Source organism: Stenotrophomonas africana (assembly GCF_013004645.1).
In the GTDB taxonomy this organism is placed as follows: Bacteria; Pseudomonadota; Gammaproteobacteria; order Xanthomonadales; family Xanthomonadaceae; genus Stenotrophomonas; species Stenotrophomonas africana.
The window spans coordinates 1-115343 of record NZ_JABEME010000011.1; the positions used below are offsets into that span (position 1 = coordinate 1).

Sequence of the window (115343 nt, forward strand, 5' to 3'; positions counted from 1 at the left end):
ACCCACACCGCCCCGCCCAACTCACAGAAAACCAGAGCCGCTTTTGATCTTGATTTGGCTTCGGCTTCGGCAGGTGCAGGGCGCAGCCCTGCTGAAAAAACTACTTCACCCGACGGCCCGAGCGGTCGATGCGGAACCGCTCTCCGCCTTCCATCGGCGTGTGGCCGTCGGCATCCGGCGTGCCGCGACGGCAGCCATTGCAGACCTCGGCCACGCCATCCTGGAACGGCCACCCGAAATCGAACGTACCCGGCACCACCTGGCGGAACTTCAGGTCGAAGTAGCCCACGCGGTCGCCGACGCGGCCGCGCAGCAGGCCTTCCTGCGGCGTTTCCGGACCGTTGTCCCAGGTCAGCACCGGCAGGCTGCGACCCTTGCGGTTGACGTAGTGGAAACCCTGGTCGGCGTACACCACGGCCAGGCCGTGGTCGTCGTAGTTCAGGTCCTTCAGCGTGTCGGCGCTGATCTTCGGCCGGTGATCGACCACCTCGCAGTTGGGCAGCGGCCACAACCCGTGTTCGTCGGTCAGCAGCTTGCACGCAGGTGCCTGTGCCGTTGCAGTGGCACTGACCAGCACGCCAAGCAGGGCCAGCGACCGCGCGAAGCGGCCGCTGACAGGGACTGGGCGGGCCTGCCGTGCGATCACTTGGTCTCGGCCTTGCGTTCGAAGGCTGTCGGTGCCGGCAGCTGCACCGGCACGCCCTTGTCATCGCAGGTGCCGACCTGGCACAGGCGCTCGCGCAGGGCCGGAGTGGCCTGCACGATCATGTGGTAGATCGCGTTCTGTTCCAGCGTGCCGCGGATCGCCTTGCTGCCCGGGCCGCGTGCCCAGATGCCGACATCCTCACCGCCGTGCGATTCGGACTTCATCGGCACCAGTGCTTCCTGCATGTAGTCCGGATGCTCGGTGTCGACCTCGCGCAGGTTCGGGCGACCGTTGGCCGGTTCGAAGCTGCTCGGGTTGTGCGGGTAGCGCTTGGGGCCGGCCGGCTGCTGGTTGCTGCTGCCGGTATGGCCCGGGCCATTGGCGTAGCTCAGCGTGGTGTACGGCTGGCCGGTGCCGTCCAGCGCATAGTCCAGCTTGCCGGCGCCATCTTCGCCGCCCTTGTCTTTCACCTTGCCCAGGATCGGGTTGCCGCGCGCCGGGTAGCCGACGAAGTTCAGCGTGTGCGAGTGGTCGGCGGTAACGATGATCAGCGTGTCATCGGCCGAGGTCAGTTCGTTGGCCACGCGGACCGCGTCGGACAGGGCCACGGTCTCGGTCAGTGCACGGTAGGCATTGCCGCTGTGGTTGGCGTGGTCGATGCGCGCGCCTTCGATCATCAGCACGTAGCCTTCCTGGTGCTTTGAAAGGTTCTTGATCGCTGCTGCGGTCAGTTCGGCCAGGCTCGGCTCACCGCCCGGATCCTGCGGGCGCTCGTACTCGTAGCGCATGTGGTCCGGTTCGAACAGACCGAGGATGGCCGGCGCATTGGCGGCGGCGGCCAGCTGCTTGCTGTTCCACACATAGGCGCCCTGCGGATGGGCCTGCTGCCATTCCTGCACCAGGCTGCGGCCATCCAGGCGCTGGCCGACCTTGTCGTCGTATTCCGGATCGCGTTCTTCCACCGTGGTGAACTCACCGCGGCCGCCACCGAGGGCGACCAGCGGGCCGCGGCCATAGCGCGAGGTCGACAGCAGCTGCTGGGCGATGTCCTTGCAGCCGGCCGCCTTGGCCGCTTCGGTCAGGTCGGTGTCGTTTTCCCAGTTGCGCTCGGGCGAGTGCGCATAGGTCGCGGCCGGGGTGGCATGGGTCAGGCGCGCGGTGGACACCACGCCCGTGGCCAGGCCGGCGCTGTCGGCCAGCTGCAGCCAGGTCAGCAGGCCCTTGGACAGGCTGTCGGCACAGTCGGTGCGGCTGCCGGCGCTGACGCCGATCGCGCCCATGTGGGTCTTCACGCCGGTGGTGATGGCGGTCATGGTGCCGGCCGAATCCGGGGTCTGCGAATCGGTGTTGTACGTCTTGCTGAACGCCGTGGCCGGGAAGCGCTCCCAGGACAGCAGGTTTTCTTCACCGGAGCCGCCCTTCCGCTGGCCCTCGTAGATGCGCGAGGCAGCCACGGTGGTCAGGCTCATGCCGTCACCGAGGAACAGGATGACGTTCTTGGCCTTGCCGGACATCGCGCCGTTGGCGGCGGCCTGGGCGGCGCCACTGCGGTACCACCACTGCGGGGTTTCGCCGGCCGGGTGGGCGACGGGGTCGACGGCGACCTTGAGGCCGGCCGGAGCGGACGAGGGGGCGGTGCTGGCGCAGGCGCCCAGCAGCAGGGTGGTGGCGCAGGCGGCCAACAGGGAGACGGAACGGCGCATGGACGCTGGGTTCTCACAAACTGTAACGGGACGTTCATTATGCCCGGCCCCGCAAGGCACGCCGATGACACACTGATTTGCCGGTCGGGCGGTCGTTCTGCGGGCCGCGTTGGGCTATCGTGCCAGCATCCCTTCCTTCCCCTCTGGATTGCCTATGAAGCTGGTCTCTGCCTGGCTGCGGATTCCATTCTGGCAGCGCGTGGTCGGTGGCTTCGTGCTCGGCGCGCTGGCCGGCTGGGCGCTCGGCCCGGCCGCGGAGACGTGGTTCGGCCCGCTCGGCGAGCTGTACGTCACCCTGATCAAGATGATCGCCGTGCCACTGGTGTTCTTCGCGGTCATCAACGCGATCTCGTCGCTGCACGGGCAGAAGTCGGTCGCCGCGCTCAGTGGACGTACCTTCCTGTGGTTCGTGATCACCGCTGCATTGGCGGTGTGCGTCGGGCTGGGCGTGGGCACCGTGCTGCAGCCCGGCGCCGGTGGCCTGCAGCTGACGATGGCCAGCAACTACGTGCCGCGTGAAGTGCCCAGCGTGGTGCAGGTGCTGCTGGACGTGGTGCCGGCCAATGTCTTCTACGCGCTGTCCGGCATCGGCACCAAGGTCAACGCGGCCGGTGAGACCGTGCTGGCAGCCGGTCGTGGCTCGATCCTGCCGGTGATCTTCTTCGCCGGGCTGGTCGGCTTTGCCATCGTCAAGCTCGGCGAGAAGGTGACCGAGGCGCGCAAGCTGGTCGGGCAGATGAGCGACATCATGATCCAGGTGACCCGCTTCGTGCTGGAAGTCACCCCGATCGGCACCTTTGGCCTGATCGCCGGCCTGGTTGGCAGCTACGGCTTCGAGAAGCTGCTGCCGCTGGGTCACTTCGTGCTGGCGCTGTACGTAGCCTGCGCGCTGCACATTGTGGTGGTCTACAGCGCACTGCTGCTGGCGCACGGGCTGAATCCGCTGAAGTTCTTCCGCGGCGCGGCACCGGGCATGCAGGTGGCCTTCGTCAGCTCGTCCAGCTTCGCCGCGATGCCGGTGGCGCTGCGTTCGATCACCCACAACCTGGGCGTGAACAAGGACTACGGTTCGTTCGCGGTGCCGCTGGGCGCCAGCATCAAGATGGACGGCTGCGGCGCGATCTATCCGGCGCTGTGCGCGGTGTTCATCGCGCAGTACAGCGGCGTGCCGCTGACCCCGGAACAGTACGTGGTGGTGCTGATCGCTTCGGTGCTGGGCAGCTTCGGTACCGCTGGCGTACCGGGTACTGCGGTGATCATGGCCACGGTGGTGCTGAGCGCGGCCAATCTCCCGCTGGAGACCATCGGCTACCTGTATGCCATCGACCGCATCCTGGACATGATGCGCACGATGACGAACGTGACGGGCCAGATGCTGGTGCCGGTGATCGTGGCCAAGGAAACCGGGCTGCTCGACCAGGCGGTGTATGACAACCCGTCCAGCAATGTGGGTGTGGACGATCCTGATCCGACGCCGCCACGCGCCTGAGACTGCGTGTCGATGTAAAAGGCCCGCCCTGACCCGGCGGGCCTTTTGTTTGGGAGCTGGCGCGGTGGCGGCCAAGGCGGGTCCTGGTAGATCCACGCCATGCGCGGATGGAGACAGTGCCGACCAACGGTCCGCACCCACCTGACAGAGGGGGGGCGGCATCTATCTACCCACCATTACGGGCCCAACAGAAAAGCCGCTGCGGGGCAGCGGCTTTTTGTCTTTCAGGCGGCGCCGTAGCGCCAGCGGGTCAGAGGTCGACCCGGCGGGCCTGCATGAACTTGTTGCCCCAATAGCCACTGAGCAGGGTGTCCACGCGGACGTCCTTGCCCGAGCTCGGTGCATGCAGGAAGCGGCCGTCGCCGACATAGATGCCGACGTGGTCGACGCGGCCCTTGCGGCCGAAGAAGACCAGGTCACCCGCGGCCAGTGCAGTGCGGTCGTTGATCAGTTCGGCGTTGTCATCGTGGGCCATCTCGCGCGAGACGCGCGGCAGCTCGATGCCCAGGGCCGAGCGGAACACGTAGCCGACCAGACCGCTGCAATCGAAGCCGCTGTCCGGGTTGCTGCCACCCCAACGGTACGGGGTGCCCAGCAGGGTCATCGCGCGGCGCAGCAGCGACTGCACCTTGCCGTTGTCGGCAGCGGTGCCGACAACGCTGCCATTGGCGGCGCTGCTGGTGTCGTAGTTGGCGAGCAGGCGGCTGAGGTCGCCGGCCACCACGGCCGAGCGGTCCATCAGCGGAATGGTGTCGTTGGCGGCCAGGTGCGGCAGCAGGGCGGCCAGCGTGGCACTGGCGGCGGCGTCGACGCGGCTGCGCTGCGGAGCGGCAGCCTCGGCCTTGGCGGCCGGTCGGGCGGTGCTCTCGGCCACCGGGGCCGGGGTCACATCGGAGGAACGGTTCGGAGCGGTCTGCGACCAGGCCGGAAGGCTGGTCAGACAGAGTGCCAGGCCAAGCAACAGCGGGCGGGCACTACGTGAAGATACGGAAGTCTGGCCTTCGCTTTTCAGGTCGTCAGTCGTCACGCGTCGGTCACAGGAAAAAAACGATGGGGCATCATGCCCTGTAAAAGCGCGGATAAGTTAAAAATTCCGTTAGTAAATCGTTAGTTGCACGGTGATGTCCGTCACAGTTTTAAACATATCGCCTGTTCATTTTAGCGAAGGACGCGTTTCGCCCCTGTGTAGTGGTCCTTCCAGTAGGGACCGCTGAGCGAGTCGAGGCGCACGGTGCCGCCGGTGCTCGGCGCATGCACGAAACGCCCTTCACCGACATAAATACCGACATGGGTGACGCTGCCGCGGCTACCGAAGAACACCAGGTCGCCGGTGGCCAGGCGCTGCGGATCGATCTTCGGACCCTGTACTGCCGCAAGGTCGCGCGAGGTGCGTGGCAGCCGCAGGTCCAGCATTTCGCGATAGACGTAGGCGACCAGGCCGCTGCAGTCGAAGCCAGAATCCGGGGTGTTGCCGCCGTAGCGGTAGGGCGTGCCGACCAGGCTGATGGCACGCATCAGCACCGAGTTGGCGGCTTCGGGGTTGTCCGGCACGGTCTTCGGCCAGTTCGCCGTCGGCGGGGGCGGCGCGGGGCGGGTGGCCTTGCCGCCGCCGCAGGCGGTCATGAGCACGGGCAGGGCCAGCAGCAGGGCCGGGGCGAGGAGCCGGCGCAGGCCGGACGAAACTGGCGTGATGTGCATGATCTCCGGATAATGCGCCACCTTAGGATTGGCCGTCATGATGGCGGCGTCCCCGCCGGGCGACAACCCGCCCCAACCCGCCTGCCTTCGGCAGATCCAGACAGAGTTGCGCATGAAGATCGAAAAAGACCGCGTTGTCCGCTTCCACTACACCGTTTCCGAAGTCGGCCAGGAGCCGATTGAATCTTCCAAGGACCGCGGCGAGCCGCTGGCGATCCTGATCGGCCACGGCAACATCATCCCGGGCCTGGAGAACGCCATGATGGACAAGGAAGCCGGCGCGACCTTCAGCGTCGACGTCACCGCCGCCGATGCCTACGGCGAGCGCCGCGAGGGCCTGTCCCAGCGCGTGCCGAAGAAGCACTTCGGCAACACCAAGCTGGCCCCGGGCCAGCAGGTGGTTCTGCAGACCAACTTCGGCCCGCGTGCGGTGACCGTGCAGAAGGTCGGCATGAGCGTCGTCGACGTCGACCTGAACCATCCGATGGCCGGCAAGGACCTGCATTTCGACGTCGAAATCGTTGACGTGCGCGAAGCCGGCAAGGAAGAGATCGACCACGGCCACGTCCACGGTGACGGCGGCCACCAGCACTGATCGCAGCGCGATCATGGTGGAAGCAACGGCCCGCTTCGGCGGGCCGTTGCGTTTGTGGAACACGGCGCGGCCATCCACGGCGCGCGGGCCGGCGGCATAATGGCGGACCTGCCCGACGGATGCCCCGTGAACGCCGCTTCTCCTTCCCTGCAGCCGGTGGCTTCCGGCGAACGCATCGCCCTACTGGACGTGCTGCGCGGTGCCGCGTTGCTGGGCATCCTGCTGATGAACATCGAGGCCTTCAGCGGGCCGCTGGACCTGGCCTTCACCGGCATCGACGCGCGCTGGCAGGGCATCGACTACTGGGCCGATGCTTTCGTCTACGTGTTCGTGCAGGGCAAGTTCTTCACCCTGTTCTCGCTGCTGTTCGGCGCCGGCTTCGCGGTGATGGCGCAACGCGCCGAAGTGGCCGGACGCGACTTCACACCTTTCTACCTGCGCCGCAGCGCAGGGCTGCTGCTGATCGGCCTGTGCCACGCGCTGCTGGTCTGGTCCGGTGACATCCTGGTGATGTATGCGCTGATCTCGCTTCCGTTGCTGGCCTGCCGAGAGGCACCTCGCAGCTGGTTGCCGTGGATGGGCGTGATCGTCTATCTGGGCGGCGTGGCGATGATGCTGCTGGTCGGCGCGATGGTGTCGATGGCTTCGGCGGAAGACGTGCAGAAGATGCTCGCCGACGCGCAGCAGAGCATCGAGCTGCAGCGCCAGGTCTATGGGCAGGGCAGCTGGATGCAGGCCAATGTGCAGCGCCTGAGCGAGTTCGGCACGTCGATGGGCGCGCTGCTGATCACCGGCCCGGAAGTGCTGGGCATGTTCCTGATCGGCAGCTGGTTCGCCGGCAGTGGTGCGCTGGCGGCGCCGGAGCGCTTCCCGCGGTTGTACGCGGTGCTGCGTTGGGTGGCACTGCCGCTGGGCTTGGTGGTCACGCTGCTGGGGGTTGCCTGGAAGCCCTACCTGGCACCGGGTGCTTACGACCTGCCGGTGACAGCCGCAATGGCACTGGTGACGATCGGTGGCCTGCCGATGTGCCTGGGCTACCTGGCGTGGATCGTGCACTGGCGTGCGCGGTTGGCCTGGCTGGCCCCGGTCGGGCGCATGGCACTGACCCATTATCTTGGCCAGTCGCTGCTGTGCACCTGGTTGTTCTATCACTATGGCCTGGGCGGCTTCGAGCTGATGCCGCGCAGCGTGCAGCTGCTGTTCGCACTGTTGTTGTTTGCCGTGCAGGTGGCCCTTTCGCATGTCTGGTTGCGCCGATTCCGCTTTGGCCCGATGGAATGGCTGTGGCGTGCGATGACCTACCGGCAGTGGCCGCCGATGCGGCGCGAGGCCGGGCAGGGCTGATCGATGCAGGGCGCGCGCGAGGATGTGATCGTGGTCGGCGCCGGTGCCATTGGACTGGCCGCCGCACTCGCGCTGCGCGCACAGGGCCGGCAGGTGCGGGTGATCGACCGTGGGCGTGTCGGCGGCGCGACCTCATATGGCAACTGCGGCACCATCACGCCCAGCCACGCGCCACCGCTGGCAGCGCCTGGCGTACCGTTGCGCGCGCTGCGCTGGATGCTCGATCCGCGTGCGCCGCTGTACGTGCGTACGCGCCTGGACCCTGCATTGTGGCGTTGGCTGCTGCAGTTCGGGGCGCGCTGCAACGCGCGTGACTGGCTGCACGCCACGCGGGCGCGTGCTGCACTGCTGAATGATTCGCGGCTGCGCCTGGCCGAGTGGGTACAGGCGCATGCGCTTGACTGTGAGTTCGATACGCGCGGTCTGGACTATGTGTTCGGTGACGCCCGCAATTTCGATCACCACGCTGCCGAGTGTGAGGCGCTGAACGCGCAGGGTATTGCCACAAGCTGCATCGGCGGCGCCGACTATGCACGCGACAACCCGGCCTTCCACGATGGCCTTGCCGGTGCCATCCACTTCCCCGGCGACGCACAGCTGCGTCCGGACCGCTACACCGCCGAACTTGCGCGCGTGCTGCACACGCAGGGCGTGGTGATCGAAGAGCAGTCAGACGTGCAGGAATTCAGCGCCGACGCGCAGGGTGTGCGCGTGCGTGTCGGTGAACGCATGCTGCAGGCGCGCGAGCTGGTGCTGGCCACCGGGCCGTGGTCACCGCGCTGGGCACGGCAACTGGATCTGCGCGTGCCGATCCAACCCGGCAAGGGCTACTCGCTGACCTGGTCACGACCGGCGCAGGTGCCGCAGCGTCCAGTCGTGCTGAAGGACCATTCCGTGTTCGTGATTGCCTGGCGTGAAGCACTGCGGCTGGGCGGCACCATGGAATTCGCCGGTGCCGACCCGCAGCTGCGCACGACCCGCCTGCAGGCCCTGCAGCACGCCGCCGACCACTACCTGCGCACGCCGCGTGGTGCGCAGCTGCAGGAGCAGTGGTGCGGTTGGCGCCCCATGAGCGTGGACGACGTGCCGTTGATCGGCCGTGCACCCGCCCATCCTCACGTCTGGCTTGCAGCGGGGCATGGCATGCTCGGCATCAGCATGAGCGCCGGCACCGGCCAGCTGATCGCCGATCTCGTCTGCGGCCGCACGCCGGCGATCGATCCAGCCCCTTACCGACCCGAGCGATTCCGATGAGCACAGCACCCTATGATTACGACCTGATCGTCCTTGGCGGCGGCTCCGCCGGCCTGGCTGGCGCGATCCGGGCCGCGCAGTACGGCAAGCGCGTGGCGCTGCTGGAGCCCGGCGAACTGGGCGGCACCTGTGTCAATGTCGGCTGCGTGCCGAAGAAGGCGATGTGGCTGGCGGCCGACCTGCACGAGCGCATCGGCCTGGCCAGTGCGATGGGCTTCGATGTCGAGGCACGCCCGGCGCTGTCGTGGAAGGAACTGGTGATCCATCGCCAGGCCTACATCAGCAACATCCACACCAGCTACCACAAGCGCCTGGATGAAACCGGCGTGGTGCGCATTCCCGCGCGCGGCCATCTGCTCGATGCGCACACCGTGGCCTGCAGCGATGGCGTGCGTTACAGCGCCGAGCACATCCTGATCGCCACCGGCGCGCACCCGCTGCGGCCCGACATTCCCGGCGCAGAGCTGGGCCTGGTTTCCGATGATTTCTTCGACCTGCGTGCGGCACCAGCCGAGGTGGCGATCATCGGTGGCGGTTACATTGCAGTGGAGCTGGCCGGATTGCTGCAGGCACTGGGCAGCAAGGTGAGCCTGCTGGTGCGCGGCAAGCGCCTGCTGGAGCGCTTCGACTACGAGCTGACCGACCAGTTGGCCGAGAACCTGAAGCAGCAGGGCGTACGGATTCATTTCGGCTATCGCCTGCGCGAACTGCAGCGCGATGGCGAACGCGTTCGTGCGTTCGGCCATGACGGCCCGATCGACAGTGTGTTCGATGCGGTGTTCTTCGCTGCCGGCCGCCGTGGAAACAGTCGTGATCTGGGCCTGGAAGCGCTCGGTATCGGCATCGGCGAACACCAGCAGGTGCAGGTGGATGAATGGCAGACCACCTCTGTGCCGAGCGTGCATGCCGTGGGTGACATCGCTGGCAAGGTGGGCCTGACCCCGGTGGCGGTGGCGGCTTCGCGGCGGCTGATGGACCGCCTGTTCGGGGGGCGCCCGCAGTCGAAGATGGATTACGAGAACGTGGCCAGCGTGGTGTTCTCGCATCCGCCGCTGGGCGCTGTGGGCATGAGCGAGGAAGACGCGCGTGCATGTTTCGACCAGGTGAGCGTCTACCACAGCCGTTTCCGTCCGATGCTGCAGGCGCTGGCCAACGGTACCCAGCGCAGCCTGTTCAAGATGGTCTGTGCGGGTCCGGAAGAACGGGTGGTGGGCATCCACCTGCTGGGCGAAGCGGCCGACGAGATCCTGCAGGGTTTCGCAGTGGCGGTGAAGATGGGCGCGACCAAGGCCCAGTTCGACGACACCGTGGCGATCCACCCGACCTCGGCCGAGGAAGTGGTGCTGATGCGCTGAGCGGGGCGGTTGTAGAGCCGAGCCTGTGCTCGGCCGTCGCTCTTTGTAGAGTCGAGCCATGCTCGACTGCGGTGGAAAGGCAGTCGAGCATGGCTCGACTCTACAAGGCGGGCACCAGGCGCACCCATGCGACAATGGACGCCCTTACGCCTTCCCTGGCCGCCCCGTGCGGCCCGCCGTCGTCCTGATGTCCAGCCCCGCTTCCCGTATCGCCACCGCTTCACCACGCATCGCGCTGGGTGGCATCGGCCTGGCCGCGATCGGCGCCATCGCCGCCTCCGGCAAGGCCATCATCGTCAAGCTCGGCCTGCGTCACGGCGTGGATGCCACCACGCTGCTCGCCCTGCGCATGCTGATGGCGCTGCCGCTGTTCGTAGTGATGGCAGTGTGGGCTGCACGCCGGGCCACGCCGCTGTCCTGGGCCGACCGCGCCCGCGTGCTGTGGCTGGGCTTCACCGGCTACTACCTGTCCAGCCTGCTCGACTTCCAGGGACTGCAGTACATCAGCGTGACTCTGGAGCGCCTGATTCTTTACTTGAACCCGACCCTGGTGCTGCTGATCAACGTGCTGCTGGCGCGCCAGCGGCCGGGCCGGTGGCAGATCGGCGCGCTGGTGCTGAGTTACCTCGGCGTGCTGCTCGCCTTCGGCCACGATCTGCAGCGCGAGGGCGGGCAGATCATCGTCGGCAGCCTGCTGGTGCTGGGCAGTGCGCTCAGCTACGCGCTGTACCTGTTTGGCAGTGGGCAGGTAGTTGCGCGCATCGGTGCGGTGCGGCTGACCGCCTACGCCAGCTGCGTGGCCAGCGTGCTGGTGCTGCTGCATTTCGCGGTGACCCATCCGCTGCCGTTGCTGTGGCAGGCACCGGCGCCGGTGCAGTGGCTGTCGCTGGTCAATGCCACCGTGTGCACGGTGCTGCCGGTGCTGGCGATCATGCTGGCGGTGCAGCGCGTGGGTTCGTCGCTGGCCGCGCAGGTCGGTATGCTGGGCCCTGTTTCCACGATCGTGATGAGCCTATGGCTGCTCGACGAACCGATGGGGCCGGCGCAGATCGCCGGCACCGTGCTGGTGCTGATCGGCGTACTGCTGGTGACCCGCCTGCGGCGCTGACGCCAGAGCAGGCGCGTGCGCGCATCCTGGCGGTGATCCGCGCGATCCCCGTGGGGCAGGTGATGGGCTATGGGCAGGTGGCGATGCGCGCCGGCCTGCCCGGGCGTGCGCGGCTGACCGCGCGCATCCTCGGCCAGAACGACGACCCGGACCTGCCCTGGCACCGCGTGCTGCGCTCGGATGGGCGCATTGCCATGGAGGAAGGGTCGGCTGGCTGGCGCGAGCAGTCACAGCGGCTGCGCGCCGAGGGCGTGGTGGTGGAGAACGGCCGGGTGCGGATGCCTGCGACTGATCCGGCGGCGGCACTGGATGCCGCCGTATGGGGCCCAGGCTGAGCACCGCTGGCGACTGAACAGGCTGCGCCTGGCGGTCGCCAACAAGACACGGTGCTGCGGCTATGATGGAGGCCGTTCCATGCCGGTGCTCCCATGTTCCCGCGACTGCCTACCGTCACCAAGGCCCTGCTGATCGCCAATGCGATCCTGTTCCTGCTGCAGCAGCCGTTCCTGCTCGGCATGCAGACCTTCGAGCCGTTCATGCTGCAACCACTGCAGCAGGGCTTCGATGCGTTCTCGCCGGGGGGCAACTTCCAGCCGTGGCAGCTGCTGACCTATGGCTTCCTGCATGGCAGCTTCGGGCACCTGTTCTTCAACATGCTGGCCGTCTTCATGTTCGGCGCGCCGCTGGAGCAGACCTGGGGCGAGAAGCGCTTCCTGCTCTATTACCTGGTGTGCGTGGCCGGTGCCGGCGTCTGTCAATTGCTGGTGGGGACGCTGCTGGAAAACCCGGCCACGGTGCTGGGCGCCTCCGGCGGCGTGTTCGGCCTGCTGCTGGCCTACGGCATGCTGTTCCCGAACCAGCGGGTGATGCTGCTGTTCCCGCCGATTCCGATGAAGGCGCGGACCTTCGTGATCTTGTTTGGCGTGGGTGAGCTGGTCCTGGGCATGACCGGCTGGCAGCCGGGCGTGGCCCATTTCGCGCACCTCGGCGGCATGCTGTTCGGCTGGTTGCTGATCCGTTACTGGCGCGGGCAGCCGCCGTTCAACAAGCGCCGCCCGCCGGGCCCACCGAAGCGCCCGAACCATCTGCGCAGCATCAAATGATCCGAAGGATCATTTGATGCTGTAGGTGCCGACCTTGGTTGGCACACCTTCTCCCATGCAGGTGGGTGCCGACCGTTGGTCGGCACACCTTCACAGATCCCGCAACACCACCTGCGCGGCGTTGTGGCCCGGCGCACCGGTGACGCCGCCGCCGGGATGGGTTCCCGAACCGCACAGGTACAGGCCGGGCAGGGCGCCGCGGTAGCCAGCCTGGCCGACCATCGGCCGCGCCGAGAACAACTGGTTGGCACTCAGCGCGCCGTGGAAGATGTCGCCACCGACCAGGCCGAAGGTGCGTTCCAGATCCAGCGGCGACAACGCCTGCCGACCGAGGACGCTGTCAGCGAAGCCGGGCGCATAGCGTTCGACGGTAGCGATCATCAGGTCAGCCACGGTTTCCCGGTGATCATCCCAATGGCGGTCCCCAGGCAACACCGGTGCCACGTGCTGGCAGAACAGGCTGGCCACATGCTGTCCGGGCGGGGCCAGGGAATCGTCCAGCGTGCTGGGAATCAGCATTTCCACGATCGGTTCGCGTGACCAGCCATCGCGGCGGGCGTCCAGCCAGGCGCGATCCATGTAGTCCAGGCTGGGTGCCATGATGATGCCGGCGCTGAGGTGATCGCCTCGGCCGGGCAGGGCGCTGAAATCCGGCAGCCGAGACAGCGCCACGTTCATCCGGAACGTGCCCGAACCGCAGCGCCAGTTCGCCATGCGTTCGCGTGTGGCAGCGGGCACCTGCGACGGTTCCAGCAATTGTTCGTACAGCAGCTTTGGATTGACGTTGGCGATCACCGTACGTGCGCGCAGAACTTTGCCATCAGCCAGTTCCACGCCCACTGCGCGACTCTGCTCGATCAACACGCGCTGCACACCAGCCTCCATGCGCAGCTCCGCACCGGCCTCGCGTGCAGCGGCGGCGATGGCCTGGCTGATCGCGCCCATGCCGCCGATCGCATGGCCCCATGCACCTTTCACGCCGTTGCACTGGCCGAACACGTGATGCAGCAACACATAGGCACTGCCCGGCGTGTAGGGACTGGCATAGTTGCCGACGATGCCGTCGAATCCGAACAAAGCCTTGATCGGTTCGCTCTCGAACCAGCGGTCCAGGTACTCCGCCGCCGACAGCGTGAACAGGTCCAGCAGCTCCTGGCGCAGCGGAGCATCCAGCGTCGCCAGTTCGCGGCCGAGTTTCCCCATCTGCCACAGGGCGGGCAGGGTACGCCAACCGCCTGCTACGCCCAGGTCCGGCGGCGCGCGCAAGGCCCATGCGCGCAGCACGTCGGCGAAGATCTCCAGGCGTGCTTCGTACGCGGGCAGGCGCTGTGCGTCCCGCTCGGAGAACTTGGCGACTTCGGCCTGGGTGCGGCCAGGCGCCGACAACAGGTGGCGGCCGTCCGGCAATGGCAGGAAGTTGTTGGCCGGACGCGCGACGATGCGCAGCCCATGCGCATGCAGCTGCAGATCGTCGATCACTTTCGGCTGCAGCAGCGAGACCGTGTACGACGCGACCGAGTTGCGGAAGCCGGGATGGAACTCCTCGGTGACTGCGGCGCCGCCGAGCACGCCGCGCCGTTCAAGGACCAGCGCCTTCTTTCCGGCACGTGCCAGGTAGGCGGCGCAGACCAGGCCATTGTGGCCACCACCGATGATGATCGCATCCCAGGACATCAGCACCTCTGGAAAAAGGGGACGGAGGGGATCAAGTCGCTATCTGCATCTGAGCGCAGGGGGAGAAACGACTTAATCCCCTCCGTCCCCTTTTTTGATTGCCGCTTCGATGGTCGCGATGTCGATCTTCTTCATCGGCATCATCGCGTTGAAGGCGCGCTTGGCCAATGCCTTGTCCTTGCTGGTCACCGCTTCGATCAGCATGCGCGGGCTGATCTGCCAGGAGATGCCCCAGCGATCCTTGCACCAGCCGCATTGGCTCTCCTGGCCACCGTTGCCGACGATGGCGTTCCACAGACGGTCGGTCTCAGCCTGGTCCTCGGTCTGGATCTGGAAGGAAAACGCTTCGCTGTGCTTGAACGCAGGCCCACCATTGAGACCGACGCAGGGGATGCCGCAGACAGTGAATTCGACGGTCAGTACGTTGCCTTCCTTGCCGTCGGGGTAGTCGCCCGGTGCGTGATGCACGGCGGTCACCGCGCTGTCGGGCAGGATGCTGGCATAGAAGGTGGCGGCATCGAGCGCGCCGTTGTCGTACCAGACACAGATGGTGTTCTTGTGTGCCATGTCGGGGCTCCGCGTTGGACGAAGCTGCAGCGATAGCACGCCCGGTGTTAACCCGGGATCGTGCTGCACCCGCAAAAAAAAGGGCGCCCCAAGGCGCCCTCTGCATTACCGTGTGGCAGCTGGTTCAGCGCCAGACCTTGATCTGCTCGGCTTCGCTGCGCTGCATCGGCTGGCCGGCCTTGCAGCTGAAGGTGGCACCGAAGGCCGGCAGGTTGGCCAGCGTGCCATTGCTGCGCCACAGGCCCGGTGCACGGATGTCGGCGGTCAGGCGGCGCACGGCCTCGTTCGGAGACAGCTGCTGCGCCCACAGCGCCGACCAGGCGCGGAAGAAGCCCTGCTGCTGGGTCTGCTTGGCCTTCGGTTCCTGTGCGGTGTAGGCCGCCCAGGCCAGTTCCAGACCGGCGATGTCGGCCAGATTCTCTTCCTGGGTAAGCGTGCCGTTGACCTTGGCACCCTTCACGCCCGGGAAGTCGTAGGCGCCGTACTGCGCAGCCACGCGGTTGCCGAGCAGGGTCCAGGCGGTCTTGTCGGCCGGGGTCCACCAGCTGCGCAGCTCGCCCTTGGCGTCGACCAGCGCACCCTTGGCGTCGATCGCACGGGTCAGCTCATGGCCGACCAGGCCACCGAAGCTGCCGAACTTGTCGGCGGCGTCAGCCTTGGCGTTGAACACCGGCCCCTGCAGGATCGCGGCGGTGACGATCAGGCGGTTCTGGGCCAGATCGTAGGCCAGCGAAGGCTGCTGCGGCAGCACGTCCCAACGGCGGTCGGCGTTGCCCTTGCCGATGCGCTTCATTTCCTCGCGATGGCGCCAGGTTGAAGCAATCAGCATGTTGCCGCCGAACGAGCCACGACCCATCGGCTGCACGCTGTAGTCGAGGTCGCGCAGCGGGGTGCCGATCTCGATCTTCAGCGCGGCCAGCTTGGCCTGCGCTTCGGTCTTGGCCTCGGCACTCATCCAGCTGCTGTTCTTGACTGCTTCGATCTGCACTTCGCGCACCTTGTCGACGATCCACGCCGCCTGGCGACGGTCTTCGGCCGACAGGTAGCGGGCGGCGTATTCGCGGCCGACCATCGGGCCAGCGGCCACGTTGATCGCATCGAGCACGTCTTCCCAACGCTGCGGCGGCAGGGTCTCGCCACGCAGCACGCGGCCACGGAATTCGAACTCGGCGTCGCGATAGGCCTTGGACAGGTACGGCGCCATCGAGTCGCCCACGCGCCAGCGCAGGTAGGCCTTCCACTGGTCCGGCTTGAGCTTGGTGACCATGCCGTCGAGCTGCTTGAACAGGCCCGGGTCGGCCAGCGAGACCAGGTCGTCATCCACGCCCTGTGCCTTCAGGAACGCATCCAGCTGCAGATTGCGGTAACGGCTGTTGAGCTCCTTGGTGGAGATCGGCGCGTAGTTGTTGAACGGGTTGTTGATGCCGGCCAGCGACTGCGCATTGCGCGCCAGCTCGGTTTCCAGCGCGATCACCGCCTGCGACTCGGCATCCAGCTTGGCGGCCGGGGTGCCGGTCAGCGCCAGGATCTGTTTGACGTAGGCGCGGTAGCGGCCCATCAGGGCCACGGTGTCGGCGTCGGTGCGGGTATAGAACGCCGGGTCCGGCAGGCCCATGCCGCCCTGCATGAAGTAGCCGATGTGACGGTCCAGCGCCTTCAGATCGACGTCGGGGCCGAAGTTGAAGGCCACCGGGATACCGACCTGGTGCAGCGCGGCGATCGATGCCGGCACATCCTTGGCCTTCTTGATGGCGTTGATGCGGGTCAGCAGCGGGGCGATCGGGTTGGAACCGTCCGCTTCCACGGCGGCTTCGTCCAGGCCACTGGCCCAGAAGTCGCCCAGCAGTTTCTGCACGTTGCCCTGCGGCGATTTCATCGCGGCGTCGAGCAGTTCACGCTGCTGCTGGCGGCTGCGATCGACCAGCTGGCCCAGCGCGGTGGTGGCGCCGGTCTGCGGCACCGGATTGGCCTTCAGCCAGCCTGCGTTGGTAGCGTCATAGAAGTCGCTGCACTGGGCACTGACGGCCGGAGCGCGTGCGGCCTTCTTCTTGGCGGCGGCGAACGCATCGTGGGTCGGGACCAGGGTCGCCAGGCTGATGCCCAGGGCGATGGCAAGCGGACGGAAGTTGGGCATGTGGAACGAATCCGTGATGGATTGAGGGCGCGCGCACTATAGCAAGCCGCGCATCGACGCGGCATGCACGCATCACGCCGCGCTCGCAGGGCGCCGCCAAAAACAAAGGCCCGGGAATTCCCGGGCCTCTGCAGGTCTGCCGCAGCGTCAGCCGTGGCTTACCAGATCACCACCTGCTGCTCGCCGGTGCGGGCCATCGGCGAACCGGCCTTGCACTGGAAGGCCGCGGCAAAAGTCGGCAGGTTCGACGGCGCACCCATGGCGCGGAACTGCGCCGGGGCATGCGGGTCGGTGGCCAGGCGGACCTTGGCGTTTTCCGGGGTGTACTTGGTGCGCCACACGGTGGCCCAGTTGAAGAAGAAGCGCTGGTCGCGGGTGAAGCCATCGACCTTTGCATCTTCCTTGCCGGCGGAGGCCTTCTGCAGCGCGTCGTAGGCGGTGGCCAGGCCGCCCAGGTCGGCGATGTTCTCGCCCAGGGTCAGGTGGCCGTTCACCGCCTGGCCGTCGACCTTGTACTGGTCGAACTGCTTGACCAGCTTGCCGGTCAGGCCTTCGAAGTTCTTCTTGTCGGCCGGGGTCCACCAGTCTTCCATGTTGCCGGTCGGCCCGAAGCGCGCACCCTGGTCGTCGTAGCCGTGGGTCATCTCATGACCGATCACCGCACCGATGCCGCCGTAGTTCAGCGCGTCGTCGGCCTTGGGATCGAAGAACGGCGGCTGCAGGATGGCGGCCGGGAACACGATCTCGTTCTGCAGCGGGTTGTAGTAGGCGTTGACCGTCTGCGGGGTCATGCCCCACTCGGTCTTGTCCACCGGCTTGCCGATCTTGGACAGGTTGAACTTGTAGTTGAACTCACTGGCCGCGCGCACATTGCCCAGATAGCTGTCGCGCTGGGTCTGCAGGCCCGCCCAGTCACGCCACTTGTCCGGGTAACCGATCTTCGGGGTGAAGGTTTCCCACTTGGCGATGGCCTTGGCCTTGGTTTCCTCGCTCATCCAGCTCAGGCCCTGGATGCGTTCCTTCAGCGAGGCGGCCAGGTTCTTCACCAGCTCTTCCATCTTCGCCTTGGCTTCCGGCGAGAAGGCAACCTTCACGTACAGCTGGCCGAACGCTTCACCGGCGTCGTTCTCGATGGTGCCCAGCACGCGCTTCCAGCGCGGCTTCTGTTCCTTCTGGCCGTTGAGGGTCTTGCCGTAGAACTCGTAGTTCTCCTGCACGAAGGCGTCAGCCAGGTACGGCGAGGCGCTGTCCACGGTGTGGAAGCGCAGGTAGGCGCGCCACACCGACGGATCGGTGTCGCCCAGCGCCTTGCTTACTTCCTCATGGAAAGCCGGCATGGCCAGCGAGAACTTCTCCGGCGCGGCGACGCCCTGCGACTTGAAGAACTCGGTCCAGCTGAAGTTCGGAGTCAGCTTGTCGGCGTCGGCCAGGGTGACCGGGTTGTAGAACAGCTCGACGTTGCGCGACAGCTCCACGCGCGACTTGGAAGCCTTGGCCAGGCGGGTCTCGAACTTCACCACGTCCTCGGCCTGCTTGGCTGCATCGGCTGCAGCGACGCCGGACAGCTCCAGCACCTTGGCGACGTGCGCCTGGTAGGCCTTCAGCTTGTCGGCATTCTTGGCGTCGGTGTAATAGGTGGTGTCCGGCAGGCCCAGGCCGCCCTGGCTGGCGTAGGCCATGTTCACGGCCGAGTTCTTGAAGTCGGCCTCGGCGCCGAAGCCGAACAGGACGTTGTCGCCCTTGGCGGCGCTGCTGCGCAGGTAGTTGGCGATGGCCGCCTTGTCCTGCAGGCCGTCGATCGCGGTCAGGTCGGCCTTCAACGGCTCGATGCCCTGCGCGTTGATCTTGGCCTCGTCCATGCCGGTGGCCCACAGGTCACCGACGATCTTCTCGATGTGGTTCGGGTTCTTCACCTGCGCGACCTGCTCGGCCAGCTGGTGCTGCACGGCCACCGAGCGCTCGTCGAGGATGGTGAAGGCACCCCAGCTGGTGCGGTCGCCCGGAATTTCATTGGCGGCCAGCCACTTGCTGTTCACGTAGTCGCCGAAGGCGCCACAGGCGTCCTTGCTGGCATCCAGATCGCTGGGCTGGAAAGCGTTGTAGGCCGGCAGCTTGCTCTCGTCCAGCGTGTAGTGGGTGGCTTCGGCCGCAGCCGGCGTGGAGGCGGTGGCGTCCTTGGCCGGGGCTTCAGTCTTGCCGCAGCCAACCAATGCGGCCGAAACGGCCAGGGTCAGCAGCACGATCTTGGGATTACGGGTCACTTGAATGGCCTCCAGGCCGAGTGAGTCAGGGAAGGGCCGCAGGACGGCCGTGGGCCGAACGATACGCCGCCAGCCTGACCTGCAAGGGTGTCGAAGGTCATGGCCGGGCGCAAGGGGGCAGGGCCGCGGCCGGAAAAAGACAGACCCGGCAAAAGCCGGGCCTGTCGGGGTGCTGCGGTTCTGGATGGATCAGAACTTGTAGGTGGCGCCCATATACATGTAACGGCCGATGTTGTCGTACATCGCTGAACCGACATCGGAGCCGAAGTAGTTCACCGGCGGGTCCTTGTCGAAGGCGTTGTCGATGCCCAGGTAGACGTCGATCTTGTCACCCGGGAAGCGGTAGCCGAACTGGAAGTTGTGGTACGTGTACGAGCCGTTGCGGATCGGACTGGTCTGTCCCGGGTTGGCCTGGTAGCTCTTCGGCTGCACACGCAGGTTCGGGCCGACGTAGGTCATGTCCCACGACGCGCGCCACTGGCCCAGCGAGTACTTGGTCTGCAACTGGCCACGCCAGCGCGGATCGGTCACCCAGGTGACGTTCTCGTCGTACTCGTTCGGGAAGGCCTGGAAGGCCCACTCGCGCGACTGCAGCAGACGGGTGCCCACCAGGCGGATGACGGTGTCACCCTCGGCCAGCTTGAAGCGGTAGTCCATTTCCAGATCGACGCCGACGCGACGCGAGCGGGCCAGGTTTTCGTTCAGCGCAACCCAGCGGCTGATCGAGTATTCCGGGAAGGTGCGGCCGCCAGCATCGGTCTTGCCGCCCACCGGTGCGCGTTCGATGAAGCCGCAGAAGCTGTTGTTGATCCCCCCCGGCGAATCCACGCAACGGGTTGCATTGGTCTGCGCGGTCACCGCACCAATGGCGTCCTTCAGACTGATCCACCAGTAGTCGACGGACATGCCGAAGCCCTGCAGGAAATCAGGCTGCCAGACCAGGCCATAGGTGAAGCTGCGTGCGCGTTCCGGCTTCAGGTCCGGATTGCCGCCGCTGACGCCCGGGCGGGTGGCAGTGTAGGTGTCGACCCAGCCGACCGGCACGCCCAGCGCGGAGCAGTTGGCCTGGCGCAGTGCCGGGTCCGCCGCGGTGTTCGGGCGGTTCGGGTTGGTGGCCAGGTAGTTGCAGGGATCGTTGACCGTGGCGAAGTTTTCGCTCTGCGGGTTGTACAGCTCACCGATGCTCGGTGCGCGCACCGCCTGCGACAGGGTGCCGCGGGCACGCAGCGACGGGATGATGGTCCAGTCCAGGCCCACCTTCCAGGTGGTGGTCTTGCCGATGCTGCTGTAGTCCGACCAGCGGCCTGCGGCGTCCAGGGTCAGGTTGTAGATGCCCGGGATGTCGGCCAGCAGCGGCACGGTGGTTTCAACGAAGGCCTCGCGCACGTCGTACTTGCCCATGCGGTTGGGAATGGCGTTGAGGAAGGTCAGGCCCTGCGCGGCCAGCGGATCGGTGATTTCGCGGCTCTTTTCGCGGCGGTATTCGACACCACCGGCCACGCCGACGTCACCGGCCGGCAGGCTGAAGAGCGAGCCGTTGGCCAGCGACGCGCTGAACACCGACTGCTGCAGGCGCGAGTAGTTGAACGAATTGACGTTCATCCAGTCACGCGCGGCCTGGGTCACAGCTCCGTTGCCGAACACCGAGAACGGCACGCAGCCTTCGCGGGCGAACTGCGAGTACACGCGGTTGCCGTTGTTGGGATTGGTCGCGTTCGGGTTCAGCGTGGTGCGGCAGACGATCTCGCCATTGGCCGGGTTGACCACGGTATCCAGGCCGGCCTGCCAACGCTCGTTGATGCGGTTGTTGAGGTTCCAGCGCTTGACTTCGCTCTGGCCCCAATTGCCGTAAACGTCGTAGGTCCAGTTCTCGGTCAGGTTGCCTTCAATGCCCAGCACGAAGCGCTGGGTGTTGCGCTCCACGTGCTCACCACGCTGGCCGGCGTCGACGTTGAAGCGGCTCAGGGTCAGCTGGCTCAGGCCGGCGCTGGTCATCAGTGCGCGCAGTTCCGGCGACACGTAGGCGTTATCGCGCTGGATGCGCAGGGTCTGGTCGAACGACGGCTGTGCCAGGAAGTCGGACACCGTTTCGGTGTACTTGCCCTCGAAGTACAGGCGGTGGTTGTCGGTCAGGTCGAAGTTGACGACCGTGTTGATGCTCTTGCGGTCGAACTTCGGCTGCAGGTCGGCAACCGAGTTCAGGTCGGCGAAATCACAGTTCACGCAACTGGTTGCGCTGACCACGGTGCCGTCGTAGCGCTGCTTGCGGAAGGTGCCATCCGGGTTGAACTGGTAGCGGTTGCCCCAGGTAGCCGGATTGTTCGGGTTGAACGTACCAATGTTGAAGGTACCGCCGAAGGAGATCGAGTGGTTGCCGCCCGGGCCGGCCAGCACGGTTTCCGGGTTGCTTTCGCTGGACGGCTTGCTGCTGTCGTAGTTCGGGTTGCGCACCGACACCAGGAACTCGTTGCCGATGGCGCGGTCGGTGCGAACGAAGCGGTCCTGCTTGCTGTATTCAAGGGCGACAGCGGCGTTGCCGCGGCCACCGGCGAAGTCGGTGCCGGCCGAGGCACTGATGAAGGAACGGTTGAAGCCGCCTTCGCTGGCCATGCCGGTCTGACCGCGTACTTCAGCCCCGTCGAAGGACTTCTTCATGATGAAGTTGACCACGCCAGCCACAGCGTCGGCGCCGTACACCGCCGATGCGCCACCGGTGATCACTTCCACGCGCTCGATCCATTCCACCGGAATGGTGTTGACGTCCACGGCGGAGGAGCCGGAGGTTGCGCCGACGTGACGGCGGCCATTGACCAGGACCAGGGTGCGGGAGGTGCCCATGCCACGCAGGTCCATCAGACCCACGCCGGCGGTGCCGATGAAGCGGGTCGAGTTGCCCAGGGTATAGGTCGGGGTCAGCGCCGGCAGGCGGGTCATCAGGTCGCCGATGTTGTTCGCACCGGTGGCACGGATTTCCTCGGCGGTGATGGCCGTAACCGGGGAGGGGGTCACGAAGCCGGTACGCGCAATGCGCGAGCCGGTCACGCTGACGCGATCGAGGTCGATCGGGTTGGAACCTGAGCTGGCTTCCTGGGCCAGGGCCGGGCCGGCAGCGGCCATCATCAGACCGACCAGCAGGGCGTTGGTCAGCGGGTGGCGGCCGGGAGTGCGGTTGTACGTCATCGAGTGGATCCCCCTAGTGGACAGAATTCTTTCGCTTCCGTGCAGTTGTTATGTTGATGTTCAGATGTCGTCCTGACTTGACGCGAACCTAACATGGTCTTAACGCAAATTGGCCATGTGCGGGGACGGCTGACACATTCCGCATCAGTTGGCTACATAAAAGTGCAACAAATACAGCGACTTGGTATCAGTTGTAATCGTGACATCGAGATCTTCCAGTGGATGCTGAATGGGCTGTTAAGGTCAACTTTGCGCAAAGTGGCGGTTGGCTTTGCGCGGGGAGACATGCGCGGGGGACCTGAGGGTCTCTGTGCCCGACATGCCGTACGGTGCGTTCAGCTGCAGCGGGCTGGCGGGTCAGGGGGTGACGACCGTCCTGCAAGGTGGGACATCCCACCGCCTGCAGCCGGCCCGGCCAGGTCGCCTTGCAGCATCACCTCAAGATTGCACGAGGCGGCGAAGCAACCCGTCCGCGGGGCATTGGATTCATCAGGCGATCAATGCTCGGACGGGAGATCGGTAGGCCGTTCGAACGGCTTTTGAACGTAGTTGTGCTGCGCACCAATGTGGCCAACTTCCGCTGGGCTCAGAGCGTGCCTCATGTTGCCGGCAGTGCCGCCTGACTGCGGATCAACGTGATTGCCCATTCCTTTCAGATCCAACGGCCTTGGGTGTCGAGCCAGGTCGGCAAGGTTTCATTCCGCGACTTTTCAGGGGGTTGTTGCAAGAAAGTAAAGATTGAAAATCCATTCAGCGTTTTGGCCGGAAGCGGGCAAAAAAGACCCCGCCGAAGCGGGGTCCTGGTGTTCTGCAGGAACGCCCCCGCCTGGGCGGGGCGTCCAGCAGGGAGGGGCTTACTTCCTGCCGAAGTCGTACTGCGCCTGCACATAGATCGCCCGTCCGTAGGCGTTGTACAGGGAGTTGTTGTACGGCACGTCGATGTTGCCGGCATAGGAGTGCTGCTGGTTGTCCGGCACCTTGTTGAACAGGTTGTTGACCATCAGCGAGAACGTCAGGTTGTCCATCGCGCGATAGCTCACGCTCAGGTTGTAGGTGGTGTACGAGCCCCACTTGCCGGCCTTGTAGCCGGACGTCGGGTCGACAAAGTCGTAGCCGCGACCCAGGTAGGACATGTAGTTCGGCGTGCGGCCGATGTAGTTGAAGTACAGGGTGGTGGTGAACTTGTCCAACGCCCAGCCGATCGAGCCATCGGCGCGGACCTTGGCGTAGGAGTCATACACCCACATCGCGTACGGGTTGCCCAGCAGGTCCAGGAACGGATCATTGAGCTGCGGCTGCAGTTCGCGCTTGAGCATGTTGGTGTAGTTGCTGGCGAACTGCAGGGAGCCGAAGCGGCCGATGTCCTGCACGTACTTGAAGCTCGCGGTGAGCGCCTCGAGGTTCTGGCGCGCCACGTTCAGCTTCGGCGTGTAGATCTCCTCCAGGGCGCCGGTGGCGTCACGGGTGACCCAGTTGGCCACCTCGTCACAGGTGGCGCCTGCGGTGTTGGTCAGGCCGTTGCGGCAGTAGTACTCCGCCAGCAGCAACTGGTCGGAACTGAGGGTGTTGACCTCGTTCTTGATCTTCCAGTTGTAGTAGTCCAGCGACACCGACAGATTGTTGATCGGCGCCCACACCAGGCCGGCGTTCCACACATCGGCAGTGATCGGCTTCAGTGACGGATTGCCCGACTGCGTGCCGAACACCGACACGCTGCCATAGCGGCAGTCCACCGTGTTGGACGGATCGAAACCGAGCTGGCCGCAGCGGTAGTAGTCCTTGGAGCCATTGGCGTAATAACCGCTCTTGCCCTGGAAGGCATCGGGCAGGGACGGTGCGCGGAACGCGGTACCGTACTTGCCGCGGACCAGCAGGCTTTCGAAGGGCCGGAACTCGACGCCGATACTGTAGGTGGGCTTGTCAACGGTATTGCCGGCGATCTTGAAGTTGTCGTACCGACCCGAGGCCGTTACCGTCAGCATGTCGTGCAGTGGCAGGCGCAGTTCGCCGGTCACCGCATAGTTGCTGCGGTGGCCATTGCCGGCCACGGAGGTGGTTCCGAACACGGTGCCATCGGTCAGGCGAACATCCGGGGTGTAGTCCCAGCCTTCACTGCCGCCCTCGACGACTGCCGCAAAGCCGGCATCACCACCGGGCAGCTTGAACAGCGAACTGTTGGTGAGCTGGGCCCGGGTCTGGGTCTGCCAGGTGCGGCTGCGGCTGGTGGTGAAACCGGTGAAGCTCTGGAACGCCCCGTCTGGCAGTCTGGAATAGAAGGCGCCCCAGTTCGGGTTGTAGATGTTGTAGCCATCATCGGTCTCGCCCAGCACCGGACCCAGCACGTTGTCGGCGAACCAGTTGTTGATCGGATCGTTCCAGCGCGCATAACCGCGCTCATTGAGCTTGTACTCGCCGCGGGTGATGCTGGCCTCGTAATCCCAGTTGCTGCCGATCGAACCGCGTGCGCCGAACGTGACCTGATAGGACTTGCTGCGGTCGGTATTCATGATGTCGCGGTAGCCACCGCCGCCGATGTCTTCGGGGGCGAACACGCGCTGCAGGCCCAGATAGCGACCGCTGGACTGATCGAAGAACGGACCCATGCTGATATCCGTGCCCCAGTAGTTGTAGCCGGCACCGGTGTTGTACTTGACGGTTTCGTAGCTGTAGAGGACATCGCCGAACAGCTGCAGGTTGTCATTCACATCGTAGGTCAGCGACGAATAGAACTGGCTGCTTTCCTTGCTGTTCTTGATCGTCTTGTAACCCGCGCCGAACGCGGAGCCGCAAGATTGTCCAGCGCGGCGTGTACCGAGGATGGTGGTGCCGTCGAACTGGCCGGCAACGCCGGCGCAGTTGTTCGGGTCCATCATCAGGAAGTCGTCGGTTTCCGCATCGAAGACCAGGAAGTCGTTCGAGGGGAGCTGGCGGGTGTAGCCCCGGGGATTGTTCTGCGTGGTGATGTCGCGCTGGTAGCCCCAGATCGGGTTGGTTTTTTCGTACTGCACGTTGACCAGTGCGCGGAAGCGGTCGTCGCGGCTGTTGAAGCCGTTGGCCGCGCTCACGCGGAAGCTGGCGCCGCCGCCATCCGAGTACGCGCCGCCACGCACGTTCAGGGTGCCGCCGTCCATGCGTTCCTTGAGGATGATGTTGACCACGCCGGCGATCGCGTCCGAACCGTAGAGCGACGACTGACCGCCAGGCAGGACTTCGATGCGGTCGACGATGTCGATCGGAATGCCACTGATGTTGTTGAACGCGTCGCTGCCGTTGTACAGCGCCGGGTAGGACAGCATCGGGCGGCCGTTGATCAGGTACTTGGTGTAGCCCGGATTCAGGCCGAACATGCCGGCCGCTTCGGCGCCCTGGGTGAACGACGCGGAGGTCTGGCCGCCCTGCAGGCCGCCGGTGGTCAGCGAGGACTGCTGCAGCACTTCGGCAACGCTGGAGAAGCCGCGCGCCTGGATCGCCTCAGCACTGATGGTCAGCACCGGCGTCTGGTTTTCGATCTGCGTCTGCGGAATCAGCGACCCGGTGACCGTGACGCGGTCAAGGTTGGTGGCCGCGCTCTTGCTTTCCTGAGCGAGCGCGACAGTGCTGGCGCTGGCAAGGAACAAGCCGCTGAGCACGGCACTGGTGAGCGGGTGGCGTGAGAACAAGAAGCGACTGCGAGACATGCGATTACTCCGTGTGATCGTAAGAACGCGTTTCCCTTCCAGGGGCTCGGTTTCTGTTCGGCCGCGCCAACAGGTCATGCCGCGCGCGGTCGCTGAAACCTAACATGCGCTTAATTTGAAATGCACCGATTTGTAACCAAGCTTGACGAGCTTCGTCACAATTCCGCCCTCTTCTCTTTTCAAACAACAACTTGCAGATACTGTCTGGTTTTGCCGAGTGTGGCGGAATGAATGTCGATCAAATGATCGTATTAATAATCGAGACATTTATTCGATTATTTTCCGGGTTGTTCATTGCCCAAAAAAAAGGCCCCGCCGAAGCGGGGCCTGGTCCAGACACTAAGTCCGGAAAACGACGGGATTACTTGCCGAAGTCGTACTTGGCCTGCACGTACACGGTGCGGCCGTAGACGTTGTACAGGTAGTTGTTGAACGGCGTGCCGGAGGTGCCCTGGTAGCTGTGGGCCTGCTGCTCGGGCATCTTGTTGAACACGTTGTTGACCATCAGCGACAGGGTCAGGTCATCCTGCGCGCGGTAGTTCACGCTCAGGTTGTACGTGGTGTACGAAGCCCACTTGCCTGCCTTGTAGCCCGACGCGGCGTGGGTGTACTCGTAGCCGTTCAGGCCTGCCAGGTAGTTCGGGGTGTGGCCGATGTAGTTCGCGTACAGCGTGGTGGTCCACTTGTCCAGCGACCAGGCCACCGACGCGTCCGAACGGACCTTGGCGTAGCTGTCGTAGTTCCACATCGACTTCGGGTTGCCCAGCAGGTCCTGGAAGTCCTCACCCGGCTGCGCCTGCACTTCACGCTTCAGCATGTTGGTGTAATTGCCCGAGAACTGCAGCGAACCGAAGCGGCCGATGTCCTGCAGGTACTTGAAGCCGACGGTCACGGCCTGCAGGTTCTGGCGGGCCACGTTCATCTTCGGGGTGTACAGCGAGCTCAGGTTGCCGGCCGAGTCACGGGTGACCCAGTCAGTCACGTTCTGGCAGGTGGCCGAGGAGCCGTTCGGAAGGCCGTTGCGGCAGTAGTACTCAGCCAGCAGCAGCTGGTCGGTGCTGGCCGTATCGACTTCGTTCTCGATCTTCCAGTTGTAGTAGTCGGCCGAGATCGACAGGTTCGCCATCGGCGCCCAGACGATGCCCGCGTTCCAGACGTCGGCGGTGATCGGCTCCAGGTCCGGGTTGCCGGCACGCTCGGAGTAGACCGAGACGCTGTCGGCGTAGCGGCAGGCGTCGGTGTTACCCGGGGTGTAGCCCAGCTCGCCGCAACGGTAGTAGTCGGTCGAGTTGGCAGCGTAGTAGCCGCTGCGGCCCTGGAAGGCGTCGGGCAGGGTCGGCGCGCGGAAGGCGGTGCCGTACTTGCCGCGGAACAGCAGGCTTTCGATCGGACGGAACTCAACGCCCACGCTGTAGGTGGCCTTGTCGACGGTGTTGTCGGCGATCTTGAAGGCGTCATAGCGACCGGAAGCGGTCACCGTCAGCGACTCCAGCAGCGGCATGCGCAGCTCGCTGGTCACCGCGTAGTTGCTGCGATGGCCGTTGCCGGCAACAGCCGACGAGCCCCACACATCGCCGTCCAGCAGGCGCTGGTCCGGGCTGTAGTCCCAGCCTTCGCTGCCGCCTTCGACGACCACGGCCAGGCCGGCATCACCGCCCGGAAGCGAGAACAGCGAGCCATTGGTGACCTGCGCACGTGCCAGGTTCTGCCAGGTGCGGGCATGGTTGGTGGTGTAGCCGGTGAAGCCAGCGAAATCTTCCGGCGAGATCGGCGAGTAGAACGCGCCCCAGTTGGTGTTGTAGATGCCGAAGCCATCCTTGGTGCCCAGCTGCGGGCCCAGCACCTTGTCGGCGAAGTAGCTGTTGATGGCATTGCCGAAGCGCTGGAATTTGCTTTCATCCAGGCGGTATTCGCCGCGGGTGAAGCTCAGGCTGTAGTCCCAGTTGCCGACCGCGCCCTTGCCGCCCAGGGTGACCTGGTAAGCACGGCTCTTGTCGTTGTTCAGGATGCCCTTGTAGCCTTCGCCGCCGATGTCTTCCGGAGCGAACGCGCGCTGCAGGTTGACCAGCTTGCCCGACGCCTGGTCGTAGAAGCCGCCCATGGTGCTCTTCGTGCCCCACCACAGGTAGTTCGAGCCCGAGGTGTATTCGGTCTTTTCCTTGCTGTACAGCACGTCGGCGAACAGCTGGAAGTTGTCGTTCACGTCGAAGGTCATCGACGAGTAGAACTGGCCGCTGTCCTTGCCGTTCTTCAGGGTCTTGTAGCCGGCGCCGAAGACCGAACCGCAGGACTGGCCGGTCGGGCGGTTGGCCAGCACGGTGGTGCCATCGAACTGGCCGGCGACGTTGGCGCAGTTGCCCGGGTCCATCATGTACAGCGCATTGGTCTTGGCGTCGATGACGGCGAAGTCGTTCGACGGCAGCTGTGCGGTGTAGCCGTGGGTGTTGTTCTGCTTGGTCAGGTCGCGCTGGTAGCCCCAGATCGGGTTGCTGCTTTCGATCTGCACGTTGACCAGTGCATTGAAGCGGTTGTCCAGCGCCGAGAAGCCGTGGGCGCCGCTGATGCGGAAGCTGCTGCCGCCGCCTTCAGTGGTGGTGCCGCCACGCACGGACAGGCTGCCGCCTTCCATGTGGTCCTTCAGGATGATGTTGACCACGCCGGCGATCGCGTCCGAACCGTACAGGGAGGACTGGCCACCCGGCAGGACTTCGATGCGCTCGACGATGTCGATCGGAATGCCGCTGATGTTGTTGAACGCGTCGCCGCCGTTGTACAGCGCCGGGTAGGACATCATCGGGCGGCCGTTGATCAGGTACTTGGTGTACCCCGGGTTCAGGCCGAACATGCCAGCGGCTTCAGCGCCCTGGGTGAACGAGGCGGAGGTCTGGCCGCCCTGGATGCCGCCGGTGGTCAGCGAGGACTGCTGCAGCACTTCGGCGACGCTGTTGAAGCCGCGCGACTGGATGGCTTCAGCGCTGATGGTCATGACCGGGGTCTGGGTCTCAACCTGGGTCTGCGGGATCAGCGAGCCGGTGACGGTGATCTTGTCCAGGTTGGTGGCCTTGTCCTGGGCCATTGCCGGCGAGGCGGCGACCAGGGCGGAGATCAAGGCGACAGCGAGGGTGTTGCGACGTGCGGAATTGCGAAGGTCTTTCATGTAGTTCCGTTCAAAGAGCAAATACGAATACGGCACTGCGCATGCGCCATCGTGCGTGCCGTGAAACAGCGACGCAGCCCAAAACCAGTGCTTAGCGAACGTAACATGAACTTAACAACCTGTGCACGAATCTGTAGCAATCCTGAATTTCAGTCAGGCTACGTCCAGCTTGTATGATGTTGGGTTATTCCCCCCGATACCGCTGGTGCCCGTTGTGAACAGTTCTCCCCGTCGCCCCCATGCCAGCCAGGTCCAGAAGGGACTGACGCCACATGCCCGCATCCGCAATGTCATTGCGGTCGGCTCGGGCAAGGGCGGTGTCGGCAAATCCACCACGTCGGTGAACCTGGCAGTGGCGCTGCAGCAGCTCGGTGCACGCGTGGGCGTTCTTGATGCGGACATCTACGGCCCAAGCGTGCCGGCCATGCTTGGCCTGTCAGGCCGCCCGGAAAGCCCCGACAACAAGAGCATTGAGCCGCTGCGTGCGTTCGGTGTGGATACGATGTCGATCGGCTACCTGATCGAGGAAGACACGCCGATGATCTGGCGTGGGCCGATGGCCACGTCGGCGATGACCCAGCTGTTCAACGACACCCTGTGGGACGACCTGGACTTCCTGCTGATCGACCTGCCGCCGGGTACCGGTGACATCCAGCTGACCCTGACCCAGAAGATCCCGCTGGCCGGTGCGGTGATCGTCACCACGCCGCAGGACATCGCCACGCTGGATGCGAAGAAGGCGCTGAAGATGTTCGAGAAGGTCGAGGTGCCGGTGCTGGGCATCGTCGAGAACATGGCGGTGCACACCTGCAGCAACTGTGGTCACGTCGAGCACCTGTTCGGCGAGGGCGGCGGCGAGCGCATGGCCGCGCAGTACGGTGTGCCGCTGCTGGGTTCGCTGCCGCTGCAGATCGGCATCCGCGAGCAGGGCGACGCTGGTACGCCGATCACCGTGGCGCAGCCCGATTCGGTCCCGGCCCAGGCCTACCGCCATGCCGCGCAGCGCCTGATCGAAGAAGTGGGCAAGCGCCCGCGCGCTTCGATTCCGATCCTGTCGTCGCTGCTCTGATCACAGCTGCAAAGAAAAAGCCGCCGGCGCAAGGCCGGCGGCAAGTTGGAGCGTTCCTGGAGAGGAAGCTGCTTACCAGTCGTACTGGACCTGGAAGCGGACGGCACGCGGATCGTTGAAGTACTTCGGCGTGTTGTAGTTGTAGTAGTTGCGAATGGTCGGAGCGGAGCTGGGGCGACCGTACTTGGTTTCGTACACCTGCACCGGCTTGATGTTGTTGAAGGCGTTGAGCACCGACACCTGCAGGCTCAGGCCTTCCAACCAGTTCGGCGTATAGGTGATGTTCGGGCTGACGGTGAACTGCCATGGCGTGCGGCCGGCGCTGCCGACCTTGGCGATGTCGTCTGCCGGAACCCGGCCATTGAGCTCGCAGCTGTGGAATACGCCGGAGTAGCCGTACTCGGTGTCGAAGCTGCCATAGCCGCCGCCGAGGCAGCTCTTCGGTGCGCCGGACTGCGCCAGGATGTTCACGCCGACCGACCACTCGTCGGTGAACTTGTAACCACCAAACAGCTTGATGCTGTGGCGATGGTCGTTGAACAGGTAGCCGTCCGAGCCATACATGATCTCGGCGAAGTCGAAGTCCGACGTGGTGCCGGTGTCATCCTGGCCGTTGGTGCTCTTGACCAGGCCTTCATAGTTGCCTTCCAGCTTGGACCAGGTGTAAGAGAAGCTGGCATACCAACGTTCGGTCTGCTTGTCGGCGCTGAGGGTGACGGCCTTGTACGTACGCTTGGCCTTCGGGCCGAGGCTGGCGCCCGGAACAGTGATCTCTTCCGCAGTGCCGTTGCCATCCACATCAAGGGTGACCTTCAGGTCGCTTCCCGGGTTGTAGATCCAGCAGCCGGGCAGGCCTTCCGGCACGGTCCACGGGTCGGACCAGTTGGACAGGTCATAGCCTGCGGCAGCTGCGGCGTTGTACAGCGAGCGCGAGTCGCAGGTGTCGTCGATCACCTTGTTGGCGCGGCGATAGGTCGCCTTGATGCCAACGGTCCAGTCGTTGAAGAAATCGATCGACGAGCTGACCTGCTGCTGGTAACCGATGATCAGTTCGTCCTGGGTGTAAGGCTTCAGGCCCTTGGACGCGACGGCGCGCGGATCCGGAGTGACGCCGCTTTCGCCATTGACCACGGAGTCGTTCGCACCATCCTCGAAACTGCCGGTGACGTTCGGAGCGCCATTGGCGCCGATGCCGTCGTAGGTGTAGTACTGGTCCAGGTAGTAGGAGGCGCTGGCTGCGCGCAGTGCCACGTTTGCCGCGATCGGCAGCGAGTACCGGCCCACCGAAGCGAACAGCTTGCTGCGACCATCACCCAACAGGTCCCACGAGAAGCCAAAACGCGGCTGCCAGATGTCGTCCTGCTTGACGAACGTTGCACCGTCGGAGTTCTTGTTGTTGAACGAATCGTTACGAATACCGCCGTACAGCATGAAGTTGTCGGTGATCTGCCAGTTGTCCTGCAGATACCACGATTTCTGCTTGATCTCGATCGAACCACCGTTGCGGAAGTTCACGAGATTGGCGTAGTCGTCGAACAGGTACCAAAGTGCTCCGCCCGAGTACGAGGTGCCCTGCACGGACGTCCATTTTTCATCGCTGTAACCAAAGCCGACCTTGTGGTCGCCCAGCTGCCAGTCGAAGTCGAGGCGAGTGCCCTTGCGTTCGTTGCGGCCGCCGAAGATACCGACGGTGCTGGCAACCGCACAGCCGATCTGGCGGCCGGTGCCGCCGGTGGCCGAGCGGTAGTCCAGCACATAGGGGCACGCACCCTGCGGGCTGTTGATGTCACCGTTGTAGGCATCAAAGACGCCATCGGCGCTGATGGTGTGTTCCGATGAACGATTGCGCATCTGCCCGTACTGCAGGGATGCGGTCAGGTTCTCGGTGAGATAGCTGGTCCACTTGAAGACGTCGGTCTGGCCGCCGCTCTTGCCGATCAACTGGCCCAGGTCGCCGGTCTTGGCCGGTTCGCCGCCAGCGTTGGGGCTGTCATAGGCCGCAGTGTAGTAGTCATACGAGTAACGACGGCTGTTGTCGAAGCCGGTGTACTCCAGGTGGTTGTTCTCGTTGAGGTACCAGTCGACCTTCAACAGCCAGTAAGGCGTCTTCGACTCATAGTCATAGGCGCTGGTCGACAATGCCGCAGCCGACGGCGGACGGCCATTGGTGGTGTACTGGGAGCCGCGGTTGCCGAAGTTGCCGGTCTTGGAGTTGCTGAACTGGCCCATCGCGAACACGAACAGCTTGTCCTCGATCAACGGACCGCCAGCCCAGACGCTGTACACGTTGGAGCTGCTGCTGTTCTTGTCGTACGAACGGAACAGCGAGCCATCGCTGTAGTAGGTGTCCGGAGCCTTTTCACGCAGCGAGTCCGGGGTGCCGGTCCAGCTGAAACCACCCTTCCATTCGTTGGTGCCGCGCTTGACGTTGACGCTGGTCACGCCACCGGTGGAGAAACCGTACTGAGCACCATAGCCGCCGGTCTGCACGTCCAGCTGATCGATGGCCTGGTACGGGATCTCCGAGAAGGACAGGCTGTCATACAGATTGGTGACGTTGAATCCGTTGACGTAGTAGCTGTTTTCCGCAGCCGACGCGCCACCGAACGAGGCTGGGCCGAAATAGCCGCTCGATGCGACGGTGCCCGGGGTCAGCAGCGAGACGCTGGTGATATCGCGGGCGACCGGCAATGAATTGAGCTTGTCGGCGGTGAAGGTGGTACGCGATTCAACGCTGCCCAGGTCGATCGTGTTGGCCGCGCCCAGGGCGCGCACGTTGACGGTATCCAGCGATGTTGCACCGCTGCTGTTCGCCGAGGCGAATGTCGCGAACGACTGTTGTCCGGCGACCACGGTGACGCGGGTGGTCGCAACCGGATTTCCACCACTGACCGTGGTGACCTCATACGTGCCGGTCGGCAATTGGGAGATGCGGAAACGGCCATCCGCGCTGACGTTCGCCTCGCGGGTGGCGCCGGAAGACAGGCTCTTGACCTGCACTTTGTCAGCCGACGTAGCGGTACCGACGATGTCGCCGGAAGTGCTCTGCGCATAGCTGGTGCCGGCGATGGCTCCCAGGACCATGGCCAGAGCGGTGCGCTTCAGACTGCGTCCATTGAAGTTCAGATTCATCGTGTTCCTTTGCGGTTGCAGAGGGAAATCGGTTGGGCTCAAGGGACCTGAACGAATTGTTCAGGATGAATGAAACCGTAACGATCAATCTTTCCTCATGCAACGTTCATCCGGCGCTCATGTCCGTGGGGAGGCCGATGGGTGGATTCATGTATTTGAATTTCAAGGAAAAATATTTTTATGTCGACATGTGTCACTGCAAACATGCTGATTGGATTTGACATAAATATGTGTTAACTGATTTAACTCGGTCGACTTGGTCTCATTTGTTATTCATCCTGCGCGTGCGTCTTTTCCCTGCGACGGCGTATGACAATGGAAACGGCGCGCCAATCCGCGTCATGGCCGGCAGAGTTGGCCCGCCTGTAGAATCGCCGCCTCGGGCGCAGCCCGTTTCCCCCTCGATCAACAGGACAGAGCATGAGCATCAAGAGTGACCGTTGGATCCGCCGCATGTCCGAGCAGCACGGCATGATCGAGCCGTTCGAGGCAGGGCAGGTCAAGCAGGCCAACGGCGAGCGCATCGTCAGCTATGGCACGTCCAGCTATGGCTATGACGTGCGCTGCTCGCGCGAGTTCAAGGTGTTCACCAACATCAACTCGACCATCGTCGATCCCAAGCGCTTCGACTCGGGCAGCTTCGTCGACATCACCGCCGACGAGTGCATCATTCCGCCGAACAGCTTCGCGCTGGCACGTACCGTTGAATACTTCCGCATTCCGCGCGACACCCTGGTGGTGTGCCTGGGCAAGAGCACCTACGCGCGCTGCGGCATCATCGTCAACGTGACCCCGCTGGAGCCGGAGTGGGAGGGCCACGTGACCCTTGAGTTCAGCAACACCACGCCGCTGCCGGCGCGCATCTATGCCAACGAAGGCGTCGCACAGATGTTGTTCTTCCAGGCGGCGGCCGATGACGTCTGCGAGACGTCGTATCGTGATCGTGGTGGCAAGTACCAGGGCCAGACCGGCGTGACCCTGCCGCGGACCTGAAGGCTGTCGGCAGCCTGTGGGGCCGGGCGATGCTCGGCCTCACGTCAAGGCAGCCGAGCATGGCCCGGCTCTACATGAAGAAGGCGGCGCAATGCGCCGCCTTCTTCATTTCCCGCGACCGAACAGCATCGCGATACCGACACCCACCAGCGCCACCGGCCACCAGGTCAGCAGCAGCTTGGACAGGTTCAGGTGCGTCCAGCCGAGGTTGCTGGCGAGCATGAACAGACCGATCAGGATCAGCAGGATGGCGGCAACGAGGTTGAATCGCATCGGGTCGGCGAACGCTCAGGAGTGGGCCGGATATCCTAGCCGTTCCTTCCAGTAGGCGACATGCTGGTCCAGCGCGGCCGGCTCGTAGCGGTGCGCCGGCCCGCTGCCCCAGACCGGGCCGGGCCAAGCCGGGTCGCCATCGTGGCGGCCGATCACGTGGAAGTGCAGCTGGCGCACGATGTTGCCCAGCGCGCCAATGTTGATCTTCTCCACTCCGTCGGAGCCCTTCAGGGCCTTGCAGGCGCGGTTGAGCTCGGTGCGCAGCTTGTCCTGCTGCTCACCGTCCAGCTCGATCCACTCGGTTACCCCGGCCAGACGCGGCACGAGTACCAGCCAGGGGAATCGTTCGTCGTTCATCAGCCGCACTTGCGACAACGGTCCTTCCGCCACCAGCACGCTATCGGTGGCCAGGCGTGAATCGAGTTCGAAATCGCTCATCCAAGATGCTCCGAGAAGAAGTCCAGGGTGCGTTGCAGCGCCAGGGCGGCGCTGTCTGGATCATACGCATGTCCGACCTCCCGGTTGAAGGCGTGATCGGCCGGATAGACGTAGGTGGCCATCTGCGGCAGCTTCTCCCGGTGGGCCTGCACGGCCTCCGGCGGGATGCTGCGGTCCTGGGCGCCAAAGTGGAAAATCACCGGGGCCTTGGGCGTCTCATCCAGGAACTGGACGTTGCGCGCACCGTAGTAGCTGACCGAGGGCAGGCCCAGGCGCAGCGCGGACAGCATTGCTACCGTACCGCCCCAGCAGTAGCCGACGGTGCCGACCTTTCCGTAGGGGGCCAGCCGGGTGGCCGCCGCGCGGACCACTTCCAGCGCCTTCTCCATGCCCAGCGCGCTCACCCGTTCCAGGCCCTGCCTCACGCCGTCGGCGTCGTAGGGCAGGGCATCCGGATCGGCTTCTGCGCCATCAACCAGGTCGAAGAAGGACGGCGCCAGCACCGCGTAGCCTTCGGCCGCGAAGCGCTCGGCTACACCGCGGATGTGCGGGTTGGCGCCGAAAATTTCCTGCACCACCACCAGCCCGCCGCGCGGGGTGCCTTCAGGGAAGGCCTGCCAGGCCCGTACCGCGCCGTGGTGCGTATCCAGGGTGATCCACTCGGCCATTGCTTCTACCTCATTGCGGGAACAGACCCGCATTGTCGGTGCTGCGCGGGTTAGCGCGGTGTCAGCGGCTGTGCGTGATCGGGCGGCTGGCCATTCAGAGCGAGGCCGCCAAGCCCGGTATACTGGCGCCCTTTCAGGCCCCGGCCCCCAGGAACCCCTGCCACGCCGGCAGGGGCCCAGGCCCCCAGAGTCCCGCGATTCCATGTCCCAGCTGAACCCCAAAGTCGGCTTTGTCAGCCTTGGCTGCCCGAAGGCCCTTGTCGATTCCGAACGCATCCTTACCCAGCTCCGCTCGGAAGGCTACGACATCGTCCCGTCCTACGATTCGGCCGATGTGGTGGTGGTCAACACCTGTGGCTTCATCGATTCGGCGGTGACCGAGTCGCTGGACGCGATCGGCGAGGCGATGAACCAGAACGGCAAGGTCATCGTCACCGGCTGCCTGGGCAAGCGCCCTGAGCAGATCCGCGAGGCGTACCCCAACGTGCTGGCAGTGTCCGGCCCGCAGGACTACCAGAGCGTGATGGAAGCGGTGCATGAAGCATTGCCGCCCAAGCACGATCCGTTCGTGGACCTGGTGCCCGACTACGGTATCAAGCTGACTCCGCGCCATTACGCTTACCTGAAGATTTCCGAAGGCTGCAACCACAAGTGCAGCTTCTGCATCATTCCGTCGATGCGAGGCAAGCTGGTCTCGCGCCCGGTGGATGAGGTGCTGCGCGAAGCCGAACGCCTGGTACGCGGTGGCGTGCGCGAGCTGCTGGTGGTTTCGCAGGACACCTCGGCCTACGGCGTGGACGTGAAGTACGCCGAAAAGATGTGGCGCAACAAGGCCTACCAGACCCGCCTGAAGGCGCTGTGCGAAGGCCTGTCCGAGCTGGATGCGTGGGTGCGCATGCACTACGTCTACCCGTACCCGCACGTGGACGAAGTGGTGCCGCTGATGGCCGAGAACCGCATCCTGCCGTACCTGGACATCCCGTTCCAGCACGCCAGCCCGCGCATCCTGCGCCTGATGAAGCGTCCGGGCGCGGTCGAGAAGACCCTGGAGCGCGTGCAGAACTGGCGCCGCATCGCGCCGGACATCACCGTGCGTTCGACCTTCATCGTCGGCTTCCCGGGCGAGACCGAATCCGAGTTCGAAGAGCTGCTGTCGTTCCTTGACGAAGCGCAGCTGGACCGCGTGGGCGCGTTCGCCTATTCACCGGTTGAAGGTGCCACCGCCAACGATCTGCCCGATGCGGTGCCGGAAGAGGTGAAACAGGAACGTCTGGCCCGCTTCATGGAGAAGCAGGCGCAGATCTCAGCCGCGCGCCTCGAGGCCAAGATCGGCACCGTGCAGCAGTGCCTGGTCGACGCCATCGAAGGCGATATCGCCGTGGCCCGCTCCAAGGCCGATGCCCCGGAGATCGACGGCCTGGTGCACATCCAGAATGCCGACCAGGTGCCACTGCGCGTGGGCGAATTCGTGGATGTGGAAATCACCGAGAGCGACGAGCACGACCTGTACGGGGATGCGCTTGCCGCCGCCGCCCGCCCGGCATTCGATCTCAAGATGCTGTGACCGCAGCGACGACCGCCGCCGGTGACGGCAGCGGCGCCCGCCGCTTCGTGCCGCCGCCGCGTGCGGCGGTCGATCCGCAGGTGTTCGCGCACCCGGTGTTTGCCGGATTGCGCGACGTTCGTGACCTGCTGGCCAGCCCGGAGTGGCCATCCATTGCAGCGCTCGAGACACGCCTGGCGCTGCCCGGCAAGCATCTGGTCGAGCAGGATGCCACGCTGCTGACGGACGGCCTGCACTACGAAGTCCGCATCGCACAGGGGCGCATCGCCACCCGCGCCGACAACTGGCATGACCTGTTCAACGCACTGGTGTGGGCCCGTTACCCGCAGCTCAAGCAGGCGCTCAACGTGCAGCAGTGCAGGCATATCGCATCCATGCCGCCGGGCCAGCGCAATCGCGCGCAGGCGGCGCTGACCCAGTTCGACGAAACCGGCGTGATCGTGCGCGTGCGCCATCACACGCTGCTGGCCGCCTGGGATGCGCACGACTGGCGTGCACTGTTCGAATCGAGATACTGGCTGAGCGGCGACATCGCCATCGCTGCGGTATTCGGCCATGCCCTGATGGAGCAGGCGCTGCTGCCGGGGCGTCTGCTGGTGGGCAAATGTGTGGTAGTGCACGGCGAAGTCGATGGTGCCTGCGTTGATGCAGTCGCCGCGGCCATTGCCGAGGGCAGAGCAGTGACCGATCCCTTGCAGTTGCGTCCGCTGCCGTTGGCCGGAATCCCGGGCTGGCACGACGGACAGGACGCCGCCTTCTATGCCGATGCCGAGTACTTCCGCCCGCTGCGTGCCGGCCGCCAGTACCCGCCGCCGTTGCATGGCGCTATGTAGAGTCGACTGTCAGTCGACTGCTCTTCGTTCCGAGGCTGTGAACGCCTGACAGATGGCTTCGGCGAGTCATCAACCGCGACGAGGGTCGCGGTGCGTTTGCCGTCCGGCTGCGGAGGTTTGTGCCGCGCTTCGCGCGGTAGTCGACTGACAGTCGACTCTACAACGGCTCGTATTCCACCCAGGTCACCGCAAAGGTGAACTGGCCGCCGGGCAGCTCCACCGAAAATTCATCATCCAGCCGCTTCTTCAGCAGCGCACGCGCCAGCGGCGAATCGATGCTGATCCAGCCCAGGCCTGCGTCGGTCTCATCCGGACCGACAATGCGATAGCGGCTGGTGTCGCCGCTGTCCACGTTCTCCAGTTCCACCCATGCGCCGAAGAACACCGCCTGCGGATCGGTCGGCGTGGTGTCGACTACGCGCAGCGATTCCAGCCGCTTGGTCAGATAGCGCACGCGGCGGTCGATCTCGCCCAGCTGCTTCTTGCGATAGGTGTACTCGGCGTTTTCCGAACGGTCGCCTTCTGCGGCGGCTGCGGCCAGTGCCTTCACCACCTCGGGGCGCCGCACACGCCACAGGTCATCCAGTTCGGCCTTCAACCGGGCGTGGCCGGAGGCGGTGATCAGGGCGGTACTCTTTTCTGCAGGGGGACGCCAACGGGACATGCAATACGACTTCTTTTCTGGATGACGAACGGAGGAGCGGGGTCGGAGCCCTTCCTTGCAGAAGGGATCCGACCGCGAGGCCAGATCCCTTTCCAGCGGAAAGGGCTCCGATCCCAGTAGCGGCAGGTCAGCGCTTGCCGCCGAAGATGCCGCCCAGCAGGCCGCGCACGATCTGGTTGCCCAGCTTGGTGCCAACGGTACGCGTGGTCTGCTTGGCCATGGTTTCGATCATGCCCTGGCGGCGCTTGGTGCCGAAAATCGCATCCTTGATCGCCTGGCCGAAACCGCCTTCCTGCGCTTCGTCCTGCTCGCGGCTGCGCGCGGCCGGCGCCTGCGCCTGTTCGACGGTCTTCTGCGCACGCTGGGCCAGCAGTTCGGCGGCCGATTCGCGGTTGATCGCGGTGTCGTAGCGGCTGCCGACCGGGCTGCCGGCACGCACCTGGGCACGCTCGGCCTCGGTGATCGGCCCCATCCGGCAGCGCGGCGGTGCAATCATCGTCTGCTGCACCGGCATCGGCACGCCCTTGTCCTGCAGCGTGGAGACCAGCGCTTCGCCGGTGCCGAGCTGGCTCAGTACCTTGGCCACGTCCAGCTTCGGGTTCGGCACGAAGGTTTCAGCCGCGGTCTTCACTGCCTTCTGGTCGCGCGGGGTGAATGCACGCAGCGCATGCTGCACGCGGTTGCCCAGCTGGCCGAGGATGTTACCCGGCACGTCATCAGGGAACTGCGAGCAGAAGTACACGCCCACGCCCTTGGAGCGGATCAGGCGCACCACCTGCTCGATACGCTGCACCAGCGAGGCCGGTGCGTCGTCGAACAGCAGGTGGGCCTCGTCGAAGATGAAGACCAGCTTCGGCTTGTCCAGGTCGCCCACTTCCGGCAGCTGCTCGAACAACTCCGACAGCAGCCACAGCAGGAAGGTCGAATACAGCTTGGGCTTGAGCACCAGCTGGTCGGCGGCGAGGATGCCGATCACGCCGCGGCCGTCGTGATTGACCCGCATGATGTCGGCCAGTTCCAGGGCCGGCTCACCGAAGAAGTTCTCGCCGCCATCCTGCGCCAGGCGCAGCACCGAACGCTGGATCGCAGCGATGGACTGCGCGCTGACCAGGCCGTATTCGGTGGAGATGTCCTTGCGCTCCTCGGCCACCAGGCCAAGCAGGGCGCGCAGGTCGTCCATGTCCAGCAGCAGCAGGCCACGGTCGTCGGCCAGCTTGAACACGATGTCGAGCACGCCGGACTGGGTGTCGTTCAACTCGAGGATGCGCGCCAGCAGGGTCGGGCCCATCTCGCTGACCGTGGTGCGCACCGGGTGACCCAGCTTGCCGTACAGGTCCCAGAAAAGGGTCGGGCTGGCGGCCGGCGCGTAGTCGGCCACGCCGATCTCGGCGGCGCGCTTGAGCAGGTTCTCGGCGCCGGTGCCGGGCACGGCCAGGCCGGAGACATCGCCCTTCACATCGGCCAGGAATACCGGCACGCCCAGTCGCGAAAAGCCCTCGGCCAGCGTCATCAGGGTCACGGTCTTGCCGGTACCGGTGGCGCCGGCCACCAGGCCGTGGCGGTTGCCGAGTTTCGGCAGCAGGGTGACGGCAATATCGTCGGTAATGCCTTTGCCGAGCAGAATCGGATCCATGGTCCAGCCCTTGTGGTGAATAGCCCAATGTTAACCGCCGGCGGTGACGGTCCGAAGGTCGGCTTGCCCGGACCTTGGCGGCGCCGCTACTCTGCCTGCCTGTTTCGCACACAGTGCCATCAATGCCCGTTCCTGTCCTGATTTCCCGCGGTTGGCCGCTGCTGGCCCTGGCCGGCCTGGTTTCCCTGGCACCCGACGCCCATGCACAGCGGGTCTCGGCCCGGGACAAGGTGAAGGTGGATGCGCTGCAGCAGCGCATGACCGCCGCCGAGAAGCGCTACAGCGACGCTCTGCTGCTGGTCGCCAACGCCGACCCCAAGGGCAGCAACGAGGCCGATGCCGCGCTGGAGGACATGGAAGATGTCCTCAACGACTGCGTGAAGCAGAAGGGCTGCCAGATGGGCACCCTGCTGGCCAGCTACAAGCGTCTGCTCAAGCACGACGCCGATGCGGCCGCCAGCGATGACGTCGCCGACGAGGGCGGTGACCGCCTGGAAGCCGACCCCGACCACATCGGCCCGCTCACCGCCGACGTGCCCGAAGCCGCCCGCGCCGCCGCGCTGCTCAACGACAAGCGGCACGCCTTCGACAGCATGGTCGAATACAACCCGGCGGTGCAGGCCGGTATTCGTCGCTGGCTGACCGACATGCGCCCGGCGCTGCTGACCAGCCATGAGAACTACCAGAACCTGCGCGCGGTGATGTGGCCGGAGTGGGAGAAGCGTGGCCTGCCCGAGGCACTGCTGTTCGGCATCATGGCCAAGGAATCCAACGGTCGCGTGCATGCGTCCTCGCGCGCCGGCGCCGCCGGCCTGATGCAGTTCATGCCGGCTACCGGCCGCCGCTTCGGCCTCGGCCCGGACGGCACCGGCTTCGATACCCGTTTCGACGCGCGCAGCGCCGCTGAAGCCAGCGCCAGCTACCTCAACGAGCGCCTGCGCGAACTGAACAACAACGTGGAAATGTCGGTGGCCGCCTACAACGGTGGCGAAGGCCGTGCCGCGCGCGTGTTCAAGCAGAGTGCTGGCCAGAGCTTCTGGACCGACAGCGTCTACAACCAGTTCCCGGGCGAGACCAAGGACTACGTGCCGATGGTGATCGCCGCGGCCTGGATCTTCCTGCACCCGCAGCAGTACGGCGTGGAGTTCCCGAAGATCAGCGCCCAGCCGGCCACGCTGCGCCTTGCCAAGTCCACCACCATCTACGAACTGACCATCTGCCTGGGCAGCCACGGTACGCGCGATGGCTACATGCGCGCGCTGCGCAACCTCAACCCGCGCTATGAAGCCGATGGCTGGATTCCGGCCGGTACGCTGATCAACGCTACCACCCGCATCGCCGGCCTGTACCAGCGCAACTGTGTCAGTGGCCCGCGTGCCGACCTGGCCCGCACCCTGATCACCGCCGATCTGAATGCGGCGATCAAGCGCCCGACCGCGGCCAGCTATACCGGCAGCGTGGCGGTGGGGGGCGTGGTGCCGGTGGCCGACGCAGCCGCATCCACCAACGTGCCGACCGCACCGGTGGCTGCGGTGGCGACGCCGCGCCCGGCACCGGCCGCCCGGCCGAAGCCGGTGCGCAGCCACAAGGTGGGCAAGGGCGAAACCCTGGGTGCCATCGCGGCGAAGTTCCAGTGCGACGTGCCGACCCTGGCCCGCGCCAACGGCCTGAAAGCCCCGTCCTACAGCCTGCGCCACGGCCAGACGCTGAAGCTGCAGGGCTGCGACAAGTAATTCCCCCGACCCCTGGAATCCGCATGGACCTCGAAGACACCCGCAACCTGTTCGCCAACCTCCGCGAAAACACCGACTGGGACATCAACGGCCCGTTGCTGTGGGGGTACTTCTTCGTGCACTCCACTGCTGAGCCGTTGCAGGCACTGGCAGGGCACCTGCAGGCGCAGGGCTATACCTTCGTGGAACTGTTCGAGCAGGAGCCGGAAGAGGGCGATGCGCCGTTCCACGTGCTGCACGTGGAGCGCGTGGAAATCCACGACGAAGCCTCGCTGGACCGTCGCAACCAGGAGTTCGCGGCGCTGGCCGCGGAGAAGGGCGTGGAAGATTACGACGGCATGGATGTCGGCCCGGCCCCGGCCCTGCAGTAACGCGCTTCTGGCTGTAGAGCCGAGCCCATGCTCGGCTTCCTTTGCCCACAGAAATGCATGACCGGTTGCAGCCAGCAGCCGAGCATGGGCTCGGCTCTACATGTACCTCAGCGCAGCTTCGCCAGCGCCTGGCCCAGCTGCACCGGGCTTTCAGCGCCCAGCTGCGGTGCGAACTCGGCCACGCCCGGCGGCAGCAGCACGATCACGGTCGAACCATAGTTGAAGCGCGCCATCTCGGCGAAGCGCTCCAGCTTGATGCCCTGGCCGCGGTAATCCTTGCGGGTGATGCGGTCGCCATAGTGCGGAATTTCTTCGCCGCTCCATACGGTTTCCACACCGGACACCAGCAGCGCACCGACCATCACGCTGACCATCGGCCCGAAGCTGGTGTCGAAGTGGCAGACCAGGCGCTCGTTGCGGGCGAACAGGCGCGGCACCCCGTTGACGGCCGCAGGACCAACGCTGAACAGGCGGCCCGGCACGTGCACGGTTTCACGCAGGGTGCCGGTCCACGGCATGTGCACGCGGTGGTAGTCGCGCGGGGACAGGTACACGGTGGCGTACAGGCCGTCGTTGTACGGCTTGGCGTCTTCGTCGCTGCCCAGCAGCTCGGCGGCGGTGAACGACTGCCCCTTGGCCTGGAAGATGCGGCCGGCCTCGATCTTCCCCAGCTGGCTGATGCGGCCGTCGGCCGGCATCACCAGGCTGCGCGGATCGGCATCGGCCACGCGCGCGCCCGGCTTCAGCGCACGGGTGAAGAACTGGTTGAAGGTCGCATAGCTGCGCGGGTCCGGGTTGGCCGCTTCGTCCAGGTTGACGTTGAACTTGCGGGTGACCGTGTCGATCAGCCAGCGCGACACGCGCGGATCGTCCGAGTACGCCAGCGAGCGCGCCATCGAGGACAGCAGGCGATGGGGCAGGGCGTACGTCAGGGCGGTGGTGAGGCTCATGGGGCGGTTTTCTCGGTCAGCTTCTGCAGGTCGCGGGCAATGGCCGGCGCGTTGAACGGGGAGCGTACCAGGCCGGCAAGACGGCCCTGCGGGTCGAGCACGGCCAGGCTGGCCGAGTGCTCGACGGTGTAATCCTCGGGATTCTCGTCGAAGTGCTTGCCCGGCACCTTCTGGAACACGAAGCCCAGCGAGGTGGCGAAGCGTTCCAGCGAGGGCACATCGGCGGTGGCGGCCAGGGTGTCCTTGTGGAAGCCGTGCACGTACTCGCCCAGCCGCGTGGCGCTGTCCCGTTCGGGGTCGACCGAGATGAACAGTACCCGCGGGCGCAGCGTGTCAGGCAGGGCTTCCCACTGGTTCTGCGCGCCGGCCAGTTCGGCCAGGGTGGTCGGGCAGACGTCGGGGCAGAAGGTGAAGCCCAGGAACACCAGGGTCCAGTGGCCCTTCAGCTCGCCGGGGATCAGGCGGGTGCCGTCGGACTGCGCCAGGTTGAAGTCGGGCAGCGCACGCGGCTGCGGGTACAACGTGATGGCTTCGGTGGCCGGGGCGTTGGCCGGGGGCTTGGGCGCGAATGCCTGCTGGGCGGCCAGCAGGCCGAGCCCCGCCGCCAGGGCGATCAGCAGGATGATGCCGGCGTTGCGATTGAACATGGGGGCTCCCGCGCGAAATGGGCTCCATCATACCGGCTGCGGCCCGATCGTTTCCGCCGCAACGGATGCCGCCACGGGCGCCAGCCCCTATAATCGGGGGCCACTTTGCCCGCAGTACCGCCATGACCGCTGAAACGGCCGCCGAACTCCACACGATCATCGATCTGATCCGCTACGGCACCAGCCGTTTCAACGAAGCCGGACTGACCTTCGGGCACAGCTACGACAACGCGCTGGATGAGGCCACCCAGCTGGTGCTGCACAGCCTGCACCTGCCGCACGATCTCGGCCCGGCCTATGGCCAGGCGCGCCTGCTGCTGGCGGAGAAGCTGCGCGTGCTGGAGCTGTTCCAGCGTCGCATCGATGAACGCATCCCGGCCGCCTACCTGACCGGTGAGGCCTGGTTCGCCGGCCTGAGCTTCAAGAGCGACAAGCGCGCCCTGGTGCCGCGCTCGCCGATCGCCGAACTGATCGAATGCGGCTTCGAGCCGTGGCTGGCCGGCCGCGATGTCAGCCGTGCGCTGGACCTGTGCACCGGTTCGGGCTGCATCGCCATCGCCATGGGCCACTACTACCCGAACTGGGAAGTGGACGGTGTCGACCTGAGTGACGACGCGCTGTCGCTGGCCGAGGAAAACAAGGAGCGCCTGCAGGCGCACAACGTCACGCTGCTCAAGTCGGACCTGTTCAACGGCCTGACCGGCCGCCACTACGATCTGATCGTCACCAACCCGCCGTACGTCACCAACGACGAGACCGATGCCCTGCCGCAGGAATACTCCTACGAGCCCGAGATGGGCCTGCGTGCCGGCGACGACGGCCTGGACCTGGTGCTGAAGATCCTGCGCGACGCCCCGCTGCACCTGAGCGAAGACGGTCTGCTGATCTGCGAAGTGGGCGAATCCGAGCAGCACCTGATCAAGCTGCTGCCGGAAGTCGACTTCGCCTGGATCGAGTTCAAGGTCGGCCAGATGGGCATCTTCGCGGTCGAATGCCGCGAGCTGATCGCCCACAGCGCACGCATCACCGAACTGGCGGCGCAGCGCCCGTGAGCTCCAATTCGTTCGGCAAGCTGTTCACCGTCACCACGTTCGGCGAGTCGCACGGGCCGGCCATCGGCTGCGTGATCGATGGCTGCCCCCCGGGGCTGGCACTGGACGCGGCCGAATTCGCCCACGACCTGCAGCGCCGCGCCACCGGCAAGAGCCGGCACACCTCGGCGCGCCGCGAGGCCGATGAGGTCGAGATCCTGTCCGGCGTGTACGAGGGCCTGACCACCGGCACGCCGATCGCCCTGCTGATCCGCAACACCGACCAGCGCAGCAAGGACTACGCCAACATCGGCCAGCAGTTCCGGCCGGGTCATGCCGACTACAGCTACTGGCACAAGTACGGCATCCGCGACCCGCGTGGTGGCGGCCGTTCCTCGGCGCGCGAAACCACCATGCGCGTGGCCGCCGGCGTGGTCGCCAAGAAGTGGTTGGCCGAGCGCTTCGGCGTCACCGTGCGTGGCTACCTGTCGCAGCTGGGCGACATCACTCCGGCCGGTTTCGACTGGTCGGCGGTGGAAGACAACCCGTTCTTCTGGCCGCACGCCGCACAGGTGCCCGAGCTGGAGGCGTACATGGATGCGCTGCGCAAGTCCGGTGATTCGGTCGGTGCGCGCGTGGACGTGGTGGCCGACAACGTGCCGCCGGGCTGGGGCGAGCCGATCTACGGCAAGCTCGACGGTGACCTGGCCGCCGCGCTGATGAGCATCAATGCGGTGAAGGGCGTGGAGATCGGTGACGGTTTCGCCAGCGCTGCGCAGAAGGGCACCGAACATCGCGACCTGCTGACCCCGCAGGGCTTCGCCAGCAACCATGCGGGTGGCATCCTCGGTGGCATTTCCACCGGCCAGCCCGTGGTCGCGTCAATCGCGTTGAAGCCGACCTCCAGCCTGCGTCTGCCGGGTCCGTCGCTGGACACGGCCGGCAACGTGGTCGAGGTGGTCACCACCGGGCGCCATGATCCCTGCGTCGGCGTCCGTGCCACTCCGATCGCCGAGGCGATGGTGGCGATGGTGCTGATGGACCAGGCACTGCGCCATCGCGCGCAGTGCGGCGATGTCGGCACGATCACCCCGCGCATTCCCGGGCAGATCGATGGCTGACACGCGGCCGACCGTGTGGGTGAGCCAGCCGCTGATCGACGCGGCCATCGCGCCGCTGCGCGATCGCGTGCAGCTGCGCAGCACCGACACCGTCACCGCCTGGTCGCCCGACCAGATCGCCGAACAGCTGGCCAGCGCCGACGGCGCGATCATCACCCTCAACGAGCGCATCGGCGCGGCGCAGGTGGCCGATGCCACGCAGCTGCAGGTGATCGCCAATGTCGGCGTCGGCTACAACAACCTGGATGTCGACGCGCTCAGCGCGGCCGGCATCCTGGCCAGCAACACGCCGGACGTCCTGACCGAAACCACCGCCGATCTCGGCTTCGCGCTGCTGATGGCCACCGCGCGCCGAATCAGTGAATCCGAGCGCTGGCTGCGCGAAGGCCAGTGGCAGCAGTGGTCGTTCCAGACCATGCTCGGTGCCGACATCCACGGCAGCACGCTGGGCATCCTCGGCATGGGCCGCATCGGCCAGGGCATCGCCCGCCGCGGCGCGCATGGTTTCGGCATGAAGGTGCTGTATCACAACCGCTCGCGGCTGCCCGCCGCGACCGAGGCGGAGGTGGGGGCCCGTTACGTAGACCTGGACACGCTGCTGGCGCAGTCCGATCACCTGCTGCTGGTGCTGCCGTATACCGCGGCCTCGCACCACCTGATCGATGCCGCCGCGCTGGCGAAGATGAGGCCGTCGGCGACGCTGGTGAACATCGCCCGTGGTGGCCTGGTTGATGAGATCGCGCTGGCCGATGCGCTGGCCAACGGTCGCCTTGCGGCAGCGGGTCTGGATGTGTACGAAGGCGAGCCGAAGGTGCGCCCGGAACTGCTGGCACTGCGCAACGTCGTGCTCACTCCGCATATCGGCAGCGCCTCCCTGGCCACGCGCACGGCGATGGTACAGCTGGCCGTGGATAATCTGGTTGCCGGGCTCGGCCTGGATGGCGGCCCGTCGTGCATGCCGAGCGCGATCAACGCTGACGCGGCGATGGCCGCGCGCGTGACGCTGGGCAAAAAAACCGGGAAACGATAGGGAACCTCCGCGCGCCCCGCTTGAGGAGGTTCCCCGAACCCAGCTGTCGTGCGTGTTTTTTCCCCATCCCCGTTTTTGTGAGAGTTTCCCCCATGAGCAATGCACAGCGCAGTTTCCACGTCGCCGTCGTCGGTGCCACCGGTGCGGTCGGCGAGACCATGTTGTCGATCCTGGCCGAGCGTGATTTCCCGGTCGGTACCCTGAGCGTTCTCGCTTCCGAGCGTTCGGCCGGCGGCGAGATCGAGTTCAACGGCCAGAAGGTCACGGTCCAGGACCTGGCCACCTTCGATCCGACCGGTGTCGAGATCGCCCTGTTCTCGGCTGGCGGCAGCGTGTCCAAGGAATACGCACCGAAGTTCGCCGCAGCGGGCGCGGTGGTGATCGACAACTCCTCGGCCTTCCGTTACGACGATGACGTGCCGCTGGTGGTGTCCGAGGTCAACCCGGAGCAGGTCGCCAACCGTCCGCGCGGCATCATCGCCAACCCGAACTGCTCGACCATGCAGATGCTGGTGGCGTTGGCGCCGCTGCACCGCAAGTACGGCATCGAGCGCATCAACGTCTCCACCTACCAGTCGGTGTCCGGCGGCGGCCGTTCGGCTACCGAGGAACTGGGCAAGCAGACCGGCCAGCTGCTGAGCTTCCAGGAAATCGATCCGCAGCGCTTCCCGGTGCAGATCGCCTTCAACCTGATCCCGCACATCGACGACTTCCAGGACAACGGCTTCACCAAGGAAGAGATGAAGCTGATCTGGGAAACCCGCAAGATCCTCGGCGACGACAGCATCCTGGTGAACCCGACCGCGGTGCGTGTGCCGGTGTTCTACGGCCACTCCGAGTCGGTGGCGATCGAGACCCGTGACAAGGTCACCGTGGCCGAAGCGCGCGCGCTGCTGGAGCAGTCGCCGGGCATCGAAGTGGTGGATCGCCACGAGGCCGGTGGTTACCCGACCCCGGTCACCCATGCCTCGGGCACCGACGCGGTGTACGTCGGCCGCATCCGCGAGGACCTGTCGCACCCGCGCGGCCTGAACCTGTGGATCGTGTCGGACAATGTGCGCAAGGGCGCGGCGTTGAATGCCGTGCAGCTGGCCGAGCTGGTCGCCGCCGAACAGCGTTGATGGAGAGGCCGGGCAATGCCCGGCCTTTTCTGTAGAGCCGAGCCCACGCTCGGCTCAGGCCATGCAGCCGAGCATGGGCTCGGCTCTTCATGGGTGCGGACCCCGGTCCGCACGCTTTATAGTGTCGCCCATGAATAAACGGGCCAAGGGCGCAAAGCGCCCGCTCAGCTATCTGTCCGCCGCCCTGCTCGCCTTGGCCAGCAGTTCGGCGCTCGCCCTGGGGTTGGGCGACATCCGTGTCCTGTCCAAGCCGGGCCAGCCCCTGCTGGCCGAAATCCCGGTGGTCTCGGCGGACCCGTCCGAGCTGGAAAACCTGCGCGTGGCGCTGGCCTCACCGGTCACCTTCGAACGTGTCGGCCTGCAGCGGCCCACCGGACTGGTCAGTGAGCTGCAGTTCGAACTGACCCGCGACACGCAGGGCAGGGCGGTGGTGCGCGTCACCTCGCAGGCGCCGGTGGAGACGCCGTCACTGAGCTTCCTGATCGAAGCCGACTGGGGCCAGGGCCGCCTGGTGCGCGAGTACTCGGCGTTGGTCGATGCGCCGCCCAGTGCGTTGGCCGTGGCCGAGCCGGAGATCGTCGCACCGGCCGGCACGCTCTCCAATACCATCATGCGCGAACCTGCACCGGCTTCGGCTTCGGCTTCGGCTTCGGCAACGGCGCCGGCAGCAGCGACGCCCACTACGCCGCCCCCTGCGGTGGCGCCAGCACCGGCACGACCGCGTGCGGCCTCCGCGCCGGTTGCTGCACCGGCGGCCGATGGCAGCATCACCGTGCAGCGCGGGCAGACCCTGTCGCAGATCGCCAGTGCGGTGGCACGTGGCAACCAGGTCAGTCGCGACCGCGCGATGATCGCCCTGCTGCGTGCCAATCCCGAAGCCTTCATCCGTGGCAACGTCAACCTGCTCAAGCAGGGGGCGGTGCTGCGCATGCCGGGCAGCGACGCGCTTGCTGCGGTCGACGCTGCCGAAGCGGCGACGCTCGTGCGCGAGCACGCCGCGCAATGGCGGCAGGCGCGTACCGTGCCGCAACCCGCGGGTGCCGTCGCCCCGGTCGCCAAGGCGGCAGCCACGAACGCTTCTTCCCCGGCTGCGGCCAATGGGGCACGACTTGAAATCGCTCCGGCGCTGGCGTCCGACGCCGTGCACGCGGGCACAACCACCGGCACCGCTGCCGGCAGCGAGGATGACATGCTGGGCAACGAACAACTGCGCCAGGCGCGTGAGGACATCGCCACCCGCGATGCCGAGATCGGCGAGCTGAAGCAGCGCGTGGCCGACCTGGAAAAACTCAAGGAGCAGCAGCAGTCGCTGATCGCGATGAAGGACAACGACCTGGCCGCCGCGCAGCAGCGCCTGGCGCAGGCGCCGGATGCCCGGGATGCGGCAACACCGTGGTACTGGCTGGGGCTGCCGGTGCTGCTGCTTGCGGCCGGAGCGGCCTGGCTGCTGCGTCGTCGCAAGCCGTCGCCGCTGCCGCCGCTGCGTGAGGAAGACGATGCCGCCGGCCTGGCCGCTGCGTTGCCGGCGGGCGCGGCGCTGGATACGCTGGCCGAGCAGTCTTCGTGGTCGTCGGCGGTAGCCGATGGTGGCCGCCAGGAACCGGCGATGCCGGCCTGGGCGAGCGAGCCCGAGGCACCGGCCGAAACAGTGGTCGATCCCGAGGTGGCGGCCGACTGGCAGGCCGGTACGCTGCGCGACGACGAGATGGTCGCATTGCCCGAGGCGGTGACCGATCTTCCGCGCTGGGACGAACTCGTAACCACCAGCAGCGCGGGTGTCGTCGAGCCGGTGCACGACGAGCTGGTCGCATCGGAAACCCCGGTCGAAACAGGCGTGCCGGACTATGCGCTGCATGCCGAACAGCAGCCGCAGTTCCGCGGCGTGTTCGATCTGCCGGCCGACGCGCATGAGAACGAGGCTCCGGCGGATGCCGCACGTCCCGAAGCCATCGACGGCATCGACCATGGCAGCGTCGAGGCCTCTCATTCCGACGACATCGCGTCGAGCGCGGTCGCGCCTGCCGGCGACGCGGGCTGGTCGCCACGTGCCGGCCAGGAGCGCCTGGAGCTGGCCATCGCCTATCTTGACCTGGGCGACGCACAGACTGCGCGTACCCTGCTGCTGGAAGTCGCAGAAGACGGCGATCTGCACAGCCAGGCACAGGCGCGCGAACTGCTGGCCCGCCTGCCGTGATCGAACCTGCTGACAAGGACCGTGCCATGAACCGCGAACGCCGCATCGATTACGTTGAGTTCGCGTCCAACGACCCCGCCGCCAGCCGTGCCTTCTTCGAGAAGGTGTTCGGCTGGTCGTTCGTCGACTATGGCAGCGACTACACCGCCTTCGACGATGGCCGCCTGCAGGGCGGCTTCTTCCGTGGCCAGCCGCAGCGGGCCAGCGACAGCGGTGCACCGCTGCTGGTGCTGTATGCCGACGAGCTGGCACCGGTCGAGGCGGCGGTGCGTGACGCCGGCGGCGAGATCGTGCGCGCGGTGTTCTCCTTCCCCGGCGGCAGCCGCTTCCAGTTCGTCGAGCCCGGTGGCAACGAACTGGCGGTCTGGTCCGAACGCGACCCGGCCTGAGCGCCGCTCCATCCGCAACATCGAGGTAGCACATGCGTTATGCGCTTGGCGTCGAGTACGACGGCAGCGATTTCAGGGGCTGGCAGAACCTGGGCGAGGGTGGTCCCAGCGTGCAGGCCAGCCTCGAGCAGGCCCTGTCGTCGGTGGCCGATGTGCCGCTGCAGGTGGTCTGCGCCGGTCGCACCGATGCCGGTGTGCATGGCCAATGCCAGGTTGTCCATTTCGACACCGACGTGGTGCGCGATCCGCGTGCCTGGATGCTGGGCACCACCACCCGCCTGCCGCGCTCGATCGCGGTGCGCTGGTGCGTGCCGGTGGCCGATGATTTCCATGCCCGCTTCTCGGCGCGTGCGCGCCGTTACCGCTACCGTCTGCTCAACCGCGAAGTGCGGCCGGCGCTGGAGCGGCAGACCCTCAGCTGGGAGCGCCGGGCGCTGGACGAGACCCTGATGCATGCCGCCGGCCAGGCCCTGCTCGGCGAGAACGACTTCAGTGCCTTCCGTTCGGTACAGTGCCAGGCGCTGCACGCCCGGCGTGAACTGCAGTCACTGCAGGTCAGCCGCCAGGGCGAGGTGATCGAGGTTGCTGTGCAGGGCAATGCATTCCTTCATCACATGGTCCGCAATATCGTCGGATCGTTGATCCTGGTGGGCAGCGGCGAAAAGCCGGTGGAATGGATCGCCGAACTGCTGGCCGGGCGTGATCGCACCGTAGCTGGTCCCACCGCACCGCCGCAGGGCCTGGTGTTCCTTGGGCCCCTGTACCCCGACAACTGGCATCTGCCCGCCGAGGTCACGCTATGAGCCGCTCCTACTACCGTACACGCATCAAGTTCTGTGGCATGACCCGTGCCGGCGATGTCCGCTTGGCCGGTGAACTGGGCGTGGACGCGGTGGGTTTCATCTTTGCCCGCGAGAGCAGCCGCCGGGTTGCGCCGGCCGAGGCCCGCGCGATGCGCCAGGCGATCGCGCCGATGGTCGACGTGGTGGCGCTGTTCCGCAACAACAGCAAGGAAGAGGTGCGCGAGGTGCTGCGCACGGTGCGTCCGACCCTGTTGCAGTTCCATGGCGAGGAAGACGAGAGCTTCTGCCGCAGCTTCAACATGCCCTACCTGAAGGCGATTGCCATGGGCGGGCGTGAGGAGGTCAACGCCCGCACCCTGCAGCTGCGCTATCCCAGCGCCGCCGGCTTCCTGTTCGACAGCCACGCACCTGGGGGTGGTGGCGGTACCGGCGTAGCGTTCGACTGGGGCCGCATTCCGACCGGGTTGCACCGGCCGTTCCTGCTGGCCGGTGGCCTGAACCCGGAAAACGTCTATGACGCCGTCCTGGCCACGCTGCCGTGGGGCGTGGACGTCTCCAGCGGCATCGAGCTGGAGCCGGGCATCAAGGACGGGTACAAGATGCGCACGTTCGTCGAGGAAGTGCGCCGGGCGGACTGCGCGGTTCTCGAGTGATTCGCGTGGCTATTTGTCCTGATCAGCGCCCGGATTTGAGCCTGCACGCATTCTTCACATAGGATGGAGCCAAGCGCGCCTGCCATGAGGGCCGGCGCGGGGATCGACGGGGCGCGCTCTGCGCGTCCCGAACGGGCGAGCACCGCCCACAGCCCAGGAAGGCAAAGCGATGCAGGAATTCCTCACCGTCGTGTTCGGTTTCCCGACCCTGCCGTACAGCATCGTGCTGGCGGTGGCGGTGCTGTATTGGGCGCTGGCGGCGTTCGGCCTGGTCGATGACGGGTTCGGCGATGCCGGCGCCGATGGTGCGCTGCATGGCGATCACCACGACCTGCAGGGCCTGTCCGCGCTGCTGGCGCGCTGGGGCCTGGGCGGGGTGCCGCTCATGCTGGTGGTGACGCTGCTGGGCTTCTTCGCCTGGATCGTCACCTATTTCATCCATCTGTTCGTGCTGCTGCCGCTGCCGGACCTGCTGCGCTGGTCGATCGGCGCGGTCGTGGCCGTGCTTGCGCCGTTGCCAGCTGTACCGGTCACCGCGCTGCTGCTGCGGCCCATCCGCCGGTTCCTGCTGCGCCTGCGGCCGGTGGCGCAGGCCTCGCTGCTCGGGCGGACCGGCGTGGTCGCCTCGCCCAGGGTGGATGCGCGCAGCGGTCACGCCACGTTCGACGACGGTGGTGCCGGGCTGGTGCTGCAGGTGCGCAGCGACATCGAACTGCAGCGTGGCGAGCGCATCGTGCTGGTCGAGCACATGGCCGAACAACACTGTTACCGGGTGGTCCGCGCTGATGCGGTCGCCTTCGATTTCCAGGACAACCTGCTTCCGGGCAACAAGGAGAATCACTGATGACATTGGCAACCATGGCCCCCTTCCTGATCGGCGTGGTGGTCCTGCTGGTCGGTCTGCTCGGCCTGGCCGGCCTGTTCAAGGCCTTCTACCGCAAGGTCGACCAGGGGGTGGCCCTGATCGTCAACGACATGAGCTCCACGCCCAAGGTGCATTTCACAGGCGCACTGATCATCCCGGTGCTGTACCGCGCCGAACTGATGCGGATCAGCCTGATCACCCTGCAGATCGACCGCCGCGGCAAGGAAGGCCTGATCTGCCGCGACAACATGCGTGCCGACATCGCCGTGGCCTTCTACCTGCGGGTGAACGAAACCCAGGCCGATGTGCTGCGCGTGGCCAAGGCCATCGGTGCCGACCGTGCGTCGGACAAGCATGCCGTCGATGAGCTGTTCAACGCCAAGTTCTCCGAAGCGCTCAAGACCGTCGGCAAGAAGTTCGACTTCACCGAACTGTTCGAGAAGCGACAGGAGTTCCGCGACGAGATCATCGCGGTGATCGGCAACGATCTCAACGGCTATGTGCTGGAAGACGTGGCGATCGATTACCTGGAACAGACTCCGAAGTCGTTGCTGGACCAGTTCAACATCCTCGACGCGCAGGGTATCCGCAAGATCACCGAGCTGACCGCCGCGCAGAACGTGGTGACCAACGAGCTGGAGCAGAACGAAAAGCTCGCCATCACCAAGAAGAACGTGGAAGCGCGTGAAGCGCTGCTGGCACTGGAACGCCAGCAGGCCGAAGCAGAGGCGCGGCAGAAGCGCGAGATCGAAACCATCCGCGCGCGCGAGGAAGCCGAGACCGCCAAGGTGCAGGAAGAGCAGCGCCAGCTGTCCGAGAATGCCCGTATCGAAGCGCAGCAGCTGATCGAGATCCGCGACCAGAACCGCCTGCGCGAAGTGGAAGTGGCCGAACAGAACCGCCAGCGCGCCGTGGCCATCGAGGCCGAGCGCGTGGAACGTGCGCGCCAGCTGGAGCAGGTCACCACCGACCGCGAAGTGCAGCTGCAGGGCGTGGAGCGCGACAAGGTGGTCGAGCAGGGCAAGATGGACGTGGCCAACATCACCCGCGAACGCATCTCCATCGACAAGACCGTGGCCCAGGAAGAAGAGCGCATCAAGGAAGTGCGTGAAGTTTCCGAAGCCGATCGCCAGAAGCAGGTGCTGATCCTGGAAGCCGAAGCCAAGGCGCAGGAGTCGCTGGTGCGCGAAGTGAAGGAAGCGCAGGCACGCGAGACCGCCTCCAAGCATCGCGCGGTTGAACTGACCACGCTGGCCCAGGCCGAGCATGAAGCGGCTGGCAAGCAGGCTGAAGCCAAGCGCCTGCTGGCCGACGCCTACCGTGCCGAACAGGCGGCCCCAGGCCTGGCCGAGGCGCAGGTGCGTGAAGCCTCCGCGCTGGCCATCGAGAAGGTCGGCATCGCCGAAGCGCGCGTGATCGAAGCCAAGGCCGAAGCCAGCCTGAAGCAGGGCAGCAACGAAGCCCGCGTGCTGGCCGAGACGCTGCAGGCACAGGCACAGGGCGAGGAGAAGATGGGCCTGGCCCGTGCTACCGCCACCGAATCGCTGGGCAACGCCGAAGCCGGTGTGGTGCAGAAGAAGCTGCTGGCCGAGGCCGAAGGCCTGGTCCGCAAGTTCGAGGCCATCGCTTCGTTGAGCGACCAGGCACGCGGCCACGAAGAGTTCCGCATGATGCTGGACAACAGCCTGAAGCAGGCCTTGGCCTCCATCGAAGCCGGCAAGGAAGTCTCGCGCGAGAACGCCAATGTCATCGCCAGCGCGTTGCGCAATGCCGACATCGATCTGGTCGGCGGCGACGGCGGCATGTTCGAGAACCTGGTCAAGGCCGTCTCGCTGGGCAAGTCGATCGAAGGCTTCGCCGGCAAGAGCCCGATCGTGCAGGAGCTGATGCAGCGCTACCTGGGCGTGGCCGTGGCCGAACCGGCCCCGCGCCAGATCGCCGAGGATGCCGAAGCGGTGCCGACCGTGTCGGCCACCGTGGTCGACAGCGCCCGTTGATGCATCGGGCGATGGCCGCTGCGGCCATCGCCCGCCCGCGCTGGCCGCAACCGCGGCCGTCCGCCCGTGAGCCGGAAGCCTGCTGATGTCTGAAACCCATCCGTCCGCCGAATCCACCGCGCCGGAGGCCGGCGACAACACCGTTGACCAGGCCGTCGCCCAGGGCGGTGCCTATGAAGTCCTGCGCCGCCGCCTGATCGAGCAGGGCCAACGCCTGCAGTCCCTGGCCGAAACGCTCAATCGCCAGCGCCTGGCCGAATTCGGCGACAGCCGGTTGGAAGTGGCCGGGCGCTTCCGCATCCGCAGCGAGAACAACTGCGTTGGCCGCGACATCGTTCAGGTGGGCCCGGATCGCCTGCTGTTCGGCTACAACGTGTTCATCGGGCTGAAGACCCAGACCCGCATCGAGGATGTATTTGGCCTGTACCGGCTGGTACAGGGCAGCGACGGCTACGATGTCGCCGCGCTGGAGCTGAAGGGCAGCTTCCTCGACCAGCCCGGCTTCGTGCACGACTTCAACGAGCTGTACGCCTACTACAAGCACGCACGCCTGCTGCAGTTGATCGTGGTGGGCGACAAGCTGCTGGCCTCGTTCCAGATCGGTGAACGCAGCAGCGATGTGCGCGTGTTCCGCTGGGCACTGTCGCGCGATGGCGAACTGACCTATCTGGATGCGCGCGGTGAACGCGATATCGCGCTGCCGCCGCCGTTCGACTTCGAATGGACCAGGGCCACGCGCGACCTGGCGGTCAGTGGCCGCCATTCACACCTGAACATCCTCGACACCCTGTTCGTGGAGACCACCGGCGGTGATCTCACCATCAAGGTCGAGAACAACACCGAGACCGGGCAGGGCATCTACAGCGAACCGGTCGAGGACAGCACGCAGTCGCTGGACGACGCCCAGTTCGAATTCGCCCGGGTGGGTTCGCTGGTGCTGCTGAAGGTGCTGCCGTACCGCGAGACGGAGTGGCGCGGCCTGATCTACAACACGCTGACCGGCGGCATTGTGCGCAACGATGCGATCGTGCAGGCCTGCGTGCAGCTGCCCGAAGACCACGGTGTGATCTTCCCCGGCGGCTATTACCTGCAGGGTGGCGAGCACAAGGCGTTCGACGCCTCGATGGCCGGCATGCAGTTCAAGCGCAGCATCCGCTCACCCAATGGCGAGGATGTGCTGTACATCTTCTATGAGCGCGAAGGTGGGCGATCAGCGCTGTTCGTCTACAACACCATCCAGCGCGTACTGCAGACCCCGGTGTTCGGCCACGGCTACGCCTTCCTGCAGGATGGGCGCATGGTGCTGTTCCACGCTGAAGGCAACGAACCAACCCGCATCCATCCGATGCAGGTCTGGCAGACGCCCTTCAGCAGCGATGAGTTCGCCGCCAGCCGACCGCCCGGCAACACCTTCATGGGCCGCATCGGCAATGCCGAACTGGTGCGCGGCATCTCCAACCTGTTCAACCTGGCACGCGAGATCGACGGCCAGGACGTGTCGGTGCAGCGCTACCAGCGCCTGGTGGCCGATACACGGCGCTTGTTTGATGCCCACCACTGGCTGGGTGATGCGGCCTGTGATGGCGCCGAGGCGCTGCTGCGGCAGATCAGCGCCACCGGCGAATCAGTGCTGGACGAGTACGAGAAAGTGCAGTCGATCCGGCAGCAGTCGGCACAGGCGATGGTCGAGGCCGAGACCGCGCACAAGGCGTTGCTGGGACGGCTGCAGCCGCAGAACTGGAACGAGGTGCAGGCGTTCGTCGAGGCCCTCAACGCAATCACCGCATTGCGTGGACGCCTGTTGACCATCCGTGAGCTGCGCTACATCGACACCGCGCGCATCGAAGTAATGGCGGCCGAGCTGGTGGAAGCGCAGGACCGCGTCGGCGCCGCCACTGGCGAGTTTCTTGCGGACGAAGCCGCGTTGGCGCCGCTGACCACGCGCCTGCAGGTGCTGGATGAAGCGGCGCAGCAGGCACAGAGCGCCCGCCAGCTGGACGAGCAGCTGGAAGGGTTGCGTGGCATGGCCGCCGACCTGGACATGCTGTCCGAGCTGATGGCCGGCCTGAAGGTGGACGATGCGACCGCCCGCACCCGCGTGGTCGAGTCGATCTCGGTGCTGTACGGACGTCTCAACCAGGCGCGCGCGCGCGCCGATCAGCGCCGCAGGTCGCTCGGTTCGGCCGAGGCCGTGGCCCAGTTCGCCGCACAGTTCGCGCTGTTCTCACAGTCGATCACCAGCGCGCTGGCGCTGGCGACCGACCCTGAACGCGCCGACGAGCAGTTGTCGCGCCTGCTGGTCCAGCTGGAGGAGCTGGAGAGCCAGTTCGGCGAGCACGAGCAGTTCCTCGGCGACATCCTGAGCAAGCGCGAGGAGCTGGTCGAAGCCTTCGAGACCCACAAGCAGGCGTTGCTGGATGACCGCCAGCGCAAGGCGCGCTCGGTGCTGGATGCGGCCAACCGCATCCTCGACGGCCTGGCCAAGCGCACCGAGCGCTTCGCAACCGCCGATGAGCTCAATGCGTTCTTTGCCGGCGATCCGTTGATCCTCAAGCTGCGCGAACTGGCCGAACGCCTGCGCGCGTTGCATGACAACGTCAAGGCCGACGATATCGAGGCGCGGCTGAAAGGCGTGCGTGACCAGGCGGTGCGCCAGCTGCGCGACCGCAGTGACCTGTACGAAGCCGGCGGCAACGTCGTGCGGCTGGGGCCGCGCCATCGCTTCAGCGTCAATACCCAGGCACTGGATCTGACCCTGTTGCCGCGTGGCGATACGCTGGCCATCCATCTGACCGGCACCGACTTCCTGGAGACCCTGCACGATCCGGAGCTGGATGCGCTGAAGCCGTTCTGGCCGGTCACGCTGGACTCTGAATCCCCCACGCTGTATCGCGGCGAGTACCTGGCCGGCAGCCTGCTGATGGCTGCGCAGGAGGGGCGCGACGGCCTCGATCTGGCCATGCTGCAGCAGGACGTCGCCAATCCCGAAGCGCTGGATCAGCGTGTGCGTGCGTTCGCCGCACCGCGTTATCGCGAAGGCTACGAGCGCGGCATCCATGACCATGATGCCGCGCTGATCCTGCGCGCGTTGCTGCCCCTGCAGCAGGCCGCTGGCAGCCTGCGCCATGCACCACGGGTGCGCGCGCTGGCGCTGCTGTTCTGGGCGGCCGAGCAGCGGCGCGAGGCAGTGGCGCAGTGGCCGGCGCGGCAGGCCGGTGCCGAGGCGCTGGCACGATTGTTCGGGTCCGATGAGGGACGCCAGGCCCTGCGTACGGAGATGGCCGAGGCACTGTTGGCCTACGCGCAGTCCCATGCCTTGCCGTTCGACGCCGATGCCGCTGAGGCCGCAGCCGCCTACCTGGGCGAAGAGCTGGCGGCGGGCGATCCGGTGTTCAGCAGCAGCCGCCATGCGGTGGCACTGCTGGAGGCATTGGCGCAGCAGCTGGAGCAGGCAGGGCAGCGCGACACCGTCGAACGCGCCGTGCAGCGCAGCCAGGATCCGCTGGCAACGCGCTGGGCACTGGCCGGGCAATGGCTGCGTGCACTTGCGGGTACGCCCGCGTACGCCATGCATGCCGGTTATGTTGATGAAGCGGCAGCGCTGCTGCTGGTGCAACGCCAGCTGCGCACCCGTGCCAGCGATGCAGCGTTGCGGGTAGAGGTCAACGGCCTGCTCGGTGAGCACGCGCGCATCGGCAATGGCACGCTGGTGGTGTCGCTGGATGACTTCCTGGCACGCCTGCAGCAGCACCTGCGTCACTTCGTGCCGGCGTTCCATGCCTATCAGGCATTGCGCCAGGGCATCATCGGCCGCGAGCGCGAGACCCTGCGTCTGTCCGAGTTCAAGGCGCGGCCGCTGTCCTCGTTCGTACGCAACAAGCTGATCAACGATGTCTACCTGGGCGCGATCGGTGACAACCTGGCCAAGCAGATGGGCACGGTGGGCGAGAACAAGCGCAGCGACCTGATGGGCCTGCTGATGATGATTTCGCCACCAGGCTACGGCAAGACCACGCTGATGGAGTATGTGGCGCACCGGCTCGGTCTGGTTTTCATGAAGATCAACGGGCCGGCGCTGGGCCACGAAGTGCGCTCGCTGGATCCGGCACAGGCGCCGGACGCGACCTCGCGGCAGGAGCTGGAAAAGCTCAATCTGGCGCTGGAAATGGGCAACAACACCATGCTGTATGTCGACGACATCCAGCACACCCATCCCGAGTTCCTGCAGAAATTCATTTCGCTGTGCGATGGCACCCGCCGCATCGAAGGCGTGTGGCGCGGCCGCACCCGCACCTACGACATGCGCGGCAAGAAGTTCTGCGTGGTGATGGCCGGCAACCCGTATACCGAGTCCGGCGAGGTGTTCAAGATTCCGGACATGCTGGCCAACCGTGCCGACATCTACAACCTGGGCGACGTGCTCGGTGGCATGGAGGCTGCTTTCACGCTCAGCTACATCGAGAACAGCCTGACTTCCAACCCGGTGCTGGCGCCGCTGGCCACGCGTGACATGGCCGATCTGTACGTGTTGGTCGAGCGTGCGATGGGCAAGGAGGTCTCGACCAATGGCCTCAGCCATGCCTACAGCAGTGCCGAGATCAACGAGATCACCGCCACCCTGCAGCGCATGCTGCGCGTGCGCGACGTGGTCTACCGGGTCAACCAGCAGTACATCGCCAGCGCCGCGCAGGATGACCGCTACCGCACCGAACCGCCGTTCCGGCTGCAGGGCAGCTACCGCAACATGAACAAGCTGGCCGAGAAGATCTCACCGGTGATGAACGAGGACGAGCTGCAGCAGCTGATCTCCGACCACTACCTGGGCGAGGCACAGCTGCTGACCACCGGCGCCGAAGAGAACCTGTTGAAGCTGGCCGAACTGCGCGGCGTACTGGATGACACGCAGGCGCAGCGCTGGGCACAGATCAAGCGCGACTTCCTGCGCAACAAGGCCATGGGTGCCGACGACAGCGATGTCGGCGGGCGCGTGGTTGCACAGTTGGCAGACATCGCCAGCGCGTTGCAGTTGCCATCGCCGACGCCGGAGGCGGCGCCCGTTGCCGTCGCCGACCCTGCGCCATGGCCGGCGTTGCTTGAAGCCCTGCAGCGGCTCTCCGAAACACGCCCTGCGCCCGCCGCATCGGTGCCGGTCGCGGTGGCACCCAGTGTGCCGGCCACGGTCCTGGCCGAAGATCTGCAGGCCGGCCTGGCACCTCTGGTCGAACTGCTGGCGGCATCACAGGCGCAGCAGGCACAGGTATCGCAGACCCTGGCTGCGTTCGCCGGTTGGGCACGGCAGCAGGTCGAGCGCGGCGGGCCCAGTGCCGTGGTGGCGCAGCGTGCACGTGTACGCCGTGCCGCGACGCCGGAGGAGCGGGCTCTGGATGAGGCCCTGATGCGCCACTTCTACGGCGAGTCATTGCCGCCGGAAGACGCTGATGGCCCCCCGGCATCCACGCCGAAGCCGCCGCCGCTGCCGTGACCACGCAGGCGCCACTGCCGTCACCGATGTTGCCGGACACGGCCGATGTCGCCGTGCTGGCCAACTACGGTGCGCCGCTGCTGCAGGTGCTTGCCCAACGCGCCGCAAGGTTGCCGCCGGTTGCGGGCGAAGGCCTGGTGGCCGCGCTGGCGCGCATCGCGCTGGCCCTGCAGGCGGCGAATCCTGCGCAGATCCGGCGACAGGAAGGCTGGTGGGGGCGCCTGCTTGGGCGCGATGTCGACCGCGAGGCGCAAGGCCATGCGCTGCAGTCGCAGCTGGGCGTGCTGGCGCTGCAGGCGCGCGAGCAGGCCCAGCACCTGCAGCAGCACCAGCAGCAGCGGGCCCTGGCCATCGTCGAACATTCAGAGGCGGCCACAGCACTGGACACCTGGGTCGAGCTGGGTGCATCACGGCTGGCGCGCTGTGATGCGTCCGGGCATGCCGCGCTGTCGGAACGGCTGGATCACTTGCGCCGGCTGGCGGTCCTGCATCGCGTCGAGGCCGGTCAATGGCAGCTGCTGCAGGACCAGGACACGCTGCTGCTGCAACGTTTCGCACGCATCCATGATGTCCTGCTGCCCGCCTGGCGACAGGCCACCCTGGCCGATAGGAGCGCCGCAGGCGCTGCATTGGCGGGCAAGGCGGCCACGCTGCACGCCCAGATCGATGACGAGGTTGCGGCCGCTCAGGCTAGACTGCGCTGAATCGGCCGCAGCCGCTTACCCATTTCAAGGAGATCGCCCGATGGTCCAGGACAGTCAGAGCCCCGGCACGCTGGTACAGGCCAACACCGCCGTTTCCACGCTCGACGAGGGCACGCTGAAGGCACTTGGCCTGGTCCACGAGGACCTGCCGCGCATCGCCGAGATCCGCCGTGAGCTGGATGACCTGCGCCCGGGCAACCTGCAGGTGTTCGGTCGCGAAGCGGCCACGCGCACCGCAGCGTTCTCCAGCCAGTTGCTCGAGCAGGTGCGCAATCGTGACCTGGATGCCAGTGGCGAGAAGCTGGGCGAAGTGGTGCGCATCGCGCGCAGCCTGAAGCTTGACGGGTTCGCGCAGCGTTCCAGGGTTCCTCTGATTGGTGGCCTGATTGATCGGTTGCGGGCATCCAAGGGCGAGCTGGTGCAGAAGTTCAGCGACACCAATGCGCAGATCGAGCAGCTGCTGGGAGACGTCGGGGCGCAGCAGGTGCTGATGGGCAAGCGTGTGGGCGAGTTCGACCGCATGCACGATATCGTCCGTGAAGAACGCCACGCTCTGGGGCTGTACGCCGCTGCGGGCAAGCAGCGTCTGGCCGAACTGCAGACCGAGCAGCTGGCCGTGCAGGGCAGTGAGGATCCGCAACAACGCATCCGCCAGAGTGAAGTCGACAACGCGATCCGGCTGATCGAAAAGCGCGTGTCCGACCTGCAGCTCATGCAGCACGCGGCCGATCAGTCGCTGCCGATGATCCGCCTGATCCAGGCCAACGCACTGCAGCTGATCGAAAAATTCAATACGGTGCGCGAGATCACCATCCCGTCGTGGAAGCGCCAGTTCGCCATCCAGCTTTCGCTGGGCGAGCAGAAGGCCGCGGTCGAGCTGTCCACCGCCATCGACGATGCCACCAACGAGCTGATGCGCCGCAATGCCGATCTGCTGCGCCAGGCCTCGGTGGATACCGCGCGCAGCAACCAGCGCGGCGTGATCGACGTCGCCACGCTGCGCCACGTGCACGACCAGTTGATCGCCACGGTCGAGGAAGTGCGCAGCATCCATCGCGAAGGAATGCAGCAGCGGCAGCAGGCCGAAGTCGAGCTGTCGCGCCTGCGCGAAGACCTGCAGCAGCGCCTGGCCACCCCGACCGCCAGCTGAAAAAAAGGGACGGAGGGGATTAAGTCGCTTGTGCCACTTGCGACTTGATCCCCTCCGTCCCTTTTTCGTTGTCAGCGCAGTTGCTGGCCCAGCCAGTCGGCCAGCGCATCCACGCGTGCATCTGCCGGTCCGTCCGGCCTCGCCAGCACCCAGAAACCGCCGGTGGCGGCAAACCCCCACGGCGCGACCAGGCGGCCTGCCGCCAGATCCTCGGCCACCAGCGGCTCTGGCGCGATTGCCGGGCCCAGCCCGGCCACCGCGGCTTCCAACAAGTAGTACAGGTGCTCAAAGGCGGTTCCCAGCTGCAGCTTCGACACGTCCAGGTCGTGCGCCTGTGCCCAGGCCGGCCACGCCTGCGGTCGAGAGCTGGTGTGCAGCAGCGTCTCCTGCAGCAGTGCCGAGGGCGGTACATGCCGCAGGCGCTGCGCCGCCGGATGCGAGGGGGCCACCACCACGCCAACCCGTTCCGGTGCCAGCTCACGCACCTGCCAGCCCCGGGGCCACGGCCCCTGCGCCAACAGCAGTACTGCATCCAGTGCTGCCTGCGCTTCGGTGAAACTGCCATCCAGCGCCGACCACTGCAGGCGCACACCGGGCAGGGCGGCCTGCAGTGCGGGCAGGCGCGGGATCATCCAGCGCGCCAGTACGCTGCCGCTGCAACCCAGTACCAGTGCCGGGGCCGCCGCGGGCCGCCGCAGTTCGCGCACGCAGTCTTCGATGCCGCCGAAGGCCTCGCTGCACGCTGCCTGCAGGCGCGTGCCCGCAGCGGTCAGGCGCAGACCGCGACCGGCACGCTGGAACAGCGCCAGGCCGAGATGGTCTTCCAGCAGCTTCAGTTGCCGGCTGACCGCGCCGTGGGTGACGTGCAGGTCCTGTGCGGCCCGCCCAACGCCACCAAGGCGGGCAGTGGCCTCGAACGCGCGCAGTGCATTGAGCGGCGGAAGCAGGGAACGACTCATGTGAGATTTCCTGACGATATACGCCAGATAATATCCATTTTCCGGTCACAACCCGTGCGCTAGAGTATCCACCTGTCTCGAATCAGCGGTCGCTTCCATGTCTGCCTCCCCCATTGCCGACTACCACGCCTTCCCGGATGCCCAGGGCCACTTCGGCCGCTACGGCGGCAGTTTCGTTGCCGAAACCCTGGTCGGCCCGCTGCAGGAACTGGCCCAGGCCTATGACCAGGCCCGCCAGGACCCCGCATTCCAGCAGGCCTACGACCGCGACCTGGCCCATTACGTGGGCCGGCCGAGCCCGATCTATCACGCCCAGCGCCTGAGCGATCATGTCGGCGGCGCGCAGATCCTGCTCAAGCGCGAAGACCTGAACCACACCGGCGCGCACAAGATCAACAACACCATCGGCCAGGCCCTGCTGGCCGCGCGGATGGGCAAGACGCGCATCATCGCCGAGACCGGCGCGGGCCAGCACGGCGTGGCCAGTGCCACGGTGGCCGCACGGCTGGGCCTGGAGTGTGTGGTGTACATGGGCGCCACCGATATCGAGCGGCAGAAGATCAACGTCTACCGCATGAAGCTGCTGGGCGCGACGGTGGTACCGGTCACTTCCGGCTCGGCCACCCTGAAGGATGCGCTCAACGAAGCGATGCGCGACTGGGTGACCAACGTGCAGGACACCTTCTACATCATCGGCACCGTGGCCGGCCCGGATCCGTACCCGCGCATGGTGCGCGACTTCAACGCCATCGTCGGCCGCGAGGCACGCGAGCAGATGCTGGCCGAGTACGGTCGCCTGCCGGATGCGATCACCGCCTGCGTCGGCGGCGGCAGCAATGCCATCGGCCTGTTCCATGCCTTCCTCAACGATCGCCAGGTCGAGATCGTCGGCGCCGAAGCCGCCGGTGATGGCATCAGCACCGGCCGCCACGCCGCCTCGATTGCTGCCGGCCGCCCCGGCGTGCTGCACGGCAACCGCACCTATGTGCTGTGCGATGACGACGGCCAGATCATCGAGACCCATTCGGTGTCGGCCGGCCTGGACTACCCGGGCGTCGGCCCGGAGCATGCGTTCCTGGCCGATACCGGCCGCGCACGTTACCTCGGCATCACCGACGAGGAAGCGCTGCAGGCCTTCCACCTGCTGGCGCACACCGAAGGCATCCTGCCTGCGCTGGAATCCAGCCATGCGCTGGCCCAGGCGATCAAGCTGGCACGCGAGCGTCCGCGCGACCAGATCGTGTTGTGCAACCTGTCCGGCCGCGGCGACAAGGACGTGCACACCATCGCCGCGCGCGAAGGGCTGGTGCTGTGAGCGCGCTGCTGCGCAATAGTGGCGTGCTGCTGCTGGCGCTGGGGTTGGCTGCATGCCAGCCGCCGGAGCCACCGGTGCTGGCACCGGCCGCCAAGGCCACCACGCAGCCTGTGCAGCAGGCGGCCAACGATGATCTCGACCCGATGGCGCGTACGCCCATCGTCGATCCGCCGTCCGTGGAGGGCGCGGACAGCGACGACGTGCCTGCAGTGGCTTCGGTGGCGCTGGACCATGCCGGCGAGGTCCTGATCGGCCAGCATATGACGGACCTGAAGGCACTTGGGCCGTGGACCGCACAAGGCGCGGTTGAAGCCATCGGCGGCAGTTGCGAGTACTACGACGGCAAGGAGCTGCCGCCCGGCGTGTCGATGATGACCGATGAAGATCGCGTCGTCCGTTTCGATCTCGGCCTGGATCCGCAGAGCGGGGCGCCGACCCAGCAGCCCGGTCCATTCGGCCTGCGTGTCGGCATGACCCGTGCCCAGGCCATGGCCCAGTTCCCGAAGCCGCCGGTGTCCAGCCCGCACGCCTACGACGGTGACCAGGGCGAGTACCTCACCTGGCAGGACCCGGGTTCGGACCTGGGTATCCGCGTGGAACTGTTTGAAGGAAAGGTCATCCAGATGTACTGGGGGACCAGCGATGCGATTGAACTGATTGAAGGATGTGCCTGAAATGTCCGTATCCCGACTCGATGCCTGTTTCCAGCGACTGCGCGAGCAGCAGCGCAAGGCGCTGATTCCCTTCATTACCGCCGGTGATCCCTCACTGGAGGCCACCGTGCCGGTCATGCACGCGCTGGTCGATGCCGGTGCCGACGTGATCGAACTGGGCGTGCCGTTCTCCGACCCGATGGCCGATGGACCGACCATCCAGCGCAGCTCCGAGCGCGCGCTGGCACGCGGGGCCGGCGGCCGCTATGTGCTGCAGGCCGTGGCGCAGTTCCGCGAGCGTGATGCGCAGACGCCGGTGGTACTGATGGGCTACCTGAACCCGGTGGAGATCCACGGTTACGCAGCCTTCGCCAAGGCCGCCGTCGACGCCGGCGTGGACGGCGTGCTGCTGGTCGACCTGCCGCCGGAAGAAGCGGGCGAGGCGCTGCAGGCATTCGATGCGGCGGGCCTGGCGCTGGTCCTGCTGGCGTCACCGACCACCAGCGAAGCACGTGCCGACAAGCTGCTGGCGCTGGCCCGTGGCTACCTCTACTACGTCAGCTTTGCCGGTGTCACCGGCGCGTCCGAGCGCCTGGACAGCGATGCCGCCAGTGCCCGCCTGCAGGCGTTGCGCGCGCGTGCTTCAGTGCCGGTGGTGGCGGGCTTCGGCATCAAGGATGCCGACAGTGCCGCGGCCATGGCCCGCCAGGCCGACGGCGTGGTGGTGGGCAGCGCGCTGGTGGCGGCGCTGGCCGAAGCGGGCTCGGCTGAAGAGGCCGCGCAGCGCGCTCGAACCTTCCTGGCTCCGCTGCGGCAGGCGCTGGACGCGTAACAGGACTGCCGGCCGCTGGCCGGCATCCTCCTCCATACCCGCCTGCGCGCAGGGGCTTCTGGCCAGCGGCCGGCACTTTCCCGCACCTAAACGTACGTCCCAGCATGGTTTTTTCCGGCTGCCCCGTGGCTGGCAAGGGGGTGCACGGGCGGCGAAAGCGGAGCTAGACTGTCCGCCTTTGCGGCCCCTGGGCCGCCCTGAACGGAAGTGTCCTCCCGCATGAGTTGGCTCAGCAAGTTGATGCCGTCCGGCATCCGCACCGACAACACCCCCAGCAAGAAGCGCAGTGTCCCCGAGGGCCTGTGGGAAAAGTGCAGCAACTGCGGCAGCGCGTTGTACCGTCCGGAACTGGAAGAGAACCTGGAAGTCTGCCCGAAGTGCGGCCATCACATGGCGATCCGTGCGCGTGCGCGCCTGGCCGCCCTGTTCGACGCCGACAGCACCACCGAGATCGGTGCGCGCCTGGGCCCGACCGACCTGCTCAAGTTCAAGGACCAGAAGAAGTACAGCGAGCGCATCAAGATCGCGCAGAAGAACACTGGCGAGTATGACGCGCTGATTGCCATGCGTGGCCTGCTCAAGGGCCGTGCGCTGGTGGCATCGTCGTTCGACTTCGCCTTCATGGGCGGCTCGATGGGCTCGGTGGTCGGCGAGCGTTTCGCACTGGCTGCGGAAACCGCGGTCGAGATCGGTGCGCCGTACGTGTGCTTCTCGCAGAGCGGCGGTGCGCGCATGCAGGAAGGCCTGTTCTCGCTGATGCAGATGGCCAAGACCTCGGCTGCGCTGGGCAAGCTGCGCGAAGCCGGCCTGCCGTATATCTCGGTGCTGACCCATCCGACCACCGGTGGCGTGTCGGCCTCCTTCGCGATGCTGGGCGACATCAACATCGCCGAGCCGCAGGCGCTGATCGGCTTCGCCGGCCCGCGCGTGATCGAGCAGACCGTGCGCGAGAAGCTGCCGGAAGGCTTCCAGCGCTCGGAGTTCCTGCTGGAGCACGGTGCCATCGACCAGATCTGCGACCGCCGCGAAATGCGCGATCGCCTGTCCGATCTGCTGGCGATGCTGGGCCGTCAGCCGGCGCCGGAGGTGGCTTGATGGGAGGCCGCAAGTACTTCGGTACTGATGGCATCCGTGGGCGGGTCGGCCAGGGCGTGATCTCGGCCGATTTCGTGCTGCGCCTGGGCAACGCCCTGGGCCGTGTCCTGGTCGCCCAGCGCGGCCAGGACGGGCGCCGGCCGATCGTGGTGATCGGCAAGGACACCCGCATTTCCGGTTACATGTTCGAAGCGGCACTGGAAGCCGGCCTGGTCGCCGCCGGTGCCGACGTGCAACTGCTGGGCCCGATGCCGACCCCGGCGGTGGCATTCCTGACCCGTACGCTCGGTGTGGATGCCGGCATCGTCATCAGTGCCTCGCACAACCCGCACTACGACAACGGCATCAAGTTCTTCTCCGCCCAGGGCGAGAAGCTCGATGATGCGACCGAGCTGGCCCTGGAAGCGGCGCTGGACGTCCCGTTCACCACCGCCGAATCGGAGAAGCTGGGCAAGGCATCGCGCGCGCGCGAAGCGGTGGGACGTTACATCGAGTTCTGCAAGGCCAGCGTGCCGCGCGCGTTCGACCTGCGTGGCGTGCGCCTGGTGCTGGATTGCGCGCACGGTGCCACCTACCAGATCGCACCGCTGCTGTTCCGCGAACTGGGCGCCGAGGTGATCGGCATTGGTGCCGAGCCCAACGGCGTCAACATCAATGCCGGCGTGGGGTCCACCCATATCGACAACCTGGCGGCCAAGGTCCGCGAGACCCGGGCCGATCTGGGCATCGCCTTCGATGGCGATGGTGACCGCGTGTTGATGGCTGATGACCAGGGCAACCCGGTCGACGGCGATGACCTGCTGTACATCCTGGCCCGCGCATGGAAGGACGAAGGCCGCCTGCGCGGCCCGGTGGTCGGCACGCTGATGAGCAACTACGGCGTCGAGAAGGCATTTGCCGACCTGCAGATTCCGTTCGTGCGCAGCAATGTCGGCGATCGTTACGTGCACCAGGCGCTGATCGAAGGCGGCGGGGTGCTCGGCGGTGAAGCCTCCGGCCATCTGCTGTGCCTGGACCGGGCCACCACCGGCGACGGCATCGTCAGTGCCCTGCAGGTGCTGGTGGCGTTGCGCAACAGCGGGCAGACCCTGCGCCAGGCACTGAAGGGACTGGTGCGGGTGCCGCAGAAGACGGTCAACGTGCGGCTGGGCAATGTCTCGGCCAAGGCCACGGTGCAGGCCGACAGCGTGCAGGCCGCGCTGGCTGTCGCGCAGCAGTCGGTGGCCGGCCGTGGCCGTGCGTTCCTGCGCCCGTCCGGTACCGAGCCGGTGGTGCGGGTCACGGTCGAGGCCGATGATGCAACGCTGATGCAGGATACGCTGGACCGCCTGTCCGCTGCGGTGCGCGAAGCCGCCAGTTGAAGCGCCTGCTCGTCGGTGCAAAAAAACGCCCCGGAATTCCGGGGCGTTTTCTTTCTGCGGGCCGGGCCTGGTCGTGCCTACGGCCCTGGTACCATCTTCTTCTGGCGCGCTTTGAAACCATTGAACAGTGGCGCGATCAGGGGGTTGTAGCTCTGGGCTATGCGCTTGCGCAACCAGCTCGCCGGGCGGTTGCGGATCGCGAAGCGGTAGATGCGTTCCGGATCGCCGCCCACCACGTTGCGGCCGAACGGGTGGGTGGTGTGCAGGTAGCGGAAGCCGTGCTCGCGTGCCACCTCGATGTGGTCCTGGTCGAAATCGCCGTAGGGCCAGCACAGCGTATCGGACACCTCGCCGAGCTTGTCCTGCAGGACTTCGCGTGAGACTGCCAGATCGTGGCTCAGGCCGGCACGGCGCTGTGCGCGGTCCAGGTCGTTGCGGCGCAGCCAACGGGTGTGGGTATGGGTGTGGCAATGCACTTCGAAGGTGCCGGCGGCGATGGCCGCGCGCGCTTCACTCCAGCGCATCATCACGTCGTCGCTGCGGTTCTGCTCGTAGATCGCCGCTTCGCAGCCGCGATGGTCCGGCGTGGCAGGCAACGTTGCCCCGGCAAGCCCGGCGTGGGGCCGCTCCGGGCCTTCGCCCATCCAGCCGGTGACCACGAACACCACCGCGTGCATGCCGTACTTCTGCAGGATCGGGTGCGCATACACCCAGTTGTCCAGGTAGCCATCGTCGAAGGTGATCACGATCGACTTGCGCGGCACCGGCTTGCCGGCCAGGAAACCGGCGTACTGGTCCAGTGTCAGCGAGGTCCAGCCGTTGCCGGCCAACCATGCGATCTGGCTCTCGAAATTCTCCGGCGACACGGTGATCATGCCCGGCGACGGACTGACGTGGTGGTGCATCAGCACCGGTACGGTTCGGGCATCAGCCATGTCCCAGCTCCTTCAGCCACTGGTGGTAATAGTGTTCGGTGGTCTCACCGTGGCCGTCGGGAGTGAACCGGTGCGCGCTGCGCATCCAGTCCCAGCCGGCGCGGCCCATCTGCCGCCGCCGTTCCGGATCGTCCACCAGCAGGCGCAGGGCGCCTGTCAGGGCAGCATTGTCGCCCAGCCGGGTGAGGATCGCATTGCTGCCATCCACCACCATCTCCGGCACGCCGCCTACGCGTGTGGCCACGATCGGCACCCCGACATAGGCGGCCTCCAGGAAGACGGTACCGGCCGCTTCCTTGTGCGAAGCCAGCGCGAAGATGTCGAAGCCGGCCATAAGCCGGCATGCGCCATCGCGGTAGCCGAGCAGATGGACCTGCTGCTGCAGTCCGTGCTCGTCGCGCAGCGCCTGCAGCCGATCCATGACCGGCTGGCCATCGCCGACCACCACCAGGTGCAGGTTCGGGTGCGTCTTGCACAGCGGCACCATCGCCTGCAGCAGGTCGGCATGGCCCTTGGGTTCGCGCAGCACCGCCACGCAACCGACCACGATGTCCTGTTCGCCGAAGCCAAGCTCGGCGCGCACTTCCGCGCGCACCTCCTGCAGGCCTTGCCAGGGATCGTCCTTGCGGATCTCGCTCCAGCGCGGCGGGACCGCGATGGGCGGTACGATGCCGATGTATTCGGCCGGAATGCCGCGCTCGGCCAGCAACTGCTTGACGAAGCTGCTGACGGTCAGCACCCGGTGCGGCAGGCCGGTATAGGTCAGCAGCGAGTTGACCGGGCTCATCAGGTGGCGCGAGCGCACCACCAGCGGCGTGCCGCCCAGGCGTGCGCCGGCGGCGGCGATCAGCGCGTCACGGCGGCTGGTGGTGTTGACCACGTCATAGCGTTCGCGGCGCACCAGGCGCGAGACCGACCAGATACCGCGCAACAGGCGCAGCAGGCCACCCATGCGCAGGGTATGCACGGTGAAACCATCATCGCGTGCCAGCTGGGCCAATCGCGCTTCGGGCTGGCACAGCAGCGCCACCTCGTGGCCGCGCGCGCGCATCACCTGCATGTGGCGGAAGATGTAGATCTCCTGCCCACCCATTCCCTTGGCGGCTTCGGTGTGCAGGATGCGCAGCGGACGGTTCATGCAGGATCGATCCTTGAGGGTCAGCGGTTGCGGAAGCGGGTCAGCGCTTCCCATGCGGTACGGACGGCGGCGGCATCCGGGGCCTGCTGCGGCAGTGGGCGATAGTGCAGGTCCAGCGAGGTCGCGTTGCCGAACTTGTCGAACACGTAGATGGCGTTGCCGTGGCGGACGGCGCGTTGCGACCAGCTTTCCACCACCAGCGCGCGCTCGCCCGCAGGTTCGGCCAGCAGGTCCTGGCCGGTACTGAAATCGGTCAGCGCGTTCTCACAGCCCAGTGCGTGGCGCATCAGGGTAGGTACCCAGTCCTCGTGCGAACTGACGCGCGTTTCATGGGCATTGCCCTTGCCAGGCCAGTGCAGGACGAACGGCACCTGCAGTTGGTAGTCGGAGAAGTTGCCGTTGTGGCCCCAGTAGTTCAGCTTGAGGTCGTTGAATTCCTCGGCATGGTCGCCGGTGACCAGCACGATCGTGTCCTGGTCCAGCCCCTGCGCGCGCAGGTCGTCCAGCAGCGTGCCGACCAGGCTGTCGGCGTAGTGCACGGCGGTCCGATACCTGTTCCGTTCCGGGGTCGGGTCGTGGTCCGGGCCGAACTTCAGGAAGTCGATTTCACTGGCCATCGGGGTCGCCAGCGGCGGGTAACCCGGGGGCATGTGGTAGGGCGCATGGGTAGAATCGAGGAAGACGAAGCCGAACCACGGCCTGTGCGCGGCCTGGCTGGTCCGGATGTCTTTCCGCAGCGCGTCGACGATGCTGCGGTCGCGTCCTTCAGAACCCAGCTGGGCAGGCCCCTGGTGCAGCTGGTCGCGAACATCGGCGAACGCAGTGCGGTCGAATTCGGGGCTGTACATCGGCGCACTGCCGTACAGATGCAGGTCGTAACCCTGCTGGCCCAGTACCTTGAACAGCTGCGAGCCGCGCTGCTCGTCAAGCATGCTTTGCCAGTAGCCGCCCGGCAGGCCGTAGAGCAGGCCGAACAGGCCATAGCGGGTGGCGTTGCCGGTGCTGAAATGGCGGTCGTAGACACGAGCGGAAGCCGTCAGCGCCGAGGTGTTCGGCATGATCTGCGGAGTGAGGGCGTCGTGGCGCAGTGATTCCAGCACCACCATCAGCACGTTGGGCCGTTGCGGATTCTGGCAGCGCAGCGGCTGCAGCGGATACAGCAGCTGCGCATGGCGCGGATCGGGCAGGCCGACCTGCTGCTCGCTGACCACGCCCAGCTTGCGCATGAAGCTCTTGGCGGTGATCGGCTGGGCCCAGGGCAGGTAGTTCCACTGGGCGATCACGTCACGGTCGCCGCGCGCGTCGTAGTAGGCGGTGGCCACCTGACCGCCGGCCATCAGCAGGACGGCCGCCGTCCAGGCCTGCAGTACCCGGTGCCGGCGCGGCGCGGCAGGCAGCAGTTTCCAGCAGGCCCAGGCCAGGATGCCTTCGGCAGTGAAGATCGCCGCGACCAGCAGGCCGACCTGCACCCAGGTCTTCCACGACAACGCGACCTGGTCCTGCAGCGCGCCGCCGAACACCATGTTCACGACCATGGCATTGAGGTGGAAGCGGTACAGGGTGAAGATCTTGGCATCGACCAGCAGCAGGCAGAGCCACAGGCCCTGCAGCAACACCGCGCTGATGCTCAGCGTGCGCGCACTGCGCTGCCACAGGCCCAGCAGCAGCGGCAGCACACCGGCCAGTGCACCGAAGGCGAGCAGGTGGCCGGGCAGGGCGACTGCCAGATAGGCCAGGCCCTGGCTGCCGCCCGGGTTGTCACGCAGCGGCACGTTGCCGAGGGTGATCATCGTCGCCAGAAGTACATTGCCCATGACGAACAGCGACCACCATGCGAGCCTGCGCCAGAGGCGGGCAGGGCGTGCGGGGGAGGTGGCGATGGGGGCTGGAGCTATGGGCATGATGCGGGCGGGTTGAGACGGCGCGGAAGGGCGGCGCGGCAGCAACGTAAGGATTCGTTAAATGTGCGCGGGTCGCGCATTGTATCGGTTTGTTTCGTTGCATCGAGTCGCGTTCGCCGGACGATCTGTCACAATGTTCAGGCGGGCCATGAATGCGCAGGCCCCCCAGACCCAACGACAAGCCAGGAACCGCTGTGAGCCAGATCCCCACCCTCGACATCACCCGTTTCGACAGCGACCGCGAGGCCTTCGTGGCCGAGCTGGGCGCGGCCTACCGCCAATGGGGATTCGCGGGCATCCGCAACCACGGCATCCCGCAGGCCGACATCGACGCGGCCTACGATGCCTTCAAGGCCTTCTTCGCCCTGCCGGAAGAGGTCAAGCGCAAGTACCACGTGGCCGGCAGCGGCGGCGCCCGCGGCTACACCCCGTTCGGGGTGGAGACCGCCAAGGGCTCCAAGCATTTCGACCTGAAGGAGTTCTGGCACATCGGCCGTGAAATCGCCGATGACTCCAAGTACCGCGAGGTGATGGCGCCGAACCTGTGGCCGACCGAGGTCGAGGGCTTCCGTGAGCGCGGTTACGGGCTGTACCAGGCGCTGGACAACCTGGGTTCGCGCGTGCTGTCGGCGCTGGCCCTGCACATCGGCCTGCCGCAGGACTTCTTCGCCGACAAGACCAACTTCGGCAATTCGATCCTGCGCCCGATCCACTACCCGCCGATCACCACCGACGACATCCCGAACGTGCGTGCCGGTGCCCATGGCGATATCAACTTCATCACTCTGCTGGTCGGCGCCAGTGCCGCGGGCCTCGAAGTGCAGTCGCATGAAGGCGAGTGGGTGCCGTTTACGTCAGACGCGGACACGATCGTGGTCAACATCGGCGACATGCTGCAGCGCCTGACCAACCACGTGTATCCGTCGACGATCCATCGCGTCGTCAATCCTCCGGGTGAACTGGCGCGCCAGCCGCGCTACTCGGTGCCGTTCTTCCTGCATCCGAACCCGGACTTCCTGATCGACGTGCTGCCGTCCTGCATCACCCCGGAGAACCCGAGCCGCTATCCGGAGCCGATCACCGCCCACGGCTTCCTCGAGGAACGCCTGCGCGAGATCAAGCTGAAGTAATGAGTGAGAAGGCCGCCGAAAGGCGGCCTTTTTCTTTGCAGGGTTGCACCCTGCACCCGCAGAGGCCGAAGCCAAAGCCAAAGCCAAAGCGGCTCTGGGGTGTTCCGTGGAGAGGTGGGGAGGTGTCGGATGGCGGGGACGCCGTAAACCCATCCCTGGGGGCTTGGCCGCGGCATCCATGCCGCGGACACCCCGCCATCCGACACCTCCCCGCCTTCGACAGTTTCCCGGTGACGGTTGGTGGGTGTCGACCTTGGTCGACACGGTAGATCCACGCCATGCGTGGATGAGATCTGTCAGATCGAAGTGGGGGTAGAGGGTTGGTCCAGCCAGCATCAACCCGGAATGCAGCTTTTGCCTTTGCTCTTGCTCTTCTTTTTTCTTTCCGTGGCGGGCGGAACCGCCGGACTGTGTCAGAGGCCGGGCGGGTGGGGCTGCGCAGGGGCGTGAGCCGCATGGATGCGGCGATCGAGCTTACATGGACGTACTTGCAGCGCCCCCTGCGCAGTCCCACCCGCCCGGCCGAGCCCCAGATCTAGCCGGGCTCTCCGCGACCAACCCAACCCAACCCCCGCCACGAGGGGCTGCGCCGTTGGCTGAAAATCCATGTAACCGCTTACAAGGAAACGGATTTTTGCCGCAACAGGTATCATGACCGGCTGACTTCACACAGGAGCCACCCGCTCATGCGCCGCAAGATCGTCGCCGGAAACTGGAAGCTGCATGGCAGCCGTCAATTCGCCAATGAACTGCTGGGGCAGGTCGCCGCTGGGCTGCCGCTGGACGGCGTGGACGTGGTGATCCTGCCGCCGCTGCCGTACCTGGGTGAGCTGGTCGAGGACTTCGGCGAGACCGGCCTGGCCTTTGGCGCGCAGGACGTAAGCAGCAACGAGAAGGGTGCCTATACCGGCGAGGTCTGCGCGGCCATGCTGGTCGAGGTCGGGGCCCGCTATGGCCTGGTCGGCCATTCCGAGCGCCGCCAGTACCACCATGAAAGCAGTGAACTGGTCGCGCGCAAGTTCGCCGCCGCCCAGCACGCCGGTCTGGTGCCGGTGCTGTGCGTGGGCGAGACCCTGGAACAGCGCGAGGCCGGGCAGACCGAAGCGGTCATCGCCAGCCAGCTGGCGCCGGTGCTGGAGCGGGTCGGTGCAGCCGGCTTCGCCAAGGCCGTGGTCGCCTACGAGCCGGTCTGGGCCATCGGTACCGGCCGTACCGCTACAAAGGAGCAGGCACAGCAGGTGCACGCGTTCATCCGTGGCGAAGTCGCGCGTATCGATGCTAGAATCGCTGATTCACTGCCCATTGTTTACGGCGGTAGCGTGAAGCCCGACAATGCCGGGGAACTGTTCGCGCAGCCGGATGTCGATGGTGGGCTGGTCGGCGGCGCCTCCCTGGTGGCCGCGGACTTCCTGGCCATCGCACGGGCGGCGGCCGCGAACTAATCCTAGAAGTTCTGTCCGAGGGCGGTTTCCAATGCTGATGTTGATCCTCAATGTCGTCTACGTGCTGGTCGCTGTGGCCATGATCGCGCTGATCCTGATGCAGCGTGGCTCGGGTGCGGCGGCGGGTTCGGGCTTTGGTGCCGGTGCCTCGGGCACGGTGTTCGGTGCGCGCGGCGCCTCGAACTTCCTGTCCAAGTCGACCAAGTGGCTGGCCGTCGTGTTCTTTGGCATCAGCCTCTTCATGGCCTGGTATGCCGGTCATGGCACCCGTCCGGCGGCCGACCAGGATCTGGGCCTGATGTCCGCCCCGGCGGCGACTGCTCCGGCGGCCCCGGCGGGCGAACTGCCGGCCGTTCCGAAGGCCGATGCGGTCCCGGCCGCCCCGGTTCCGGCCGCGAATGTGCCGGCTAAGGCGGAATCTTCGGTTTCTGGTGAAGAAAAGCCTTCGGAAGGCTCCCAGAAAGACTGAAGCCGGTTACAATACGCGGCGCATCGGGAAGATAGTCTGATGTGATCGTTTGCCCAGGTGGCGGAATTGGTAGACGCACTACCTTGAGGTGGTAGCGACGCAAGTCGTAGGGGTTCGAGTCCCCTCTTGGGCACCATTTGTAAGTAAAGCGGGTTCGTCTGGCGCGCAAGGCGCCAGGCAGATTCCCGTCCACTCCCCCATGCCAAAGCGCCTGCAGGCGCAGCGGCAGAGGCAAGAGAGAATCGCTGTGCTGGCCGAATATTTGCCGTCTCTGCTGTTTCTGATCGTTGCCACCGGTATCGGCATTACGCTGATGCTGGTTGGTCGATTCCTCGGTCCCCGCCGCCCCGATCTGGAAAAGCTGTCGCCGTACGAGTGCGGCTTCGAGGCCTTCGAAGACGCGCGCATGAAGTTCGACGTGCGCTATTACCTGATCGCGATCCAGTTCATCGTCTTCGACCTGGAAATCATCTTCATCGTGCCGTGGACCCAGGTCTTCATGGAGCTGGGTGCCCGTTCGCTCATCACCATGGGCCTGTTCGTCGGCATGCTGTTCCTCGGTTTCATTTACGTCTGGAAGAAGGGAGCGCTGGAATGGGAGTGATTCAGACTCTCGATGGCCTCATGAACAACCCTACGCCGGAAGGCCGGGTTGATGACATCCTGCGGCCGGAAGGCGACAACCCGCTGCTGGAAAAGGGCTTCGTCACCACCAGCGTCGATGCACTGCTGAACTGGGCGCGCACCGGCTCGATGTGGCCGATGACCTTCGGTCTGGCCTGCTGCGCGGTCGAGATGATGCACGCCGGCGCCGCGCGCCTGGACCTTGACCGCTACGGCGTGGTGTTCCGCCCGTCGCCGCGTCAGTCCGACGTGATGATCGTGGCCGGCACCCTGGTCAACAAGATGGCCCCGGCGCTGCGCAAGGTCTACGACCAGATGCCGGACCCGAAGTGGGTCATCTCGATGGGTAGCTGCGCCAACGGTGGCGGCTATTACCACTACTCCTATTCTGTGGTGCGCGGCTGTGATCGCGTGGTGCCGGTGGACGTCTACGTCCCGGGCTGCCCGCCGACCGCCGAGGCGCTGGTGTACGGGATCCTGCAGCTGCAGAAGAAGATCTGGCGTACACAGACCATCGCCCGCTGACCCCTTCACCTGACAAGAGCGCGCCAAGCCCCCATGGCAGAGCAAGCATCCTTCATCGACCGACTCTCCGCACGTTTCGCAGGTGCGAAGGTCATCGTGGTCGAACCCCGCGGCGAAGTGACGCTGGAAGTGCCTGCCGCCGAGTGGCACGCCACCGCCCTGGCGCTGCGTGACGAGTTTGGTTTCGAGCAGGCCGTGGATCTCTGCGGCGTCGACTACCTTGGTTATGGCTCCGACGAATGGGACACCGCCGACGTGTCCTCGCAGGGCTTCAGCCGTGGTGTCGAAGGCAAGGCCCAGGGCCGTTTCGCGTGGGGCGAGTTCCCCACCGAGGAAAACGGCGCCGCCGGTGCCCGCCCGCAGCACATGCCGACCCAGCGTTTCGCCGTGGTCGCCCAGCTGCGTTCTTACCAGCACAACCTGATGATGCACCTGCGCTGCTTCGCCCCTGACGAAGCGCTGCCGGTGGTGTCCTCGCTGACCAGCATCTGGCCGGGCCTGAACTGGTTCGAGCGCGAAGCGTTCGACCTGTACGGCGTGATCTTCGAAGGCCACCCGGACCTGCGCCGGATCCTGACCGACTACGGTTTCGTCGGCCATCCGTTCCGCAAGGACTTCCCGCTGATCGGCAATGTCGAAGTCCGCTACGACGAAGAAAAGAAGCGCGTGATCTACGAACCGGTCACCTCGGTGGAGCCGCGTGTCGGCGTGCCGCGCGTGATCCGCGACGACGCCCGTCTGCAGACCGCAGAAGGTGAGCGCGCGCAGGAGGCAGTGAAGTGAGCCACGTACACCAGGCCGGCGAAGCATTCGCCAGCAACGCCGCCGAAAGCCGGCAGGAAATCCGCAACTACACCATGAACTTCGGCCCGCAGCATCCGGCCGCGCACGGTGTGCTGCGCCTGATCCTGGAAATGGACGGCGAAACCATCATGCGCGCCGACCCGCACGTGGGTCTGCTGCACCGTGGTACCGAAAAGCTGGCCGAGTCCAAGCCGTTCAACCAGTCGATCGGTTACATGGATCGCCTGGACTACGTGTCGATGATGTGCAACGAGCACGCCTACGTGCGCGCGATCGAGACCCTGATGGGCATCGAGGCGCCGGAGCGTGCGCAGTACATCCGCACCATGTACGACGAAATCACCCGTATCCTCAACCACCTGATGTGGCTGGGCTCCAACGCGCTCGACCTGGGTGCGATGGCGGTGATGCTGTACGCCTTCCGCGAGCGCGAAGAGCTGATGGACTGCTATGAAGCAGTCTCCGGCGCACGCATGCACGCGGCGTACTACCGTCCGGGCGGTGTCTACCGCGACCTGCCGGACCACATGCCGAAGTACAAGGAATCGCGCTGGCACAAGGGCAAGGCGCTGAAGCAGCTCAATGCTTCGCGTGAAGGCTCGCTGCTGGACTTCCTGGAGAACTTCACCAACGAATTCCCGGGTCGCGTTGACGAATACGAAACCCTGCTGACCGACAACCGTATCTGGAAGCAGCGTACCGTCGGCATCGGCGTGGTGACGCCGGAACTGGCCCACCAGTGGGGCATGACCGGCGTGATGCTGCGTGGCTCGGGCGTTGCCTGGGACCTGCGCAAGAAGCGCCCGTACGCCAAGTACGATGCCGTCGATTTCGACATCCCGCTGGGCAAGGAAGGCGACTGCTACGACCGCTACCTGGTCCGCGTTGCCGAAATGCGCGAGTCCAACCGCATCATCAAGCAGTGTGTGGCATGGCTGAAGGCCAACCCCGGCCCGGTCATGGTCAAGAACTTCAAGGTCGCTCCGCCCAAGCGCGAGGACATGAAGGACGACATGGAAGCGCTGATCCACCACTTCAAGCTGTTCAGCGAAGGCTATTGCGTGCCGGCCGGCGAAACCTATGCGGCCGTGGAAGCGCCCAAGGGCGAGTTCGGCTGCTATCTGGTCTCCGATGGCGCCAACAAGCCCTTCCGCGTGCACCTGCGCGCACCGGGCTTCGCCCACCTGTCCTCGATCGATTCGATCGTGCGCGGCCACATGCTGGCCGACGTGGTGGCGATGATCGGTACCTACGACCTGGTGTTCGGCGAGGTTGACCGGTAATGCCGTCCGCCACGCCAACGCCCGCTGCAGGCAGCCGGCGCAAGCCGGCGCCGCAGTTTCTGGAATTTCACGTTATGCATTTCGCTGAGGTCGGCCGATGAAGGCGACAGGTAATTTCGAGGCGGCGCGCGACGTCGACCCGATGGTGGTGCTGAGCGACAAGACCCGCGCTCACATCGATCACTGGCTGTCCAAGTTCCCGCCGGACCGCAAGCGCTCTGCCGTGCTGCAGGGCCTGCATGCGGCCCAGGAGCAGAACGAGGGTTGGCTGACCGACGAGCTGATCGCCGGCGTGGCCAAGTACCTTGATCTGCCGCCGGTGTGGGCCTACGAGGTCGCCAGCTTCTACTCGATGTTCGAGACCGAGAAGGTGGGCCGCAACAACGTGGCCATCTGCACCAACATCAGCTGCTGGCTCAATGGCGCCGAGGACATCGTCCGCCATTGCGAGAAGAAGCTGGGCATCAAGCACGGTGAATCGACCCCGGACGGCCGCGTCTACCTCAAGCGCGAGGAAGAGTGCCTGGCCGGTTGTGGCGGCGCGCCGATGATGGTCATCAACGGTCACTACCATGAGCGTCTGACCCTGGAAAAGGTCGACGAGCTGCTGGACGGGCTGGAGTAAGGGCATGGCACATCACCACGAATCCAAGGGGCCGGTCGGCCCGGCGCCGCTGCCGCACCAGGTGGTCTACACCACCCTGCATTACGACACTCCGTGGTCGTACGAAAGCTACCTGAAGACCGGTGGCTACGCCGCCCTGCGCAAGATCCTCGAAGAGAAGATCCCGCCGGAGCAGGTCATCGAGATGGTCAAGGCCTCGGGCCTGCGCGGCCGCGGTGGCGCCGGCTTCCCGACCGGCCTGAAGTGGTCCTTCATGCCCAAGGGCAACATGCAGAAGTACATCCTCTGCAATTCTGACGAATCCGAGCCGGGCACCTGCAAGGATCGCGACATCCTGCGCTACAACCCGCATTCGGTGGTGGAAGGCATGGCGATCGCCTGCTACGCCACCGGTTCGACCGTGGGTTACAACTACCTGCGCGGTGAGTTCCACCACGAGCCGTTCGAGCACTTCGAGCAGGCCCTGGCCGATGCCTATGCAAACGGCTGGCTGGGCAAGAACGTGATGGGCTCGGGCGTGGACATCGACATCTACGGTGCGCTGGGCGCCGGCGCGTACATCTGCGGCGAAGAAACCGCGCTGATGGAATCGCTGGAAGGCAAGAAGGGCCAGCCGCGCTACAAGCCGCCGTTCCCGGCCAACTTTGGCCTGTACGGCAAGCCGTCGACGATCAACAACACCGAAACCTACGGTTCGGTGCCGGCGATCATCCGCAACGGCCCGGAGTGGTTCAAGGGCCTGAGCCTGACCGCCAACGGCGGTCCGAAGTGCTTCTCGGTGTCCGGCTGCGTGCAGAATGGCGGCAACTTCGAAGTGCCGCTCGGCACCAAATTCCACGACCTGCTGGAAATGGCCGGTGGCCTGCGTCCGGGCCGCACGCTGAAGGGCGCGATCCCGGGCGGCGTGTCGATGCCGGTGCTGACCGCGGCCGAGCTGGAGGACCTGCCGATGGACTACGACACCATCCGTGCACTGGGCTCCGGCCTGGGTTCGGGTGCGATCGTGGTGCTCGACGACAGCGTGTGCTGCGTCAAGTTCGCCTGCCGCATCAGCCAGTTCTTCCACAAGGAATCCTGCGGCCAGTGCACGCCGTGCCGTGAAGGTACCGGCTGGATGCACCGCGTGCTGGAGCGCATCGTCGCCGGCAAGGCCACGATGGAAGACCTGCACCAGCTGAAGGCGGTGGCCGGCCAGATCGAAGGCCACACCATCTGTGCGTTCGGTGAAGCGGCTGCATGGCCCATCCAGGGCTTCCTGCGCCAGTTCTGGGACGAATTCGAGTACTACATCGTCAACGGTCATTCGATGGTTGACGGCAAGAAGGTGGAGGCAGCCGCCGCATGAGCGCGCAACCCGTAAACCCGAACGTGCCACCGGATCACGTGACCATCGAAATCGATGGCAAGTCTCTGGTCGTGCCCAAGGGTTCGATGATCATCCAGGCGGCCGACAAGGCCGGCATCTCGATTCCGCGTTTCTGCTACCACGAGAAGCTGCCGATCGCCGCCAACTGCCGTATGTGCCTGGTGGACGTGGAAAAGTCGCCGAAGCCGGCGCCAGCCTGCGCCACTCCGGTGATGGATGGCATGAAGGTCGCCACCCGCAGCGAGAAGGCACTGAAGTTCCAGCGCTCGGTGATGGAGTTCCTGCTCATCAACCACCCACTGGACTGCCCGATCTGCGATCAGGGCGGCGAGTGCGAGCTGCAGGACGTGTCGCTGGGCTATGGCCGTTCGGTCAGCCGCTTCAACGAGCGCAAGCGTGTGGTGCCGGACGAGGACATGGGCCCGCTGGTCGCCACCGAGATGACCCGCTGCATCCAGTGCACCCGCTGCGTCCGCTTCACCGCCGATGTTGCCGGTACCTATGAACTGGGTGGCATGTACCGCGGTGAGAACCTGCAGATCGGCACCTTCGACGGCAAGCCGCTGACCACCGAGCTGTCCGGCAACGTCGTCGACGTCTGCCCGGTCGGCGCGCTGACCAACAAGGTGTTCCAGTTCCGTGCCCGCCCGTGGGAGCTGACCGCGCGCGAATCGCTGGGCTACCACGACGCGATGGGTTCGAACCTGTTCCTGCACGTGCGTCGCGGCGAAGTGCTGCGTACCGTGCCGCGCGACAACGAAGCGGTGAACGAGTGCTGGCTGTCCGACCGTGACCGCTACTCGCACCAGGGCCTGTACAGCGAAGACCGTGCGGTCAAGCCGCTGCGCAAGGTCAATGGCGAGTGGAAGGAAGTGAGCTGGGCCGAAGGCCTGGCGGCGGCCGCCGAGATCCTCAAGGCCAACCAGGGCGACAACCTGGGCGTGCTGGTGCATCCGTCCACCTCGAACGAGGAAGGCGCGCTGCTGGCCCGCCTGGCCAAGGGCCTGGGCTCGAGCAACATCGACCACCGCATCAACAACCGCGATTTCTCCGACGCCGCAACCGCCGAAGTATTCGGCCTGCCGCTGGCCGAGATCGAAGGCGCCGACCGCATCGTGGTTCTGGGCAGCAACATCCGCCACGAACTGCCGCTGCTGCACGCCCGCCTGCGCAAGGCGCAGACCACCAACGGCGCGAAGATCCACGTCGTCAACCCGGTGGACTTCGACTTCGCCTTCAGCATCGCCGGCAAGCAGATCGTCGCGCCGTCGAAGTTCGTCGACGCGCTGGCCAACGCCGAGCTGCGTTCGGCCGTGCAGGGCGGCAACAACACCGTGCTGATCGTTGGTGGCATCGCCGAAAACCACCCGCAGGCTGCCGCGATCCGCGCCGCCGCGCGTGAGTTCGCTGCCGCCACCGGTGCCAAGCTGTGCCGCATCCCGCAGGGCGCCAACGCCGTGGGCCTGGCCCGCGCCGGCGTGCTGCCGGCCGGCAAGGACGTCGCCGCAATGCTGGCGCAGCCGCGCCAGGCCTACGTGGTGTACGGCCTGGAGCCGGGCCTGGACTTCGCCGACGCGCCCGCCGCGCGCAAGGCGCTGGTCGGCGCCAAGGTGGTGGCCTTCAGCCAGTTCGCCTGCGTCTCCACCCGTGATGTTGCCGACGTGATCCTGCCGATCGGTGCGCTGCCGGAAATCGATGCCACCCTGACCAACCTCGATGGTCGCGAGCAGTCGGCCCGTGCCGGCGGCAAGCTGCCGGGCGAGGCCCGTGAAGGCTGGCGCGTGCTGCGCGCCCTGGGCGGCGACATGGCGCTGGCCGGTTTCGACTTCACCGACCTGGCCGGCCTGCGTGCCAGCCTGGCCCCGGTGTCGGTCACCGTTGCCGCTTCGGCGCAGCCGGTGGTTGCCGGCGAAGGCCTGGAAGTGGCTTCGACCGCTGCGATCTACCGCACCGACGCGGTGGTCCGTCGTGCGCCGGCGCTGCAGTCGCATCCGCTCAACAACGCCCCGCGCATCGTGCTGAACGCTGAAGATGCCGCTCGCCTGCAGCTGCAGGAAGGGCAGATGGCCAAGGTCGGCACTGATGCCGGCAAGGCCACCCTGCCGGTGGTGATCGACGCCCGCGTCGCTGCGGGCTCGGTCTGGATTGAATCGGGCCACGGCGCGACCGCGCCGCTGGGTGCCGCTCGCGTAACGGTGGTGGCTGCATGAACGAATTGCTGTTGAACGCGGTCGACCCGCTGCACCAGTGGCTGCTTGGCCTCGGTGACATCGGCGCGCTGATCTGGATCATCCTGAAGATCCTGGTGATCACCGTTCCGGTGATCATCTCGGTGGCCTTCTATGTGGTCTGGGAACGCAAGCTGATCGGCTGGATGCACGTCCGCCACGGCCCGATGTACGTGGGCATGGGCATCTTCCAGGCCTTTGCCGACGTCTTCAAACTGCTGTTCAAGGAAGTGGTCCAGCCGAGCAGCGCCAACAAGGCGATCTACCTGCTGGCGCCGCTGATCACCCTGGCGCCGGCCTTCGCGGCCTGGTCGGTGGTCCCCTTCGATTCGCAGATTGTGCTGTCCAATGCCAACGCTGGCCTGCTGTACCTGCTGGCGATGACCTCGCTGGGCATCTACGGCATCATCCTGGCCGGTTGGGCGTCGAACTCGAAGTACGCGTTCCTGGGTGCCATGCGCGCTTCGGCGCAGATGATCAGCTACGAAATCGCGATGGGCTTCGCCCTGGTGGGCGTGATGATCGCGTCGGGCAGCCTGAACCTGAGCAACATCGTGATGGCGCAGGCCGGCAATTCCGGTTTCTTCGACTGGTTCCTGCTGCCGCTGTTCCCGCTGTTCGTCATCTACTGGGTGTCGGGCGTGGCTGAAACCAACCGCGCGCCGTTCGACGTGGTGGAAGGCGAATCGGAAATCGTCGCCGGCCACATGGTCGAGTACTCCGGCGGTGCGTTCGCGCTGTTCTTCTTGGCCGAATACGCGAACATGATCCTGATCAGCTTCCTGATCTCGATCTTCTTCCTCGGCGGCTGGCTGAGCCCGGTCCAGGGCTGGGTCAACTTCGGCGACGTCTCGCCGCTGGTCGATTGGATCTGGAAGGGCGGTGCACCGTGGCTGTTCGTCAAGGTGTTCTTCTTCGCCAGTGCCTACATCTGGTTCCGTGCCAGCTTCCCGCGCTTCCGCTATGACCAGATCATGCGCCTGGGCTGGAAGGTCTTCATTCCGCTGGCCATTCTGTGGATCGCGGTTACCGCCGTCATGGTGTTCTTCGGCGTGATTCAAAAGGGCGTCTAAGTGATGAACAGGATTACCCATTACTTCAAGAGCCTGCTGCTGCTCGAACTGCTGGGCGGCCTTTGGCTGACGCTGAAATACAGCTTCAAGCCCAAGTACACGATGATGTACCCGATGGAGAAGTTCCCGCAGTCGCCGCGCTTCCGTGGCCTGCACGCCCTGCGCCGGTACCCCAACGGTGAAGAGCGCTGCATCGCCTGCAAGCTGTGCGAAGCGGTGTGCCCTGCATTGGCCATCACCATCGACTCGGCCAAGCGCGAAGACGGCACCCGCCGTACCACGCGCTATGACATCGACCTGTTCAAGTGCATCTTCTGCGGCTTCTGTGAAGAAAGCTGCCCGGTGGACTCGATCGTCGAAACCCACATCCTCGAGTACCACTTCGAGAATCGTGGCGAAAACATCGTTACCAAGCCGCAGCTGCTGGCCCTGGGCGACCGTCTCGAGTCCGAGATCGCCGAGCGTCGCGCCGCCGATGCCGCTTACCGCTGAGGTCGAGAGATGGATTGGGTAAATATCGCTTTCTGGGTGTTCGCCATCGCGGCAACGGTTTCGGCCGGTGCGGTGATCAGCGTGCGCAACCCGGTTCACGCCGTGCTCTGCCTGGTGCTGACCTTCTTCTCCATCGCCTGCGTCTGGCTGCTGGTCGGCGCCGAGTTCCTCGGTGTGGCACTGGTGCTGGTGTATGTGGGCGCGGTGATGGTGCTGTTCCTGTTCGTGGTGATGATGCTGGACATCGACCCCACCAAGATGCGTGAGGGTTGGGTGCGCTACCTGCCGGTCGGCCTGATCGTTGCGGTGGCCATGCTGGTGCAGATGCTGATCCTGATCGGCGTGAAGGGCAGGGCGGTTACCCCGTTCCCGGCCGACAACGCCGCCGCGCTCGCCGCCGACAGCTCCAACGTCACCTGGCTGGCCCGCACGCTGTTCACCGAATACCTGCTGCCGTTCGAGTTCGCTGCGGTCATCCTGACCGTGGCCGTGGTTGCCGCCGTGATGCTGACCCTGCGTCGCCGCACCGGCGTGAAGAGCCAGAACCCGGGCGAGCAGACCATGGTCAAGGCCGGCCAGCGTCTGCGCATGGTCAAGATGGGCGCCGAGGCACCGGTCGTGCACAGCAACAGCAAGCCGGCCGCCGGCGAGGAGACCCAGCCGTGATTACCCTTGGCCACATGCTTGCGCTGGGCGCGGTGCTGTTCGCCATCAGCCTGGCCGGCATCTTCCTCAACCGGAAGAACGTCATCGTCCTGCTGATGTCGATCGAGCTGATGCTGCTGTCGGTGAACGTCAATTTCGTCGCGTTCTCGCGTCAGCTGGGCGATCCGTCCGGCCAGCTGTTCGTGTTCTTCATCCTGACCGTCGCCGCCGCGGAAGCCGCCATCGGCCTGGCGATCCTGGTGACCCTGTTCCGTACCCGCCGCACGATCAATGTCGGCGAAGTCGATTCGTTGAAGGGCTGATCCACAGATGGAAATCACTCTCTCCAAGAGTCTGTTGATCGCAGTGGTGCTTGCACCGCTGTTCGGCAGCATCATCGCCGGCCTGTTCGGTCGCCAGGTCAAGCGCTTCGGCGCGCAGACCATCACCATCCTCGGCGTTGCGGTTGCCTGCGGCCTGTCGATGTACACGCTCTACCAGCTGCTCTGGGGCGGCGCGCAGCCGTTCAACCAGAACATCTACACGTTCTTCGAAGTCGGCCAGTACTCGGCCCACGTCGGCTTCATGGTCGACAAGCTGACCGCGATGATGATGGTGGTGGTGACCTTCGTGTCGCTGCTGGTCCACATCTACACGATCGGCTACATGCAGGACGATCCGGGCTACCAGCGGTTCTTCAGCTACATCTCGCTGTTCACCTTCTCGATGCTCACCCTGGTGATGAGCAACAACTTCCTGCAGCTGTTCTTCGGCTGGGAAGCGGTGGGCCTGGTGTCGTACCTGCTGATCGGCTTCTGGTTCAAGCGCCCGACCGCGATCTTCGCCAACATGAAGGCGTTCCTGGTCAACCGCGTCGGTGACTTCGGCTTCCTGCTGGGTATCGCCGGCGTGTTGTGGGTGTTCGGCACCCTGGACTACTCGCAGGTGTTCTCGCAGGCCGGCATGCTGGCGGACCCGCGTGCCCAGCTGCAGATCTGGGACGGCACGATCCTGGGCATGCAGCTGCTGAACGAGCCGGTGATCTGGTCGATCGCCACGGTCATCTGCATCTGCCTGTTCATCGGTGCCATGGGCAAGTCGGCCCAGGTTCCGCTGCACGTGTGGCTGCCGGATTCGATGGAAGGCCCGACCCCGATCTCGGCGCTGATCCACGCCGCGACGATGGTGACCGCCGGCATCTTCATGGTCACCCGCATGTCGCCGCTGTTCGAGCTGTCGCAGACCGCGCTGAACTTCATCCTGTTCATCGGTGCCACCACCGCGTTCTTCACCGGCCTGATCGGCATCGTGCAGAACGACATCAAGCGCGTCGTTGCGTACTCCACGCTGTCGCAGCTGGGCTACATGACCGTGGCGCTGGGTGTGTCGGCCTATTCGGCGGCCGTGTTCCACCTGATGACCCACGCCTTCTTCAAGGCGCTGCTGTTCCTGGGTGCCGGTTCGGTCATCATCGCGATGCACCACGAGCAGGACATGCGCAAGATGGGCGGCCTGCGCAAGTACATGCCGATCACCTTCGTCACCATGTGGATCGGTACGCTGGCACTGGTCGGTACGCCGTTCTTCTCCGGCTTCTACTCGAAGGACACCATCATCGAGGCCGCCGAGATCCACGCGCACATGCAGAACAGCTGGGTGGCCACCTATGGCTACTGGGCCGTGCTGGGTGGCGTGCTGGTGACCAGCTTCTACAGCTTCCGCCTGCTGTTCCTGACCTTCCACGGCAAGGAGCGCTTCCGCGACGCGCATGATGATCACGGCCATGGCCATGACGATCACCACGCCGCTGACGCCCACCACGGCGATGCCCATGACGACCACGGCCATGGCCACGGTCCGCATGAGCCGCATGAAACCCCGTGGGTGGTGACCCTGCCGCTGATCCTGCTGGCCATCCCTTCGATCGCCATCGGTTTCTTCAGCATTGGTCCGATGCTGCACGGCACCGACTGGGCTGGCCACCACGCCCACGCGGCGATCAAGGGCCAGGTCAACACGTTCTTTACCGGCATCGTCGACTTCTACGATCCGGCCAAGAACACCGTTGCCTTCCTGGGCGAAGAGTTCCACGGGCCGGTGGCGTTCGCGCTGCACGGCATGATGCTGCCGCCGTTCTGGCTGACCCTGGCGGGCTTCCTGCTGGCTGCGCTGTTCTACCTGTGGAAGCCGGACCTGTCGGGCAAGGCGCGCAAGACCTTCGCCCCGCTGGTGTCGGTGCTGGAAAACAAGTACGGCTTCGACAAGCTGTGGATCGATGGCTTTGCCGGTGGCAGCGTCAAGCTGGGCAAGGTCGCACGCTGGATCGACAGCAACATCGTCGACGGCGTGGTCAATCTTTCGGCACGTGTTGTGGACGTCGCAGCCGGCGTGCTGCGTCGTACCCAATCCGGTTTCCTCTATCACTACGCCTTCGCGATGATCATCGGCCTGATTGCCCTTCTGGGCGTGCTGATGCATTACCTGCGTTGATGACCTGTACGGAATAAGAAGACGTGTCGAACTGGCCTCTACTCAGTGTCCTCATCTGGCTGCCGATCATCGGTGGCGCCCTGATCCTTGCGATCCGTGATGCGCAGACCGCCCGCTGGGCGTCCCTGGGCGTAGCGGTGCTGACGTTCGTGGCGAGCCTCTCGCTGCTGAGCGGCTACAACGCGGGCATCGACGGTCTGCAGTTCGTCGAGACCCATGCCTGGATCCCGGCGTACAAGATCGGCTACAACCTGGGCGTGGACGGCATCGCCGTGGCGCTGATCCTGCTGACCACCCTGGTCAGCGTGCTTGCCCTGATCGGCGCCTGGAGCGCCATCGACAAGCGCGTCAACCAGTACGTGGCCGCCTTCCTGATCCTGGAAGGCGTCACGGTCGGTATCTTCTCGGCCACGGACGCGATGCTGTTCTACGTGTTCTTCGAGGCGATGCTGATCCCGATGTTCCTGATCATCGGTGTCTGGGGTGGCCCGCGCCGCATCTACGCCGCGCTGAAGTTCTTCCTGTACACCTTCCTCGGCTCGGTGCTGATGCTGGTGGCACTGATCTACCTGTACATGAAGGGCGGCAGCTTCCAGCTGGCTGACCTGTACGCGCTGCCGCTGTCGGCCAAGGAGCAGACCTGGATCTTCTTCGCGTTCCTGATCGCCTTCGCGGTCAAGGTGCCGATGTTCCCGGTCCACACCTGGCTGCCGGACGCCCACGTGGAAGCGCCGACCGCCGGTTCGGTGATCCTGGCCGCCATCGCCCTGAAGATCGGTGGCTACGGCTTCCTGCGCTTCAATCTGCCGATCGTCCCGGACGCGTCGCAGGAATGGGCCTGGCTGGTGATCGCGCTGTCGCTGATCGCCGTGATCTACGTCGGCCTGGTCGCCCTGGTGCAGGACGACATGAAGAAGCTGATCGCCTATTCGTCGATCGCACACATGGGTTTCGTCACCCTCGGCACCTTCATCGCGCTGTGGCTGGTGCGTGAAGCCGGCAACGCCGATGCCGCCCGCCTGGGCTTGCAGGGCGCCATGGTGCAGATGATCTCGCACGGCTTCGTGTCCGGCGCGATGTTCTCCAGCGTCGGCGTGCTGTACGACCGCATGCACAGCCGCCGCATCGCCGATTACGGCGGCGTGGTCAACGTGATGCCCTGGTTTGCGACCTTCGCCATGCTGTTCTTCATGGCCAATGCCGGCCTGCCGGGCACCAGCGGTTTCGTCGGCGAGTTCATGGTCATCCTCGCGGCCTTCCAGCGTAATCCGTGGATCGCCTTGGGCGCGGCCACCACCCTGATCATCGGCGCCGCCTACACCCTGTGGCTGTACAAGCGCATCTTCTTCGGCGAAGTGGCCAACAGCCACGTTGCCGAACTGAAGGACATCAACGGTCGCGAATGGCTGGTGCTGGGCGTGTTTGCCGCCGGCGTGCTGGCCCTGGGCATCTACCCCAAGCCGCTGACCGACCTGATGGAGCCCTCGATCGCGAAGCTGGCGATGCAGATCGCATCCAGCAAGCTGCTGTAATTCCAGGATTTGATGATGACCACCTCGCCGCTGCTGCCATTGACCGCCGCTGACCTGCCACCACTCGCTCCCGAGCTGGTGCTGATCGGCAGCGCCTTCGCCCTGATGATCCTCGACCTGTTCGTCAGCAACCGGAACAAGATCGTCACCCACCTGTTCTCGCTCGCTGCGCTGGCCGTGGTGCTGTTCATGCTGGCCACCGGCGTGGGCGGGCAGGGGGAGGTCTTCCATGGCATGTTCGTGCGCGATACCGCCGCGGACGTGATGAAGACCGGGATCGTGCTGCTCAGCGGCCTGACCCTGGTCTACGGCTGGCGTTACCTGCGTGACCGCAACCTGTTCCAGGGCGAGATCCCGGTGCTGATCCTGTTCGGCACCGCCGGCATGATGATCCTGGTCTCGGCCGGCAGCCTGCTGATGGTCTACCTGGGCCTGGAACTGCTGGCGCTGTGCTCCTACGCGCTGGTTGCCAGCAACCGTGAGAACGGCCTGGCCTCGGAAGCGGCGATGAAGTACATCGTGCTGGGTTCGCTGGCCTCGGGCCTGCTGCTGTACGGCATGTCGCTGATCTACGGCGCCACCGGCAGCCTGCACCTGGACGTCATCCGTGAGGCCATCCCGCACTCGGAAGAGCGCGTGCTGCTGATCACCGGTGCGGTGTTCATGATCGCCGGCGTCGCCTTCAAGCTGGGTGCCGCGCCGTTCCACATGTGGCTGCCGGACGTGTACCAGGGTGCTCCGGCACCGATCGCTCTGTTCATCAGCTCGGCGCCGAAGCTGGCCGCGTTCGGCATGGCCTACCGCCTGCTGGAAATGGGCGTGGGTCCGCTGTCGACCGAACTGCAGCTGCTGATTGCCGGCCTGGCCGCGGTCTCGCTGGTCATCGGCAACCTGATGGCCATCGCGCAGAGCAACCTCAAGCGCATGCTGGCGTTCTCCACCGTCTCGCACATCGGCTTCCTGCTGATGGGTATCGCCGGTGGCGGTTCGCAGGGCTATGCCGCCGCGCTGTTCTACGCGCTGGCCTACGCCATCATGTCCACCGCCGCCTTCGGTGCGATCATCGCGCTGTCGCGTGCCGGTTTCGAAGCCGAGAACATCGAAGACTTCAAGGGCCTGAATGCCCGCAACCCGTGGATGGCCGGCCTGGTGCTGTGCATCATGGCGTCGCTGGCCGGCATCCCGCCGTTCCTGGGCTTCTGGACCAAGCTGGCGGTGCTGGGCGCGGCCGTCAACGGCGGCCTGCTGTGGCTGGCCATTCTCGGCGTGCTGTGTGCTGTGGTCGGCTGCTTCTACTACCTGCGCGTCATCAAGGTCATGTACTTCGATGAGCCGGTGGGCGAGGCCATGCCGCGCAGCAACGACCGCGTGCTGGGCCTGGTGCTCGGCGTGAACGCGCTGGCGCTGCTGGCGCTGGGCCTGGCCTGGAACCCGATCATGGTCTGGTGCCAGCAGGCATTTGCGCATCTTGCATAAAAGTTGACACAAAGCTGCGCGATTCGTGTAATATGCGCAGCCTGAGTTGTCACTGCAGCGGTTCAGCCAGAACATCGTTGCGGTAGCCCTCCTCGAAAGAGCAGGGCAGCAGTTCAAATACTTCCGGTGCGGGGTGGAGCAGTCTGGCAGCTCGTCGGGCTCATAACCCGAAGGTCGCAGGTTCAAATCCTGCCCCCGCTACCAACACATCGAATCGGCGCCAACCAGTTCGATGAATGAGGAAAAGCTTGCAGGTTTTGAAGTTATGCCTCATAATTCCGCTTCTGATGCGGGGTGGAGCAGTCTGGCAGCTCGTCGGGCTCATAACCCGAAGGTCGCAGGTTCAAATCCTGCCCCCGCTACCAAGTAAAGAGATCGCCTTCGAAGTCCTGCTTCGAGGGCGTTTTTCTTTGGATTGGTTCCGTTCTGGTAGAGGCGAGCCATGCTCGACTGCCGGTGTGGAAAAGGGGCCTGACCGCGGTCCCGCACCTTGCACCAGCGCGGTGCAGTCGCTATCATCAGCGGCCTAGCAATACCCCTGAAGGCGGCCTCCCAGCGGGAGTCCGGACCCGGAAGGAGGGCCGCAACCGGCAGGCACTGCAGGTTGCAACCGGAATCCAGTCACCGGAGTCTTTCCGGAAAAGGGGCCCAGCGGGCCCTTTGTCGTTTCCGGGGCGTCATGTTTCCATGCCGGCCAAGGCCGGCACCCAACCAAGAGATCAAGGCAGGCTGTGAGCGACAAGGCAACCGACATCGCGAATCTGCTCGCCCCGACCGTTGTGTCGCTGGGCCTGGAGCTGCTGGGCGTTGAGTATCTGCCGGCCCCCGGCGGTGCGACCCTGCGCCTTTACATCGACGTGCCGCTGGCTGAACAGCCCGAGCGCATCATCAATGTCGACGACTGCGAGCGGGTCAGCCGCGAAGTGTCGGCACAGATGGACGTCGAAGACCCGATCAGCGGCAACTACACGCTGGAAGTGTCTTCGCCGGGCGTCGATCGCCCGCTGTTCAACCTGGAGCAGTTCGGCCGTCACCTCGGCGAAATGGCCAAGGTCACGCTGAAGCTGCCGCAGGACAACCGTCGCCGCCTGCAGGGCCGCATCGAAGCCATCGACGAGACCGCAGGTGCCATCACCTTCATCGTCGACAAGGCCGAAGTGGTCGTGTCGGCCGACAACATCGACAAGGCACGGATCATGCCCGACTGGGTGGCGCTGGGGCTGGCCCCGAGCAAGCCGACCGGTCCGGCACCGAAGCGTCCGAAGCCGAACACGAATTCTTCTTCCAACGAGCCGGCGGCAAAAAAGCCGCGCGCGGAGTGAGCCAATGAGCAAGGAACTGTTGCTGGTAGTCGACGCGGTCGCCAACGAGAAGGGCGTGCCGCGTGAAGTGATCTTCGATGCCATCGAGGCCGCCCTGGCCTCGGCAGCGAAGAAGCGCTATCCCGACGAGGAAGTGCTGACCCGTGTGGTCATCGACCACAAGGATGGCAGCTACGAAACCTTCCGCCGCTGGGAAGTGGTGGCCGATGACGTGGTCATGGAATCGCCGGACCGCCAGATCCGCCTGATGGATGCCGTCGATGAAGCCGAAGGCGTGGACGTCGGCGACTACATCGAAGAGCAGATCGAAAACCCGGATTTCGGGCGCATTGCCGCCCAGGCCGCCAAGCAGGTCATCGTCCAGCGCGTGCGCGAAGCCGAGCGTCAGCAGGTCGTGGATGCCTGGAAGGATCGCGTCGGCGAGCTGATCACCGGTGTGGTCAAGCGCGCCGAGCGCGGCAACATCTATGTCGACCTCGGTGGCAACGCCGAAGGCTTCATTCCGAAGGACAAGGGCATTCCGCGCGACGTGCTGCGCGCTGGTGACCGCGTGCGCGGCTACCTGGCCGAAGTCCGTTCGGAACCGCGTGGCCCGCAGCTGTTCATCAGCCGTGCCGCCCCGGAATTCATGATCGAGCTGTTCAAGCTGGAAGTGCCGGAAGTCGGCCAGGGCCTGGTGGAAATCAAGGCCTGTGCCCGTGACCCGGGCGATCGCGCCAAGATCGCCGTGCTGGCCCACGACCAGCGCACCGATCCGATCGGTGCCTGCATCGGCATGCGCGGTTCGCGCGTGCAGGCCGTGTCCAACGAGCTCAATGGCGAGCGCGTGGACATCGTGCTGTGGAACGACAACCCGGCCAACTTCGTCATCAACGCGATGGCGCCGGCTGAAGTGCAGTCGATCATCGTCGATGAAGACAAGCACTCGATGGACCTGGCCGTTGCCGAAGACCGCCTGGCCCAGGCAATCGGCAAGGGCGGCCAGAACGTGCGCCTGGCCAGCCGCCTGACCGGCTGGCAGCTCAACGTGATGACCCAGGACCAGGTCACCGCCAAGTCGGAGGCCGAGCAGGCTTCGGCCCGCCAGCTGTTCATGGACAAGCTGGAAGTGGACGAGGAAATCGCCGGCATCCTGGTCAGCGAAGGCTTCGGCACTGTCGAGGAAATCGCATATGTCCCGGTCGGCGAACTGCTGGCCGTGGAAGGTTTCGACGAAGACATCGTCGAAGAGCTGCGCGCTCGTGCCCGCGATGCGCTGCTCAATGAGGCCCTGGCAGTCGAGGAAGGCCTTGAAGACGGCCAGCCGGCGCAGGACCTGCTGTCCCTGAAGGGCATGGACGAAGCCACCGCATATGCGCTGGCCGGCCACGGCGTGCGCACCAGTGAGGACCTGTCCGATCTGGCCGCCGACGAGGTCATGGACTTCGGCATCGAAGGGCTGGATCAGGCGCGCGCCGCTGCGCTGATCCTGGCCGCACGTGCCGAGGAGATCGCCCGACTGGAACGCGGCGAATGAGCCGGCAATGAACAGGGCCCTGAGCCGCTCAGGGCGTAGAATCCGCGCCACCTCCAGATGCGGGGGGGCGCCCACAAGATCATAGGATCCGAATGTCGCAGCAAACCACCATCCGCAAGCTTGCCGAACTGGTCAACACGCCGGTCGAAAAACTGCTGGAACAGCTGGCCGGTGCCGGCATGAAGTTCAGCGGTCCCGACCAGGTCGTGACCAGCACCGAGAAGGTGAAGCTCCTGGGCTTCCTTCGTCGTTCGCACGGCAAGCCCGAGCAGGCCCCGGAAGAAACTGATCAGTCTGCAAAGAAGATCACGCTCAACCGCCGGAAACAGCAGGAAGTGACGGTCAGTTCCGGTCGCAGCAAGACGACCGTGAATGTGGAGGTGCGCCAGAAGCGTACCTACGTCAAGGATGGTGCTCGCGCCATGACCCCGGACGAAGAACGCGCCGACATCCTGCGCAAGCTGGAAGAGTCGCGCGCGCGCAACCTCGCCGAACAGCAGGCACTGGCCGAGAAGGATCGTCTGCGCGACGAAGCCATTGTCCGCGCCCGTGAGGAAGAGGTCGCCGCCAAGGAACGCGCAGAGGCCGAGAAGAAGGCCGCCGAGGAAGCTGCCGCTGCCGCCAAGGCGGCCGAGGCGCTGGCTGCCAGCAAGCCGAAGGTGCGCGCTCCGATCGACGAAACCGCGCCGCGCCCGCCGCGTACCCCGGCTGCCGCTCCGGCTGCACCGCGTGGTGCACCGCCGGCACCGCCGCGCAGCGACGACCGCAACAACCGCAGCGCGCCGCGCAACGAGCGTGGCCCGGGTGATCGCTTTGCCGGCCAGATGCATCTGTCGGCGGCTGATCGTGCGCGTCGTGGCAACAGCAACAACAGCAACACCCGGGGTCGTCCGGGTGGTCGCAACCAGAGTGGCGGCCGTCGCGACATGTCGCGTGGTGGCAGCAACGCCGGTCCGCACGCCTTCGAGCGTCCGACCGCACCGGTGGTGCGTGAAGTGGCGATCGGCGACACCATCACTGTGGCCGACCTGGCGCAGAAGCTCGCGCTGAAGGGCGGCGAGGTGGTGAAGGCGCTGTTCAAGATGGGCGTGATGGCCACCATCACCCAGTCCATCGACCATGACACTGCCGCGCTGGTGACCGAAGAACTCGGCCACAAGGCGATCCGTGCCAACGACAACGACGCCGAAGACGCACTGCTGGCCTCGACCGGTGAAAACCAGGGCGAAGCCACCCAGCGTCCGCCGGTGGTCACCATCATGGGTCACGTCGACCACGGCAAGACCTCGCTGCTGGATTACATCCGCCGCACCAAGGTCGCCACCGGCGAAGCCGGCGGCATCACCCAGCACATCGGTGCCTACCACGTGGATACGCCGAAGGGCGTGATCAGCTTCCTGGATACCCCGGGCCACGCGGCATTCACCTCGATGCGTGCGCGCGGCGCCAAGCTGACCGACATCGTGGTGCTGGTCGTGGCCGCCGATGACGGTGTCATGCCGCAGACCAAGGAAGCGATCCAGCACGCGCGTTCGGCGGGTGTGCCGCTGATCGTGGCGATCAACAAGATCGACAAGTCCGATGCCGACCCGATGCGGGTCAAGAACGAACTGCTGTCCGAGCAGGTCGTGGCCGAAGACTTCGGTGGTGACACCCAGATGGTGGAGATCTCGGCCAAGACCGGCCTGGGCGTCGACGACCTGCTGGATGCCATCTCGATCCAGGCCGAACTGCTGGAACTGAAGGCGGTCGACGAAGGCCGCGCCGCGGGCGTGGTGATCGAATCGTCGCTGGACAAGGGCCGTGGCCCGGTCGCCACGGTGCTGGTGCAGCAGGGCCGCCTGAAGAAGGGCGACTACCTGGTGTGCGGCATCCAGTACGGCCGCGTGCGTGCGCTGTTCGACGAAACCGGCAAGCAGCCGGAGTTCGCCGGCCCGTCCATCCCGGTGCAGGTCCTGGGCCTGTCCGGCGTGCCGGAAGCCGGTGACGACTTTGTGGTCGTCGAGGACGAGCGTCTGGCCAAGGACGTTGCCCAGCAGCGTGAGACCAAGCGCCGTGAATCGCGCCTGGTCGCCACCGCTGGCAGCCGCATGGAAGACATCATGGCGACCCTGGGCAAGGGCGAGGGCCAGCAGGTCCTCAACCTGGTCATCAAGGCCGACGTGCAGGGTTCGGTGCAGGCCCTGAGCCAGGCACTGGTCGCGCTGTCCAACGAAGACATCCGCATCAACGTGATCCACTCCGGCGTGGGCGGCATCACCGAGTCGGACGCCAACTCGGCGGCCGCTTCCAAGGCCACCGTCATCGGCTTCAACGTGCGTGCGGATGCTTCGGCCCGTCGCATCATTGAATCCAACGGCGTGGACCTGCGTTACTTCTCAATCATCTATGACGTGATCGATCAGGTGAAGCAGGTGGCCTCCGGTCTGCTGGGCGTGGAGATCCGCGAAGAGATCATCGGTATCGCCGAGGTCCGCGACGTCTTCCGCAGCTCCAAGCTGGGCGCCGTCGCCGGTTCGATGGTCATCGAGGGCGTGGTCAAGCGCAACAAGCCGATCCGCGTGCTGCGCGACAGCGTGGTGATCTTCGAGGGCGAGCTGGAATCGCTGCGTCGCTTCAAGGAGAACGTCGAGGAAGTCCGCAACGGTACCGAATGCGGTATCGCGGTGAAGGCCTACAACGACGTCAAGCCGGGTGATCAGATCGAGTGCTTCGAGCGTATCGAAGTGCCGCGCACCCTGTAATGCTGCAAGGCGGCCCGACCAACGGTCGGGCCCCACCATGTACCTGTAGCGCCCGACCGTTGGTCGGGCGACAATCGAATCAAAGGTAGCGCCCGACCGTTGGTCGGGTGACAACTGAACCAAGAGCTCCTCGTGCCCAAGACTTTCCATCGAACCGACCGTGTCTCCGCCCAGCTGCGCCGTGAACTCGGCACCCTGGTGCACAACGCCGTGCGTGAGCACGGGTTGCCCTCGGTGAGCGTGTCCGACGTGGAAATCACCCGCGACATGGCCCATGCCAAGGTGTTCGTCACCGCGCTGATGCCCGAACGTTCGGCTGAAGCCGTGGCCGGCCTGAAGGAGCTGGGCTATCGCCTGCGCATGGACCTGGCCCGCGCGATGAAGCTGCGCCACGTGCCGGAACTGCACTTCCACTACGACGACTCGGTCGACCGTGGTGAGCACATCGACAACATCCTGCGCGACCTGCCCGATACGCTGGCCGCGGAGAAGCGTCGCGAGAGCGACGAAGAATAAGCGCGCGACGCCGGGCATGCCCGGCGTTGTTGCATTCCGGCTGCGCGATGTCTGATGCAGACCCCGCTGCGGCAGTCGAGCATGGCTCGACTCTACGAAATTCTGTCATGACCCGAATTCAGTTCCGCCGCCTGGATGGCATCCTGCTGCTCGACAAGTCGACCGGCATGAGCTCCAACGCCGCCCTGCAGGTGGCCCGTCGCCTGTTCCGTGCCGAGAAGGGCGGCCATACCGGCAGCCTTGATCCGCTGGCCACCGGCCTGTTGCCGCTGTGCTTCGGCGAGGCAACCAAGATCGCCGGCCTGCTGCTCGGCTCGGCCAAGGCCTACGACGCCGAGATCATGCTCGGCCAGACCACCGATACCGATGACGCCGAAGGCCAGGTGCTGCTGCAGCGCCCGGTGCCTTCGATCAGCGCCGAGGCCCTGCAGGCGGCGCTGGTGCCGCTGACCGGCAGCATCCGCCAACGCGCCCCGATCTATTCGGCGCTGAAGCAGGGTGGGGAACCGCTGTATGTGAAGGCCCGCCGTGGGGATGTCATCGAGGCCCCGGAACGCGAGGTCCACGTGCATGCCATCGAGGTGCTGGAGCAGCAGCCGGAACGGCTGCGCCTGCGGGTGACCTGCGGCTCCGGCACCTACATCCGCAGCCTGGCCCGCGACCTGGGCGAGGCGCTGGGCTGTGGTGCCCACATCAGCGCGCTGCGCCGCCTCTGGGTCGAGCCATTCCGTGAACCGGCGATGGTCACCCTGGATCAGCTGCGGGCGATGGTCGAGGCGGGTGACGAGACGGGCATGGACGCGCTGCTGCTGCCATTGGCGGCCGGCCTGGCTGAGTATCCGCGGATCGACCTCGATGCCGATCAGACCCACCGCTTCTGCGTCGGCCAGCGCCAGCGCGACCCGTCCTGGCCCCATGGCCTGGTGGCCGTGTTCGGTCCGGACGACGCTGTCCAGGGATTGGGCCAGGTCGATGACAGTGGCCTGCTGGCCCCGCAGCGTCGTTTCAACCTCTGACCTGGCCTGCCGGTTCAGCCCCGGTCCTTGTCCCGGAAGCCCCCGCCCGTTACAATTTCGCGGCCGTTTTCCGGCAGCCTGCCTCGCGCGGGTTTCATCCTTGTAGTCCACGGCGAGCCTGGCGGTGCGCGAAGCGCGTTCCTGCCGGCCACGCATCACAGAGAAAAAAGAAAATGTCGATCGACACCCAGAAGGTCATTGAAGACAACAAGCGCAGCTCGGCTGACACCGGCTCCCCGGAAGTCCAGGTTGCCCTGCTGACCGCCCGCATCGAACTGCTGACCGGCCACTTCAAGACCCACAAGAAGGACCACCACAGCCGCCGCGGCCTGCTGCAGATGGTCAACCGCCGTCGCAGCCTGCTCGACTACCTGAAGAAGAAGGACGTCGAGCGTTACAAGGCCCTGATTGAAAAGCTTGGCCTGCGTCGCTAAGCAACGAATCCCCCGCGGCGCAGCGATGCGCCGCGGTTTTGTTTTGTAGCACCGCAATCCCCGATTCAGGCCGGAACGATCCGGCCACCCGCTGGCGGCAAGGGTCGCCGACGGTCCAAATTCGCAGACAGCATCCCCAAGGACACCCTCCGTGGCAAAAATCACCAAAACCTTCCAGTACGGCAAGCACACCGTCACGCTCGAGACCGGCGAAGTCGCCCGTCAGGCCAGCGGTGCCGTCATCGTCAAGATGGACGACACCGTACTGCTGGTCACCGCCGTCGCCGCCAAGAGCGCGCGTGAAGGCCAGGACTTCTTCCCGCTGACCGTCGATTATCAGGAAAAGTTCTACGCCGGCGGCCGTATCCCGGGTGGTTTCTTCAAGCGTGAAGGCCGTGCGACCGAGAAGGAAACCCTGATCTCGCGTCTGATCGACCGTCCGATCCGTCCGCTGTTCCCGGAAGACTACAAGAACGAAGTGCAGATCATCGCCACGGTCATGTCGTTGAACCCGGACGTGGACGGCGACATTGCTGCCCTGATCGGTGCCTCGGCTGCCCTGTCGCTGGCCGGCACCCCGTTCATGGGCCCGATCGGCGCTGCCAAGGTCGGTTACAAGAACGGCGAGTACATCCTGAACCCGACCGTCAGCGAACTGGCTGACTCGCAGCTGGAGCTGGTCGTCGCCGGTACCTCCAACGCCGTGCTGATGGTTGAATCCGAAGCCGCGCTGCTGTCCGAAGAAGTGATGCTGGGCGCCGTGACCTTCGGTCACCGCGAGATGCAGAAGGTCATCAACGCGATCAACGAGCTGACCGTCGAAGCCGGCACCAAGCCGTCGACCTGGGAAGCCCCGGCCAAGAACGACGTGCTGATCTCCGCCCTGAAGGAAGCCATCGGCCCGCGCCTGGGCGAAGCCTTCCAGGTGCGCGACAAGCTGCAGCGCCGCGACGCCATCTCGGCGATCAAGAAGGACGTGTTCGAAACCCTGGCTGGCCGCGTGGCCGCTGAAGGCTGGAACCCGGCCGAGCTGTCGAAGGAATTCGGCGAGCTGGAATACCGCACCATGCGTGACTCGGTGCTGGACACCAAGGTCCGTATCGACGGCCGTGCGCTGGATACCGTCCGCCCGATCGCCGTGAAGACCGGCGTGCTGCCGCGTACCCACGGTTCCTCGCTGTTCACTCGCGGCGAAACCCAGGCCATCGTGACCATCACCCTGGGCACCGCCCGTGACGGCCAAGTCATCGACGCCGTTGCCGGTGAGTACAAGGAAAACTTCCTCTTCCACTACAACTTCCCTCCGTTCTCGGTGGGTGAGTGCGGCCGCATGATGGGTCCGAAGCGCCGCGAAATCGGCCACGGTCGCCTGGCCAAGCGCGGCGTGCTGGCTGTCATGCCGTCGCTGGAAGCCTTCCCGTACACCATCCGCGTCGTCTCGGAAATCACCGAGTCGAACGGTTCCTCGTCGATGGCTTCGGTCTGCGGTTCCTCGCTGGCCCTGATGGACGCCGGCGTGCCGGTGAAGGCGCCGGTTGCCGGTATCGCCATGGGTCTGGTCAAGGAAGGCGAGCGCTTCGTCGTCCTGTCCGACATCCTGGGTGACGAAGATCACCTGGGCGACATGGACTTCAAGGTGGCCGGTACCGCTGAGGGCATCTCCGCCCTGCAGATGGACATCAAGATCGAAGGCATCACCGAAGAGATCATGAAGCAGGCGCTGCAGCAGGCCAAGGCTGGTCGTCTGCACATCCTGGGCGAAATGGCCCACGGCCTGACCGCTCCGCGCGAAGAGCTGTCGGACTACGCGCCGCGCCTGCTGACCATCAAGATCCACCCGGACAAGATCCGCGAAGTGATCGGCAAGGGTGGCTCGACCATCCAGGCCATCACCAAGGAAACCGGCACCCAGATCGACATCCAGGACGACGGCACCATCGTCATCGCTTCGGTCAATGCCATCGCTGCGCAGGCTGCCAAGGCCCGCATCGAGCAGATCACCTCGGATGTCGAGCCGGGCCGCATCTACGAAGGCAAGGTCGCCAAGATCATGGACTTCGGTGCGTTCGTCACGATCCTGCCGGGCAAGGACGGTCTGGTCCACGTGTCGCAGATCTCCAGCGATCGCGTCGAGAAGGTCGGCGACGTGCTGAAGGAAGGCGATGTGGTCAAGGTCAAGGTGCTGGAAGTCGACAAGCAGGGCCGTATCCGCCTGTCGATGAAGGCCGTGGAAGAAGGCGACGCCGTCAGCGCCGAGTAATCGACCTCCGGTCGATTGCGCGGTGGGTGGGGACCGTTGGTCCTCACGCTTTCGCAAATGAAAAAGCGGGCTTCGGCCCGCTTTTTCTTTGCCTGTCATCCAGCGCGCTGCAGCCGCTATGCTTCGGCCATGGACACCCTGCGCCTGCTCGACCTGGACATCGATCGCCCGGCGCGGCGCGTCAGTCGCAACGGCGAGGCATTGCCCGTCAGCGGCCTCAGCTGGACCCTGCTCGATGTGCTTCTCGCGCACGGCACCGACGTCGTGGATTTCGACACGCTTGCCGCGCAGGTCTGGGCGCCGGCGGTGGTCGGTGAAGATGCGGTCAGCCAGCGGGTCAAACTGCTGCGCCAGGCCCTGGGTGACGACAGCCGACGCCCGCGCTACATCCGTTCGGTGCGCGGTCGCGGCTACCAGCTGTGTGTGCCGCCGCTGCCTGCGGCCGTACCGCCCGAGCGATCACGCTGGCGTCGCCGATTCGGTTGGGGCGTAGCCGCCGTGGCGGTACTGTGCGGGGTGGCCGCACTGTTGCCGTGGTCGCGGTCGGCATCGCAAAGCGGCGCACAGGCGTTGCTGCAGCGCGCCGACTACTACGCCGGCATCGGCCAGGCCAGCAACAACGAACGGGCCATCAGCCTGTATCGGCAGGCATTGCAGGCCGACCCGGAGTCTGCTGGCGCGCGGCGTGGTCTGTCTCGCGCTCTGTCGGCGCAGGGGTGCCTGTTCAACGGTACGCCCGCGCAGCTGAGCGAAGCGCTGTCCCTGGCCGAACTGGAGCGCCAGCGTGCGCCGCGCGACGCAGCCACCCATGCGCTGTGGGGCTACGCGCAGGACTGCCAGGGCAACATGCGCAAGGCTATCCAGGGATATGCGCGCGCCATTGAACTGGACCCGGGAGACGAGCGCAGCCGCGCATCGCTGGCCTACCTGCAGCAGGAGCGCGGCCAGCTCGCCACAGCGCTGCAGGCCAACCTGACCTTGAAGGCTCCCGAGCGCATCCGCTTCCGTGATGTGCAGGTCGCGCGCGAGCTGGAACTGCTGGGCTTCACCCAGGTGGCCGCGGTTCGCCACGCACGCAACTTCCAGCTGTACCCGGACAACGTTTTCTCCAATATTGCCTGGCCGCGCAGCCTGTACCTGGCCGGCGCGCCGCAGCAGGCCCGGCAGGCGCTGGACGAGGCGCTGGCGCGTGGCACGCCGCATCCGCAGCTGCTGCGCCTGCAGGGCGAACTGGCGTTGCTGGCCGGTGACCACACGGCCGCTGCCGAAGCCTTTGAGCGTGGCCGCCAGCTGCGGCCCCAACAGTCGCTGGGGCAGGCCCTGGCGGCGTTGCATGGACCGCAGCCGGCGGATCAGGGGTGGATCGATCAGCGTCTGCGGAGGTTCGGCGACAGCGACGGCGACGGCTGGCCCGATGCAGCCCTGGAGCGTGCGTTGTTGCTGCAGGCCGCTGGGCGCAGCAATGACGCGGTGGCAACACTGCACCGGGCCGTTGATGACGGATTCCGCGATGTGGCGTGGCTGCGTGCTACGCCACTGTTCGCCCCCCTGCGCGACACCCCGGGCTGGGCGGCACTGCTGGATCGCCTCGATACCGATATCGGCCGGCAGCGCGCCCAGGTGCTGGCCTCAGCCTGGCGCCCCGACGACCTGGCCTCGCTCAGTGCAGCGCCGGCAACAGGAACTCGGTGAGGATCCGTCGCGACTGCGGATGGGCGAAGCTGCGGTTGAACGCCTGGCTGGTGACCACCGCCACTACGCGCTGTTCGGGCACTACGAACACATAGTTGCCGCCATTGCCGGACATCGCCCATACCGTGCGCGGTGAACCGTGCACATCCAGCTTCAGGCCCCACCACTGATAGCCGTAGTCGCTGCCGTCGGGGGCGGTTGCCTGCGCCCGTACCATCGTCTCGACATAGTCCTTCGGAATCAGCTGCCGGCCCTGCCAGCGGCCACCATCGAGCACGAGCTGACCGAAGCGGGCCAGATCACGCGTGCGGTAGCGGGTGCCGCCGCCGCCCATGCCGATCCCTTCTGGCGAACGGTTCCATTGGCTGTGGGTGATCCCCAGCGGACGCTCCAGCACCCGCGCGGCGTAATCGGCCAACGGCTGCCCACTGGCCTGTTCAAGCACCGCGCCCAGTACGAACGGGTTTGCAGTGCAGTAGGCGAATGCGCGCCCATGCGGGCTGTCCTGCGGCCGCTGCATCCACGGCGCGAAGCCCTTCACCGGCAAGCTCAGTGCAAAGTCCAGCCATTTCTCGGTTACGTACATGCGTTCCTCGTGGCCGGCCGAGAATGGGTTCTCGTCATCGCACTCCCACAGGCTGCTCATGGTCAGCAGGTCCTGTACGCGGGTAGCGCGCAGGCGCGGGTCGACCGTGTGCCGGTCAGTGAAGGCGGGGAAGTAGTCATAGACCGGGGCCTGCACGCCGGGCAGCGTGCCCTCGCCGATGGCGGCGCCGACCAGCAGCGCGGTCACGCTCTTGCTGGCCGACCGCACGTCATGCAGGGTCTCGGCATCTGCACCGTTGAAGTAGCCCTCATAGACCACGGTGCCATCGACCTGCAGCAGCACGCTGCGGATCTGCTTGAGCTCGTCGCTGGCGATGGCACGCTCCAGCGACGCCAGCCGGGTCGGGTCCGGAGGCGTGGCGCGGGCGGCGAGGGGCGCGCCACAGATGGCGCAGAGCAGGGTGAGGACAGACAGGATCGAACGCATCGTCGGACTCCATCGAAAGGGAACCCGATTGAGCCTGCGCTGCGTCTGAAGTGCTGGAAGCCGGCCTGAAGAATTCTGAAGGCCTTGTGCCACAAGGCTCCGGTGTTCGACCGCTGCAGCTATAACGCCCAGTTGACCCTCGGATGGCCATGGCGATCAGTCCGCCGAACAGCTCCACCGCCTTCGCCAGGTCGCCTTCGTGGAACGCATCGTAGGCGCGCGCTTCCAGTATCTGGTGTTCGTCGAGGGAGGCATCGTCCAGCAGGTTGCCGTAGTCGGGGTGTCGGTGTTCATATCCATGTGCGGTTGAAGATCCGCGGCCACGTTCGCCGAAGCAGGGGGCCGGGTGCGTTGCGTCGGCGCGTGTCCTGCTGCAATGCGTGATGGCAGTGGCATGACTGCCTCGTTGTCGCCCTCTGGCTGATCGTTGCTGTCCACTGGACGACATGCCGCGACAACCGTCCCGCAGCCCCATCGGTTTGCTAACGTGGCTGCGCCTTCGAACCGGGAGTTCCCATGTTCCGCCAGACCGTGGCCGTTCTTGCCGTGCTGATTGCCGGTGCCTTGCCCATCGCCGCGCTCGCCGCGCCCGCGCAAGCGCCGATCTTCGGCGCCTACTACCCCGGTGGTTCGGCCGAGCGCTACCCGGTGTCGAGCATTCCCGCCGAGCGCCTGACCCATCTGTTCTATGCGTTCTCCACCATTGAGGACGGCCGCTGCACGGTCGGTGCGGAGGCGCCGAAGAACTTCGCCGCGCTGGCTGAACTCAAGAAGGCGCACCCGCACCTGCGCACGCTGATCTCGATCGGTGGTTGGGGCGCAGGTGGGTTCTCCGATGCAGCGCTGACCGAGGCCAGCCGCAAGCGCCTGGTGGACTCGTGCATGGCGCTGTTCTTCGATCGTCATCCCGGCAGTTTCGACGGCGTGGACATCGACTGGGAATTCCCGGTCAGTGGCGGGCCGAAAGAGCTGGCGCATCGCCCGCAGGACCGTGCCAATCTGACCCGGCTCGCGCAGGCGTTCCGCGTGGCACTCGACGCGCACGGCCGCAAGGCGGGGCAGCCGATGCTGCTGACCGCTGCGCTGGCCGCCGGTCGCCTGCAGACCGATGGCCCGTACGATCCAGCAGCGAGCTATGACCTGCCGGCGTTGGCCAAGGTGTTCGATTTCATCAACCTGATGAGCTACGACATGGGCACCGGCTTCTCGGCAGTGTCGACGTTCAACGCGCCCTTGCATGAAGTGCCGGCCGATCCGCTGGCGCCGGAGCTGCGGCGCTGGAACAACGTCGCCGGCGCGGTGCAGTACTACCGCGAGCACGGCGTGCCGGCCGAGAAGCTGGTGCTGGGCGTACCGTTCTACGGGCGCGGCTTCAAGGTCACCGGCGATGCCCCGGATGGGCTGTACCAGTCCTACAGTGCGCCGGCCGATGCCGGCGACTGGCGGGTGATCAAGGCACGCTATCTCGACCAGCCGGGTTGGACGAAGCACTGGCAGCCGCAGGCGCAGAGCCCATGGCTGTACAACGCCGGGCAGAAGATCTTCATCAGCTATGAAGACCCGCGCTCGATCGGCCTGCGTGCGCAGTTCGCCCGTGAGCAGGGCCTGGCCGGGGTGTTCATGTGGGAGCTGACCGGCGACGACGAACAGGCCAGCCTGCTCAATGCCATGCTGGGCCCGTGGCAGAAAGCGCGCATCGGCGACTGAGCTGCATCAGGCGATGTCCGGCGCAATGCCGCAACGCCATCGACCCAACCCCGCACAGCATGTCCATGCCCGCAGCGTTACGCTGTGGGCATGATCCATCTTGAACGCTTGGACCACCTGGTCCTCACCGTCGCCGACATCGAACGCAGCTGTGCTTTCTACCAGCGCGTGCTCGGCATGCAGGTCGTGCGCTTCGGTGCGGGCCGTACCGCGGTGCAGTTCGGCCAGCAGAAGATCAATCTGCATCCGGCCAGTGCACCGCTGCAGCCGCATGCGCGGCGACCCACGCCGGGCAGTGCCGACCTGTGCCTGGTCACGCGTACGGCGACAGTCGATGTGCTGGCCCACCTGCAGGCGCAGTCCGTTGCGGTGGAGGAGGGGCCGGTCGCACGCACCGGCGCGCTGGGACCGATCGAATCGGTGTATTTCCGCGACCCGGATGGCAACCTGATCGAAGTGAGTCGTTACCGGGGCGAGGCATGATCCTGCTTGGGTAGCGTCGAGCTTGCTCGACGGTGCTTGGCGCGAAATCAACAGCTGTCGAGCAAGCTCGACGCTACAGGGGGCGTTGCGCGCAACGGTAGGTCGCGCCGGGCCATGCCCGGCGGAGGCTCAGTTGGCCCAGACGCTGTTGGGGTCGCCGTTGCGGGCGCGGCGCTGGCTGGCGACGGCCAGGCGGGCGAAGCCGAAGGCCATGGCCAGCGCGATGGCATCGACCCAGAACAGCGGCCAGTGACCACGCCCCGCAGCACGCCACAGCCAGTCGCCATTGAGTGCGCCGTGCAGCACCGGCACCAGTGCGGTACTGATCGCTGCCGCCCACAGCAGTTCGCGTGCGGCCTGCGCCGGGCGTCGCAGCGCGGCCCATAGCGCACAGGCCGCCCAGCTGCCGAAGCAGGCCCAGCGGATGCCGTGGTCGACCGCCGTCGGCGCCAGCCGCTCCAGCACCAGTGCGGTGACGAAGGCGACCGAGATCGCCACGCACAGGCCGATGCACACACCGACCGTCGCCCGCGCCATGTTCACCCCGGCACGCGGCTGCTGCGGCTGGCGGCGCCTGCGCCGCGATTCGATCCACAACAGGTTGCCGGAGTAGAACAGGAAGGCACCGCCGAGGCCGAGCAGGAAGTACAGCCAGACCACCACGCCATTGCCGAATTCGCCGAAGTGCAGCGCGTAGGCGGCGCTGAGCGTGGCATGGTTGGCGTCGCGCTGGCCCGGTAGCTGCGAGGCCAGAACGTTGCCGGTGGTCACGTCCAGCGCCACCGCGCCAAGCGGGCCGAGCGTGCCGGTGGATTCACCGGTGATCTCGATGGTGGCATTGGCATCGCCGGCATTGGCCAGCTTCAGGTAGGCCGGCTCGAAGTTGGCCACGCCCTGTGCGCGGGCGACTTCAAGCGCACGTGCATGCAGCACGCGCAGGCTGCCCGGCGGCGCCGGAATGCCACTGGCCTCGCGCACGGGCGCGGTGTCCATCGCCGTCGGCACCGCCTGCAGGGCCTTGCCGTCGTAGATCAACGGGTTGAGCAGGGCCATCTGCACGAACACCAGGCAGAGCAGGGCGCCGGTCACCGCAAACATCAGGTGGAAAGGCAGGCTGAGCACGCCGACCACGTTGTGCGCGTCCTGCCACAGCTGCTTCAGGTTGCGGCCCGGACGCAGCGCGAACAGATCACTGAACAGCTTCGGCAGGTGGATCACCAGGCCGCTCAGCAGCGCCATGCCATACAGCAGGCTGACGATGCCCATCACGTAGATGCCGGCCACCGGCAGGCCGAGGCTGTAATGCAGCTCGTTGACCAGCTCGGCCAGTCCGGTCTGTGGTGGTGTGGTGCTGCCGGCGATCTGGCCGGGCCAGGCATAGCGCCAGCTGCCATCATCGGTCTGCCAGTACGCAAGTGGCTGCGGATGTTCGGCGCCGGGGAAGGTCATGCCGACGTGGCGGCGGGCTTCCGGGTGTGCCGCCAGTACGTCTTCCAGCAGATACTGCGCGTCGTCCAGGCCCGCTGGCAGCGCGGTGGCTGCGCCCGGGGTCTGCCACAGCGGCAGGTCGTGATGGAACAGGGTCAGCGCACCCGCGTAGAAGGCCACGAACAGGCCGAAGCCGGCGACCAGGCCGACCCAGGTGTGCAGGGTGGTAAACGTGCGCAGGGTCTGCGAACTGAACTTCATGGAAGGGGTCTCATTGCACCGCGCCGGTCAGGCGCAGCAGCCCGAGCACGGCGAAACCGGTGGCCGCGCTGCCGGCCAGCACCAGCCAGGCGCGCAGCGCACTGCGGAAACTGAACGCCCACAGGGCGGCCAGCATCCACAGCGGGATGAAGGCGATCAGGGTCGGCACCAGCGCCCGCTGCCACGGGCCGGGCGGCAGCCACGCCAGCAGGCCGGTGGTGGCTGCGGCCAGAAAGAAGCCAGCGATGATGCCGGCAAGGGCACGCGGCCACATCAGGGCGACTCCGTGCCGGGGCGGTGCCAGGCGGCCAGCGCCGGCAGCAGCATCGCCGCCAGCATCCAGGTGCACAGCATGGCCACCAGGCCGGCGGCAAAGCCGAGCTCGGCCATCCACAGCCACAGCGCGGCAGCCGCGGCGACCAGGCCGATCTGGTGGCCGAGGCGGCCGGCGCGGCGCAGGCGTGGCCAGCGGCAGTGCGGCGAGGCGGCATAGAAGGCCAGCGCCGAGAACATCGCTGCCAGCATGCCCAGGCTGCAGAAGCCGAGCGTGGAAAGGCCGACGGTGATCATCGCGGGCGGCCAGCGTGGCAGCGGGCCGGCGAACGCGGGACACGGGCGGGGCCGGCGGGAGCCGGTCGGAGCGGGTGGCGCATCACGGGGTCCTGGGGAAAGCGGGCAGGCTGGCACGAGGCGCCTGCGCCGACATGGTAATCATTGCCATTTCACGCCGCCAGCGAGACCCATTCAGGGGACCGTACGGTGGGCCTTGGGCTTTCCCGTGCACTGGTTTAAGATCATCGCAGAACCCTGACTGGAACAAGGTGGCCCGCGCCCAGCGCCGGCCGAGCGTGCGACATGAGCACTACCACCGCCCACTGTTGACCTGCCCCCGAAGGCCCTGTGTACCAGGCGCCCTCGCGGCGCTTTTTTATTGCCCGGGCGCTGCCCCGGGAACGCTTTCCAGCCCGCTCAGCGGGCCCCGCACGAAGCCACTGCGATGATCAACATTACTCTTCCCGACGGCAGCCGCCGCGAATTCGAAAACCCCGTCAGCGTCATGCAGGTCGCCCAGTCGATCGGCGCTGGCCTGGCCAAGGCCACCATCGCCGGTGCCGTGGATGGCGTGCTGGTCGATGCCAGCGACGTCATCGACCACGATGCGAGCCTGCGAATCATTACCGCCAAGGACGAGGAGGGTGTGGAGATCATCCGCCACTCCTGCGCCCACCTGGTCGGCCACGCCGTCAAGCAGCTGTACCCGGACGTGAAGATGGTGATCGGCCCGGTGATCGCCGAGGGCTTCTACTACGACATCTACTCCGAGCGCCCGTTCACCCCGGACGACATGGCGGCGATCGAGAAGCGCATGGGCGAGCTGATCGCCCAGGACTACGACGTCATCAAGAAGGTGACGCCGCGCGCCGAAGTGATCGAGATCTTCAAGGCCCGTGGCGAGGACTACAAGCTGCGCCTGATCGAGGACATGTCCGACGACATCCAGGCGATGGGCATGTACTACCACCAGGAATACGTGGACATGTGCCGCGGCCCGCACGTGCCGAACACGCGCTTCCTGAAGGCCTTCAAGCTGACCCGCATCTCCGGCGCCTACTGGCGCGGTGACGCGCAGAACGAACAGCTGCAGCGCATCTACGGCACCGCCTGGGCCGACAAGAAGCAGCTCGAGGCGTACATCAAGCGCATCGAGGAAGCCGAGATGCGCGACCACCGCCGCATCGGCAAGCAGCAGGACCTGTTCCACCTGCAGGAAGAAGCGCCGGGCCTGGTGTTCTGGCACCCGAAGGGCTGGGCGTTGTGGCAGGTGGTCGAGCAGTACATGCGCAAGGTCTACCGCAACAGCGGCTACGGCGAAGTGCGCTGCCCGCAGATCCTGGACGTGAGCCTGTGGAAGAAGTCCGGCCATTGGGACAACTACCAGGACAACATGTTCTTCACCGAGTCGGAGAAGCGCACCTACGCGGTCAAGCCGATGAACTGCCCGGGCCACATCCAGGTGTTCAACCAGGGCCTGCACAGCTACCGCGACCTGCCGATCCGCTACGGTGAGTTCGGTTCCTGCCACCGCAACGAGCCGTCCGGCGCGCTGCACGGCATCCTGCGCGTGCGTGGTTTCACCCAGGACGACGGCCACGTGTTTTGCACCGAGAGCCAGATCGAGTCGGAAGTGACTGCCTTCCACCAGCAGGCGCTGGCGGTCTACCAGCACTTCGGTTTCGATGAGATCCAGATCAAGATCGCGCTGCGTCCGGAATCGCGTCTGGGCGACGATGCCACCTGGGACAAGGCCGAGGGCGCACTGCGTTCGGCACTGTCCGCCTGTGGCGTGGAATGGCAGGAGCTGCCGGGCGAGGGTGCCTTCTACGGCCCGAAGATCGAGTACCACCTGAAGGATGCCATCGGCCGTACCTGGCAGCTGGGCACCATGCAGGTCGACTTCATGATGCCGGGCCGCCTCGGCGCCGAGTACGTGGACGAAAACAGCCAGAAGAAGCATCCGGTCATGCTGCACCGCGCCATCGTCGGCTCGATGGAGCGCTTCCTGGGCATCCTGATCGAGCACCATGCCGGCCAGTTCCCGGCTTGGCTGGCGCCGACCCAGGTGGTGGTGGCCAACATCACCGACGCCCAGGCCGACTACGTCTCGGGCGTGACCAAAACCCTTGCGGAGCAAGGCTTCCGCGTCAGCTCGGATTTGCGTAACGAGAAGATCGGCTATAAAATCCGTGAGCATACGTTGCAGCGCGTGCCCTACCTGCTGGTCATTGGTGACCGCGAGAAGGAGAATGGGGCTGTGGCGGTGCGTACGCGTTCTGGCGAAGACCTGGGCAGCATGAGCCTGCAGGCCTTCATCGAGCGGCTCCAGGCCGAGGGCGCGTAAGCAAAGGTCCGGTCCGGGGGCACAGGCACCCGGACCGGTTCGATACCCTTGGGAGAACGTAATATCAGCACCCCTGACAACAAACAGAACCGCAAGAATCAGGAAATCCGTGTGCCGCGCGTCCGCGTGATCGGCAGTGACGGTGAAATGATCGGCGTGTTGTCGCGCGACGAAGCGCTGTCCATGGCCGAAGATGAAGGCCTGGACCTGGTCGAAATCCAGCCGCAGGCCGATCCGCCGGTCTGCAAGATCATGGACTTCGGCAAGTTCAAGTTCGAAGCGCAGAAGAAGGCCAGCGAGGCCAAGAAGAAGACCAAGCAGGTCGAGATCAAGGAAGTGAAGTTCCGTCCGGTCACGGACGAGGGCGACTACCAGATCAAGCTGCGCAAGATGCGCGGGTTCCTTGAAGAAGGCGACAAGATCAAGGTCAACATCCGTTTCCGTGGCCGTGAAATGAGCCATCAGGAACTGGGCCGCGAAATGGCCAACCGGATCGAGACCGATCTGGGCGAGGACATCGTCATTGAATCCCGTCCGCGCCTGGAAGGGCGTCAGATGGTCATGATGATCGCGCCGAAGAAGAAGACCTGAGGCCTGACGGGCCGCCTTCCGGGGCGCCTGGCTGAATGGTTCAGGGTAAAGGGGCGCCATTGGCGTCCCTTTGCTTTTGCGGCAGGCCGGTGAATTGCCGGCGAAAGGGTTGCAGGGGCTGGTGACAGGGCGGTTTTGCCTGTATCATGCCCGGCTCGACCCACCCAGGACGGGTCGTACGCCGATCATGGCAGGACGGAAAGAGCGGCCCAGGCCGCCGCCAGATCAGTCAGAAACCAGGGTCATATCCCATCAAGGACATTGCAATGCCCAAGATCAAGACCAACCGGGCAGCGGCCAAGCGTTTCCGCAAGACCGCCTCGGGCAAGTACAAGTGCGGCCACGCCAACCGTAGCCACATCCTCACGAAGAAAGCGACCAAGCGTAAGCGTAATCTGCGTCAGACGGGCCATGTCCGTGCAGAAGACGCAGGCCGTCTGGACCGCATGCTCCCTTACCTCTGAGGAACTGAAAAATGGCACGAGTTAAGCGTGGCGTACAGGCGCGTCGCCGCCACAAGAAAATCCTGGATCTCGCCAAGGGCTATTACAACGCCCGTCGCAAGGTCTTCCGCGTCGCCAAGCAGGCGGTCATCAAGGCACAGCAGTACGCCTACATCGGCCGTAAGCAGAAGAAGCGCAACTTCCGTTCGCTGTGGATCACCCGTATCAATGCGGCTGCCCGCATCAACGGTCTGAGCTACAGCCGCTTCATGAACGGTCTGCTGAAGGCCGGCATCACCCTGGATCGCAAGGTCCTGGCTGACATCGCCGTGCACGACGCAGCCGGTTTTGCCGCGCTGGCCGAAAAGGCCAAGGGCGCGCTGGCGGCATAAGTCCTTCCCGATGCCGTAACCGTTCACTCGGAACGGTGTCAGGTCAAGGCAATGCATGGGGAAGGGCGCAAGTCCTTCCCCATTCTTTTTTGGGTCCCGGCGAGGCCATGGCGGCAGCGCGGGGACGGCGGTGGCGACAGGGGTCGGCCCTTCGCGCATCGCGATGGCAGATCGACTGGAGTTCCGGCCCCCCATGAGCGACATCCAATCCCTCACCACCCAGGCGCTGGCCGATGTGGCCGCCGCACAGAGCCCCGACGTGCTGGAACAGCTGCGCGTGGCCCTGCTTGGCAAGAGTGGCAGCATCACCTCGCAGCTCAAGCAGCTCGGCGCCCTGCCGGCCGACGAGCGCAAGGCCGCCGGTGAAGCGATCAACCAGGCCCGCGACGCGCTGACCCGCGCGCTGGGCGAGCGCAAGGCGCTGCTGGAAGACGCGGCACTGGATGCGCGCCTGGCCGCCGAAGCCATCGACATCACCCTGCCGGGCCGCAACGGCGACCGTGCTGGCCTGCATCCGATCACCCGCACCCTCGAGCGCATCACCGGCATCTTCGGCCGGCTGGGCTACGAGCTGTCGGAAGGGCCGGAGATCGAGGACGACTGGCACAACTTCGAGGCGCTGAACTTCCCGCCGCACCACCCGGCGCGCGCCATGCACGACACCTTCTACTTCGGCGACGGCCGCCTGCTGCGCACGCACACCTCCGGTGTGCAGGTGCGCTACATGGGCGACCACGCGCCGCCGCTGCGCATGATCGCCGCCGGCAAGGTGTACCGCAGTGACAGCGACCAGACCCATTCGCCGATGTTCCACCAGGTGGAAGGCCTGCTGGTGGACGAGCATTCGACCTTCGCCGACCTGAAGGGCACGCTGGCCGAGTTCGTGCGCGCGTTCTTCGAGCGCGACTTCGAAATGCGCTTCCGCCCCAGCTACTTCCCGTTCGTTGAACCGGGCGCGGAAGTGGACATTGCCTGGCAGCAGCCCGATGGCAGCACCCGCTGGCTGGAAGTGCTCGGCTGCGGCATGGTGCATCCGAACGTGCTGCGCAATGTCGGCATCGATCCGGAGCGCTACACCGGGTTTGCCTTCGGCATGGGCGTGGAGCGTTTCGCGATGCTGCGCTACGGCGTCAACGATCTGCGCGCGTTCTTCGAGAACGACGTGCGGTTCCTGAAGCAGTTCGCATAAGCCGCAACCATGTAGAGCCGAGCCATGCTCGGCTGCTCCTAAATTCGCAGGCCCAGGCGCATGCGCCGGGCCCACCAGGGTGACACCATGAAATTCTCCGAAAACTGGCTGCGCAGCCACGTCCCGACCTCCGCCTCGCGCGATGAACTGAGCGCGGTGCTGACCGCCATCGGTCTGGAAGTGGAAGAGGTGACTGCGCTGGGCGAAGGCCTCGATCACGTGGTCGTGGCACGCATCGTCGACGCAGTACGCCATCCGGAAGCCGACCGCCTGCAGGTGTGCAGGGTCGATGCCGGGCAGGGCGAGCTGCTGCAGATCGTCTGCGGTGCGCCGAACGCCCGCCCGGGCCTGGTCGCGCCGCTGGCGATGGTCGGGGCGCAGATCGGCGAACTGAAGATCAAGCCAGCCAAACTGCGCGGCGTCGAGTCCAACGGCATGTTGTGCTCGGCCAAGGAGCTGGGCCTGGACAATGATGCCTCCGGCCTGCTGGAACTGCCGGACGACGCACCGGTGGGCCAGTCCCTGGTCGAGTACCTCGGCCTGCCGGACGCCAGCATCGAGATCAAGCTGACCCCGAACCGCGCCGACTGCTTCAGCCTGCGCGGCATCGCCTACGACGTCGCCGCCGCGACCCGCAGCGAAGTGCTGGACTTCGCGGCAGACGCCATTCCGGCGGTCGGCAGCCGTGAGCTGGCCATCCAGCTCGACGCTGGCGCTGAAGCGCCGCGTTACCTGGGCCGCGTCATCGAAGGCGTCAACGCCGCTGCCCAAACCCCGCTGTGGATGGCCGAGCGCCTGCGCCGCAGCGGCGTGCGTCCGGTCTCGCTGCTGGTCGACATCACCCAGTACGTGATGCTGGAGCTGGGCCAGCCGATGCATGCCTACGACCTCGGCACCCTGCAGGGCAGCATCGCTGTGCGCCGTTCGCGTGCGGGCGAGAGCCTGAAGCTGCTGGATGGCCGTGATGCCACGCTGGATGACAGCTTCCTGGTGGTGACCGATGCTGACCGTGCGGTTGGCCTGGCCGGCCTGATGGGCGGCTTCGACACCCGTGTCACCGACGCCACCACCGCCGTGTTCCTGGAAGCCGCGCACTTCGCACCGGCCGCGATCATGGGCCGTGGCCGCAAGCTGGGCCTGCACACCGATGCCGGCCATCGCTTCGAGCGTGGCGTCGACCCGGCATTGCCACGCACCGCCATCGAATACGCCACCCGCCTGGTGCTGGACCTGGCCGGTGGTACCCCGGCGCCGGTCACCGAGGCCGTGCGCGCCGACGACCTGCCGAAGCCGGCGACGATCCTGCTGCGCCGCGCCCGCATCACCCGCGTGCTCGGCATCACCATCGACGATGCTGAAGTCGAGCGCATCCTGCGCGCGCTGGGCATGGACGTGGTCGCCACCGCCGACGGCTGGCAGGTGGTCGCGCCGAGCCGCCGCTTCGACATCGCCATCGAAGAGGACCTGATCGAGGAACTCGCGCGCATCCACGGTTACGAGCAGATCCCGACCACGCTGCCGGGCGGTGCCTCGCGCGTGGCGATGCCGAGCGAGACGCAGCTGGACGCGCTGAGCGTGCGCCGCCAGCTGATCGCCCGTGACCAGCAGGAAACCGTAAATTTCGCCTTCGTCGACGACGCGCTGCTGACCCAGTGGAAGCTGCGCGACGGCCTGGTCCCGCTGGCCAACCCGCTGTCAGCCGAACTGGCAGTGATGCGCCCGTCGCTGCTGCCGGGCCTGGTCGCCACATTGGGCCGCAACGCTGCCCGCCAGTTGGGCCGCGTGCGCCTGTTCGAGCTCGGCCGCGTGTTCGCCCAGCAGGCCGGAGACGGCCAACCGGCACCGCTGGAAACCCCGCGTGTGGCCGCTGCGGTCTGCGGCGAGGCGCAGGCGGTGCAGTGGGGCCTGCCGACCCGCAAGGTCGACTTCCATGACCTGAAGGGCGACCTGGAATCGCTGGCGGCCGCCAGTGGCGCGCAGTTGGCGTTCCACCCGTCGGCCCGACCCTATGGCCACCCGGTGCGTTCAGCCGAAGTATTCCGCGATGGCGTGGCAATCGGCTGGATCGGTCAGATCCACCCGCGCCTGGCCAAGGCAATGGACATCGAAGCCGATGTCTACGCCTTCGAGCTGGACCTGGGGCCGCTGACCGCCCGTCGCCTGCCGCGTGCCGGCGAGCTGTCGCGCTTCCCGGCGGTGCGTCGCGACCTGGCATTCCTGGTGCCTGAACAGGTGGCCTGGGCCGACCTGGCCGCCACCGTCCGCCATGCCGCCGGCCCGCTGCTGCGCGACCTGAACCTGTTCGACCGCTACGTCGGTCAGGGTGTCGAGCCGGGGTTCAAGAGTCTCGCTATGGGCTTGATTTTGCAGGACAAGTCGCGCACTCTGACGGACCGCGACGTGGATGCGGTGGTGGCCGAGGCGGTCACTGCCATCGAGCGTGAACATCACGCCCGGATCCGCGGCTGAGCGGGCAGCACTCGGGGGTAGCAGGCAATGGCATTGACCAAGGCGGAGATGGCGGAGAAGCTGTTCGACGAAGTCGGTCTGAACAAGCGGGAAGCCAAGGAA

Annotated in this window: 93 protein-coding genes and 3 tRNA genes (1 of these 96 running past the window's edge); 69 read left to right on the forward strand and 27 right to left on the reverse strand. The window is 65.8% G+C overall.

The window, feature by feature from the left end; translation table 11 throughout:
- Positions 1 to 100 precede the first annotated feature (100 nt).
- Together HLA98_RS16970 and HLA98_RS16975 are read right to left on the reverse strand one after the other, a co-directional pair.
- On the reverse strand, positions 101 to 646 hold the full coding sequence (locus tag HLA98_RS16970) for a WG repeat-containing protein (RefSeq protein ID WP_057499710.1): 546 nt from the start codon (positions 644 to 646) through the stop codon (positions 101 to 103).
- The gene (locus HLA98_RS16975) at positions 643 to 2349 is read right to left on the reverse strand and encodes an alkaline phosphatase (protein WP_057499709.1); all 1707 of its coding nucleotides are present in this window, start codon (positions 2347 to 2349) and stop codon (positions 643 to 645) included. Before HLA98_RS16975 ends, HLA98_RS16970 begins: the two co-directional genes overlap by 4 nt.
- Before the next feature lie 154 nt (positions 2350 to 2503).
- Here HLA98_RS16975 and HLA98_RS16980 point away from each other — a divergent pair, with 154 nt between their 5' ends.
- A complete protein-coding gene (locus HLA98_RS16980) occupies positions 2504 to 3838 on the forward strand; it encodes a dicarboxylate/amino acid:cation symporter (protein ID WP_019660634.1) in 1335 nt (444 codons plus the stop codon).
- A 250-nt stretch (positions 3839 to 4088) separates the two neighbouring features.
- On the opposite strand, the gene HLA98_RS16985 is transcribed toward HLA98_RS16980, so the two are convergent.
- Both HLA98_RS16985 and HLA98_RS16990 read right to left on the reverse strand, forming a co-directional pair.
- Positions 4089 to 4865 carry a C40 family peptidase gene (locus tag HLA98_RS16985; protein WP_049436807.1) on the reverse strand — a complete coding sequence of 259 codons (777 nt, stop codon included), beginning with the start codon at positions 4863 to 4865 and terminating at the stop codon, positions 4089 to 4091.
- 131 nt (positions 4866 to 4996) lie between these two features.
- Positions 4997 to 5575: a C40 family peptidase gene (locus tag HLA98_RS16990; RefSeq protein ID WP_170272479.1), complete on the reverse strand. Its 579-nt coding sequence runs from the start codon at positions 5573 to 5575 to the stop codon at positions 4997 to 4999.
- 73 nt (positions 5576 to 5648) lie between these two features.
- On the opposite strand from HLA98_RS16990, the gene HLA98_RS16995 reads away from it, so the two are divergent.
- The 7 genes from HLA98_RS16995 to HLA98_RS17025 all read left to right on the forward strand — a co-directional run bounded on the left by HLA98_RS16995 (position 5649) and on the right by HLA98_RS17025 (position 12295).
- Complete coding sequence (locus HLA98_RS16995; RefSeq protein WP_043034821.1) at positions 5649 to 6131, forward strand: FKBP-type peptidyl-prolyl cis-trans isomerase; 483 nt, start codon at positions 5649 to 5651, stop codon at positions 6129 to 6131.
- A gap of 99 nt (positions 6132 to 6230) precedes the next feature.
- Positions 6231 to 7475 carry a DUF418 domain-containing protein gene (locus tag HLA98_RS17000; RefSeq protein ID WP_057501218.1) on the forward strand — a complete coding sequence of 415 codons (1245 nt, stop codon included), beginning with the start codon at positions 6231 to 6233 and terminating at the stop codon, positions 7473 to 7475.
- A 3-nt stretch (positions 7476 to 7478) separates the two neighbouring features.
- Positions 7479 to 8729 (forward strand): NAD(P)/FAD-dependent oxidoreductase, encoded by a 1251-nt coding sequence (locus HLA98_RS17005; protein ID WP_057501219.1) that lies wholly within the window; start codon positions 7479 to 7481, stop codon positions 8727 to 8729.
- A complete protein-coding gene (gorA, locus tag HLA98_RS17010; RefSeq protein WP_057501220.1) occupies positions 8726 to 10084 on the forward strand; it encodes a glutathione-disulfide reductase in 1359 nt (452 codons plus the stop codon). The genes HLA98_RS17005 and gorA overlap by 4 nt, the downstream gene beginning before the upstream one ends.
- A gap of 187 nt (positions 10085 to 10271) precedes the next feature.
- Complete coding sequence (locus HLA98_RS17015) at positions 10272 to 11192, forward strand: DMT family transporter (RefSeq protein WP_049447732.1); 921 nt, start codon at positions 10272 to 10274, stop codon at positions 11190 to 11192.
- The gene (locus HLA98_RS17020) at positions 11189 to 11527 is read left to right on the forward strand and encodes an MGMT family protein (protein WP_232015565.1); all 339 of its coding nucleotides are present in this window, start codon (positions 11189 to 11191) and stop codon (positions 11525 to 11527) included. The genes HLA98_RS17015 and HLA98_RS17020 overlap by 4 nt, the downstream gene beginning before the upstream one ends.
- 93 nt (positions 11528 to 11620) lie before the next feature.
- A complete protein-coding gene (locus HLA98_RS17025) occupies positions 11621 to 12295 on the forward strand; it encodes a rhomboid family intramembrane serine protease (RefSeq protein WP_049447725.1) in 675 nt (224 codons plus the stop codon).
- 90 nt (positions 12296 to 12385) lie between these two features.
- Here HLA98_RS17025 and HLA98_RS17030 read toward each other — a convergent pair whose 3' ends face one another.
- The 7 genes from HLA98_RS17030 to HLA98_RS17060 all read right to left on the reverse strand — a co-directional run bounded on the left by HLA98_RS17030 (position 12386) and on the right by HLA98_RS17060 (position 28945).
- Entirely contained in the window at positions 12386 to 13969 is a 1584-nt protein-coding gene (locus HLA98_RS17030; protein WP_057501222.1) for a phytoene desaturase family protein, read from the reverse strand.
- Positions 13970 to 14041: 72 nt separating this feature from the next.
- Complete coding sequence (locus tag HLA98_RS17035; protein WP_057501223.1) at positions 14042 to 14536, reverse strand: VOC family protein; 495 nt, start codon at positions 14534 to 14536, stop codon at positions 14042 to 14044.
- 124 nt (positions 14537 to 14660) lie between these two features.
- Positions 14661 to 16670 (reverse strand): M13 family metallopeptidase, encoded by a 2010-nt coding sequence (locus HLA98_RS17040; protein ID WP_049447722.1) that lies wholly within the window; start codon positions 16668 to 16670, stop codon positions 14661 to 14663.
- 158 nt (positions 16671 to 16828) lie between these two features.
- Entirely contained in the window at positions 16829 to 18931 is a 2103-nt protein-coding gene (locus tag HLA98_RS17045) for a M13 family metallopeptidase (RefSeq protein ID WP_057501224.1), read from the reverse strand.
- 189 nt (positions 18932 to 19120) lie between these two features.
- Entirely contained in the window at positions 19121 to 22111 is a 2991-nt protein-coding gene (locus tag HLA98_RS17050) for a TonB-dependent receptor domain-containing protein (protein ID WP_088479883.1), read from the reverse strand.
- Positions 22112 to 22965: 854 nt separating this feature from the next.
- The gene (locus HLA98_RS17055) at positions 22966 to 25788 is read right to left on the reverse strand and encodes a TonB-dependent receptor domain-containing protein (protein WP_057501225.1); all 2823 of its coding nucleotides are present in this window, start codon (positions 25786 to 25788) and stop codon (positions 22966 to 22968) included.
- 361 nt (positions 25789 to 26149) lie between these two features.
- Positions 26150 to 28945: a TonB-dependent receptor domain-containing protein gene (locus HLA98_RS17060; protein ID WP_057501226.1), complete on the reverse strand. Its 2796-nt coding sequence runs from the start codon at positions 28943 to 28945 to the stop codon at positions 26150 to 26152.
- A gap of 214 nt (positions 28946 to 29159) precedes the next feature.
- On the opposite strand from HLA98_RS17060, the gene apbC reads away from it, so the two are divergent.
- Positions 29160 to 30014 carry an iron-sulfur cluster carrier protein ApbC gene (gene apbC, locus HLA98_RS17065; RefSeq protein ID WP_049447715.1) on the forward strand — a complete coding sequence of 285 codons (855 nt, stop codon included), beginning with the start codon at positions 29160 to 29162 and terminating at the stop codon, positions 30012 to 30014.
- 72 nt (positions 30015 to 30086) lie between these two features.
- Here the strand turns inward: apbC and HLA98_RS17070 are convergent, their stop codons facing one another.
- Positions 30087 to 33146 (reverse strand): TonB-dependent receptor, encoded by a 3060-nt coding sequence (locus HLA98_RS17070; RefSeq protein WP_049447713.1) that lies wholly within the window; start codon positions 33144 to 33146, stop codon positions 30087 to 30089.
- Between the two features lie 420 nt (positions 33147 to 33566).
- On the opposite strand from HLA98_RS17070, the gene dcd reads away from it, so the two are divergent.
- Positions 33567 to 34139: a dCTP deaminase gene (dcd, locus tag HLA98_RS17075; RefSeq protein ID WP_049447712.1), complete on the forward strand. Its 573-nt coding sequence runs from the start codon at positions 33567 to 33569 to the stop codon at positions 34137 to 34139.
- Between the two features lie 105 nt (positions 34140 to 34244).
- Here dcd and HLA98_RS17080 read toward each other — a convergent pair whose 3' ends face one another.
- The 3 genes from HLA98_RS17080 to HLA98_RS17090 are packed head-to-tail and all read right to left on the reverse strand — an operon-like array spanning position 34245 to position 35518.
- Positions 34245 to 34412, reverse strand: coding sequence for a LiaI-LiaF-like domain-containing protein (locus HLA98_RS17080; protein ID WP_005410498.1), 168 nt, complete (start codon positions 34410 to 34412; stop codon positions 34245 to 34247).
- Positions 34413 to 34427: 15 nt separating this feature from the next.
- A complete protein-coding gene (locus HLA98_RS17085) occupies positions 34428 to 34850 on the reverse strand; it encodes an HIT domain-containing protein (protein ID WP_049447711.1) in 423 nt (140 codons plus the stop codon).
- Positions 34847 to 35518: a dienelactone hydrolase family protein gene (locus tag HLA98_RS17090; RefSeq protein WP_057501227.1), complete on the reverse strand. Its 672-nt coding sequence runs from the start codon at positions 35516 to 35518 to the stop codon at positions 34847 to 34849. The genes HLA98_RS17085 and HLA98_RS17090 overlap by 4 nt, the downstream gene beginning before the upstream one ends.
- Before the next feature lie 202 nt (positions 35519 to 35720).
- Here HLA98_RS17090 and rimO point away from each other — a divergent pair, with 202 nt between their 5' ends.
- Both rimO and HLA98_RS17100 read left to right on the forward strand, forming a co-directional pair.
- Positions 35721 to 37082: a 30S ribosomal protein S12 methylthiotransferase RimO gene (gene rimO / locus HLA98_RS17095; protein WP_057501228.1), complete on the forward strand. Its 1362-nt coding sequence runs from the start codon at positions 35721 to 35723 to the stop codon at positions 37080 to 37082.
- Entirely contained in the window at positions 37079 to 37915 is an 837-nt protein-coding gene (locus HLA98_RS17100; RefSeq protein WP_057501229.1) for a DUF3025 domain-containing protein, read from the forward strand. Before rimO ends, HLA98_RS17100 begins: the two co-directional genes overlap by 4 nt.
- A gap of 157 nt (positions 37916 to 38072) precedes the next feature.
- Here HLA98_RS17100 and greB read toward each other — a convergent pair whose 3' ends face one another.
- Positions 38073 to 38579 (reverse strand): transcription elongation factor GreB, encoded by a 507-nt coding sequence (greB, locus tag HLA98_RS17105; protein WP_057501230.1) that lies wholly within the window; start codon positions 38577 to 38579, stop codon positions 38073 to 38075.
- 127 nt (positions 38580 to 38706) lie between these two features.
- Positions 38707 to 40212 (reverse strand): helicase HerA-like domain-containing protein, encoded by a 1506-nt coding sequence (locus tag HLA98_RS17110; RefSeq protein WP_049447705.1) that lies wholly within the window; start codon positions 40210 to 40212, stop codon positions 38707 to 38709.
- Positions 40213 to 40334: 122 nt separating this feature from the next.
- Between HLA98_RS17110 and HLA98_RS17115 the strand changes: the two genes are divergently transcribed.
- Both HLA98_RS17115 and HLA98_RS17120 read left to right on the forward strand, forming a co-directional pair.
- Positions 40335 to 41945, forward strand: coding sequence for a transglycosylase SLT domain-containing protein (locus HLA98_RS17115; RefSeq protein WP_057501231.1), 1611 nt, complete (start codon positions 40335 to 40337; stop codon positions 41943 to 41945).
- 23 nt (positions 41946 to 41968) lie between these two features.
- A complete protein-coding gene (locus HLA98_RS17120; protein WP_057501232.1) occupies positions 41969 to 42316 on the forward strand; it encodes a ribonuclease E inhibitor RraB in 348 nt (115 codons plus the stop codon).
- Between the two features lie 107 nt (positions 42317 to 42423).
- Here the strand turns inward: HLA98_RS17120 and asd are convergent, their stop codons facing one another.
- Together asd and HLA98_RS17130 are read right to left on the reverse strand one after the other, a co-directional pair.
- Entirely contained in the window at positions 42424 to 43266 is an 843-nt protein-coding gene (gene asd, locus HLA98_RS17125) for an archaetidylserine decarboxylase (RefSeq protein WP_049447702.1), read from the reverse strand.
- The gene (locus tag HLA98_RS17130; protein ID WP_057501233.1) at positions 43263 to 43913 is read right to left on the reverse strand and encodes an SCO family protein; all 651 of its coding nucleotides are present in this window, start codon (positions 43911 to 43913) and stop codon (positions 43263 to 43265) included. Before HLA98_RS17130 ends, asd begins: the two co-directional genes overlap by 4 nt.
- A gap of 122 nt (positions 43914 to 44035) precedes the next feature.
- Here HLA98_RS17130 and prmB point away from each other — a divergent pair, with 122 nt between their 5' ends.
- The 13 genes from prmB to HLA98_RS17195 all read left to right on the forward strand — a co-directional run bounded on the left by prmB (position 44036) and on the right by HLA98_RS17195 (position 62453).
- A complete protein-coding gene (gene prmB, locus HLA98_RS17135; protein WP_057501234.1) occupies positions 44036 to 44965 on the forward strand; it encodes a 50S ribosomal protein L3 N(5)-glutamine methyltransferase in 930 nt (309 codons plus the stop codon).
- A complete protein-coding gene (aroC, locus tag HLA98_RS17140) occupies positions 44962 to 46065 on the forward strand; it encodes a chorismate synthase (RefSeq protein WP_057501235.1) in 1104 nt (367 codons plus the stop codon). The genes prmB and aroC overlap by 4 nt, the downstream gene beginning before the upstream one ends.
- Positions 46058 to 47095, forward strand: a complete 1038-nt coding sequence (locus tag HLA98_RS17145) for a 2-hydroxyacid dehydrogenase (protein ID WP_057501236.1) — start codon at positions 46058 to 46060, stop codon at positions 47093 to 47095. The genes aroC and HLA98_RS17145 overlap by 8 nt, the downstream gene beginning before the upstream one ends.
- A 92-nt stretch (positions 47096 to 47187) precedes the next feature.
- On the forward strand, positions 47188 to 48216 hold the full coding sequence (locus HLA98_RS17150) for an aspartate-semialdehyde dehydrogenase (protein WP_049445577.1): 1029 nt from the start codon (positions 47188 to 47190) through the stop codon (positions 48214 to 48216).
- A 130-nt stretch (positions 48217 to 48346) separates the two neighbouring features.
- The gene (locus tag HLA98_RS17155; protein WP_057501237.1) at positions 48347 to 50410 is read left to right on the forward strand and encodes a FimV/HubP family polar landmark protein; all 2064 of its coding nucleotides are present in this window, start codon (positions 48347 to 48349) and stop codon (positions 50408 to 50410) included.
- A 26-nt stretch (positions 50411 to 50436) separates the two neighbouring features.
- Entirely contained in the window at positions 50437 to 50799 is a 363-nt protein-coding gene (locus tag HLA98_RS17160) for a VOC family protein (RefSeq protein ID WP_049447731.1), read from the forward strand.
- A 32-nt stretch (positions 50800 to 50831) separates the two neighbouring features.
- Entirely contained in the window at positions 50832 to 51602 is a 771-nt protein-coding gene (truA, locus tag HLA98_RS17165; protein ID WP_049447697.1) for a tRNA pseudouridine(38-40) synthase TruA, read from the forward strand.
- Positions 51599 to 52255: a phosphoribosylanthranilate isomerase gene (locus HLA98_RS17170; protein WP_049447696.1), complete on the forward strand. Its 657-nt coding sequence runs from the start codon at positions 51599 to 51601 to the stop codon at positions 52253 to 52255. Before truA ends, HLA98_RS17170 begins: the two co-directional genes overlap by 4 nt.
- Before the next feature lie 169 nt (positions 52256 to 52424).
- On the forward strand, positions 52425 to 53099 hold the full coding sequence (locus HLA98_RS17175) for an OB-fold-containig protein (protein WP_057501238.1): 675 nt from the start codon (positions 52425 to 52427) through the stop codon (positions 53097 to 53099).
- A complete protein-coding gene (locus HLA98_RS17180; RefSeq protein WP_057501239.1) occupies positions 53099 to 55117 on the forward strand; it encodes a hypothetical protein in 2019 nt (672 codons plus the stop codon). The genes HLA98_RS17175 and HLA98_RS17180 overlap by 1 nt, the downstream gene beginning before the upstream one ends.
- Before the next feature lie 85 nt (positions 55118 to 55202).
- Positions 55203 to 60599, forward strand: a complete 5397-nt coding sequence (locus tag HLA98_RS17185) for a DNA repair ATPase (protein WP_057501240.1) — start codon at positions 55203 to 55205, stop codon at positions 60597 to 60599.
- Positions 60600 to 60625: 26 nt separating this feature from the next.
- A complete protein-coding gene (locus tag HLA98_RS17190; RefSeq protein ID WP_212757627.1) occupies positions 60626 to 61303 on the forward strand; it encodes a hypothetical protein in 678 nt (225 codons plus the stop codon).
- A 40-nt stretch (positions 61304 to 61343) separates the two neighbouring features.
- Entirely contained in the window at positions 61344 to 62453 is a 1110-nt protein-coding gene (locus HLA98_RS17195; RefSeq protein ID WP_057501242.1) for a toxic anion resistance protein, read from the forward strand.
- 71 nt (positions 62454 to 62524) lie between these two features.
- Here HLA98_RS17195 and HLA98_RS17200 read toward each other — a convergent pair whose 3' ends face one another.
- The gene (locus tag HLA98_RS17200) at positions 62525 to 63412 is read right to left on the reverse strand and encodes a LysR family transcriptional regulator (protein WP_057501243.1); all 888 of its coding nucleotides are present in this window, start codon (positions 63410 to 63412) and stop codon (positions 62525 to 62527) included.
- Between the two features lie 97 nt (positions 63413 to 63509).
- On the opposite strand from HLA98_RS17200, the gene trpB reads away from it, so the two are divergent.
- The 5 genes from trpB to glmM all read left to right on the forward strand — a co-directional run bounded on the left by trpB (position 63510) and on the right by glmM (position 68668).
- Positions 63510 to 64727 carry a tryptophan synthase subunit beta gene (trpB, locus tag HLA98_RS17205; protein WP_049447688.1) on the forward strand — a complete coding sequence of 406 codons (1218 nt, stop codon included), beginning with the start codon at positions 63510 to 63512 and terminating at the stop codon, positions 64725 to 64727.
- Positions 64724 to 65401 carry a hypothetical protein gene (locus tag HLA98_RS17210; protein WP_057501244.1) on the forward strand — a complete coding sequence of 226 codons (678 nt, stop codon included), beginning with the start codon at positions 64724 to 64726 and terminating at the stop codon, positions 65399 to 65401. The genes trpB and HLA98_RS17210 overlap by 4 nt, the downstream gene beginning before the upstream one ends.
- A gap of 1 nt (position 65402) precedes the next feature.
- Positions 65403 to 66212, forward strand: a complete 810-nt coding sequence (trpA, locus tag HLA98_RS17215; protein WP_057501245.1) for a tryptophan synthase subunit alpha — start codon at positions 65403 to 65405, stop codon at positions 66210 to 66212.
- A gap of 219 nt (positions 66213 to 66431) precedes the next feature.
- A complete protein-coding gene (gene accD / locus HLA98_RS17220) occupies positions 66432 to 67307 on the forward strand; it encodes an acetyl-CoA carboxylase, carboxyltransferase subunit beta (protein ID WP_005410473.1) in 876 nt (291 codons plus the stop codon).
- On the forward strand, positions 67307 to 68668 hold the full coding sequence (gene glmM, locus HLA98_RS17225; RefSeq protein WP_057501246.1) for a phosphoglucosamine mutase: 1362 nt from the start codon (positions 67307 to 67309) through the stop codon (positions 68666 to 68668). Before accD ends, glmM begins: the two co-directional genes overlap by 1 nt.
- 77 nt (positions 68669 to 68745) lie before the next feature.
- Here glmM and HLA98_RS17230 read toward each other — a convergent pair whose 3' ends face one another.
- Genes HLA98_RS17230 through HLA98_RS17240 form a run of 3 tightly spaced genes read right to left on the reverse strand, consistent with a single transcriptional unit; the run spans position 68746 to position 72642 of the window.
- The gene (locus HLA98_RS17230; RefSeq protein ID WP_049447683.1) at positions 68746 to 69603 is read right to left on the reverse strand and encodes a polysaccharide deacetylase family protein; all 858 of its coding nucleotides are present in this window, start codon (positions 69601 to 69603) and stop codon (positions 68746 to 68748) included.
- Entirely contained in the window at positions 69596 to 70741 is a 1146-nt protein-coding gene (locus tag HLA98_RS17235; RefSeq protein ID WP_049447682.1) for a glycosyltransferase family 4 protein, read from the reverse strand. The genes HLA98_RS17230 and HLA98_RS17235 overlap by 8 nt, the downstream gene beginning before the upstream one ends.
- 20 nt (positions 70742 to 70761) lie before the next feature.
- Positions 70762 to 72642, reverse strand: coding sequence for a DUF3413 domain-containing protein (locus tag HLA98_RS17240; RefSeq protein ID WP_057501247.1), 1881 nt, complete (start codon positions 72640 to 72642; stop codon positions 70762 to 70764).
- Positions 72643 to 72794: 152 nt separating this feature from the next.
- Here HLA98_RS17240 and HLA98_RS17245 point away from each other — a divergent pair, with 152 nt between their 5' ends.
- The 28 genes from HLA98_RS17245 to HLA98_RS17380 all read left to right on the forward strand — a co-directional run bounded on the left by HLA98_RS17245 (position 72795) and on the right by HLA98_RS17380 (position 102346).
- A complete protein-coding gene (locus HLA98_RS17245) occupies positions 72795 to 73772 on the forward strand; it encodes an isopenicillin N synthase family dioxygenase (RefSeq protein WP_057499841.1) in 978 nt (325 codons plus the stop codon).
- A gap of 686 nt (positions 73773 to 74458) precedes the next feature.
- Positions 74459 to 75214 carry a triose-phosphate isomerase gene (gene tpiA, locus HLA98_RS17250; RefSeq protein ID WP_057499468.1) on the forward strand — a complete coding sequence of 252 codons (756 nt, stop codon included), beginning with the start codon at positions 74459 to 74461 and terminating at the stop codon, positions 75212 to 75214.
- Positions 75215 to 75245: 31 nt separating this feature from the next.
- A complete protein-coding gene (gene secG / locus HLA98_RS17255) occupies positions 75246 to 75683 on the forward strand; it encodes a preprotein translocase subunit SecG (RefSeq protein ID WP_014037951.1) in 438 nt (145 codons plus the stop codon).
- Between the two features lie 51 nt (positions 75684 to 75734).
- Positions 75735 to 75819, forward strand: a tRNA-Leu gene (locus HLA98_RS17260).
- Between the two features lie 111 nt (positions 75820 to 75930).
- A complete protein-coding gene (locus HLA98_RS17265) occupies positions 75931 to 76287 on the forward strand; it encodes an NADH-quinone oxidoreductase subunit A (protein ID WP_008265012.1) in 357 nt (118 codons plus the stop codon).
- Positions 76278 to 76832, forward strand: a complete 555-nt coding sequence (locus HLA98_RS17270; protein WP_005410463.1) for a NuoB/complex I 20 kDa subunit family protein — start codon at positions 76278 to 76280, stop codon at positions 76830 to 76832. The genes HLA98_RS17265 and HLA98_RS17270 overlap by 10 nt, the downstream gene beginning before the upstream one ends.
- A 33-nt stretch (positions 76833 to 76865) precedes the next feature.
- The gene (locus HLA98_RS17275; protein WP_057499469.1) at positions 76866 to 77615 is read left to right on the forward strand and encodes an NADH-quinone oxidoreductase subunit C; all 750 of its coding nucleotides are present in this window, start codon (positions 76866 to 76868) and stop codon (positions 77613 to 77615) included.
- Positions 77612 to 78919, forward strand: a complete 1308-nt coding sequence (locus HLA98_RS17280; RefSeq protein WP_057499470.1) for an NADH-quinone oxidoreductase subunit D — start codon at positions 77612 to 77614, stop codon at positions 78917 to 78919. Before HLA98_RS17275 ends, HLA98_RS17280 begins: the two co-directional genes overlap by 4 nt.
- Before the next feature lie 97 nt (positions 78920 to 79016).
- A complete protein-coding gene (gene nuoE, locus HLA98_RS17285; protein WP_006381132.1) occupies positions 79017 to 79544 on the forward strand; it encodes an NADH-quinone oxidoreductase subunit NuoE in 528 nt (175 codons plus the stop codon).
- 4 nt (positions 79545 to 79548) lie between these two features.
- Positions 79549 to 80889: an NADH-quinone oxidoreductase subunit NuoF gene (gene nuoF, locus HLA98_RS17290; protein WP_057499471.1), complete on the forward strand. Its 1341-nt coding sequence runs from the start codon at positions 79549 to 79551 to the stop codon at positions 80887 to 80889.
- A complete protein-coding gene (gene nuoG, locus HLA98_RS17295; protein WP_057499472.1) occupies positions 80886 to 83120 on the forward strand; it encodes an NADH-quinone oxidoreductase subunit NuoG in 2235 nt (744 codons plus the stop codon). The genes nuoF and nuoG overlap by 4 nt, the downstream gene beginning before the upstream one ends.
- The gene (gene nuoH / locus HLA98_RS17300; RefSeq protein ID WP_057499473.1) at positions 83117 to 84211 is read left to right on the forward strand and encodes an NADH-quinone oxidoreductase subunit NuoH; all 1095 of its coding nucleotides are present in this window, start codon (positions 83117 to 83119) and stop codon (positions 84209 to 84211) included. Before nuoG ends, nuoH begins: the two co-directional genes overlap by 4 nt.
- A gap of 3 nt (positions 84212 to 84214) precedes the next feature.
- The gene (gene nuoI, locus HLA98_RS17305) at positions 84215 to 84703 is read left to right on the forward strand and encodes an NADH-quinone oxidoreductase subunit NuoI (protein ID WP_006381128.1); all 489 of its coding nucleotides are present in this window, start codon (positions 84215 to 84217) and stop codon (positions 84701 to 84703) included.
- 9 nt (positions 84704 to 84712) lie between these two features.
- On the forward strand, positions 84713 to 85369 hold the full coding sequence (locus tag HLA98_RS17310) for an NADH-quinone oxidoreductase subunit J (RefSeq protein WP_049437083.1): 657 nt from the start codon (positions 84713 to 84715) through the stop codon (positions 85367 to 85369).
- Complete coding sequence (nuoK, locus tag HLA98_RS17315; RefSeq protein WP_006381125.1) at positions 85366 to 85671, forward strand: NADH-quinone oxidoreductase subunit NuoK; 306 nt, start codon at positions 85366 to 85368, stop codon at positions 85669 to 85671. Before HLA98_RS17310 ends, nuoK begins: the two co-directional genes overlap by 4 nt.
- Before the next feature lie 7 nt (positions 85672 to 85678).
- Complete coding sequence (gene nuoL, locus HLA98_RS17320) at positions 85679 to 87838, forward strand: NADH-quinone oxidoreductase subunit L (protein WP_057499474.1); 2160 nt, start codon at positions 85679 to 85681, stop codon at positions 87836 to 87838.
- A 23-nt stretch (positions 87839 to 87861) separates the two neighbouring features.
- A complete protein-coding gene (locus HLA98_RS17325; RefSeq protein ID WP_049443681.1) occupies positions 87862 to 89370 on the forward strand; it encodes an NADH-quinone oxidoreductase subunit M in 1509 nt (502 codons plus the stop codon).
- A gap of 15 nt (positions 89371 to 89385) precedes the next feature.
- A complete protein-coding gene (nuoN, locus tag HLA98_RS17330) occupies positions 89386 to 90846 on the forward strand; it encodes an NADH-quinone oxidoreductase subunit NuoN (RefSeq protein WP_032128648.1) in 1461 nt (486 codons plus the stop codon).
- A gap of 127 nt (positions 90847 to 90973) precedes the next feature.
- A tRNA-Met gene (locus tag HLA98_RS17335) sits at positions 90974 to 91050 on the forward strand.
- 84 nt (positions 91051 to 91134) lie between these two features.
- A tRNA-Met gene (locus HLA98_RS17340) sits at positions 91135 to 91211 on the forward strand.
- 366 nt (positions 91212 to 91577) lie between these two features.
- On the forward strand, positions 91578 to 92168 hold the full coding sequence (gene rimP / locus HLA98_RS17345) for a ribosome maturation factor RimP (protein WP_032128649.1): 591 nt from the start codon (positions 91578 to 91580) through the stop codon (positions 92166 to 92168).
- A 4-nt stretch (positions 92169 to 92172) separates the two neighbouring features.
- Positions 92173 to 93684: a transcription termination factor NusA gene (gene nusA / locus HLA98_RS17350; RefSeq protein ID WP_005410449.1), complete on the forward strand. Its 1512-nt coding sequence runs from the start codon at positions 92173 to 92175 to the stop codon at positions 93682 to 93684.
- Positions 93685 to 93776: 92 nt separating this feature from the next.
- On the forward strand, positions 93777 to 96428 hold the full coding sequence (gene infB, locus HLA98_RS17355) for a translation initiation factor IF-2 (protein WP_057502014.1): 2652 nt from the start codon (positions 93777 to 93779) through the stop codon (positions 96426 to 96428).
- 132 nt (positions 96429 to 96560) lie between these two features.
- Positions 96561 to 96944: a 30S ribosome-binding factor RbfA gene (rbfA, locus tag HLA98_RS17360; RefSeq protein ID WP_005410447.1), complete on the forward strand. Its 384-nt coding sequence runs from the start codon at positions 96561 to 96563 to the stop codon at positions 96942 to 96944.
- A gap of 107 nt (positions 96945 to 97051) precedes the next feature.
- Complete coding sequence (gene truB, locus HLA98_RS17365; RefSeq protein ID WP_049445758.1) at positions 97052 to 97960, forward strand: tRNA pseudouridine(55) synthase TruB; 909 nt, start codon at positions 97052 to 97054, stop codon at positions 97958 to 97960.
- A 173-nt stretch (positions 97961 to 98133) separates the two neighbouring features.
- Positions 98134 to 98394 (forward strand): 30S ribosomal protein S15, encoded by a 261-nt coding sequence (rpsO, locus tag HLA98_RS17370; RefSeq protein ID WP_005410445.1) that lies wholly within the window; start codon positions 98134 to 98136, stop codon positions 98392 to 98394.
- A gap of 151 nt (positions 98395 to 98545) precedes the next feature.
- The gene (pnp, locus tag HLA98_RS17375; RefSeq protein ID WP_057502013.1) at positions 98546 to 100654 is read left to right on the forward strand and encodes a polyribonucleotide nucleotidyltransferase; all 2109 of its coding nucleotides are present in this window, start codon (positions 98546 to 98548) and stop codon (positions 100652 to 100654) included.
- 129 nt (positions 100655 to 100783) lie between these two features.
- Positions 100784 to 102346 carry a winged helix-turn-helix transcriptional regulator gene (locus HLA98_RS17380; protein ID WP_057502012.1) on the forward strand — a complete coding sequence of 521 codons (1563 nt, stop codon included), beginning with the start codon at positions 100784 to 100786 and terminating at the stop codon, positions 102344 to 102346.
- Here the strand turns inward: HLA98_RS17380 and HLA98_RS17385 are convergent.
- A complete protein-coding gene (locus tag HLA98_RS17385) occupies positions 102315 to 103379 on the reverse strand; it encodes a serine hydrolase domain-containing protein (RefSeq protein ID WP_080392960.1) in 1065 nt (354 codons plus the stop codon). The two genes, HLA98_RS17380 and HLA98_RS17385, sit on opposite strands and share 32 nt — an antisense overlap.
- Positions 103380 to 103895: 516 nt before the next feature.
- Between HLA98_RS17385 and HLA98_RS17390 the strand changes: the two genes are divergently transcribed.
- Both HLA98_RS17390 and HLA98_RS17395 read left to right on the forward strand, forming a co-directional pair.
- Positions 103896 to 105086, forward strand: a complete 1191-nt coding sequence (locus tag HLA98_RS17390) for a glycoside hydrolase family 18 protein (protein ID WP_049445762.1) — start codon at positions 103896 to 103898, stop codon at positions 105084 to 105086.
- 90 nt (positions 105087 to 105176) lie between these two features.
- Positions 105177 to 105569 (forward strand): VOC family protein, encoded by a 393-nt coding sequence (locus tag HLA98_RS17395; RefSeq protein WP_057502011.1) that lies wholly within the window; start codon positions 105177 to 105179, stop codon positions 105567 to 105569.
- A 129-nt stretch (positions 105570 to 105698) separates the two neighbouring features.
- Here HLA98_RS17395 and HLA98_RS17400 read toward each other — a convergent pair whose 3' ends face one another.
- From HLA98_RS17400 to HLA98_RS17410, 3 genes are read right to left on the reverse strand one after another with little or no spacing between them, the layout of a single operon-like run.
- On the reverse strand, positions 105699 to 107258 hold the full coding sequence (locus HLA98_RS17400) for a PepSY-associated TM helix domain-containing protein (RefSeq protein WP_057502010.1): 1560 nt from the start codon (positions 107256 to 107258) through the stop codon (positions 105699 to 105701).
- A 10-nt stretch (positions 107259 to 107268) separates the two neighbouring features.
- Positions 107269 to 107532, reverse strand: coding sequence for a hypothetical protein (locus tag HLA98_RS17405; RefSeq protein WP_057502009.1), 264 nt, complete (start codon positions 107530 to 107532; stop codon positions 107269 to 107271).
- Positions 107532 to 107828, reverse strand: a complete 297-nt coding sequence (locus tag HLA98_RS17410; RefSeq protein ID WP_049445770.1) for a hypothetical protein — start codon at positions 107826 to 107828, stop codon at positions 107532 to 107534. The genes HLA98_RS17405 and HLA98_RS17410 overlap by 1 nt, the downstream gene beginning before the upstream one ends.
- Before the next feature lie 427 nt (positions 107829 to 108255).
- Between HLA98_RS17410 and thrS the strand changes: the two genes are divergently transcribed.
- The 7 genes from thrS to HLA98_RS17445 form a co-directional block, all read left to right on the forward strand.
- Complete coding sequence (gene thrS, locus HLA98_RS17415) at positions 108256 to 110157, forward strand: threonine--tRNA ligase (protein ID WP_057502008.1); 1902 nt, start codon at positions 108256 to 108258, stop codon at positions 110155 to 110157.
- 48 nt (positions 110158 to 110205) lie between these two features.
- Positions 110206 to 110748 carry a translation initiation factor IF-3 gene (gene infC, locus HLA98_RS17420; protein WP_079222586.1) on the forward strand — a complete coding sequence of 181 codons (543 nt, stop codon included), beginning with the start codon at positions 110206 to 110208 and terminating at the stop codon, positions 110746 to 110748.
- 266 nt (positions 110749 to 111014) lie between these two features.
- The gene (gene rpmI, locus HLA98_RS17425) at positions 111015 to 111212 is read left to right on the forward strand and encodes a 50S ribosomal protein L35 (protein ID WP_005410436.1); all 198 of its coding nucleotides are present in this window, start codon (positions 111015 to 111017) and stop codon (positions 111210 to 111212) included.
- An 11-nt stretch (positions 111213 to 111223) separates the two neighbouring features.
- Complete coding sequence (rplT, locus tag HLA98_RS17430) at positions 111224 to 111583, forward strand: 50S ribosomal protein L20 (protein ID WP_005410435.1); 360 nt, start codon at positions 111224 to 111226, stop codon at positions 111581 to 111583.
- 193 nt (positions 111584 to 111776) lie between these two features.
- A complete protein-coding gene (locus tag HLA98_RS17435) occupies positions 111777 to 112772 on the forward strand; it encodes a phenylalanine--tRNA ligase subunit alpha (protein WP_005417865.1) in 996 nt (331 codons plus the stop codon).
- Positions 112773 to 112859: 87 nt separating this feature from the next.
- A complete protein-coding gene (pheT, locus tag HLA98_RS17440; RefSeq protein WP_057502016.1) occupies positions 112860 to 115241 on the forward strand; it encodes a phenylalanine--tRNA ligase subunit beta in 2382 nt (793 codons plus the stop codon).
- Positions 115242 to 115268: 27 nt separating this feature from the next.
- Positions 115269 to 115343: the beginning of an integration host factor subunit alpha gene (locus HLA98_RS17445; protein WP_005410432.1), read on the forward strand. Its footprint extends 225 nt past the window's final position; only the first 75 of its 300 coding nucleotides appear in the window; the start codon lies at positions 115269 to 115271; its stop codon lies beyond the right edge, outside the window.

Coding starts and splice junctions, on each gene's coding strand:
- HLA98_RS16975 (WP_057499709.1), bottom strand. CDS start 2,349: ATGCGCCGTTCCGTCTCCCTGTTGGCCGCCTGCGCCACCACCCTGCTG.
- HLA98_RS16980 (WP_019660634.1), top strand. CDS start 2,504: ATGAAGCTGGTCTCTGCCTGGCTGCGGATTCCATTCTGGCAGCGCGTG.
- HLA98_RS16990 (WP_170272479.1), bottom strand. CDS start 5,575: ATGACGGCCAATCCTAAGGTGGCGCATTATCCGGAGATCATGCACATC.
- HLA98_RS16995 (WP_043034821.1), top strand. CDS start 5,649: ATGAAGATCGAAAAAGACCGCGTTGTCCGCTTCCACTACACCGTTTCC.
- HLA98_RS17000 (WP_057501218.1), top strand. CDS start 6,231: ATGGCGGACCTGCCCGACGGATGCCCCGTGAACGCCGCTTCTCCTTCC.
- HLA98_RS17005 (WP_057501219.1), top strand. CDS start 7,479: ATGCAGGGCGCGCGCGAGGATGTGATCGTGGTCGGCGCCGGTGCCATT.
- gorA (WP_057501220.1), top strand. CDS start 8,726: ATGAGCACAGCACCCTATGATTACGACCTGATCGTCCTTGGCGGCGGC.
- HLA98_RS17015 (WP_049447732.1), top strand. CDS start 10,272: ATGTCCAGCCCCGCTTCCCGTATCGCCACCGCTTCACCACGCATCGCG.
- HLA98_RS17025 (WP_049447725.1), top strand. CDS start 11,621: ATGTTCCCGCGACTGCCTACCGTCACCAAGGCCCTGCTGATCGCCAAT.
- HLA98_RS17030 (WP_057501222.1), bottom strand. CDS start 13,969: ATGTCCTGGGATGCGATCATCATCGGTGGTGGCCACAATGGCCTGGTC.
- HLA98_RS17035 (WP_057501223.1), bottom strand. CDS start 14,536: ATGGCACACAAGAACACCATCTGTGTCTGGTACGACAACGGCGCGCTC.
- HLA98_RS17040 (WP_049447722.1), bottom strand. CDS start 16,670: ATGCCCAACTTCCGTCCGCTTGCCATCGCCCTGGGCATCAGCCTGGCG.
- HLA98_RS17050 (WP_088479883.1), bottom strand. CDS start 22,111: ATGACGTACAACCGCACTCCCGGCCGCCACCCGCTGACCAACGCCCTG.
- HLA98_RS17055 (WP_057501225.1), bottom strand. CDS start 25,788: ATGTCTCGCAGTCGCTTCTTGTTCTCACGCCACCCGCTCACCAGTGCC.
- HLA98_RS17060 (WP_057501226.1), bottom strand. CDS start 28,945: ATGAAAGACCTTCGCAATTCCGCACGTCGCAACACCCTCGCTGTCGCC.
- HLA98_RS17070 (WP_049447713.1), bottom strand. CDS start 33,146: ATGAATCTGAACTTCAATGGACGCAGTCTGAAGCGCACCGCTCTGGCC.
- dcd (WP_049447712.1), top strand. CDS start 33,567: ATGAGCATCAAGAGTGACCGTTGGATCCGCCGCATGTCCGAGCAGCAC.
- HLA98_RS17080 (WP_005410498.1), bottom strand. CDS start 34,412: ATGCGATTCAACCTCGTTGCCGCCATCCTGCTGATCCTGATCGGTCTG.
- HLA98_RS17085 (WP_049447711.1), bottom strand. CDS start 34,850: ATGAGCGATTTCGAACTCGATTCACGCCTGGCCACCGATAGCGTGCTG.
- HLA98_RS17090 (WP_057501227.1), bottom strand. CDS start 35,518: ATGGCCGAGTGGATCACCCTGGATACGCACCACGGCGCGGTACGGGCC.
- rimO (WP_057501228.1), top strand. CDS start 35,721: ATGTCCCAGCTGAACCCCAAAGTCGGCTTTGTCAGCCTTGGCTGCCCG.
- greB (WP_057501230.1), bottom strand. CDS start 38,579: ATGTCCCGTTGGCGTCCCCCTGCAGAAAAGAGTACCGCCCTGATCACC.
- HLA98_RS17110 (WP_049447705.1), bottom strand. CDS start 40,212: ATGGATCCGATTCTGCTCGGCAAAGGCATTACCGACGATATTGCCGTC.
- HLA98_RS17115 (WP_057501231.1), top strand. CDS start 40,335: ATGCCCGTTCCTGTCCTGATTTCCCGCGGTTGGCCGCTGCTGGCCCTG.
- HLA98_RS17120 (WP_057501232.1), top strand. CDS start 41,969: ATGGACCTCGAAGACACCCGCAACCTGTTCGCCAACCTCCGCGAAAAC.
- asd (WP_049447702.1), bottom strand. CDS start 43,266: ATGAGCCTCACCACCGCCCTGACGTACGCCCTGCCCCATCGCCTGCTG.
- HLA98_RS17130 (WP_057501233.1), bottom strand. CDS start 43,913: ATGTTCAATCGCAACGCCGGCATCATCCTGCTGATCGCCCTGGCGGCG.
- prmB (WP_057501234.1), top strand. CDS start 44,036: ATGACCGCTGAAACGGCCGCCGAACTCCACACGATCATCGATCTGATC.
- HLA98_RS17145 (WP_057501236.1), top strand. CDS start 46,058: ATGGCTGACACGCGGCCGACCGTGTGGGTGAGCCAGCCGCTGATCGAC.
- HLA98_RS17150 (WP_049445577.1), top strand. CDS start 47,188: ATGAGCAATGCACAGCGCAGTTTCCACGTCGCCGTCGTCGGTGCCACC.
- HLA98_RS17155 (WP_057501237.1), top strand. CDS start 48,347: ATGAATAAACGGGCCAAGGGCGCAAAGCGCCCGCTCAGCTATCTGTCC.
- HLA98_RS17160 (WP_049447731.1), top strand. CDS start 50,437: ATGAACCGCGAACGCCGCATCGATTACGTTGAGTTCGCGTCCAACGAC.
- truA (WP_049447697.1), top strand. CDS start 50,832: ATGCGTTATGCGCTTGGCGTCGAGTACGACGGCAGCGATTTCAGGGGC.
- HLA98_RS17170 (WP_049447696.1), top strand. CDS start 51,599: ATGAGCCGCTCCTACTACCGTACACGCATCAAGTTCTGTGGCATGACC.
- HLA98_RS17175 (WP_057501238.1), top strand. CDS start 52,425: ATGCAGGAATTCCTCACCGTCGTGTTCGGTTTCCCGACCCTGCCGTAC.
- HLA98_RS17180 (WP_057501239.1), top strand. CDS start 53,099: ATGACATTGGCAACCATGGCCCCCTTCCTGATCGGCGTGGTGGTCCTG.
- HLA98_RS17185 (WP_057501240.1), top strand. CDS start 55,203: ATGTCTGAAACCCATCCGTCCGCCGAATCCACCGCGCCGGAGGCCGGC.
- HLA98_RS17190 (WP_212757627.1), top strand. CDS start 60,626: ATGTTGCCGGACACGGCCGATGTCGCCGTGCTGGCCAACTACGGTGCG.
- HLA98_RS17195 (WP_057501242.1), top strand. CDS start 61,344: ATGGTCCAGGACAGTCAGAGCCCCGGCACGCTGGTACAGGCCAACACC.
- HLA98_RS17200 (WP_057501243.1), bottom strand. CDS start 63,412: ATGAGTCGTTCCCTGCTTCCGCCGCTCAATGCACTGCGCGCGTTCGAG.
- trpB (WP_049447688.1), top strand. CDS start 63,510: ATGTCTGCCTCCCCCATTGCCGACTACCACGCCTTCCCGGATGCCCAG.
- trpA (WP_057501245.1), top strand. CDS start 65,403: ATGTCCGTATCCCGACTCGATGCCTGTTTCCAGCGACTGCGCGAGCAG.
- accD (WP_005410473.1), top strand. CDS start 66,432: ATGAGTTGGCTCAGCAAGTTGATGCCGTCCGGCATCCGCACCGACAAC.
- glmM (WP_057501246.1), top strand. CDS start 67,307: ATGGGAGGCCGCAAGTACTTCGGTACTGATGGCATCCGTGGGCGGGTC.
- HLA98_RS17230 (WP_049447683.1), bottom strand. CDS start 69,603: ATGGCTGATGCCCGAACCGTACCGGTGCTGATGCACCACCACGTCAGT.
- HLA98_RS17235 (WP_049447682.1), bottom strand. CDS start 70,741: ATGAACCGTCCGCTGCGCATCCTGCACACCGAAGCCGCCAAGGGAATG.
- HLA98_RS17240 (WP_057501247.1), bottom strand. CDS start 72,642: ATGCCCATAGCTCCAGCCCCCATCGCCACCTCCCCCGCACGCCCTGCC.
- HLA98_RS17245 (WP_057499841.1), top strand. CDS start 72,795: ATGCGCAGGCCCCCCAGACCCAACGACAAGCCAGGAACCGCTGTGAGC.
- tpiA (WP_057499468.1), top strand. CDS start 74,459: ATGCGCCGCAAGATCGTCGCCGGAAACTGGAAGCTGCATGGCAGCCGT.
- secG (WP_014037951.1), top strand. CDS start 75,246: ATGCTGATGTTGATCCTCAATGTCGTCTACGTGCTGGTCGCTGTGGCC.
- HLA98_RS17270 (WP_005410463.1), top strand. CDS start 76,278: ATGGGAGTGATTCAGACTCTCGATGGCCTCATGAACAACCCTACGCCG.
- HLA98_RS17275 (WP_057499469.1), top strand. CDS start 76,866: ATGGCAGAGCAAGCATCCTTCATCGACCGACTCTCCGCACGTTTCGCA.
- nuoE (WP_006381132.1), top strand. CDS start 79,017: ATGAAGGCGACAGGTAATTTCGAGGCGGCGCGCGACGTCGACCCGATG.
- nuoF (WP_057499471.1), top strand. CDS start 79,549: ATGGCACATCACCACGAATCCAAGGGGCCGGTCGGCCCGGCGCCGCTG.
- nuoG (WP_057499472.1), top strand. CDS start 80,886: ATGAGCGCGCAACCCGTAAACCCGAACGTGCCACCGGATCACGTGACC.
- nuoH (WP_057499473.1), top strand. CDS start 83,117: ATGAACGAATTGCTGTTGAACGCGGTCGACCCGCTGCACCAGTGGCTG.
- nuoI (WP_006381128.1), top strand. CDS start 84,215: ATGAACAGGATTACCCATTACTTCAAGAGCCTGCTGCTGCTCGAACTG.
- HLA98_RS17310 (WP_049437083.1), top strand. CDS start 84,713: ATGGATTGGGTAAATATCGCTTTCTGGGTGTTCGCCATCGCGGCAACG.
- nuoL (WP_057499474.1), top strand. CDS start 85,679: ATGGAAATCACTCTCTCCAAGAGTCTGTTGATCGCAGTGGTGCTTGCA.
- nuoN (WP_032128648.1), top strand. CDS start 89,386: ATGACCACCTCGCCGCTGCTGCCATTGACCGCCGCTGACCTGCCACCA.
- nusA (WP_005410449.1), top strand. CDS start 92,173: ATGAGCAAGGAACTGTTGCTGGTAGTCGACGCGGTCGCCAACGAGAAG.
- infB (WP_057502014.1), top strand. CDS start 93,777: ATGTCGCAGCAAACCACCATCCGCAAGCTTGCCGAACTGGTCAACACG.
- truB (WP_049445758.1), top strand. CDS start 97,052: ATGACCCGAATTCAGTTCCGCCGCCTGGATGGCATCCTGCTGCTCGAC.
- rpsO (WP_005410445.1), top strand. CDS start 98,134: ATGTCGATCGACACCCAGAAGGTCATTGAAGACAACAAGCGCAGCTCG.
- HLA98_RS17380 (WP_057502012.1), top strand. CDS start 100,784: ATGGACACCCTGCGCCTGCTCGACCTGGACATCGATCGCCCGGCGCGG.
- HLA98_RS17385 (WP_080392960.1), bottom strand. CDS start 103,379: ATGCGTTCGATCCTGTCTGTCCTCACCCTGCTCTGCGCCATCTGTGGC.
- HLA98_RS17390 (WP_049445762.1), top strand. CDS start 103,896: ATGTTCCGCCAGACCGTGGCCGTTCTTGCCGTGCTGATTGCCGGTGCC.
- HLA98_RS17395 (WP_057502011.1), top strand. CDS start 105,177: ATGATCCATCTTGAACGCTTGGACCACCTGGTCCTCACCGTCGCCGAC.
- HLA98_RS17400 (WP_057502010.1), bottom strand. CDS start 107,258: ATGAAGTTCAGTTCGCAGACCCTGCGCACGTTTACCACCCTGCACACC.
- HLA98_RS17405 (WP_057502009.1), bottom strand. CDS start 107,532: ATGTGGCCGCGTGCCCTTGCCGGCATCATCGCTGGCTTCTTTCTGGCC.
- HLA98_RS17410 (WP_049445770.1), bottom strand. CDS start 107,828: ATGATCACCGTCGGCCTTTCCACGCTCGGCTTCTGCAGCCTGGGCATG.
- thrS (WP_057502008.1), top strand. CDS start 108,256: ATGATCAACATTACTCTTCCCGACGGCAGCCGCCGCGAATTCGAAAAC.
- rpmI (WP_005410436.1), top strand. CDS start 111,015: ATGCCCAAGATCAAGACCAACCGGGCAGCGGCCAAGCGTTTCCGCAAG.
- rplT (WP_005410435.1), top strand. CDS start 111,224: ATGGCACGAGTTAAGCGTGGCGTACAGGCGCGTCGCCGCCACAAGAAA.
- HLA98_RS17435 (WP_005417865.1), top strand. CDS start 111,777: ATGAGCGACATCCAATCCCTCACCACCCAGGCGCTGGCCGATGTGGCC.
- pheT (WP_057502016.1), top strand. CDS start 112,860: ATGAAATTCTCCGAAAACTGGCTGCGCAGCCACGTCCCGACCTCCGCC.